A 114,818-nucleotide genomic window follows, 5' to 3' on the forward strand; every position below is an offset into this window, starting at 1 on the left:
GTGTCGCTCGCTCTCTGGCAACAGTGTCTACAAACCCTTCAGGATGAACTGAGCTCGCAGCAGTTCAACACCTGGATTCGCCCTCTGCAGGCGGAAGAAGGGGAGTCCAATCAGCTCAGGCTGCTGGCACCCAACCGCTTCGTGCGCGATTGGGTCAGTGACAAGTACGCCAAGCGTATCAGTGAACTGATGCGGGAGTTGGCGCCGGCCAAGCCGCCCAAGGTGATGCTGACGGTGGGCAGTCGTCGTGCTGCGCCGGCCCCACCCCAGACTCGCGAACTCGGCGATCCTGTCTCCGCCGCTCCGGCCCGCTCGGCGGCCGTGCACACCAGCTCCCGCGGCGATGTGGGGGATGAGCGCGAGGTCGACCGCCTGCGCGACGAAGGCGGTGAGGCGCCGGTCACGCGTCCACCCGGTGGTGAACGTCAGGTTCAGGTCGAGGGCAGTCTCAAGCACTCCAGTGGCCTGAATCCCAACTTCACCTTCGAGACGTTTGTCGAGGGCAAGTCCAACCAGCTTGCCAGGGCGGCATCCCGCCAGGTGTCGGAGAACCCTGGGGGAGCCTACAACCCGCTGTTTCTGTATGGTGGCGTCGGCCTCGGTAAGACCCACCTGATGCATGCGGTGGGCAATGCCCTGGCGGGGCGTCGCGAGAACGCTCGGGTGGTGTATCTTCACTCGGAGCGCTTCGTCGCCGATATGGTCAAGGCCCTTCAGCTCAACGCCATCAATGACTTCAAGCGCTTCTATCGCAGCGTCGACGCCCTGTTGATCGATGACATCCAGTTCTTCGCCGGCAAGGAGCGCTCCCAGGAGGAGTTCTTCCACACCTTCAATGCCTTGCTTGAGGGTGGCCAGCAGATGATCCTGACCTCGGATCGCTATCCGAAGGAAATCAGCGGCGTCGAGGAGCGCCTCAAGTCCCGTTTTGGCTGGGGGCTGACGGTGGCGATAGAGCCGCCTGAGCTCGAGACTCGGGTGGCGATCCTGATGAAGAAGGCCGACCAGGCCAAGGTGGATCTACCCCATGATGCGGCTTTCTTCATCGCCCAGAAGATTCGCTCCAACGTGCGTGAACTGGAAGGGGCGCTGAAGAAGGTCATCGCCGATTCCCACTTCATGGGCAAGTCGATCACCCAGGACTTCATCCGCGAATCGCTCAAGGATCTGCTCGCTCTGCAGGACAAGCAGGTAGGCGTGGACAACATCCAGCGTACCGTGGCGGAGTACTACAAGATCAAGCTGGCGGACCTGCTGTCCAAGCGGCGTTCACGCTCCGTGGCGCGCCCGCGACAGGTCGCCATGGCCCTGGCCAAGGAACTGACCAATCACAGTCTTCCGGAAATCGGCGACGCCTTCGGCGGCCGAGACCACACCACCGTGCTACATGCCTGTCGCAAGGTGCAGGCGCTGCAGGAAGAAAGCGCCGATATTCGTGAAGACTACAAGAATCTGTTGCGGCTTTTGACCAGTTAACGTCTCTACGTCATCAACCGCGTGACCGTCTCACTCTCCCGGACAAGAAGTGGAGCCGACATGAAATTTTCCATCTCCCGCGAAGCGCTGCTGCGCCCGCTGACGCTGGTGGCCGGTGTGGTCGAGCGCCGTCAGACGTTACCGGTGCTCTCCAACGTGCTGATCCAGGTCGAACAGGACGAGGTCGCCTTGACCGGCACCGACCTGGAAGTCGAACTGGTCGGCCGCACCGTGGCCAGCCAGGTGGATGAGCCTGGCGCCATCACGGTGCCCGCGCGCAAGCTGATGGACATCTGCAAGTCCTTGCCAGACCAGTCCGAGCTGGAGCTGTCCATCGAGGACGGGCGGGCCGTGCTGCGCAGTGGCCGTTCACGCTTTACCCTGTCCACGCTTCCGGTCGCCGAGTTTCCGAATATTGAAGATGGTCAGAGCAGTGTCGAACTGGCGTTGCCGCGGGGGACCCTCAAGCAGCTGATCGACGCCACCTCCTTCGCCATGGCGCAGCAGGACGTTCGCTACTATCTGAATGGCCTGCTGCTGGAGTTCGCCCCGAACCTGGTCCGCACCGTGGCTACCGACGGCCACCGCCTGGCGGTCAGCTCTCGACCCGTGGAGATCAACATTGAGTCGGCCCAGAAGCTGATCGTTCCGCGCAAGGGTGTACTCGAACTGGTACGGCTGCTCGACGATTCTGAAGAGCCTGTCAGCCTGACCCTGGGCTCTACCCATATCCGTGCTCACACCGGGGACTTCACCTTCACCTCCAAGCTGGTGGACGGCAAGTTCCCGGACTACGAGCGGGTCGTGCCCAAGGGCGGCGACAAGGTCTTCATCGCCGAACGTTCGGAGTTGCGTCAGGTGCTGTCGCGTACCGCCATCCTCTCCAACGAGAAGTACCGTGGGGTACGGCTGAATCTGGAAGAGGGCAACCTGAGGGTGATGGCCAACAACCCGGAGCAGGAAGAGGCCGAGGAAAACATCGCGATCGAATACAGCGGGCCGGCCATGGAGATCGGCTTCAACGTCGGCTATCTGATCGACGTGCTCAACGCCGTGGGTGAGGATCGCGTGCAGATGACGCTGGGCGATCCCAACAGCAGTGCGCTGATGGAAGAACCCGGTGGCGGCGATGCCCTCTATGTCGTGATGCCGATGCGCCTGTGACGGTATTCATTGCCAGCAAGGCCTTTCCATGGCGCTAGACCGCTTGATGTTTCAAGGCCTGCGAAACTTGCAGGCCTTTGATATTTCACCATCTTCCGGGATCAACCTGATCACTGGAAGCAACGGCAGCGGCAAGACCAGCCTGCTCGAAGGTATCCACCTGCTGGGCATGGGGCGGTCCTTTCGGGCGCGTCGGCTGTCCCAGGTACTCCACCACGATGCTGACGCCCTTGTCCTGCATGGCCGCCTTGCCGGTGATCCCCCTGTATCGATCGGCTTGCGCCGCCTGCGTCAGGAGCGCGAATTGACGCTGCGCATTGGCGGTGAGCGACTCGACAGGGTGTCTCGTCTGGTGGAGACCCTGCCCCTGCAGTTGATCAACCCCGACGCATTCCGCCTGCTGGAGGGATCTCCCGCCGGCAGGAGGGAGTTCCTGGATTGGGGAGTGTTTCACGTGAAACATGACTTCCTGCAGGCCTGGCAGCGTTTCCGTCGCGCCCTGAAACATCGGAATGCCCTGCTCAGGCATGGTAGAATGGAGCCTCAATCCCTGTCAGTGTGGGAGCATGAGCTGGCGCTTTCGGGCGAGCGCATGGACATCCTGCGCAGGGAATGGATCGATACCTTTATCCCGGTATTCGAGGAAACGCTGGAAGGGCTGATTTCACTGCCATCGCTGACGCTGCGCTATAGCCGTGGCTGGGATCGACAGCGAGATCTGGCCGAGGTGCTCGAGCAGGGACGCGACACCGATCGTCAGATGGGCTTTACCCAGCAGGGGCCCCAGCGAGCGGATCTGGCGATTCGACTCGGCAGACGACCAGCGGTCGAAGTGCTTTCACGAGGACAACAGAAACTCGTCGTGAGCGCACTGAAGCTTGCCCAGGGACGGTTACTCGAGAAGATGACAGGCAGGACCTGTCTCTACTTGATCGACGATCTGCCCGCCGAACTGGACCAGAACCACCGAAGGATCTTTTGCCAGTGGCTGGAGCGGATGCGCTGCCAGGCCTTCATCACCAGCGTGGATCACGAGGTACTGGCCGACCTGTGGCAACCCGATACGCCGATGGCAATGTTTCACGTGAAACAAGACGCTGACGGCTTCGGCCAGCTGCAGGCCATAGACAGACAGACTTCACGACGGAGTGGTCAATGAGCGAACATGCTTACGACTCATCGAGCATCAAGGTACTGAAAGGCCTGGATGCCGTACGCAAGCGGCCCGGGATGTACATCGGCGATACCGATGATGGTACCGGCCTGCATCACATGGTGTTCGAGCTGGTGGACAACTCCATCGACGAAGCGCTGGCCGGCCACTGTAGCGAGATCAGGGTGATCATCCATCCGGATGAGTCGATCACCGTCAGTGACAATGGCCGTGGCATTCCTACCGATATTCATGAAGAGGAAGGCGTATCGGCGGCCGAAGTGATCATGACGGTGTTGCACGCGGGCGGTAAGTTCGATGACAACTCCTACAAGGTATCTGGCGGCCTGCACGGCGTCGGTGTCTCGGTGGTCAATGCGCTGTCTGAAGAGCTCAAGCTGACCATCTGGCGTGCCGGCAAGGTCCACGAGCAGATCTATCGTCACGGTGTTCCCGAGTCGCCGCTGGCTGTGGTGGGGCAGACCGAGCAGACCGGTTCGCGGGTGCACTTCCGTCCGTCTCCCGAGACCTTCGCCAATATCGAGTTTCACTACGATATTCTGGCCAAGCGTCTGCGTGAGCTGTCGTTTCTGAATTCTGGTGTGGCTATCCGCCTGCTGGACGAGCGTAGCGGCAAGGAAGAGCTGTTTCACTATGAAGGTGGCCTGAAGGCCTTCGTCGACCACCTCAACACCAACAAGACCGTTCTCAACCCCGTCTTCCACTTCAATGTGGAGCGGGAAGATGGCGTGGCGGTCGAGGTGGCGATGCAGTGGAACGATACCTTCGCCGAGAACATCTTCTGCTACACCAACAACATCCCTCAGCGGGATGGCGGTACCCACCTGGCCGGTTTCCGCGCTTCACTGACTCGTACGCTCAATCATTATATTGAAGCGGAAGGGTTGCTGAAGAAGACCAAGGTGAACACCTCCGGTGACGACGCCCGTGAGGGCCTGACCGCGATCATCTCGGTCAAGGTGCCGGACCCGAAGTTTTCCTCCCAGACCAAGGACAAGCTGGTCTCTTCTGAGGTAAAAACTGCGGTAGAACAGGAACTTGGGCGGTCTTTCTCGGAGTATCTGGTAGAGAAGCCCAACGAAGCAAAGGCCATCGTCAACAAGATGCTGGACGCTGCCAGGGCCCGCGAGGCGGCGCGCAAGGCGCGCGATATGACCCGCCGCAAGGGCGCCCTGGACATCGCAGGGCTGCCCGGCAAACTGGCCGACTGTCAGGAAAAGGACCCCGGACTGTCAGAACTCTACCTGGTCGAGGGTGACTCGGCCGGGGGTAGTGCCAAGCAGGGGCGTGATCGGCGTACCCAGGCTATCCTGCCGCTCAAGGGCAAGATACTCAACGTCGAGAAGGCACGCTTCGACAAGATGCTGTCGTCGGCGGAAGTCGGGACGCTCATCACTGCCCTGGGCTGCGGTATCGGCCGTGAGGAGTTCAATCCGGACAAGCTGCGCTATCACTCGATCATCATCATGACCGATGCGGACGTGGACGGTTCGCATATTCGTACCCTGCTGTTGACGTTCTTCTTCCGTCAGATGGCGGAGTTGATCGAACGCGGGCATGTGTTTATCGCCCAGCCGCCGCTGTACAAGATCAAGCGTGGCAAGCAGGAGCTCTACCTCAAGGATGAGCAGGCGATGATCGACTACCTGACCACCACCGCCCTGGACGGTGCGCGGTTGTGCGTCAGTGAAGATGCGCCAGGAATCAGCGGGGCTCAGCTTGAGACTCTGGTGAACCAGTACCGTGATGTGATGAAGCGCATCGATCGTCTGTCGCGGGTCTATCCCAGCGAGGTGCTGCGCAAGATCGTCCATGCGGCACATCTTGACGGCGAAAACAGCCTTCGTGATCGCGGCACCATGCAGAACTGGATCGAGTTCCTGCAGAAGGAAATGGACGATCTGGTGGCCTACGAGGGGGGGCCGCGTTACACCTTCTCGTTGCAGGAAGACAATGAACGCGGGTTCTTCCTGCCGGCGGTCACCTTGATTGCCCATGGCGTGACCACCGACTACGTCTGGGGCCTGGACTTCTTCACCAGCGCTGACTATCGCGCGATCGCTGGCCTCGGCGAGACACTGGACGGGCTGCTGGAAGAGAGCGCCTATATCGCCCGTGGTGAGCGCAAGAAGCCGGTCAAGACCTTCTATGAGGCGCTGGACTGGCTTATGAACGAGGCACAGCGTGGTCTGTCGATCCAGCGCTACAAGGGGCTGGGCGAGATGAACCCGGAGCAGTTGTGGGAAACCACCATGGATCCCAATACGCGTCGTATGCTGCGGGTTTCCATCGAAGATGCCGTCGCCGCCGACATGATGTTCAACACCCTGATGGGTGATGAAGTCGAACCGCGTCGTGACTTTATCGAGCGCAACGCTCTGGTGGCCAATCTGGACATCTAGTGCAGCAGGAAGTCCCAGGCCCATGGCCTCGATGTTTCACGTGAAACATCACGCGACAAAACCCCGATCTTCAGGATCGGGGTTTTTTCTTTTCTAGTATCAGTAGTTTGCCAGCGGCCGGATGGTTGGGTGGCTGGTTTCTTGAAAGGCCCGATATGAGAGGGCGGGGTGCACCAGGCTTCTATTGCCATCCGGCGAGGGTGTATCGCGAATGAGCAGCTACACATCTGACCGCACGCCATGGGCTGTGGTCGCCCGATTCTGTTGGCGAACGCGGTGAGTGGGTGGTGAGTGGGCGCGGTGTGTCCGATGGAAGTCAGTGGACGTCAGTAGAGGAAAGACGAAGGCGCGGTGTCTCCATGGCGGTTGCACGGTGGGCAGGTGCTTGAGGACAGCGGCGCGGCTTGCACGTTTCACGTGAAACATCTGGCGATATAAGGTCCAACCGCTCAAGCCAGAACTCCTCGCCTCTTTGATATCAAATGTCTGGTCGATATCAGCATTCGTGCCGAGTACGGGGGAGTACCCGAGCTTCAGGCAGATACTCGGAGAAAGGTATCTGGCGTGCGCGCTGACATGTGAAGTGGTCGGAAAGGCGGCGTATCGATACTGCTGGCGTCATCTCAAAGAAGGGGATGGAAGGAGGGAATCAGAAAGGGAGGAATGGAGGTGTTGTTGGAAGGAGCTGTTGGAAGGGGGGGAAGGGATGGTGGGAAGGGGGGGGGACAGACGAGAGCGTACGACAATCCATCGTCGGGCTGCGTCTATGACCTCGCTCCTCCGCAACGTTTCCCGTGAAACATCACGGCATCAGACCTGAGATTCCAAGGCTGGGACCGTGTCTGGCTATCCGCATCTTGCCATCTGTGTCTTGCTGACTGGATCTTGTTACTCGCGTCTTGTTATCCACGTCATGTTATTTGGGGCCTGATGAGTCTCTCGCTTAAGACGGGTGCCTTGGTTGTCGCACTATATGGAACGTGCGGGAGCGTGTCCGGATGGGGCTCTGTGATACCGGAGGGGGCTCGATACATTGCACTCGCAGTCATCACGGAAAGACCGACATTTGAGCACCATGACCTCCCGGGCGGGTAAGTCGCAAGAGCTTTCCCGTGTTCTAACTTGTTGTTTGGACGTTGATATACGAAGAATGCGAGCCGCCATGTTTCACGTGAAACATGGGGCTCGGCAGTTGCAGATAGATGAAGGGAGAGTCACGTCGGCGGCCAGGCCCGGAGGCTCGCCGAGGGCTGACGAGGGGGCGAGCCTGATGCAGGGTCGTTTCAGGTATCCAGGTTTCCTTGCAGCAGTTGATCGACAAAACCAGCGAGATCGTCATGGACCTCTGCCTCGCTGTCTGTCCGGCCAAGTTCTGGATGCTTGGCTAGTGTGCGCTCGCCCTTGCCGGTACGTACCAATGCAAGGCGGCAGCCCACGGCAGCGCCTGCCTCGAGATCCCGGTAGCTGTCGCCCACCATCCAGGCGCCTTCCAGGCTGTCGAGTGCAAGCGCATCCTGAATCTGGCGGAGCAGACCGGGCAAGGGCTTGCGGCAATCACAGCGGTCCTCGCTAATGTGAGGGCAGTAGGCGATATGCTCGATTCGACCGCCTTCGGCCTCCACCAGGCTCAGCATCCTGGTGTGCATGGACTCCAGCGTCGCCTCATCGTAGTAGCCTCGCGCGATGCCTGACTGGTTGGTGGCAACAGCGACGGTCCAGCCCTGTTGGGACAAACGGGCGATGGCGGTGATGGCGCTGGGGTAGGGGACCCACTCGGCGAGCGACTTGATATAGTTGTCGGAGTCCTGATTGATCACTCCGTCACGGTCGAGAATGACGAGTCGTGGGGCCATGGGTCTACCTGGTCTATGCGATGGGTAAGGGTGGTTGCTGTCACGCAATCGGCCCAGTGTAGGGGCATGTTTCACGTGAAACAATCAGGTGCTGACGAGGCCGTGTCTGTGGCCCAGGTCGCAGTTTTTACCAACCCTGCGCTGTTGCTGTTGCTGTTGCTGTCTGTCTCACCCCTTGCTAGGCGCTGTCCGAAAAGTCGACGAGCGAAGGTTAGACAAGGCAAAAATCGGTGAGAAAGCGCAGTTTACGGGGTGTAAATGAGCATGTTGATCCGATTTTTAACGCCGTATTACCGAGCGCAGGCACTTTTCAGACAAGCCCTAGCGGAAGCTCGTGCTGTTCCCGCCATGTCGAGGGCGTTGCAAGGGTCTCATGCAAGGGGCTCATACAAGGGTGTCGCAAGCCCATTCCAGCGACAACTATCCCAGGCTCCTCCGTATTCAGTAAGCCACGGATCGCTGCGACCCCAGCCCCTTAGTTGTCGCTGGCAACAACCTAGTCCGAAAGGGGGGGCGACGTCTTGTCGGTGTGCAAACCTGTCGCGCCGGCTGTCGCCAGTGCTGTGGGTATCGAGTCCTTCAGGTGATCGAGCAATGCTCGTACCCGCATTGGCGGATCCCGTCCTGGAAGCAGCGCGTGGATGCTGATGTCCGGCAGCGACCAGTCCTCGAGCACGGGGAGCAACCTGCCGGCTTCCAGCGAGGCCCCGACGATGGAACGGGAGGTATGAAGGATGCCTATACCTGCCTCTGCCGCGATCACCAGTGCGTGCCCATAGTTCGCTCTGTAGCTTCCGCTGACCGGCACGTTGTGAACCTCGTCGCCACGGCGAAGTGGCCAGCGCTGAATACCCTGGAACCGTGTGTAGTGAAGGCAGTTGTGGTGCAGCAGGTCCAGTGGGTGACGCGGTACACCCTGGCGTTGAAGATAGGCCCTCGACGCCACCAGCATGCGCTGATCTGCGGCCAAGGGATGGGCGACCAAGCGAGAGTTCTCGAGCACCCCGACTCGCACTGCCAGATCGTGCCCGGACGAGGCGATATCGACAAAGCGATCGTCGAAGTCAGCGTCCACTTCAATGTCTGGATGACGATCGAGAAATTCGGGGAGGAAGGGCGCAATATGGATTCGGCCGAAATTGACCGGTAGTGATAGGCGGATCAGTCCTCGCGGTCGGTCACTGATGTCCTGCAAGGTATCCGCCGCCTTGTCGAGTAACCGTAGAGCAGGGACGGCGCGTTCCAGGTAGGTGCGGCCCGCCAGGGTCAGGGAAACCTCACGGGTGGTCCGGTGCAACAGCTTCGTCCCGAGCCGAGACTCCAGGGCATCGAGGCGACGGCTGACCGCGCCGCTGGTGAGGTTGAGTTGCTCGCCGGCCGCGCGCAGTGAGCCATATCTTGCCACTTCAACCAGGGCAAGCAGTCCAGCGACCAGTGTGTCGTGATGGGATGGCATGGTGCACTCTCGTCCAGAGGCAGGGGGTTGGTCATTGCACGAGTCGCCATGGGGCCAGGGTCGATGGGCGCCGGTGCGGCGCGAGACGGCTCTGACTCGGGGCCTAATTGTTGAGTCTAGCGCAAGACAGTACTCCGTGAGCTTCGCTACTGCGCTGGTCTCGGACGGGCCAGGATAGGGGAAGACCAACGAGGAGGTTGTTCCCATGTTACTGGAAGCTCGTCTACGCCCATTGGTATCGCTACGTCACTTTCGTCAATTCCGCTCTGACAGGGTGGGGCCTGAAGGAATCCATGAATACCAGGTAGCACGCCGTGACCTGGCCAGTGAAGAAGTGCGTGTCAGGGTCGCTGCGGTGGGGCTGAACTACCGCGACAGGGCGCTGCAGGACGGAAGCTATCTGCCGCAGATGCCACGCCCCTTCGTGCCGCTGTCTGAAGGCTCCGGGGTGGTGCTGGAAACGGGAGGGGATGTCGTTGATCTCGAGGTGGGACAACCGGTGCTCGGTCACTACACCGTCGATTGGATATCTGGAGCTTTCAGGGAGTCCTATCACGCCTCAAAGCTGGGCGGTCCTGGTGATGGCTGGTTGTCGGAGGAGGTCATCGTTCCGCGTCGTGCGCTGGTTGCCGTGCCATCTGGCTGGCGGCTCGATCAAGCCGCTGCATTGGCGATCTCCGGCGTCACGGCCTGGAAGGCGCTTGGCGACCTGGATGAACTGCAGGGCCGTTACCTGCTGTTGGCGGGAACCGGCAACGTGTCGCTGCAGGCCTTGCAGCTGGCGGCGGCGGCCGGTGCTCGGCCTATCGTGGTGACGTCGCGACCCGCTCTGGCATCACGGCTCAGGGATTTAGGCGCGGTCGCGGTGATCGGTCGGGAGGGCGGGGCGGCCGACGTGGCGTCCCAGGTGATGGCCATCACCGAGTCCGTGGGCGTAGGGCGTGCCATCGATGTGGTGGGCGGGCAGTTTCTGGTCGATGCCATTCTGCCGTCAATGGCTACCAATGGGCGTATCGCCCTGGTGGGCTTTCTCGAAAGTGGCCGTGTCGAGGGTGATCTGGTGGGACCGGCGATTCGCAAGTTGCTGCATCTGGAAGGGATCAGCGTCGGCAGCCGTGATGACCTGGAGGCCATGCTCCGCTATATGGATCGCCACGGACTCAGGCCCGCTATCGGACGTCGTCTGAGCGCCGACGACTTGCCTGAGTGGCTCGCCAACGGCGCCGTGGGCAGTGGCTTGCGTTCGGGCACCATAGCCGACCGTCACCCGAGCGTGGGCCTGCCGGCAACGGACTCGCAAGACAATGATCTCGAACTGGGCAAGACGCTGGTGATCATGGATCAGCGGCTGGCGGAAAGTATCGCTGAGTAGAGCGGCGGAATCGGGGCGCTGAGTAAGGCGGCGGAGGCGGGGCTCAGAGTAAAGCGGCGGAGGCGGGGCTCAGAGTAGCGCGGCGGAGGCGGGGCGCTGAGTAGAGCGGCGGAATCGGGGCGCTGAGTAAGGCGGCAGAGGCGGGGCACTGAGTAGAGCGGCGGAATCGGGGCGCTGAGTAAGGCGGCAGAGGCGGGGCGCTGAGTAGAGCGGCGGAATCGGGGCGCTGAGTAAGGCGGCAGAGTCGGGGCGCTGAGTAAGGCGGCGGAGGCGGGGCGCTGAGTAAGGCGGCGGGGGCGGGGCGCTGAGTAAAGCGACGGAGGCGGGCGCCAAGAAAAGCAGCGAGCGTGAGGCTCAGGGCTGGCGTCGGGGGTACAAGCTCCAGGCGGCGTACTGGGGGTACATCAAGCGGGGTGGGTTTCACGTGAAACACGAGAGCCTGCCCTTGCTTGTACTCCTGTATGTTCCACGTGAAACATTGTCGCCGCCGGCGCTTTCTATCTGGGCAATGTTCCACGTGAAACGTCGGTGGCGAGTGCCACACTCTGCATCGCCAGGTTTGACTCTCCAGGCGACATCCCATTGGCTCACTCCTGCGTTCGTAGCGGCTGTGGCATCCCCGCTGAAGGGTTCCGGAAGGTTTGGGGCCGTGGGGTGGCGTGCCGGGCGGGCTCAGCCTGTCGATACAAAAAAAGGCCGGCCCCTTGCGGGACCGGCCTCGTTGCCACCAGGGGCTGGATTACTGCTGCAGTTCGGCGATATCCGCTACTTCGAGGAACAGCGCCTGGAGGCTTGCCAGCAGGGCCAGACGATTGGCACGAACGGCTTCGTCCTCGGCCATGACCATCACCTGGTCAAAGAAGGCATCGACCGGTGCCCGAAGGCTTGCCAGCACGTCCAGAGCGTCGCTGTAGCGGGCTTGCTGGAACAGCGGAGCGACCTGCTCCTGGCAGGCTGCCACGGCGTTCTTGAGGGCCTTCTCGGCGTTCTCGGAGAGCAGGCTCTCGTCGACCTCGGTGCGTCCATCGTGATCTTGCTTGGACAGGATGTTGCCGACACGCTTGTTGGCGGCGGCCAGGGCGGCGGCTTCATCACGCGTGGCGAACTGCGCCACGGCGCGCAGGCGACGGGCGAAGTCCAGCGGGCGGGTCACCGGGCGTGCACGCACCGCCAGGTAAACCTCGGCACCGATCCCTTCGTCCTGGGCCCAGGCACGGAAGCGATCGAGCATGTAGCCAAGGACGTCATCGACCAGGCCGTCTGCCTTGGGCAGCGCCTCATGCTGGGCCACGGCGAGCTCGAGCAGCTCGCGCAGGTCCAGATCCAGCTCACCCTTGACCAGGATATTGAGCACGCCGATGGAAGCGCGGCGCAGGGCGAAGGGGTCCTTGGTACCGCTGGGGCGCTGGCCGATGCCGAAGATCCCGGTGATGGTATCCAGGCGATCGGCGATGGCCAGGGCCTGACCGGTCAGGGTCTGGGGGATGGCGTCGCTGGCAAACCGCGGCAGGTACTGTTCTTCCAGCGCGCGTGCGACCTCGGCGTCTTCGCCATCGTGCTCGGCGTAGTAGCGCCCCATGATGCCCTGAAGCTCCGGGAACTCGAGCACCATTTCGGTGACCAGATCACACTTGGCCAGGGCCGCAGCACGGCGAGCGCGGGACTCGTCACCGCCGGTCCGGCTGGCGATGTGCGCGGCCACGTTGGCACTGCGTCTGGCCTTGTCGGCGAGGGTCCCGAGCTGCTTCTGGAACACCACGCTGGAGAGGCCCTCGATGCGCTCGGCGAGCGGGCGTTTGCGGTCGGTCTCGTAGAAGAAGGCGGCATCGGCCAGACGAGGGCGAATCACCTTCTCGTTGCCGGCGATGACCTTGTCCGGCTCGCGGCTGTCGATATTGGACACGGTAATGAAGGCGGGCTTGAGCTTGCCGTCCGCATCCAGCAGGTGGAAGTACTTCTGGTTGGCCTTCATCGACGAGATCAGGCATTCCGCCGGCACCTCGAGGAAACGCTCGTCGAAGCTGCCGGTCAACGCCACCGGCCACTCGACCAGACCGCTGACTTCTTCCAGCAGGTCCTCGTCGATGACGGCGGTGGCTTCGAGCAGTTCTGCCTCGGCCAGTACCTGTTCGCGAATGCGCTCGCGACGCTTGCTGCGATCGGCCAGCACCCAGGCATCCTCCAGGGCGCCGAGGTAGTCGTCGGCATGTTTCAGGGCGATGGCCTCGGGGGCGTGGAAGCGGTGTCCGCGGGTCTCGCGGCCGGCCTCAAGGCCCAGCACCGTGGCGGGTACGATCTGGTCACCGTAGAGCGCTACCAGCCAGTGAACCGGGCGGGAGAACTCGATGCGGGAAGCGCCCCAGCGCATGTTCTTGGGCACCGGCAGGGCCGCCACAGCCTTGTCGATGATGGCGGGCAGCAGGGCGACGGTGGCCTCGCCCTGTTGCTGCTCGCGGTAGCCGAGCCAGGTGCCCTTGTCGGTCTCCAGATGGATCAGGTCGTCGACGCTGACGCCGCAGGAGCGAGCAAAACCCTGGGCTGCCTTGGTTGGCTCGCCATCCTTGAAGGCTGCCGCCAGGGCAGGGCCGCGTTTTTCGACGTCGCGGTCGGGCTGCTTGTCGGCCAGTGCCTCGACCCGCACCGCCAGCCGGCGGGGGGAGGCGTAGGCGGTGACGCCCTGGAAGTCGACGCCGGCATCGGCGAGGCCGCGACGCACGCCCTCGGCGAAGGCGTCGGAGAGAGTGTCGATGGCTCCCGGCGGAAGTTCTTCCACGCCGAGTTCAAGCAAGAGGGTGTGGGCGGCCATGCTTATGCGTCTCCCTGTGCGGCAAGGGGTTCGTCGTCGAGAAGTTCACGTCGCAGCGCTTCCGGGGCCAGCGGGAAACCGGCCGCCTTGCGTGAGGCGTAGTAGGCGTGGGCCACGTCGCGGGCCATGGTGCGCACGCGCAGGATATAGCGCTGGCGTTCGGTGACCGAGATGGCGTGACGGGCGTCGAGCATATTGAAGGTGTGGGAGGCCTTGAGTACCTGCTCGTAGGCCGGCAGCGGCAGGTTGGCGGCGAGCAGCTTCTGGCACTCGCTTTCCTGGTGGTCGAAGTTGCCGAACAGGGCGTCCACGTCGGCATGCTCGAAGTTGTAGGTGGACTGCTCGCGCTCGTTCTGCAGGTAGACGTCACCGTAGGTAACGCGGGAGCCGTCGGGCGCGATGGTCCATACCAGGTCGTAGACGCTGTCCACGTCCTGAAGGTACATGGCGATGCGCTCGAGGCCGTAGGTCAGCTCACCGGTGACCGGGAAGCACTCGATGCCGCCGGCCTGCTGGAAGTAGGTGAACTGGGTCACCTCCATGCCGTTGAGCCAGACCTCCCAGCCGAGTCCCCAGGCACCCAGGGTCGGTGACTCCCAGTTGTCCTCGACGAAGCGGATGTCGTGGACCAGCGGGTCGATGCCGAGACGCTCAAGCGACCCCAGATACAGTTCCTGGAGGTTGGCCGGGGAGGGCTTCATGACCACCTGGAACTGGTAGTAGTGCTGCAGGCGATTGGGGTTTTCGCCGTAGCGGCCATCGGTGGGACGGCGAGACGGCTGAACGTACGCCGAGTTCCAGGTTTCGGGTCCGATGGAGCGCAGGAAGGTGGCCGGGTGAAAGGTGCCCGCACCGACTTCCATGTCCAGCGGCTGCATGATCACGCAGCCCTGTTCGGCCCAGTACTGTTGCAGGGCGAGGATCAGGCCCTGGAAGGTTGCCACGTCTGGCGTCGACTGTGTCATTGGGAAGCACCGTTGGCCATGAATTCACGAGCCGTCAAGTATACAATCACAGGCAATTCGGTTATAGGCACAGCGCCAACAGAGGTTTTCCCATGATCGTAGTGACAGGCGGAGCCGGCTTCATCGGTTCAAATCTGGTCAAGGCCCTCAATGACCGGGGGCGCACCGACATCCTGGTGGTGGATGACCTGCGGGACGGCACCAAGTTCGTCAACCTGGCGGACCTGACCCTCGGGGACTACATGGACAAGGACGAGTTCCTGTCCCGGGTGAAGGCCCACATGCGCGGCGAGCTGAACCAGCTTCCGCCCATCGAGGCGATCTTCCACGAAGGCGCCTGCTCGGACACCACCGAGTGGGATGGACGCTTCATGCTGGAGAACAACTTCACCTACTCCAAGGAGCTTTTGCACTTCTGTGAGCAGGAGGGCATTCCCTTCCTCTACGCCTCGTCGGCGGCCACCTACGGCGGCAGCGAGGTGTTCGTGGAGTCCCCCGAGCACGAGAAACCGCTCAACGTCTACGGCTACTCCAAGCTGCTGTTCGACCAGTACGTGCGCTCGCGCCAGGCCGAACTCAAGACCCAGGTGGTGGGCTTTCGCTACTTCAACGTCTACGGCCCCCGCGAGCAGCACAAGGGCAAGATGTCCAGCGTGGCCTTCCATCACCACACCCAGATCAGCGCCGGCGAGAACCTGCGCCTGTTCGGCGCCTGGGACGGCTACGACGCGGGCATGCAGAGCCGTGACTTTGTCTATGTCGGCGACGTGGTCGACGTCAATCTGTGGTTTCTGGACAACCCCGAGGTGTCGGGAATCTACAACCTCGGTACCGGCCGCGCCGAGCCGTTCAAGACCATCGGCGAGACGGTCATCGACTTCTACGGCAAGGGGCGTATCGACTACATCGACTTCCCGGAAGAGCTCAAGGGGCGATACCAGAGCTACACCCGTGCCGATATCTCGCGGCTGCGCGAGGCTGGCTACGACAAGGAATTCCACACCGTGGCCGAGGGCGTGACCCGCTACCTGGAGTGGTTGAATGGCTGAAGCTGCGCCGGTCATGGCGCAGCCGCGGCTGGCGGGCCAGCGGCTGCTGGTGGTCGGTCCCAGCTGGGTCGGTGACATGGTCATGGCCCAGGGGTTGTTCAAGGCGCTGAAGCAGCAGGGCGCCGCCGCCCTGGCGGTGGTGGCACCTGCCTGGTCGAGGCCGATCCTCGAGCGCATGGATGAGGTCGACGAGGTCGTCGAGCTGGCCGTCGGACACGGCGTCTTCGGCTTTTCCGCCCGACGACGGCTGGCCAGGTCGCTCAAGGGACGCTTCGATCATGCCATCGTGCTGCCGCGTTCCTGGAAGTCGGCACTGGTGCCTTTTCTGGCGCGGATACCCAGGCGAACCGGCTTCACCGGGGAGCACCGGTTTGGCCTGTTGAGCGAGCGCCGTGAGCTGCAGCGCGACGTGCTCGACCAGACCGTCAAGCGCTTCGTCTCGCTGGGGCTGCCGGCGGACGCTGCCGCTGTCGGCGACTTCGAGATTCCCCAGCCACGGCTGCGTCAGGATGCGATCAACCTGGCGCGGTTGCATGATGAACATCGACTCGGCGTGCGTCCTGCCATTGGCCTGATGCCAGGGGCGGAATATGGCCCCGCCAAGCAGTGGCCGCTGGCCTACTTCCATCGCCTGGCCGGGGAGCTGATCGCTCAAGGGTTCGAGGTAAGGGTGCTGGGTGGGCCCAAGGATCACGCGGCGGGCGAGGAGATCGTGACCGGTCTCGAGCATGCCCACAACCTGTGTGGCGAGACCCGCCTGGAGGATGCCGTCGACCTGCTTGGCGACTGTCGTCAGGTGGTGACCAATGACTCCGGGTTGATGCATGTGGCCGCCGCGGTAGGGACGCGTATCCAGGCGATCTATGGCTCCTCGTCGCCGGCCTATACGCCGCCGCTGACCGACAACGCCCGGATTCACTATCTGGCTTTGTCCTGCTCGCCCTGCTTCGAGCGACATTGCCCGCTCGGGCATACCAACTGCCTCAAGCAGATCACTGTGGACAGCGTGCTGGAGGCGATCCTGACAGACGAGGCCCCGAACCGGATCGACGCCAGCAACGAGTGATCCGGGGCAAGGTGTCGTCGGTGAAGCCTTGTCCAGTCGTCCTGGCCGTCATACAGGCGCTCTGTCGCCGCTACTCTTCATATGGGCGCCCAGGCAGGTAGACACCAAGGTCAAGGCTGCTGGGGTGCCTCGGGTGGGGCATCGGGCTGTCCGTCGTTGCGATACGCCGGGGCCAGGCCTTGCCACAAGCGCTGCTGCAGCGCGGTTTCTTCACGCATGTACCCGTTGAGCGCTTCCAGGCCGTAGCGTTCGGCCAGGGTCGGATCGTTCGAGAACAGCGAGACGCCCAGTCCGGCGCGGTGCCAGTCGATGGTGAAGCCCATCGCCTCCAGCAGCGTCGGCAGGGTGTCCATGGTGGTGGCGGTGGTCGAGATGCGTTGGGGCGTCAGCGCATTGCCCATCATCATCAGGGTGTTGGTGCGAGGCGTCTGAATCAGCTGATCCCAGGCCGAGACACGCATGGTCAGATGGTCGCTGGCAATCACCACCAGGGTGTCCTCCAGCAGACCCTGGTCGCCAAGGCGCTGGATCAGCCGGCGGGTCAGCCAGGCCGAGCATTTCACCGCGTACAGGATATCCACACCGTCGTGCTCGCCCTGATTGGCCTGGCAGGCCCTGGCCGGATAGCCCGCCGGGGCGTGGGCGGTCAGATTGAGCACGGTCAGGTTCCAGGGACCGTCCTGACGATCCAGGCGCTTTGCTTCCTCTTCCGCCATGGCGTACAGACTGTCGTCGTAGAGGCCCCAGCTATTGAGGTAGTCCGGGTCGTCGAGGCGGCCTGCAAGCTGCTCGCGCCCCAGCACGCGGTCGTAGGCGTGGTCTTCGTAGAACAGCCCCTTGCCGGCGAATTCAGTGCTGGCGCCGCCCATGAAGGTCTGGCGGTAGCCAAGCCCCGCGAGCAGATCTCCCAGGCAGGCGACTCCGGGTACCACGTGGTGCAGCGGCTCGAACTGGCTGTCGTGGAGCAGGCCGGCGGGCATCAGCGGTGTGCCGCACTGGCTGGCGATCATGCCGGCCATGGTCCAGCCGGTGTTGTCGAGCTGACGAACGTTGTCGAACACCACCGCATCCGCTTCCAACGCGGCCAGGTCGGCGTAGGCGTCGCCGAAACGGGCCTCGTCGGCGTAGGTACGCTCGAGGCTCTCCAGGTAGATCAACAGCAGGTTGGGAGGCTGCGGTGGCGCCTTGAGGATCACCGGTTCGACGTAGCGACGCTCCAGCCAGGTGCCGGGATCGGTGACCACCGCCGCGCCGCGCTGGCCCATGGAGTAGAACATCGGATTGGCGACCAGCAGTACGAAGGCCAGCCAGTGGTCCCAGCGTTGCCAGCGGTAGTCGGCTCGCACCAGCCAGGTGTAGGCCGCCAGAATCAGCAACATGGCTGCGGTGTACAGTATCGCCGCCACGCTGCGCTCGCTGCCGCCGTGCTTGGCAATGCCCGCCTGCAGGTGGAAATAGACCGCGCCCATGTCCACCTGGCCGAAGCTGTTGGCCAGGTAGACGTAGATGCCCCAGAAGGCCAGTGGCGCCAGCGCCCAGGGGATCACCTGCACCCGCAGCCGTGGTGGAGGTGGTGCGCCCCAGCGTTTCCATCCGGCCAGGGCACACCACACCAGTGCCGGCAGCGGCAGGCACCAGCCGGGCAGTCGGGTGACCATGACCAGGGCATGGCCCACGGACAGGCCGAGAATCAGATGGACGGCCCAGCGAAGCCAGGTCGAGGTGGCGGGGCGGTGCAGGGGCATGATCGAGGCGCCAGGTGTCGTTCCGTGAAACCGATACGAATCAGCGATCGGCTCGCTCGTTCTCGTACAGTTCGTTCAGCTTTGCATACTTCATGTACGCATGGAATGCCGTCGTGATGGCGACGGTCATGCCATCCTGGCCCTGCAGCAGCCCGCCCTTGAGCACCAGCTTGCGCAGCATGGCGGTCATCGCGTGCAGCGTGGGACGAGTCGACGAGGGGGTGACACCACGTTCCTTCATCGCCCAGGCGTCGCGGGTCGACAGTTGATCGATGCGCTGCATCCAGTGGGACAGGTCACGGTAGGTGAAGTGACGCAGATGGGCGTCCACGTCGACCACCTCCGGTGCCTGGACCGAGGAGTGCGCCTTCTTGGGCAGGTAGCCCGAGGTGGTGCGGTTGTACAGCCGGGTCACCGGGTCCGGGTAGAAACCCGCCGCGCGAATCCAGTGGCGGCCGGCGAAGTTGCGACGCTTGAAGCGATAGGCCTTGCGCGGGTCGTCCAGCGACAGCTCGCGAATCGCCGCCACGGCGTCGTCGTCCAGGCGCTCGTCGGCATCCAGCGCCAGGATCCAGTCATGGGACGCCTGGGGGACGGCGAAGGCCTTCTGCGGGCCATCGCCCAGATAGGGCTGATGGATCACTCTAGCGCCGGCGGCCTCGGCCCGGGCAACGGTGTCATCGCTGCTGCCGGAATCGACCACGATCACCTCGTCGCACACCGGAGCCAGCGAGGTGATGGCCTCCTCGACGTTGTCCTGCTCGTTGAGGGTAATGATGATGCCGGTAATCGGGGTCATGGGGCCTGCCTATACGAAGGGCTTGATGGGGTGCTGGTGCCAACAACCGATACGCTGTGGCGAGTGGGATGCGCCGATACGCTGTTGCTATGCCGTCGACCGATGGTGGTTGACCTTCCTCAGGCGAGCTGCAGTGGCGGCGGCGGCGGCCTCCAGGTCGATGGCCGACATGTCCTGGTGAGCTGCATCCGTCGGTGGATGAAACGCCAGTCGCCGATCGGCGTCGTTGCAGGTCTGCCAGCGCAGCGGGGTGGCCGAGCGATGGGACGGGTAGAAGCCGACGGTGATCAGGTTGAGACAGCCTGCCACGTGCAGCGGGCCGGTGGAACCCGCGATAAAGGCGTCGGCCGCCGCCAGACTGCGAGCGAAGTCGGCGAGCCCTGCGCAGGCCGGCTGTCGGTAAGCACTGAGCCCAGCCTCGTCCAGCGTCTTGACCAGGGCCTCGGCCACGGCGTCTTCGCCGGGGCCGGCGGTAAGTATCCAGTGGGGCGGACGCTCACCCGACTCGGCCAGGCGCCGATCGATACCCTGTGCAAGCCCGGCGTAGGCCTCGGGAGTCAGGTTGACCGCCGAGCCGCCGCTGCCCGGGTGCAGGAACACCCAAGGGCGCGTGTCGTCGAGCCCCAGCGCCTGGCCCAGCGCGCTACGCTGAGCGTCACGTTGTTGCGGGGCCAGCGGCCAGTAGGGGGGCGCGGGGTGCTGTTGCGACGGCTGTCCTGACGAGAGTCCCAGCGCCTGAATCATGGCCTCGGCCAGTTCCAGATTGTAGATGTATTCAGGCTTGGCCGAACGGGATCTGCGCTGGGTGACGCGACGGTTGTAGAATAGCTGGGCCCACTTGGTGGCTGGCGCCATGCGCAGGGGGATCCCCGAGCGAAGGCCGAGCCAGCCGATGCGGGTGGTGGAGTAGAGCGTCAGCATCGCCGTGAAACCGCCCTGGCGCAGCGTCGCCAGCAGGGCGCGCTGGGCATCCTTCGGCGCCTGTTCACCCGGGTCGATGACGACGTCGTCGATCCACGGGCAGAGCCTTGCCATCGGCGCCGTATAGGCGGGTACCAGCACGCTGACATGAGGGGAGGGCCTGGCCTTCTTGAGGGCGGCGAGTGCTGGCCAGGCGAGCATGAAATCGCCAAGCTTGTCGTTGCGTACCACCAGCAGTCGAGGGGCACGAGCGTCGGCCGAGGCCGTCGTTGCTGTCATTTGGGCTCCCGAGCCCCGCTATCGGAAAGGAGACCACCTTGAGTCACAAGGTCATGCACATCTGCCTGTCGGACGGCTGGGGCGGACTGGAAATGTATCCTTCGAGGATTATACCGGAGCTTGCCGCTCAGGGGTGGCAGGTGCATGCCCTGGCACTGGGCGGGTCGCGGGTGGCCAGGAGCCTCGATGATGCCGGGGTGCCGACGCTGACTGCCCGCTCCAGAGGCTCGGCGCTTTTCGGTGTGCGCCGGTGGCTTGAGTACCTGGCCCGTCACGACATCCGCCTGTTGCACTGCCACAAGTCCAGCGACCTGCGCCTGGCAGCTCTGCTGGCGACCTTGCGGCCGCGGCTAAAGGTGGTGTTCACCGACCATATGGGGGTCACCCGGCCGAAGAAGGACCTGTATCACCGCTGGGCCTACGGACGGGTGTCGCGGCTGTTGTCCATCAGCGAGGCGACCCGGAGACGTAACGTCAAGGCCTTCGCCCTGCCGGCCGAGCGTATCCAGCGACTGTACCTGGGGATCGATCCGGCGCCGCTGGCGCCGCGTCTGGACGCCGGCGAGCGGCGCGCCCTGCGCGCAAGCCTCGGGCTGCCGGCGTCGGCCACCACCATCGGGGTGGCGGGGCGACTGACGCCTGGCAAGGGCCAGCGGGTGTTCGTCGAGGCCCTGGCGAGACTGATCGCCGAGCATCCGACGCTCGATGTCCATGGGGTCATCATCGGTGGACTCAGCGCCGAGGAGGGCAGTCGTGAGGAGTACGTGGCCGAGCTCGAGGCGCTGGTCGCCGAGCAGGGACTGTCGCAGCGCATCACCTTTACCGGCTTTCGGCGTGACCTGGCGCGGTTGTTCGAGGTGCTTGACGTGGTCTGTGTGCCGTCGCGCAACGAGGCCTTCGGCCTGACCGTGATCGAGGCCATGGCCGCCGGCAAGGCGGTGATCGGTTCGCGTAGTGGCGCCATCCCCGAGTTGATCGACGCTCACAGTGGCCGCCTGGCAGACCCCGAATCCGCCTCCGAGTGGGCCGCCGCCATGCTGGAATTGGCGCAAGATGGCGAGCTCAGGCGACGTCTGGGCGAAGAGGCGCGACGTCGGGTCAAGCAGCACTTCCTGCTGTCGCAGCATGTGCAGGGGCTGACTCAGGTCTATGACGACGTGCTCGCTGGCCGGCCGGCCGTCTGACGAGCGACACCGCTTGTTCAGAGAGATGGGTAAGCGGTCGCTATCGCTGTGGACGTTGCTGTAAGAGTATTTTGGAGCCGAGAAGCGATCACAGGCCGCTATCGATCAAGGCCCCTATCGATTACAGGCCGCTATCGATTACAGGCTAGGCGTCGCTATAGCCGCGGCGGATCTCTTCGAGCGCCTGCTGGGCCGACGTCTCGTCGACGCAGAAGCGGACCAGCGAACGTCCCAGTCGCGCCAGATTGCCCTCGCGCCATTTGCCAGGGGCGCGCAGACGACAGCGGTCTAGGTCGATCAGCCAGACCCGGTCGCTGTCGTCGACCAGCAGGTTGCGGGCGTTGAGGTCGACATGGTCGAGGCCATGGTCGTGGAAGCGTCGGATGACCTGGCCCACTTCATGGAGCAGGCCCGGGGCCAGATCACCGCTGCCGAGATGCTCTGCCAACGCTCGGGTGGCCGGCAGGCGCTCGGTAATCAGCGCGGCCTCGTAGCTTGGGCCATGACGAACGATGCCTCCCAGCACCGGCCGCGGCACCGGCAGGCCGGCCTGGTAAAGCCGCGCCGTCAGACGCACTTCGCGAAAGGCGCGACTGCGTTCGAGTCCGGTCCACAGGTAACGGGAGGTCGATAGCCGGGCGACGAGACCGCCGCGGCGGTAGGGTCTCAGCACCCACTGACGATCGCCCACCTCGAGAAACAGACTCTGGCCGCGACCCGGCGCCTGTCCGGTTACCAGGCCTGCCTCGCGCCAGTATTCTGGCGCCAGCAGAGCGGGTCCGATTTGTGGCCGCGGTACAGCGTCACATAAACTGGTGGCATCGTATAAAATGCCCACCTTTCCTGACTGATACGTTGCCAACCGCATGAAGCATCCTCTGCCCGCTCGTCCTGCCCACATCGGCGTGCTGCGTCTCTCTGCCCTGGGAGACGTGTGCAATCTGGTGCCCACGGTTCGAGCCCTGCAGCGCCAATGGCCCGAGGCGCGGATCACCTGGATCGTCGGCAAGGGCGAATACAGTCTACTGACCGGCCTGTCAGGGGTCGAGTTCGTCGTCTACGACAAGTCGACCGGCTTCAAGGGCATGCGGGCGCTGTGGCGCGAGCTGGCCGATACCCGCTTCGACGTGCTGCTGCACATGCAGCAGGCACTTAGAGCCAGCGTGCTGTCGCTGGGACTCAAGGCCAAGGTGCGGGTGGGCTTCGACCCGGCGCGGGCCAAGGACCGTCAGTACTGGTTCACGCACCGTCAGCTGGCCCCGCGTGAGCGGGCCCATGTGCTGGAGTCGTTCATGGACTTCGCGCGCCTGCTGGGAGTCGAGGATACCTCGCTGGAGTGGCGATTGCCGGTGCCGGACAGCGCCTACGCCGAGGCCAGGGAGCTCACCGGCGACAGCGCCTACCTGTTGATCAGTCCCTGTGCCAATCCGCGCCTGCGCAACTTTCGCAACTGGTCGGCGGAAGGCTACGCCGCCGTGGTGGAGCACGCCTGGACCCAGTTTGGCCTGAAGACGGTGATGACCGGGGGCGGCAGTACCCAGGAGCGCGAGATGGGCTCGCGCATTCAGTCGCTGTGTCACCCCGAGGCGGTGATCGACGCCATCGGCGCCACCTCGCTCAAGGGTCTGCTGGCGCTGATCGATCGCGCCCGGGGGGTGATCGCCCCGGATTCCGGCCCGGTGCACATGGCCAACGCCCTGGCTACCCCGGTGGTGGGCCTGTTTGCCACCACCAACCCCGATCGCGCCGCGCCCTACCTGTGGCGCGACTACGTGGTCAATCGCTACCCTGACGCCGTCCGGGAGTTCCTCCAGGCGGATCCCGACACCATCACCTGGGGCCAGCGGGTCCGCCATCCCGATGCGATGTCGCTGATTCGCGCCGACGACGTGATCGAACGACTCGATACCCTGCTCGCCGACACCGCCTCGCAACACCGCTCCGACCTCGATAGGGAGTCACCCGATGAAGCTTGATCTGACCGCGCTTGAGCGCTCCCGCGTGCTGGTGGTGGGCGACGTCATGCTGGACCGCTACTGGCACGGCGGCACCTCCCGGATATCGCCGGAGGCCCCGGTGCCGGTGGTGCGCGTGGAAGAGTGCGAGGATCGTCCGGGCGGTGCCGCCAACGTGGCGTTGAACATCGCCTCTCTGGGCGCCCACGCAGCCTTGGCCGGGCTGGTCGGTGACGACGACAATGCCGACCGTCTGACCGCGCGTCTGGAGGAAGTGGGGGTGAGTACTCACTTTCACCGTACTCCCGGCATGCCCACGATTACCAAGCTCAGGGTGATGAGCCGTAACCAGCAGTTGATCCGGCTGGACTTCGAGGATGGACTCGACAAGATCGACACCTCGGAGCTGGCGCCCAGGCTGATCGAGGCCACCGACAACTTCGACCTGATCATCCTGTCCGACTACGGCAAGGGCACCCTGGCCAACGTCGAGATGGTGATCCCGGAAATGCGCCGGGCCGGCAAGCGGGTGCTGGTGGACCCCAAGGGCAGCGATTTCCGGCGCTATCGTGGTGCCAGCGTGATCACCCCCAACCTGGCCGAGTTCGAGGCGGTGGTCGGGCCCTGCCCCAGCGACGACATCCTGGCCACCAAGGGCGAGGCGCTGCGCGAGGAGCTCGAGCTCGAGGCGCTGTTGATCACCCGCAGCGAGAAGGGCATGACGCTGATTCGCGAAGGCCATGACCCCTTGCACCTGCCGACCCGGGCCCGTGAGGTCTACGACGTCACCGGCGCCGGCGACACCGTGATCGCGGTACTCGGCCTGGCACTGGCCGCCGGCCACGGCTTCGCCGAGGCCATGACCTTGTCCAATCTGGCGGCGGGTCTGGTGGTGGCCAAGCCCGGCACCGCGACGCTGTCCATCGCCGAGCTCTACACCGCACTGCACGGCGACAAGCTGGCCGAATTCGGCGTCATCGAGGAATCATCGCTGGTGCTGGCGGTGCGCGCCGCCCAGGCCCGTGGCGAGCGGGTGGTGATGACCAACGGCTGCTTCGACATTCTTCATGCCGGCCACGTGGCCTACCTGGAGCACGCCCGCCAGCTCGGTGACCGGTTGATCGTGGCGGTCAACGACGACGCCTCGATCCGTCGGCTCAAGGGCCCCAAGCGGCCGATCAATCCGCTCAATCGCCGCATGCAGGTGCTGGCCGGGCTCGGCGCGGTGGACTGGGTAGTGCCCTTCGCCGAGGATACGCCGGCTCGCTTGATCGAATCGGTGCTGCCGGACGTGCTGGTCAAGGGCGGGGACTACCGGCCCGAGGATATCGCCGGCGGCGAAGCGGTGCGTGACGCCGGGGGCGAGGTCAAGGTGCTCGGCTTCGAGGATGGCGTCTCCACCACTGCCATGATCTCGACCATCCTCGATCGCGAGAGCTGAGGGTGAGCTGGCCGCGGCTCGCCTACTCAGGCGCCATCGGGCTGCTGTCGCCGCTGATCTGGCGACGGGTCTGGCGCGAACAGCTGCCGGATCGCGCTCGTGGCGAGCGGATGGGCTGTCTGCGGCCCTTCGCCGACGAGCGTCCGCGGCTATGGCTGCACTGCGCCTCGGTGGGCGAGGTGGTGGCGGCACGGCCGCTGATCCGTGCCCTGCGCCTGCGCCACCCCGATCACCGACTGGTGGTCAGCACCATGACCGCCACCGGCGCCGAACGAGTGCTCTCGCTGGTGGACGACGTTCCCGAGGCGGAGGCGGCCGCTCCCCTGAGCCATGTCTTCGTGGCGCTCGACTTTCCCGGCGCCGCGCGCCGCTTTGTCCAGCGTCTGGCCCCTCGTCAGGCGATCTTCTTCGAGACCGAACTGTGGCCGAACCTGCTGAGGGCCTGCGCCAGGCGAGGTATCCCGGTCGCGGTGGTCAATGGCCGCCTGTCGCCCCGTGCCTTTCGGGGCTATCGGCGCCTGCGACCGCTGATGGCCGAGGCGCTGGCTTGTGTCGACTGGTTGGCGGCCAAGTCCGGCGAGGATGCCGAGCGTTTCGTCGAACTGGGCATGGCGTCCGACCACATCCAGGTCGTCGGATCGATGAAGTTCGATATGGCCCTTGATGATGCATCTCTCAAGGTGAGTGAGCGCTTGCACGCTGCTATCGGGCATCGCCCGATCTGGGTCGCCGGGTCCACCCATCCCGGTGAGGATGAGCTGCTGCTCGGGGTCCAGCGACGCCTACAGGCGCGCTTTCCCGATATCCTGCTGGTGCTGGTGCCGCGACATCCGCAGCGCTTCGAGGAGGTCGCCAGGCTGTGCCAGGAGGCCGGATTCGAGACCGTCAGACGCTCCCGGGGACGCGTCCCCAGCGCCAGGGCAGAGATCTATCTTGGCGACAGCATGGGTGAGCTGCAGGCGCTCTACGGCACCGCGGACCTGGCTTTCGTCGGCGGCAGTCTGGTGCCCATCGGTGGCCACAATCTGCTCGAACCCGCACTGATGGGTGTGCCGGTGGTGACCGGCCCGCATATCGACAATTTCGAGGACGTGGCCCAGTTGCTGAGAGACGCCGGCGCGCTGGTCGAGATCGCCGACGCCGACGAGCTGGTCGAGCGTGTCGCCGCGCTGCTCGAGGATGCAGAACAGCGCAAGCGGCTGAGCGAGGCCGGGCAAGGTGTCATCGACACCCACCGGGGTGCGCTGGAGGCCACCCTCGCTGGCCTGGATCGGCTGCTGGCATCCTCTCGCGGTTGACGTAGCCCCCGCCTTCCTCCCTTTCTGACAGTTTCTGCGGGCTCTCGTGTTTGCGAGCGCTCACTTTTTCAGTGTTTGTCGACCGACCGGATACCCGGCTTCAGCGCCGACGCATAAAGGTATGGAAGGTCAGACGCTGGAATTCCCGGTCCAGGCGCAACAGGCCGATGACGGCGACCAGCAGCAGCGACAGGGCGTAGCCGTAGCCGTAGTAGTCGGGCCCCAGGTGCTGGGTGATCAGGGTAAAGCCCAGATTGCTGGCGCAGAAGGCGACGCATAGCCACAGGGCCGGTGTCAGCCGGTCGAGATAGAACAGCACGTTGAGAATCGCCAGGAACAGCACCTGAATGGCGACCGCGACCAGCAGCAGGTTGAAGATGGGCAAGTTCCAGTCGGAGAAACCGAGCGCCTCGAGCAGGTGCGGACCCGCCAGCAGCAGAGCCGCCACGGTGACACCCTGGACCTTGATGATGTCATAGATGCCGCGCCGCACGCTGATCACCATGGCCCTGCGCCAGGACTCTATTTCCTCCAGCGAGCGGCCGCTGCGGATGGCAAGGTCGTAGCGCTGACAGTTGAGAGCGAAGTCGGTCTCGATACGCATCAGGAAGATCGCCATGCCGGGCACGATGGACAGATAGGCCAGGAACAGCGGCAGGTCGTAAAGCGGTGCCGCACGCAGGGGGGGGATCATCGGCACCGAGGTGGCGGGGTGGAACCAGAAGGCCAGCTTGTCGATCCACACCCCCAGATTGTAGAACAGTCCGATCGCCACCAGCTTTGGCTGCCATCGGCCGTGCATCAGCAAGGTCAGCGACCAGGGCCGCTTGCTAGGGTAGTGGCGAGTCACCATGGCCAGCAGCACGAACAACAACAGTGTCTGACCGATGACGAAGGCACCGAGCAGGCCGGTGATGCCAAGGCCTTGCCAGCATAGGCCGAGGCCGAGCGTGGTCGCATAGCCGAGGGCGAAGGCCGCCAGTACCTGCCGGTAGCGCTTGACCCCGGCCACAAAGACGGCCACGCACCAGAGATTGCACAGCAGTACGAAGCCCATGACCATCAGTACGCGATAGGCCAGCGGGCTGGTATCGGCCAGGGTCGAGGCGATGGTAATCGCGGCCAGCAGCGCGGCGACGGTGGTCAGGGTCAGCACCGCCTTGAGGCTGGGCAGCACCTCGTCGTTTCGGCCTTCGTATAGCCGGTCTGCGGTAAAGCGAGTGAAGGTCAGTTGCAGTGGCCCGGTAAAGATCAGCGAGCCGGCCACCAGCCAGGTCACTGAGACCAGAAAATCGGTGATATACACCGGGGAGTCGCCCTGGCCCGCGGCCGCCAGGATGCCCAGCGTCATCACCGCCAGAATCGATATCACCCAGGGGCCTGAGCCGATCAGAGCGGCGTAGCCGTAGGCGCGCAACAGACCAAGATAGCTGTCCTGCCTGAGCAGCCGCCGCAATTCGAAACCGATACCCGCCATGATTACCCCTCAATTGAAAGTCGTGCCGCTGTCCTGGCCACCCGGTAGCGCTCAAGCGTCAATGTTTTGCCCATGTCGTGCTGTTGCGCAGGCCGGCTCCTCGCTGTCGGCCATGGCATCTTCCATGGCCACCTGGTAGCGCTCGGCGTAGCGTTCGAGCATCAGTTTTTCCGTGTAGTGCTGTTCGACCCTTTCGATCCCCACCTCTCGCGCCGCCTGCCAGGCAGCCGTATCCTTGAGCAGCGTAGCCGCCGCTGCCGCGGTGGCCTGTGGGTTGGCGATCGGTACCACCTGGCCCGCGGCCTGTTCGGGGGATCCATCTCCCAGCACCATTTCGCGACAGGCGCCTACGTCGGTAGTCACCACGGGGACTCCGGCGGCGAGTGCCTCCAGTACCACCAGCGGCTGCGCTTCGCTGATTGAGGTCAACACCACCAGGCGTGCCTGGGCGAGGATGTCTTCGGTCTTCTGGAAACCGAGAAACCGCAGGTTTTCGCCGAGCTTGAGCTGTTCGGCGAGGTCGCGGCATTCCTGGGCGTACAGGGGATCTTCGTCATCAGGGCCCACGACCCAGGCCTCCAGCTCCGGCAATTGCAGCTGGAGCTGGCGGGTGGCCCGCAGGAAGGTCTTGATGTCCTTGATCGGTGTCACCCGCCCGAGCAGCACCATCACCGGTCGGGTATTGGCCTGGGTGGCCTCGCGCAGGGGGCGAAAGCGCTCGATGCGAATGCCGTTGGGGATCACTCGGGAGCGGGTTGCCGGTGCACCGTCGTTGAGCTGTCGGCGACGATTGCCGTCGTACAGGGTGGTGATATCGCTGGCGGCCTGATAGGTCATGCGCCCCAGGCTGTGGAAGAAGCGGATCCACAGGCGTCTAAGGTAACCACTCTCGGCCTTGAGACCATGGCTCAAGGGATCCATCGGGGCATGAATCCAGTCCGCCTCCAGCAAGTCGATGTGGCGCTCCTTGGTGTAGATGCCGTGCTCGGTAACCATCAGTGGTGTGCCCGTCTGGTGGCGTGCCAGGGCGCCGAGAAAACCCGCATAGCCGGTAGAGATGGCGTGCAGGCAGCGTCCGCGAGGGAGGCGGCGGGCCAGGTCGGCCAACATGAACAAGGGCGAGTGCATGTTTCGTACCGACCAGAAGTAGTCGAGGAAGGACGTCTCGTCGTAGCAGGTGGTATAGCGTTCGACGATCTCGTCCCAGGCCAGCTGACTTCCCTCGAAGTCGTTGCGGCTCAGCCCCGACCCTTGTCCCACCAGGGCGGCGACTTCTGCCAGAGCGTCATCGATATCCCCTCCCGGCTGGCCGAGTCGGTCGTGCAGCGCACGGGAGCGTTCGAAGGCTCTCGGGCAGCTGCCTGGGCGACGGCCCGATCGTGTGAGCGTCGATCCCATCAGGTAGTGGCACTCGAGATGCACCACGTTGTCGGCCAGCTCATACTTCAGGCCTTCGTAGTCCTGGGGTCGGCTGCCGAGAAACACCACGGCAAAGCGATACTGTGGCAGGCCGCGGATCAACTGGTCGAGCCAGCCCGCCACCCCGCCTCGCACCATGGGATAGGTTCCCTCGAGCAGCAACACCACGTCGGCGGGATCGTCGGTAGCGGAAAGTCGGGGAAAGGTCATTGCCAGAACTCCCGAAGTGATTGCAGGCGCGGCGGAACATGATGGTGGTCGGCGAGGGTAGCCAGCGTTTCACGCAAGCCGACAGTGTCACGTTCCAGGTAGGCAAGCTCCGCCGATAGTGTGGCCACGGCCAGGTCTGGCGCGCCTTGGACGGTGGCCTTGTCGAGGTCGATGCGTGTCTGCTGCGGGCGCCTCTGGAGCAGTCCCAGCCTGGCGCGTTGGCGCCACCTTTCGGCGCTGGGGGCGCGGTCGATGGCGTGGTCGAGGCTGTCCAGAGCCTGCTTGAGCATCAGTTCGCAGGCACTCCCCTGGGCGAGCTCCAGATAGGCGTATTCGGCGTACAGGCAGGCCAGTGCCTCATGGGCTCGGCCCGAGACGTCCCCTTCCTTGTCGATGACCTGACGCAGGTGTTGAATCCGCTGCTCAAGCTGGCTCTCGAGGCGGTTGAGCATCGAGTAGCCGAGCAGTCGGATATCGTCGGCATCGTCGGCCAGTCCTCGCCGCATCAGCGAGATGGCGGTACGCGTAGGCAGGTGTTGGCTCTGTAGCAGGGCTTCCTGGCGCAGGTGGCTGTCCTGGCTCTGCGCCAGTACGCTGGCGAGCCCTTCTCGCAGCGCCTGGCCGCTTTCGTCCGGTGGTGTTACCGGGCTGTCGGGCAGCGATGGCAAAGGGTGGCGGCGCCACGCTGGCTGACGGTCATCCTGCCGAGGCAGCAGTACGATAGCCTCCGTCAGCAGCAGGCCGAGACCGCCCACCACCGGCAGTGCGGCTGCGGTGATTGTGTTGAAGCGCCAATCGCCTGGTTGTCCCTGGTAGCGAAGGCCAAGAAACAGCGCCAGGGTGCCGGCACCGTGCAACAGGAATCCCTGCGCGATGGGCGTGCCGCTCAATACCCCGGGCAGTCCGGCAAGGAAGGTTCCCGGGGCCAGCCAGAGGGTCAGGGCGAGTGCCTGAGCGGCCAGTCCTGTCATGGCCGCCGTGGCCGGCAAGGCTCTAGGCCAGGACATGGGGTGCTCCTTGTGGCCACAGGGCATCGATCAGGTCGCTGCTGGAGCGGGAGCCGTCGATAGCCCAGGTCTTCCAGTTCAGCAGTGTCGAGGCGTCGTCGAGATACGTCTCCAGCACGACTGACAGCCGCTGTTGCAGGGCGCGCCCCGCTTCGGGACCTGCCAGCGGCATCAGAATCAGCAGACGATGGTGGCCGTCGGGCAGGGCAAGCGGCCAGGCTTCGTCGACGCTGCGGCGTCGACCGTCGAAGTGCTGGACGATGTCGGGCAGACGTGGTGCCAGTGTGGGGGGCAGATCGAGTGCGACGAGCAAAGAGGGTAGACGTTGATGACGGGCGTGCCTGACCCACTGTTCCAGGCTGCGTGCCAGGCTGGGGGCTGGCAGGCAGCGGCGAGCGATCATCTCGCCGAGGCTTGCACCGATGATCGCCAGTCGCTGCATCTGGCCTTCATCCATATCGATGAAGGGCAGGTCCATGACCAGCAGCAAGGCATGAATACGATCATCCAGGTCGCTCAGCGGGATCACCGCCACCGGCGCATCCGAGGAAGCGGTGAGGACATCGCGCAGGGAAACGAGTTGACCATGCTCGAGGCATGCCTGGATCATCGGATGCTCCAGGTCCAGCTCCCCGGGACTGCCTAACCAGGCCAGAGGTGTCGACAACGGCTTGCCGTCGGTCACCTCCACCAGGGCCGCGCGCTGCACCCGGCTGTGCAAGGCAATAAAGGCTACAAGCTCGCTGGCGATCTGCTGCAGGCCGCGTTCATCGGCAGCAGCAGGTGGCGTGCCAGGGCGTTCGCCGAAGTCGCGTTCCAGTTGAATCAGGGTGTCACGTAGCGTGAAGGGAGCCGCAGCCAGTCGCTCGGTCAGCTGGTCATGGGAGACGCGCAGCACGTGGTAGTGGCGTAGAAAGGCCTTGTTACGATGGAGCTGCAGCTGACACAGGGTGTGCATCTGATCGAGGCGGCGGCGCAGGTGCGAGCACATCTCGCCACTGACCAGCCCGACCAGCGCCAGCCCAAAGGCGGTGATCAGCGGCGATGCCCCCGCGAATGCCAGGGCGCCGGGCGACTGGGTGGACAGCAGTGTCGGCCCCCAGTAGGCCACGGCGCTGCCGACGCCGGCGGCCAGGATGCCGTAGCCACTGCCGTAGCGCAGTCCGCACAACAGAGGCGCTACCAGCAACCACCAGGGAACCCCTGGTGACAGCATCGGTGCGGCGTTGGCCATCAGCAGCTGCCCCAGGGCGGCGAAGATTCCCGCCATCACCAGTGTCTCGGTCATGCGCCTGGGGTGGCCCGGCGGTCTGACATGGAGGTCATCGAGGCCGCTCACCGGAGTACCGTCGATGGGCGTCAGTGGCTCGTGGTCGATCAATGGCGTGCTCATGAGTCGCTCACCTGGCAAGTGGCAGGGCATCGACCAGCTCGGCCATCAGGTCGCTGGAAACGCCGCTCAAGGTGGTGAACCCCCAGCCACCGCGACTGCCGCTGGCGCTCCATAGAAGTTCCCCCGTGTTGGCGTCGCGCACCTGGAGGCTGATGCCGACGGCGGGTTCGCCGTCCAGTCCGGTCTTGTAGTGCCATTCGTCGATGGCGCCGGTGACCACATAGGTCAGCTCCTGTTGCTGGGCCCAGCCGAGTGCTGCCTGGCGGTCGGCGCCATTGTCCAGCGCCAGGGGATTGACCGGGCCGCTGCGAGGCACTTCTCGTAGAGGCATGACGCCGTGGCGGTGCAGCAGGGTCAGCAGGGTGCCCTGGGCGCGCTCGCCGGCCAGGGGCGTCTCCGAGTGGTTGGCCAGTGGCGCCAGCGCCCAGCCGGCGCTGGCGTCCAGAGGTGTCGTCGTCTGTACCTGGGTGGTGGAGGCGCAGGCCGACAAGGTCAGCGAGAGCACGAGAGGGAACAGCCAGGAACGCATCGTCATGGAAAACTCCTTGGTAAACTGGGCGCTCAGGGCCCGAAAAAGTACTGGTAGTTCAGCGCGGCATTCAGCCGGGTGCTTTCATCGGTACCGGTCCCGCGATCGATCCCTGCTTCCAGGGACAGTTCGTCACTTCCGAACACTCGTGTACCGACCATCAGCGAGGCACTGCCCGCCAGCTCGCGGCTGGGCCAGCGATGGCCGCCCGACACGTCCAGCTGCCAGCGTGGGGAGGCCACCTGGGGGTAGGGAGCGCCAGGGGCGCCACGAGACAGGCTTAGACCGAGTCCGAGCACACTGGCGTCGTCGTTGAACAGGGCGTCGGGATCGATGTCCGGGCCGAGGCGGTCGGCAAGTACATCTGGCAGGCGACCATCGGGGTCCTGGCTCTCGTGGGTGGCGAAGAGACGCAGGCCAAGGCGCCGAGTCTCTCCCTGGAGCAAAGCGTGCTCCCAGCTGGACTCGAAGTAGCGGCCACTACCCAGCCTGTTTTCGTCGAAACGCTCGTGATAGCGAGTATGGCGAGCATCAAGGCTGAGCCTGTCGCGCAGCGTCGGCATCCAGTCCAGGCCGATGCCCAGGCGGTCTTCGGTGGCCAGCAGGCGTAAGGTGTCGTTGGCCGTGGACGGCTGTTGCCAGTCTGCCTTGAAGCGAGCGCTGAGCCGGCTGGTGAGGTTGTAGCGATGGCCGAGCCGAGCCTCTAGATGGTTTTCGGCGTCACTGTCACGGCTACCCACGGAGAGCCGGGTGATACTGCGAATTCCACGATGGGTGGCGCTCAACGCCACCAGCCGCTCCTCGTCCAGGTCGTGGCTGGTCAGGTTGGGCGAGAGATCATCCTCGTCCAGGGAAATGCTGCCGATGGCGAGCTCTGCGCCCCAGCGTTCACTGGTGCGCTCGAAGATGGCCTGGGTGCGCTCCAGGCTTAGTTCGCCGATTTCCTGGTAGCGATGGCCGATACTGGCGCGTTGCGGCATCTTGTTTGCCAGGCTGACGATTTCCCCGCGCTGATCGGCGCCACGACGATGCAGGAGCAGGGCGTGCTGCATGGCATCGCCACGTCGCTCCAGAGCCATGGCGCCGGCCAGTCGATCACTGGGTGCAAGGGGCTGGCCAGGATCGTCCAGCATCTGGCCGACGGTGGCATGATCCAGCTGGGCGATGGCGACGTTCAGGCGGTGATAGCTGGGGGTGGGCAGGCCCAGGTGGTGCCGCTGCAGCCACAGATAGCGGTAGCGCGCCTGCCACCCGAGCAGTGCCAGCAGATCAAGGCTGCGCACACCACTGGAGAGGGCCTCTGTGTCCAGCAAGGGCAGGTGGGCGGCCAGCGATTGGTACCAGTTCGCGGCGGGCTCGGCGCCGATCTGTGGTGCCGACCAGGTGAGCCCTTCCAGCTGTCGCCCCAGGATCGATTCGTCCAGGTTGCTAGCCGGATCCAGCTGCCTGGCAAGCTGAGGTGCCAGCAGGACCACCGCTCGCCTGCGCAGCCCCAGGGCGACCCCGGGATGGCCGGATTGGGCAAGGACGTCGGCGATTTCCATCAACACCTCAGGCCCGGGGGCCGGGCCCTGGGCGCTGCGGCGATACCACAGTCGTGCTCGCTGGGTGTCACCGATGGACCGGTAGCCGCCGGCCACCGCAAGGTTCAACTGCTGGCTGGTCGACGCCAGGGATTCTGCCTCGGCCAGACGCTGTGGCAGTTCTCGGTGCTGAAGCATGGTCAGCGCATAGATCTCGCCTGCCCGCAGGCTCGGATCAGCGGGGGCCAGACGAAGCCCTTGGCGGAGTGCGTTCAGTGCGTCCCGGGGGTTGAGGTTTTGCAGTTCGCTGTCGGCGATCAAGCCCCAGTAGGCGGGAGAATCGGCAAACCGCTCGGGTTCCTGTCTGGCGAGCGTCAGCAAGCGACGCGCAATGTCGGGTCGGTGTTGCGCCTGGGCCGTGTAAAATCCCGCCAGGATGGCGTCGGTATCCTTGAATCGCTGCCAGCGCTGTGTGGCCAGGGTTTCCACCAGCGCGGCATCTCCATCGGTGACGGCGGCGTGAAGCAGGCGCAGGCTTTCCTGCTCGTTCAGCTCTCGCCGGGTGGACAGTCGGCGGTAGGAATCGATCACTTCTTGGGCGTGACCTGCTGACCAACCCAGCTCGGCGCGCTGTTGCCAGGTGCTGGGGCTATCGGCAGGCAGCACCGCGAGGGCGTCGGACAGTTGCCACTGGCGCCGCAGCAGTCGGCCCTGCTGGCGAGCCGCTTCATCGTGATCGAAGGAAGACGCCTGACGTAACGCTGCCCACTGGGCTTCGGCGTCCGCCAGTGCGCCGGTCTGCTCCAGCAAAGTGGCCAGACGCACCTTGAGCAGAAGAGAGAGCTGTCTCTGGCTGTTCCAGTGGCGCAGATAGGCGATGGCCGCGTCGGGCTCACCCAGATCGTTGAGCACGTCGACGAGTTGACCTTGCTCTACGGCGGTCAGTTCGTCCCGTGCGTTCAGGCGCTCGAGGGCGGCGCGGGCCCGAACACGGTCGTAGCCGGCCAGTGCCAGTTCGACCAGTTGGCGATCTGCTGCCGCATCCGGATATGACGTCGCCAGGGCTTCCAGTGTTGCCATGGCGCCGGGTGTATCGCCTGACCAGCGTTGGGCATTGGCCAACTGATGGGCGTAGGTGGCTGGATCGGTGGCGTTCAGTCGTTGTAGCGGCGCTACCGACAGCTCTGGCTTGCCTGCCGCCAGGGCGACCGCCGCCAGTCGCTCGAGGCGCTCGGGGTCGTCCGCGTCCAGCGCCTGCAGTCTGGTGGCCCAGGTGAGCGCCTGGTCCACGTCATTGACGGCCAGCGCCAGGCGAATGGCCAGGTCCAGCAGTTCCGCGTCGTTCGGATAGGCCTCCAGATACTGTCGAGCGTAGTTGATGCCCTGCTGACTGTCGCTCTGGAATGCCGCCTCCAGCGACTGCCTGGCGACTTGCCGGTCAGGACTTTCGATCTGGTCCGCGGCCTGAGCCGGCGGGATGACAAGATCGAGCCAGCCAAGTGGAGAGGCGCCCACATCCCGCGCCAGCCAAGCCCTGTGCCAGGCGGATGAGGCGCGTATCGGTGATCCGGCCTGCATCCAGCTGCGGCCAGCTTCTCTAAGCCAGTGGAAGCGTCGATCCTGATCGCGTCGGGCCAGTGCCTCGAAGCATTCTGCGGCCTCCCAAGGATGTTCGAGGGACAGCCAGCGATGCGCCATCAGTGTCAGTCGATCATTGGAGAGACGCGGATCGGTTTCGCCCGGGCCATCGATGCCGGCCCAGGCATGGATGTCGTAGAAGCGCTCGACCAGATGGCGGCGCAGGGTCGCGTCATGGGGATCGCCTGGTTCGAGGGCATTGATGGCCTGCCAACGCTGTTCCAGCAACCACCACTGTACCTCGGGGTCTGTATCATCCTCGAGGGGAGCCAGGGTCTCACCGGCAGCACCAGGCTGCTGTGCCTCGAGTTGAAGCCTGGCCAGTGCCAGGCGAAGATCGCGACGCTGAGGGTCGGCGTCCAGGCGTGCCTTGGCCAGCAACAAGGCGGCGTGGCGATCGTTCTCGGCATTCATGCTGGCCTGGGACAGCAGGTGACGCGCCGGTTGGAAACCGATCAGCACCAGTACCAGCCCAAGCACCAGTAGCCTGAACACCCAGGGAGGCAGCAACGACTCGCGTGGCCTATCCACAGGACACCTCGATCGTGGCGGGGCCGGGACCCGAGTAGTCGAGCACGAGGCTGTCGCCTTGGCGGTGCTGGCGGGCACCGGGTGCCTTCACGTGACACTGACCGAGCCTGGTCAGCTCGGCTTCAAGGGCGACCTGTTCGGCTTCCAGGGTCAGCGAGAAGCCGCCATCCGTGGCCCTGTGCCAGGCCGTCGTTCGCCCATTGGCGCGACGCAGGTGAGGCTGGCGGGGTAATGCCTGACCAAGCCACAGTATCTGGCGCTGTTGCCCGTCCAGCGACAGGTAGCGCCCCTGCTCGATGTCGGTGACGCTGACCACACCGGTGGAACGCCGCAAGTCTGGCCAGCCGAGGGACGCGGGCAAGCGCAGAGTGCGCAGGCTCGAGCCACCGGTGATCTGCCAGGCACCGTCCAGGCGGCGAGCGACGCCCAGGTCGTACCAGTGGGTGGCGATGTCACTGTAGGTGCTGGCGTAGAGCGGCAGGGTGTCCTGCTGCTGTACGGCGTCGTAGACCTCTTCGAGGGCGCGCAGTGAAGCGGGATACGCTGCGCTGTAGAAGTGGTAGTAGATGTTGATGGGTTTGAGCCGCCGAGGCAGGTCGGTCAGTTCGAAGGTTTCGAGTACCCGCCGATAACCCCACTTGGGCGTGGTCATGTGATCGGTGTAGACGTTTTCGTTGATTTCGGGCGCGAGTACCTGAAGGTAGTGGCCGATGGGTCTGAGCATCGGCGATACCTGGGTCAGAGAGGGGTTGTCCCGGGTGATGTGGGTATTGCCACCATTGAGGTTGGTCAGTCCCAGTCGTTCACTGATGGCCAGGGCTTTCTCGGGCGGCACGGCGTCGCCACTCCACAAAATCGTCGTGACCTTCTTTCCCGGGGGCGCGAGGTCGTGATTGATATAGGCGGTGGAGCCTGCCACTTCTCGCTCCAGCGAGAAGTGATAGCCAGCCAACGGCATGTTGAAGGGAAAGCCCGCCGGCGTTCGGCCCTGGCCGGCAAGATCTCCTTCCTTGAGATCGAGCCAGTCGAAGGGATGGCTGTAGGTATGGGTAGCGATCTCGACCCAGGGAAGGGCAAAGATCTCCCGCGCCAGGGGCTCCAGTTGCGTTCTCAATTCAGGATGGGTGCCGCCTTCGCCGAACTCGCCCTCGACGATGGAGACCGTGGTGGGCACTCGATAGCGCTTCAGGATCCTGTCGCGCATCACTTCACCGGTGAAGGGAGCGCCAGGCCATTCGCCGCGGCTGATGAAGGCATCACCGTCGATATGGGTAAGCCACAGGCGGGAACCGTTCTCTGTGGTGGCATCTGGGACCGGAAAATCCTCCATGCCGAGGCTCTTGGCAATGAAGGAGAAGGGATCGAGGATCCAGCGCTGCTGGCTGTCGCTTGCCTCCTGGAACAACCATGGGCTCAGCGCCACCCCGCCCCAGGGGCCGGTCACCACCGGCGATAGCTCGACACCGTTGCGGTCGGCCAGGGTCAGGTGGGCGGTATTGGTATCGGCCAGCAGGCGGTAACCGGCGGGATAGATACCAGGCCCCTCCGGCATGCCCTCGAAGCCGACCAGCGCATCGTGCTGTCGAATCTTCAGGCTGGAAGTGTCGACGCTTTCGGCGTTGATGATGCCGAGCTGCTGCCCCAGCCCCTGTGAGAGGTCGATACCCTGATCGCCCATCAGGATCAGCCGAACGCCCGACGAGACCTGGGCGGACAGCCAGGCGGACAGTGCCGTGGTGTCGCGCGCTGGCGGGGAGGGAAACCAGCTCAGGATGGCGGCATAGCGCCCCTGCATGGTGCCGGGTGGAGGAGGGGTTCCGATGTCTCGATATTCCGCCGAGTAGCCGAGGTAGTCGAGGATGGGGGCGAGATAGCGAAAGGCGTCCAGGTTGCTGATGTCGCCTTTTTCCGCGGTATCGGCGTCATAGAAGATCAGGATCCTTCTCGGGATTGGCTCGATCAGTCCGATGCCGATCTGGTCGAGGCCGGGTGTCGTGACCCAGGGAATCACGCCGGTATCGAGGATACGCCGAGCGGTCTGACGCGCGAGCTCCCGATTCGCGGCGGGGACATAGTCGATGGCAATCGCCGGAAGACCATAGCCACGAACACGCTCGAACTGCTGCTGCAGCCATTGCTGGCGGGAGGGAGTGACGCCGCCGTAGACGCCGGTGGCCGGCGTCCACTCACGGAACAGGGACTCGGCGGCGACACCGGCGATCTTGTCATGGACCTGGTCGAGCACCTCGAAGCCCCGGTTGAGCAGCAGCTTGAGGTTCGGATGACGTCTATGGATCTCGTCGATCAGTGATACCAGCGCCAGTTGCTGAGCGTGGGCGGCCGGGCCATCCGGCGCAAAGCGCCGGTAGCTATCCAGGGTATCCAGAAAAAGGCCATCGTAGCCGGCATCGATCAGCACCTCGACACGCTGGTCGAGGAGATGGTTGCGCCAGCCATCGTCGCTCAGGTCGGCGATACGGGTGTCCCAGTCGGGATTGCTCCCGACCAGCGCTGCCTGGGGTGCTTGCGCGTCGGTGGGCCTGTCGGCGTCCCACTCGCCCACACTAAGGTAGGCAAAGACCTCGGCGCCATGTGCCGCCAGACCTCGGTGTTCGCGTTCGGTGACAGCGTCGGCGTCCACCACCACCCAATCGAACTGGTCGAGCAGCTCCACAGGGGGGCTTGCTTCGTAGTAGAAGGCGACGCTGGGCTGGGTAGCTGCCTGGGCGGTCAGCCCCAGCAGTGACGTCGCCAGAGCCGCCAGCCAGGTGCAGGCATGGCGGAATCCAGCCGAAGTTCGGGTACCGCTCATGCCATCTGGCCCTCCTGAGGCCCCTGTGCTGTCCAGCGTGCGTCGTGCTCGATCAAGGCCTTCAGACCGTCTTCCAGCGAGCGCGGCTCCTTGAGGCCGAACCATTTATGCAGGCGAGCGGTGGCACCCAGGGAATGGCGAATATCCTCGCTGCGAGGGGCGTCAAAGCGGGGAACCTGCTGGCTTTCCAGTAGTGTGTTCAGAGCTGCAATCAGATCCAGAAGTGACGAGGCCTTGCCTGTGGCAAGGTTGCAGACTCCCTGGTGTTCGCTGAACAGCGCGCGGGCATTCATTCGCGCGACGTCTGCCACGAAGACGAAATCGCGGGTCTGACCGCCATCACCAAAGACCGTGGGGCTGCGGTTGTGACGCAGGGCATCGACGAACAGCGCGATGACACCGGCGTAGGGAGACTGAGGGTCCTGACGCGGGCCATAGACGTTGAAGTAGCGAAAACCCAACGTTGATAGACCGTGGAGCTGGTGTTGGAGGCTGGCGTAGCGCTCGTTGATCCACTTTTCGAGGCCGTAGGGCGACAGCGGACGGAGTCTTGCTCCCTCGCTCAGCGGCAGGTTTTCGGGGGTGCCATAGACCGCCGCAGACGAGGCGTAGACCACTCGTGACAGTCCATGCCGGCAGGCAGCGTGGAGCACCTGTAGCGTCCCCATAACATTGTGCTGAGCCGATTCGTCGGGGTGGCTGACGGAGCGCGCCACCGACACCTGAGCGGCGAGGTGCAGACAGCGCTCGACGCCATCCATGGCACGGTCCACATCGGCCCGATTACGTACATCACCGGTCACTATCTCGAGTCGGGGATGCTCAGGCAGATTGCGCTTCTTGCCACTGGAAAAGTTGTCCAGGACACGCACATGGTGTCCTTCCGATAGCAACTGGTCGACGCTATGGGAGCCAATAAAACCTGCTCCACCGGTGACAAGGATGGTCGCTGACATTGCCTGGTTCCCCCAGATGGTGTTCGAAGGTGGTGTCCGGGGGTGGTCTTGACGAAGCAGAAGGTGCTTGTCGATCGCCGTTAATAAGGCGGCCACTGGAAGGCTTGATACACTTCGTCGAAAATTCCCGGACCCATGTGAAGCACCATATTTGTCGCTGTGAAAGCGACACAATGCCCGAAGGTACATGATGACTAAATAAGCAAAAAAGAATTTAAAATGCTTAGTTATAACAAGAGTTTAAAATAATTGTTGTATAATTTTTATGTTGTTTTTATTGTCTTTTTTATTGATTTAATATGAGGTTTTCTATTTGGGGTTTATGGCTTTGTTCTGTGCTTGTTTGCAGATTACTATTTGAGATACTTTCCCCTGAACGGTGTTTCAAGCGTCTTTCACGTAGCCGAAATGACATTTTTGCCTTCTTTAATCAAAAGAACGTCAAGGTATATCGTCAGGACAGGCCAGCAAGCGGTGAAGGCGAGACACGAAGGGCGTTGTTTGGCGGGCGTGCAAAGAATGTTGGCTATCAGGTGGTCATTTCAAAGAACGCGCCCCCGTGTCTCTGGCAACGGGGACGCTCAGACCGGCTTCAGCGGTGGGATACAACAAGGGGCGCGGGCAATAAGAAGCAAGAAGCAAGAAGTACGCAGCAAGAAGCGAGGCGCGACCCAGGACTGCGATACCGCCCACGTGCACAAGTAAGATGACGTGGACGGGAAGGCTCAGCCAGCAAGGCTCAGGCAGGAAGATGCCGGCTGATGCCGTCGGCGCCGCCGATCAGCAGGATGTCCGCTGGACGAGCGGCAAACAGGCCGTTGGTCACCACTCCGACGATCGCGTTGATGCGGGTCTCCAGGGCGACGGGGTCATCGATGTCGAGGCCGTAGCAGTCGATGATCTGATTGCCGTTGTCGGTGACCACGCCCTCGCGGTAGACCGGATCGGCGCCAAGCTTGACCAGTTCTCGGGCGACGTAGGAACGGGCCATGGGAATCACCTCGATGGGCAGCGGGAAGTCGCCCAGGCGCTCGACCCGCTTGGAGGCGTCGGCGATGCAGATGAAGGTCTTGCAGCAGGCCGCCACGATCTTCTCGCGGGTCAGCGCGGCACCCCCACCCTTGATCATCTGTAGGTGAGCGTTCACTTCGTCTGCGCCGTCGACATAGACCGGCATAGTGCCGACTTCATTGAGCTCGTAGACGTCGATGCCGTGCCCCTTCAATCGTTGGGCGCTGGCCTCGCTGCTGGCCACCGCTCCGCGGAAGTCCCCGCGCAGCTCTGCCAGGCGGTCGATGAAGCAGTTGGCGGTGGAGCCGGTACCGACACCGATCACGATGTCACGGCCGAGCATCGGGCGGACCTCGTCGATGGCGGCGGCAGCGACGGCGTCCTTGAGTTCGTCCTGGGTCATGGAATACCTGCGATGGGGAGCGTGAGAAGAGGAAAGCTGCGGCCATTATAGGGCATCGCGAAAGACGGAAGAAACGCTGTGTGGCGTGTCACTGTGGTGCCTGGGCTCCGCCCGTTTCCGCCTTCATCGCGGTCGCGGCAGCTCGGCACCGAGGCAAGCAATGTCTGCCTGGGGTGGCTGGCGCTGGACGTTGGGCGTGAGGCGATGCTAACAATAGGGGTTTTGCCCGCCTCCCTCACGCTGGATACCAGAATGCTCGAAGCTACCGTCAAGAAGATTCTCCAGGCCCGGGTCTACGAAGCCGCCCGAGAAACGCCGATCTCACCTGCGCCCATGCTGTCGCGACGGTTCAACAATCAGATTCTGATCAAGCGTGAAGACCTTCAGCCGGTGCACTCCTTCAAGGTGCGCGGTGCCTACAATCGCATGGCTCACCTGACCGATGAGCAGAAAGCCAAGGGCGTGATCGCCGCCTCCGCCGGGAACCATGCCCAGGGCCTGGCGCTGGCGGCCAAGCAGATGGGCGTCAAGGCGGTGATCGTGATGCCTCGCATCACCCCGGAGATCAAGGTGGCTGCGGTACGCGGCTGGGGCGCCAAGGTCATCCTCAAGGGCGACGCCTTCGCCGCCGCCGCAGAGCACGCTCAGGAGCTGGTCGAGGCCCACGGCTACACCTATATCCCGCCGTTTGACGATATCGATGTGGTCGCCGGACAGGGCACCGTGGCCATGGAGATCCTGCGTCAGCACAGCGGCCCCATCGATGCGGTGTTTATTCCGGTGGGCGGTGGTGGCCTGATCGCCGGCATGGCGGCCTACATCAAGTACCTGCGCCCGGAGATCAAGGTGATCGGGGTGGAAGCCGAGGACAGCGCCTGCCTGAAGGCCGCGCTGGAGGCCGGTGAAAGGGTCATCCTTGAACAGGTCGGGGTGTTCGCCGAGGGCGTGGCGGTGGCGCAGATCGGCGAGATTCCCTTTTCCCTGATGCGTGACCTGGTGGACCAGGTGATTACCGTCAACACCGACGAGATGTGTGCGGCGGTGAAGGATATCTTCGAGGATACCCGGGCGGTGTCCGAGACCTCCGGCGCGCTGTCGCTGGCCGGTCTCAAGAAGTACATCCAGGAGACCGGGGCCGAGGGCCAGACCCTGATATGCATCAACTCTGGCGCCAACACCAACTTCGATCGGCTCCAGCATATCGCCGAGCGCACCGAACTCGGCGAACAGCGCGAGGCGATCCTGGCGGTGACCATTCCCGAGCGACCTGGCAGTTTCAAGAAGTTCTGCCGCACCATCGGCAAGCGCATGGTCACCGAATTCAACTATCGCTACGCCGATGCCGACCAGGCCCACATCTTCGTCGGCATACAGGTCAAGCCGGGCGGCGAGGATCGCCAGGCGCTGATCGGCAAGCTGATCGAGGCAGGCTACCCGGTCGAGGATCTGACCGACAACGAACTGGCCAAGCTGCATATCCGTCATCTGGGCGGCGGCCGGCCCCGTACCGAGTTCACCGAGGAAGTCTATCGCTTCGAATTTCCCGAGCGCCCAGGCGCGCTGATGAACTTCCTGACCCACCTGCCCCAGGACTGGAATATCTCGCTGTTTCACTACCGCAACCACGGCGCTGCCTATGGTCGGGTGCTGGTCGGCATGCAGATTCCCAACGGGGATCGTTCCCACGTCGAGGAACATTTTGACGCCATTGGCTATCGCTATTGGAAGGAAAGTGACAATCCCGCCTACCAACTCTTCATGGCATAGCCATGGCGGGATGACGTCTTGGAAGTCGAGGCAAAGCGGCGTATCCTGCGCGCGCAAGCGCTGACTTACTTGCTGGGCATGATGACGCCTGGCTGACAGGCTTCATCGTGGAAGCGTGATGATTGCCATACATGGGTGATCACCCTATAGTCTGAGTCAGTCGCTTTGACCACAACATCAAGACAATACGGCAAGCGGCCGTATGAAGGGAGTCAGGAATGAAACGCAAGCCCGATCTGATCATGTCACTGGTGCTGGTGTTCGGCCTGGGAGTCGTGGCGACCGGCTACGCCCAGGCGCTGGTGGGAGGTTGAGGCACCAGGCACCATGGTCACGACATCGGCATAGATCCAACTCCGGCCGCCCTCAGGGGCGGCCGGAGGCGTTTCAGGCAGGGCGGATCACTCTGCGATCACTGACGATGGCGTTCAGCGGCACGTCCCATGAGGCTACCGGCAGGCGTTCGACGCGCTGGACGTCATGGGCCAGGCCGATCAGGCGTGGCCTGGGGCCGCCCTGCCCGCTGTCGGGATGGGCGAAGGCCAGGGTGCGATCGTAGAAGCCTCCACCCATGCCCAGGCGCTGGCCGGCGTCGTCGAAGCCCACCAGCGGTAGAAGGATGGCGTCCAGCGCCCAGGGTGGCAGACGACGCGACGGATGGGCGCCGTGACGGCTGCAGGGTTCGCTGATGCCGAAGCGATTGGCGACCATGGGGGTGTGCTCGTCGTAGCGGACGAACCACAGGCGATTGTCGCTCAGGGGGCGCAGTACCGGAAGATAGGCCTGGGCGCGCCGCTGGCGTAGCCAGTCGAGCAGGGGGCGAGGATCGATCTCCCCGTCATTGGGCAGGTAGAGCGCCACGCGACGGGCACTCAGCAGTTCAGGAAGGCGACGCAGGCGAGCCAATAGTGACTGGCTGGCGGCCTGCTGCTGGCGCGGGCTCAGGGCCCGGCGTCGTCGTCGTAGTTCGCGTCGCAGCTCGGTACGTGACAAGTGTCCGAGCGTCATCTGTGCGTCAATGGAAGAGCGCAGATCGTTCATTCGAGGTTCCCCAGAGTGCCGCTGTCGTTCTGGCCCTTGAACCCATAGGTTCAAGGTGGGTGGCCGCAGCCGAGCCGTCAGGCTTTCCGTCGCACGGACTTGCACACGGGCCCGGCTAGCATTTGGCCCCCTGGGTACTGCGCATAGGCTCGAGGGACTGTAACGACTGGCGCACACCCCAGGGAACTCCTCCATGCTACCAGACCGGGGCCTGGCGCCAAAGTGAAGATGCCTTCGAGTGCTTGGGGAGGCAGTGTCGACCAGGCGCGCTGGTCGCGAGACACCAGCAAGGGGATGAGGTGCTGGCACGGCTCTCGCAGATGAGGCGGGGCGCGGACCACCGGGGCGGTGCGGGCTCGGGCACCGAAAGCCCTGATCAGCCTTGATCAGACGTCGGAATCGCGACTCGGCGCCTTGGCGAGCGCCTGTTCCAGGCGGGTGTTCAGCTCGCTCAAGCTGGCTTCGCCTGCACGCTTCTCGTCACGCAGGCCCAGCAGTTCGTGGGCCAGGTTGAGTGCAGCCATGATGGCGATCTTCTCCCGATCCACCACCTTGCCCTGGGCGTGGATCCCCTGCATGGCCTGGTCCAGATAGCGGGCAGCACGCTCCAGTCCCTCCTGCTCCTCGGGGGCACAGGCGATGGTGTAGGGGCGTTCTAGCAGCGTAATGTCGGTGGTATGCCGCTTGGTGTCATTCATGGGCCTGGCTCCGGGGCGGGCCTTGGCTAACGCAGCGCCGAACGGGCAGGATGCGTTACCATCGGGGATCGATTGCGAGTCACTATAAGAGAGCCTTCAGCGGGGGGTCAACGCGACACCTCAAGACGGGAGCACCGACGGCGCTTACCGATGCCATGGGCAAGCGGCTTCTGGTCACCCCGGGGGCGCCGCGGTATTGCCACCCTGAACCTCTTCTTCAGCGGATATCATCATGTCTTTGATCAACGAACGCCAGGACTTCTCCACCATCGCCGACACCTTTTTGTTGCATGGCAGCATGCAGTCGCCGGCCTTTCTCGACGGGCGCCTGTGCGCGGCACTCGGCCTGCACGACCTCACCGCCGAGGCCTGGCTCGAGGAGGTCTGCCTGACCCTCGGGGTCGACCAGCCCAGAGACGAGCCCAGCGCCGAACGCCTGCTCGGCTGGCGCCGCCAGACCCTGGACGCCCTGGCCAGCACTGAGCTGAACTTCGAACCGCTGCTGCCTGATGAGATGTTCTCGCTGGCCGAGCGGGCCCAGGGCCTCAAGGAGTGGACTCTCGGCTTTCTCGAAGTGGTGGAGGATGCAGGCGACGCGCCCAGAAAGAAATGGTCCGAGCCGCTCAGGGAGGCCATCGAGGATCTCGCGGGTTTGGCCGCCATTGAGACCGATATCGACGACAGTGCGGAGAACGAAAACGACCTCTTTGCCCTGACCGAACACGCCCGCATGGCGGCGATGCTGCTCTATACCGAACAGCACCCTGGCACCCCGCAGGTCGAGCAGGTCGACGAGACGCCTCCCTCCACCCACTGACGCTTGCCAAAGTCCCGAACGATGCCTGCAAAGTTCGGGATTTTTCCCTCCTTTTCCCGTCGCCAGAGCCTGCTATGCTGGATGGTGTGATTGATCTGGCGTCGCGCTTCTGGGCTCGGGTCGCCGGCGAATCGACCGCCTTCCTGTCCTTGGCGATCATGCCTCTCTCGGCGATCACATCTGTCTCATCGGTGCGTGACCCTGGTGCCGCGGGCTCGTCTCGCCCCTTTCTGGGGCGCCGACGCTCGTCGGTGACCGGGTCGTCGTGGGCAGGACGATCGTCGGATTGCCTTGAATATTGGCATGCCAGCGTTTCCCTGCAATTGCGTCTTGTCGAAGCCTTCGTTCAGGGAGGGATGCAAGCGGCTGAGGGCTAAATCAGGGTGCTGTTTCGCCAGGGCGATTGGTGGTCTTATGACCAGCTAGCACGCTAATAAATATTTGATTACGTAAAGTTATTACAGGAATACAGTAATGCCGCAAGACACCCCCGAGAGCACTGTGGAACCAACGGCAAGCCGCCTTTCAGCGAACGCCCCTCAGGCGTCTTGCCAGGAAGGTGGCCATACGGTCGAGCGGGTCGACGTGGCGATCATCGGCGGGGGGCTGGTGGGGGCGAGCCTGGGGACGGCCCTGGCAGAATTGATCGAACATTCCGGCCTCAAGGTCGCGGTGGTCGAGGCCGCTCCGGTGGCACCGCTTGCACCGTCGGCGCAGGAAGCGGCGCCTTCGGCGGGAGAAGACGACGCCTGGCAGCCAAGCTTCGACGCCCGTGCCAGCGCGATTGCGGCGGGATCTGCCGCGCACTTTTCGCGCCTCGGGGTGTGGTCGGCCATGGCCGCGAAGGCCAGCGCGATCTCGCTGATCCATGTCAGTGAGAAGGGGCGCCTTGGTGCGACGCGCCTGCGTGCTGACGAAATGGGCGTCGAGGCGCTCGGCTACGTGGTACCCAACGCCTGGATGGGGCGGGTGCTGCATCGCCGCCTGGCCGAACTGCCGCTCGACTGGCACTGTCCGGCTCGGGTGGAGCGTATCGAACCCGTGGCCGCAGGCCATCGTCTGTGGTTGTCCAGCGGCAGCGTGCTGGAGGCCGGCCTGACCGTGCTGGCCGACGGCGGTCGCTCTGGCCTCAAGGAGGCGCTGGGGATCGAGAGCGACGCGGCCCCCTACGATCAGGTGGCAATGATCGCCAATGTCGCCGTCGGGCGCCCCCACCAGGGCGTTGCCTACGAGCGCTTCACACGGCAAGGCCCGATGGCGCTGCTGCCGCTGCCGGGACAGGCCATGGAGCTGGTGTGGACCCATGAAAAGGGCAGCGAACAGAGCCGTCTGGCATTGTCGGACCGCGCCTTTCTCGAAGAGCTGCAGGTCGCCTTTGGCGATCGAGCCGGCGCCTTCGTCAAGGTCGGCCAGCGCCAAGTTTACCCGCTGTCGCTGGTCACCGCGCGGGAGACGACACGGCCGGGGCTGGCGGTGCTGGGCAACGCCGCACATGCCCTGCACCCGGTGGCGGGCCAGGGCTTCAACCTCGCGCTGCGAGGGGTGATCGACCTGGTCGAGGCCATCGAGCAAGGGCTCGAGGCCGGCCAGGCGCCTGGCAGCGCGGCGACCCTGGCCGCCTTCGAGCGACGCCGCGAAGCGGACCAGCGCAATGTGGTGCGCTTCAGCGACGGCCTGATTCGGCTGTTCGGCATCGACCAGCCACTGCTGTCCCACGCCCGTGCCGCGGGACTGATTGGCCTGAACCTCGCAGGGCCGCTGAGGCGGGGCCTCGCCAGGCGGGCCATGGGCAGCGAACGATAATTGGGTAGGGGCAACCCTGGCCCGCTGGTGTCATCTGGCCCACAGGGCCTTCCCGTGGCGTCAGGCAGCCTTCAGGCACTGCCCCTGAAAGCCTGGCGGTCGAGCATAGGATTGCCCTTGGCGGTACACTGGGTGCGCTGCGTTGCCGGGACCCTGAGGGCGAATCCGCAAAGGCACGTGGTGCAAGCGAGTCAGTGATCGTCAGGAAGACTGGGAGAGCGAGACGCCGATGAAGGAGCAGGCAGAGGGTTCAGCCGCCAAGGCAGCGCCGACGGGAGTCGATGTGGTGATCGCCGGTATCGGCATGGTAGGTGCCGTACTGGCCGTGCTGCTGGCACGGGAAGGCTGGACGGTCGCCATGGTGGACCCGCGTCCGGGCCCGCTGGACTCGGATGACCTGCCGGGCAGTGTGCCGGCCCCCCGCGTCAGCGCCCTGACCCCGGTGTCTCGACGGTTGCTGGAAGGCCTCGGTGCCTGGCCGCGCATCGACGCCTGGCGCGCCACGCCCTACACCGCCATGGAGGTGTGGGACGCCGACGGCTCCGGCGAGGTCGGCTTCCGCGCCGATCAGGCCGGGGTGCCGGTGCTTGGCCATATCGTCGAGAACGATGTGATTCTGGCGGCGCTGGAAGCCGAACTGTCGAGGCTGCCTCAGGTGCAACGCCTGCATGGTCGCAAGGTGGTGGCGCTGGACGACGGCGCCGTTCGTCGGCGGGTGACCCTGGATGATGGCAGCGTGCTGGCCGCCCCGCTGGTGGTCGGCGCCGACGGTGCACGTTCACCGCTGCGCGAGCTGGCCGGGATAGCGGTACGTGAACAGGACACCGGGCAGTGCGCGCTGGTGACCACGGTGAAGACCGAGCGGCGTCATGGCGGTGTGGCCCGTCAGGCCTTTCTGGCCACCGGCCCCCTGGCCTTCCTGCCGCTGACGGTGGCGGGAGACAGCCACTACTGCTCGATCGTCTGGTCCACCACCCCGCAGGAAGCCGAGCGCCTGGCGGCACTCTCGCCGGCGGCGCTGGGCCAGGCCATGGCCGAGGCGCTGGATCATCGCCTGGGGGCGGTGGAGGTGCTGGATGAGGCCAGGAGTTTTCCGCTCAGCCAGCGCCACGCCGAGCGCTACCACCTGCCGGGGCTTGCGCTGATCGGCGACGCCGCTCACAGCATTCACCCCCTGGCCGGCCAGGGGGTGAATCTGGGCTTTCTCGATGCGGCGGTACTGGGCGAAGAGTTGCTGAACGGACGCCGTCGTGGTTTAGCACCTGGCGGCCCGAGCCTGCTGGCACGCTATGAGCGACGTCGGCGTGGCGATAACGCCATGATGCTGGTGCTGATGGAAGGCTTTCGGCGTCTGTTCGGCAGCCGCCACCCGGGCCTGACGCTGGCGCGCAACCTGGGGCTTTCCGGCGTCGACCGGTTATCTCCGATCAAGCGCCTGATCATGCAGCAGGCCACCGGCTCACGTGGGCGCCTGCCGCTTAGCTGTCGCTAGGGGGCAGGCAGAGTGCGGGCCAGGGCCTTGTCGCCCGGCCTAGCGCGTGTCGCGCTGACTGATCACGTTCAGCGCCTTCAGCAGATTCAGTGCCTCGCCCAGCTGGTAGTCGCCGTCCAGCCGATCGCTGCGGCTGCTGCCGGCGCGATCTCCACCATCGCCAAGATGTCCTTCCAGGTCAGACTCGCGAATGCGCAGGTTGCTGGTATCGGCGACCTCGAGCCGGCCGCGCACGACCTCGACGTCGGGCTCGATGCCCTGGGCCTGGATCGAGCGACCGTTAGGGGTGTAGTAGAGCGCGGTGGTCAGCTTGAGCCCTTCACCATTGCCCAGCGGCATGATCTGCTGCACCGAGCCCTTGCCGAAGCTTTCGGTGCCCATCACCACGCCTCGGCGCTGGTCCTGCAGGGCGCCGGCGACGATCTCTGCAGCGGAGGCGCTGCCGCCGTTGATCAACACCACCAGCGGCACGTCCGGCGCCGCGGTGCGTTGGGTTGCCGAAAAGCGCATGTCGCTATCGGACAGGCGCCCCTCGGTGTAGACGATCAGGCCACGGTCGAGGAAGGCGTCGGCCACGTCCACCGCCGACTGCAGTACGCCGCCGGGGTTGTTGCGCAGGTCCAGCACGATGCCTGACAGGGCCCCCTGGTCGCGCAATTCGGTCAGGGCATCCTCTACCTGCTCGCCGGTGCGGGCCTGAAACTGACTGACGCGCAGATAGCCGTAGCCGGGCTCGAGGATGTCGCTCTTCACGCTGTCGGTACGGATGATTTCCCGGGCCAGGGTGACCTCACGTGGAGCACCATCGCCGGCGCCGACCACGGTCAGGCGAATCTCGGTGCCTGGCTCGCCACGCATCATGTCCACCGCTTCCTGCAGGGATAGCCGATCGGTGGGGGTCTCGTCGATGCGCAGGATGGCGTCCTGAGCCTGTAGTCCCGCGCGCTCGGCCGGGGTGTCGTCGATCGGCGAGATCACCGTCAGCTGGCCGTCGTCGAGCCCGACCTCGATGCCGATCCCGCCAAACTCGCCTTCGGTGGTCTCCCGCAGGTTGCGATAGGCTTCGGCGTCGAGGTAACTGGAGTGGGGGTCCAGCTCCGAGAGCATGCCGCGCATGGCGTTCTTGAGCAGGGTCGCATCATCGACCTCTTCCACGTAGCCGCGCTTGATCCGCTCGAACACCTCGGAGAAGGCCTGGATCTCGCTGATCGGCAGATCATCGTCGGTCGCCTGGGCGCTGGCCAGCGAAGGCCAGGCCAGGGTCGCGGCGAGGCACCACGCAAGGCAAGTCCCGGTCAGTGTCTTGAGGCGCGAGGGACGGTGGGCGGCTCGGGGTTCGGTCATGCGGTCTCCGCTCGACGTAGGGGCAAGGTTCAAGCATAGCCTTAGGCCGGATGGTTGAAAATGGCGTGTGCTCAGCGCCGCGCGATCCAGCCACCAGGATCGATGGGGTCTCCGCCTCGGCGTACCTCGAAATACAGCCCCGGAGCGTCGCGGCCTCCGCTGACGCCGACGCGGCCCAGTGTCTGGCCACGCTCCACACGGCTGCCGACCTCCGTCTCGAAGCGTTGCAGGTGGGCGTAGAGGGTCATCACCTGGTCGCCGTGGTCGACGATCAGCAGATTGCCGAAGCCGCGCATCCAGTCGGCGAACACCACCCGGCCGGGGTGAACCGCTTCGACCGAAGTCCCGGATGGCGCCTGAATCAGGATGCCGTTGCGGTGGACGCCGCGGGATTCGCGAAAGCGCGACAGCATCATGCCCTGCACCGGCCACGGCAGGTCGCCTCGGGTGCGCTCGATGGCGGTGGACGGCGGCGGGCGCTCGAGCCGTGCCATGGTTTCCTGCACCTCGCGCAGGACCCGCTCGGCGTGGGCCCGGTCCTGGTCCAGCGAGGCCAGCTTCGAGGCCTCGGTGTCGTAGCGTTGGTCGAGCTGTGCCACCAGCGCCTGACGCTCGCGGCTCTGCCTGGCCAGGGCCTGGCTACGGGCCGCCACATCGGCCTCCAGGGAAGCCAGCTCCTCGCTGCGGTGTTCGAGCTCGCGGCGGTTGTCATCCAGACGCTGGTCCAGTTCAGCGAGCAGATCGAGGCGCTCGTTGCGGGCATCGGCAAGATGGTTGAGATAGGCCTGCAGGCGGTCCAGTCGTGCTGGGTCGTCCTGATTCAGCAGCAGCTTCAACTGTGGTGTCAGGCCCATGCGATAGAGCGCATCGAGTTGACGACCCAGGGCTGCCCGCTGCTCCCGGCGTTCGGCTTCCATCAGTTCTCGGCGATGCGCAAGCTCGGCCATCTCCTGATCGAGCCGGCGGCGTTCGGCCTGCAGCGTATCCAGGCGCTGGTGGGTCTCGGCCAGTGCGGTTTCCACCTCGCGCAGGGCCTCGCTGGCCTGGTCGCGGGCGCTATCGGTGCTGGCCAGGCGCTGACTGGCCTCTTGAATACGCTCGCCGATGGCGTCGAGCCTTTGCCTGGCCTGCTGCTCGCTGGGACTGGCCTGAGCGAGCGGCAGGCCGGCCTGTGTCACAGGAGTGAGCGGCAGGCCACCCAGCCACAGGACCGCTGCCCCCACGGCGACAGCCGCGCGGACAAACCCACAACGCCGCCCCGGGCGGGGCGGCGTCGTACGTGGGGGTGGGCAGCTGCCGGGCTGGCGCCTCGATGGCGCGACTGGGGCTGCGGTGCGCAGAGGTCTCACGACAGCTCGATCAGTACCTCGCCGGTCATCTCCTCCGGCACCGACTCGCCCATCATGGTCAGCAGGGTCGGCGCCAGGTCGCACAGGCGACCGCCGTCCTTTAGCCGGGCCTCGCGGCTGCCCACGTACACCAGCGGCACCGGGAAGGTGGTATGCGCAGTCTGGGGGTTGCCGGTCTCGGGGTGCACCATCTGCTCGGCGTTGCCATGATCTGCGGTGATCAGGCAGGCACCACCGGCGCGCTCGATCGCTTCAACCACCCGACCCACGCACTTGTCTACCGCCTCGATGGCGGCCTTGGCGGCGTTGAAGTCACCGGTATGGCCGACCATGTCGCCGTTGGCGTAGTTGCAGATGATCAGGTCAAAGCTGCCGCCGTCGATGGCGTCGACCAGGGTGTCGGTGAGCTCGAAGGCGCTCATCTCGGGCTTCTCGTCGTAGGTCTTGACGTCCTGGGGTGAAGGAATCAGCTCGCGCTTCTCGCCCTCGAATTCCTTCTCGCGGCCGCCGGAGAAGAAGAAGGTGACGTGGGCGTACTTCTCGGTCTCGGCGATGCGCAGCTGGGTCTTGCCGCGCTTCTCCATGACCTCGCCCAGGGTGTTGTTCAGGTCGGCTGGCGGGAAGGCCGAGGGCGCGGGAATATCCGCGGCATACTGGGTCAGCATGACCAGGCCGTCGGCGGCCAGCGTCGGCTGTACTTGACGGTTGAAGCCGTCGAAGTCCTCGAGCACGAAGGCGCGGGTCAGCTCGCGGGCGCGGTCGGCGCGGAAATTCAGGAACAGCACGGCATCGCCGTCTTCGGCAGCGACCGGCTTGCCGTTCGGGCGCACGCTGGTGGCGGCGACGAATTCGTCGGTCTCGCCACGCTCATAAGCGGCGTCGAGGCCGGCTTCGGCGCTCTCGGCCTGGTGCTCGCCATGGCCCTCGGTGATCAGGCGATAGGCCTTCTCGACGCGGTCCCAGCGGTTGTCGCGGTCCATGGCGAAGTAGCGGCCGATGATCGAGGCGACGAAGCCGTTGTCCTGACCCACCAGCTCGGCGAGCTTGGCGTTGGCGCGCTCGATGGAGGCCCTGGCGCTCTTGGGGGCGGTGTCGCGGCCGTCGAGGAAACCGTGCAGGTAGATGCGCTTGGCGCCACGCCGCGCGGCCATCTCGGCCACCGCCAGCAGGTGATCCTCGTGGCTGTGAACGCCACCGGGGGACAGCAGGCCGAGCAGGTGGACCGCCTTGTCCGCCTTCACCGCCGCGTCGATGGGCGCGGTCAGCACGGCATTGTCGTCGATCTCGCCGTCTTCGATGGCCTTGGTGATGCGGGTGAAGTCCTGGTAGACGATGCGCCCGGCGCCGAGGTTCATGTGACCGACCTCGGAGTTGCCCATCTGACCGTCCGGCAGGCCCACGTGGCGGCCATCGGTGTGGATCAGGGTGTGCGGGCGTTGCTGCCACAGGCGGTCCATGTTGGGGGTGTCGGCGGCGGCGACGGCGTTGGACGCGGCGTCTTCATTGTGTCCATAGCCGTCGAGGATGATCAGCGCCACCGGGCGCGGTGCGGTCGCAGTATCCGTCATGAGGAATTGCCTCTAGCTCAAGATGACCTCGCCCGGCATCCTTTTGTTGGCGCTCGACGCCTGGCGTCGTCGCCGGATGTCCTGGGGTGTCGTGGGTAAACGCTGGTGCCTGGCGATTCGGAAAGCGCGCCCGACAATAAGATCGGCGCGTCTTCGTGAGTCTCGTGGCTTGCGGTTTCAGGCTCGCGACACGATCCTCCTTGCGGCATCATATCGCACGCTGGCAGCGGTCGTCATTGACCCGACGAGGCAGTGTCCGGAGGCAGGCGGCATCGCCCCCGAGTCGTGTATACTGGCCGCCCTGCGGCGGGTAGCGGTGATCGAGCGCGGGCATCGTACCTGCGTCTCGCGTCGTCCGGTCTGTAGACTGGACTCGCAACACCGGCCTTGAGGCACCGGTCTTGTGACATAGATCTTGTAACAAAGGCCATGGACGCCGATTTCGCCACCCAGGCCACCACCATTTTTGCATCCGACGAGAGTTAGCCGACCCCATGATCGATCAGCTGTTCGAATTTGTGCAGAATCACCCGTTGCTGGTGGCTGCCTTCCTGGCCGTGCTGACGGCCTGGCTGCTGTATGAGCTGCGCAACGCCAACGCCGGTGGCGTCACCACCAGCGAAGCGACCCAGATGGTCAACCGCGAAGACGCGGTAATTCTGGACGTTCGCGACAAGAACGACTTCAAGGCGGGACACATCGCCGGCGCTCGCAACATTCCCCAGAGCAGCCTCGATTCCCGTATCAACGAGCTCGACAAGGTCAAGGCCTCGCCCATCGTGGTGGTGTGCAAGCACGGCCAGAGCTCAGGTGCCGTGGCGGCCAAGCTCAAGAAGGCTGGCTTCGAGCGCGTGTTCAAGCTCAAGGGTGGCATGACCCAGTGGCAGACCGATAACCTGCCCATCGTCAAGAAGTGACCGTCCGCACGATTTCTGATTACCCGATTCAAGGATCTTTCTCATGGCAGACGACAACAACCAGAACGCTGGCGCCCAGGCCGCCGGTCAGCAGGATCAGGAAAAGCCGCAGGTGCAGTTCTCGCTGCAACGCATCTACGTCAAGGACATCTCCTTCGAGGCGCCGAACTCACCTGGCGTCTTCGGTCAGCCGTTCAAGCCCAAGGTCGGCCTCGACCTGGACACCCGCAGCACCAAGGTTGCCGACGGCCTTTTCGAGGTGGTGATCAAGGTCACCGCCCAGGTCACCCACAGTGAGAGCGGCACCACCTGCTTCCTGGCCGAGATCGAACAGGCCGGCCTGTTCCGCATCACCGGCATCGAAGGTGACCAGCTCGACCACACCCTGGGTGCCTTCTGCCCCAACGTGCTGTTCCCGTACGCCCGCGAGTGTGTCGACAGCCTGGTCAATCGTGGTGGCTTCCCGCCGCTGATGCTGGCACCGGTCAACTTCGAGGCGCTCTACGCCCAGAAGAAGCGCCGCGAGGCCGAGCAGGGCGATGCTCAGGGCACTGCCCAGGGCGAGCAGGCGCCGACCGCCCACTGATGAGCGACGCCGCCTTCCAGGGCCCCCGCATCCACGTCGCCGCCGCGCTTGTCGCCGGCGGCGACGTCGTTCTGCCTGAAGGAGCCGCGCGACATGTGGGGCGCGTGCTGCGGCTCAAGCCCGGTGATCCCCTGGTGCTGTTCGACGGTCAGGGTCGCGAAGCCCGTGCCGACATCGCCGAGTCCGATCGCAAGAAAGTAAGCGTTCACATACTCGAAGTGCGCGATGGAAAGGGCGAATCGCCCTTGTCCGTCCATCTCGGGCAGGCGATCTCCAAGGGCGATCGCATGGACTACGCCATCCAGAAGGCGGTGGAGCTCGGCGTCGCCGCGATCACTCCGCTGTACACCGAGCACGGCGATGTGCGCCTCAAGGGCGAGCGTGAGGCAAAGAAGCTGGCCCACTGGCAGGCGGTGGCGGTGAGCGCCTGCGAGCAGTGCGGCCGCGCCACTGTGCCCGAGGTCAGGGCCCCGCAGGCGCTGAGCGAGTGGCTGGGCCAGCGTGACGAGGCGCTCAGGCTGGTGCTCCACCCGGGTACGCCAGGCGTGCTCGAGCGCGCCGAGCGCGTCGCCAGCGCCTGCGTGCTGATTGGCCCCGAGGGTGGTCTGTCCCCGCGCGAGGTCGAGGCGGCGACGGCACAAGGGTTTGCGGCGCTGACCCTGGGACCACGGGTCCTGCGTACCGAAACCGCCCCGGTGGTGGCGCTGACGCTTCTGCAATCACGCTTCGGGGATATGTAAGTGCTTACTTTAGGCGGCCAGCGTCGTCCCGGCTGACCCGATCCGGCGTCCTGATCCGCGTGTTGAAAAAGACCCGGCTCCTGTTTCGAGGAGCCGGGCCTTTTTTGCGCTAGTGGCAGAGATCCGTTCAGCCATCTCGTTTCAGTCTTGTTTGTCCATGCTGGGTTCTCGCCTCTTTTGCTCCATTCGCCCCTTTCGCCCCTCTCGCTGCTTTCGCTCCATTCGCCACTTGTCGTCCAGGCCCTCGCGCTGACTGCCTGGCAAGCGCGATGCGCATCAGGCGCTGAAAGGTGGGGCATTCCAGGTGGCGGGGTGCGGTGCAGGTCGTGGCATGGCGTAGGCCATCGCGGATCGCGCTCAATTGCTTGATGCGCCGGTCCAAGGCGTCCGCCTTGGCACCCAGTCTTTCGCGGTCGATGTCGGGTTTGCCTTCCTGGCCAAGCATGTCGCCTATCTCGGCCAGCGAGAACCCGGCTGCCTGTCCCAGGGCGATCAGCGACAGGCGTGACAGCACGTCCGGCGCAAAGACCCGCCGCAGCCCACTACGTCCGATCGAGCGGATCAGCCCGATCTCTTCGTAATAGCGCAGTTTCGACGCGGCGACGCCGCTTTGCCGGGAGACCTCGGAGATGTCGAGCATGGCGCTTGACCTCAAGTTTACTTGAGGTCGTAAGCTACTTCGGCTTTGCCTGAATCTGCAAGAGAGCGCGCGACCTTGCCGTCTCTTGACCCTCTGGATGCGTTTCTCTTCGATCGGCTCGGCAGCGGGCTCTCTCTGTTGGAGGAGTAGTGCAGTGGCAGAACTTCTGGTTGATGCCCTTTGGCTTGGCGTGGGGGCGACCGCCTTCATGGATGTCGTCGCGCTGGCGCAGCGCCGGGTACTCGGCATTCCCTCCCTGGATTACGCCCTGGTGGGGCGCTGGCTGGGTCACCTGGCGGGAGGCACTGTCGTCCATCGCCCCATCTCGGGAAGCGCGCCGATACGCGCAGAGGCGGCGCTGGGGTGGACGTTTCACTATCTTACGGGCGTGGTGTTCGCCCTGGTGTTTCTGGTGCTTGTCGGATCGGATTGGCAGCAACGACCGGTGTTCGTGCCCGCGCTGGTGTTCGGTGTGGTGACGGTGCTCGCCCCGTTTCTGGTGCTGCAACCGGGGTTGGGCGCAGGCATCGCCGCCCGCAGGACCCCTCGGCCTAACATCGCCAGGCTTCGCAGCCTGACGGCGCACGCAAGCTTTGGTATTGGCCTTTGGGTAGCCGGGCTTGGGGGCATGCTCGCCTTCTAGGGCTTGTCTGAAAAGTGCCTGCGCTCGGTAATACGGCGTTAAAAATCGGCTGGTGCGCCAGCCCGGTCAAAATGCTCATTTACACCCCGTAAACTGCGCTTTCTCACCGATTTTTGCCTTGTCTAACCTTCGCTCGTCGACTTTTCGGACAGCGCCTAGGGCGCGTACGACGAGCGCCTGAGCTCTGCAATACCGGCGTGTAAATTCGTGCCAGTGAGCGCTTACATACTGGCTGGGCGTGGTTGTCCAGCCTTTCCCCCGCAGGACGCCAATAGCCTCTCGTGCATAGCCCGGCTCATGTGAGCCGGGCTTATGTGAGCCGGGCTTATGTGAGCCGGGCTATCCAGGAAGCCGGGACGAGGGACAACGCCCTGGTTCATTCGTCCCTGGCGCAGCATTGCGGTCAGCCTTGATGGCTCAAACGTCCAGGGTTCCTTTCAATGACGAATCCTCGATGGCGCTGCGAAGCTCTGCGACCACTTCGCCGGGAAGCGGGATGCCCTGATCGAGAAACTCGGTGCGGCGCCTGAGCCCCGATTGGCCTGGCAGCCGCACAGGACGTTCGGGGTCAACGGGCTTGGCTTGCAGACAGGCTTCGACCAGGTGGTCGGTTTCGTCGAGGAAGTCGCTGCTCCCTGCAAATAGTGCCGGATCGATCACCATGACGGTCACCGAGGCCCCCCACCCACTTGGATCGTCCTTCCGTCCGAAGCCACCAAGGGCCGAGGTCAGTGCCTCGACCATCAATCCCATGGCAAAGCCCTTGTGGCCAAACTCGCGCCCACCAAGCGGGAGAATGCTGCCCTGAGGGTCCGTAAAGTAGTCAGCGGGGTTATCGCTGACGACCCCCTGGTTGCTGAGAATGACCGGATGATCGAGCCTTGAGCCCTCGGCCCTGGCCTTGGCCACGCTGCCGTTGGTGACGGTGGACATGCTGACGTCCAGCATGATCGGCTGGATTCGGCTCGGGATTCCCATGGCGATCGGGTTCGGTGTGTAGACTGGGTCGAGCCCACCGTATGGGGCCACCGACTTTACCGCCGGGTCAGACGTCATGATGATCGGCATCAGCCCCTGATCGACGAAGGGCTTCAGATAGGAGGCCAGGCAGGCAATGTGGTGGGATCGCTTGATGCTGACGATACCGATCCCCGACGTCCTGGCCGCATCAGCACTTTGCTCAAGCGCCTTCTGGACCAGGTAAGGGCCGAGGATATAGTGTCCGTCGTAGGCCGCCGCCACAGGGCTGATCTGGCGGGATTCGAGCAGCGACGCATCACCACGTGCATGGCCGGACTTCAAGTCCTTGAGGTAGCCGTTGGCCAGTTTTACCCCATGGGTATGGTGTCCCAGCAGGTCCCCCTCGATGAGGATGCTGCTGGTCGTCCGACTGACTTCTTCGGATGCGCCGGCCTCTCTGAAAAGTGTCACCAGGACATCTTCCAACCACGGTGTCGTATAGCGTCTCATGATAATTCCTGTGCCTTGTTGGAGTTGGCGTGCTTGAACTTCTTGTAGGCCATGGTCAGCAACGGCGAGAGCCACAGCAGAATGACGAGGGCGCCTAGCCCTGCGCTGATCGGGCGTGAAAAGAAGGCCAGCAGGTCGCCATTGCTCTTGAGCATGGAGCTCATGAAGTTATTTTCCAGGGTAGTGCCCAACACCAGCCCCAGGATGGCGGGCGCCATCGGGAAATCGCACCTCGCCAGGATCGATGCCACCGCGCCGATAATAAGCATGATCCAGACATCGGTAATCGAATTGTTGATCGAAAATGCGCCAACGATGCAGAAGCAAAGGATAATCGGCATAAGTACCTTCCTTGGCGTCAGGATAAATACTTTTGCCGACCGTATTGCGGCATATCCAATGGGCAGCATCACCAGGTTAGCCAGGAAAAAGACGACAAAAAGCGCATAGATCAACCCACTGCCATCCATGAAGATGGTGGGGCCGGGGTTCATGCCCTTCATGTACAGCACCCCGATGACGATGGCCGTGATGGAGTCTCCCGGGATGCCGAACACCAAAGCCGGCACCCAGGCGCCGCTGATGCCAGAGTTATTGGCGGAGCTGGCATCGACAATGCCTTCAATATGGCCCGTCCCGTATGCCTCCTTTTGCTTTGAGCGACCTTTGCCCACGGCGTAGGAAATCCAGGCGGCTATGTCGGCACCGGCACCAGGGAGCGCCCCGATCAGGGTACCGATCGATCCTCCGCGAAACATGTTGGGCCAGTAGGCCTTCAGGTGTCCTGGAACTTGGCTGAAGACGCTATCCTTGGAAAGCGACGGCATTGCTCTACCATCGCCACGTGAACCATAGAAGAGCATCAACTCGTTGAGCGCGAACATGCCGATCATGACCGGTATGAAGTTGATCCCGGCCATGAGGTCCGGGATGCCGAAGGTAAAACGAGGAGCACCACTCATCATGTCCAGCCCGACAGTGGACAAGAGAAGGCCGATCATCAATGACAGGAAGGCCTTTACCCTGGAGCCGATAGCGATAAAGATCGAGCAGCTCAAACCCAGCAAGGCCAGCCAGAAATACTCGAATGAACTGAACTGAAGAGCGACCTCCGCCAGTGACGGAGAAACGAAGACAAGAATAATGGTGCCGAAGATTCCACCAAATACCGAGCAAACCAGGTTGACGCCAAGGGTTTCCCGGGCCCGTCCGGACCGCGCCAGAAGGTGGGAGTCACCTACATAGGCAGCGGAGGATGGTGTTCCAGGAATATTCAGATAGGTCGCAGGAATGTCGCCGGAGAATATCGCCATGGCAGATGTGGTCACGATCGCCGCGATAGCCGGAACCGGATCCATGTAAAAGGTGATCGGTACCAGCAAGGCCACCGCCATGGTAGCCGTAAGACCTGGTACGGCACCAACGAAAACACCAAAGACGGAGGCGGCTAGAATGACGAGCAAGGTCTCGACATTGAAGACTAGCTGTAACCCTAGAAGAATGGTATCCATGACTTATCCCCAGAATCTCATCAACCCTTCGGGAAGGGGAATCATTAGGTAGGTGGAGAAAATAAAATATATGATCAGTGATGCGAGTATGGATACGGCCAGGGATAGAAGAAGTGAAGCCTTACGGGAAAGCATAAGAACGAAAATACCAATGGCGAGGCTAACCGCTGCGCCCAGGAATTCACTGGTGAGGATATAGAAGATAATCATCACGCAGGGAAGAAGTGACGCCAGGAGCGACCGGATAGGAAGCGGCCGGTTATTGCCCGGAGTGTTACTGGCATACTGGGTCTTTAAAATGGGGACCTGCTTTACCGATAGGAACAAACCACCTATAAGAAACCCTCCCCCTATGAGGGAGGGAAACAGAGATGGCCCAAATTGCAGGCTAGCCATCGTCGGGTACTGTTGGGCTACATAGATGACGATGCAGCCCGACAGCATGAAGGCTAGCCCCAAGATGAAATCTCTCATCTAGCAATCCTTACTTGCCCAGACCGACGTTCTCGATGATCTCACCGTAGACCGCGTCCATCTCGACCATCAGCTGGCCGAACTCTTCCGCGTTACGCCACTCGGTGCCGAACCCCTGCTGGGACATGAAGTCCTGATAGGTATCGCTGTTGTAAGCTGCTTCCAGTGCGGTCTCCAGCGTAGCGACGACCTCGGGATCCATTCCCTTTGGCCCAGCAATGCCGCGCCATTCGCCGACAAGATAGTCGCTGCCGATCGCCTCCTGGATAGTCGGAACGTCAGGGAAGCTCTCGATGCGCTCCGGTCCCATCACGCCCAGGCTCTTGGCACGTCCCGCTTCGATCATCGAACGTGCTTCAGGAACAGAGCTCGGAACGATCTCCAGGCCGCCAGCGGCAAGTTCGGTCATGGCCGGTGCGGCGCCCTGACTGGGAATCCAGGTGACGCGGTCAGCTTCCATACCCTGATCCATCAGGAAACCGGCGAAGGCCAGGTGCCAGACGCCCCCCAGACCGGTACCGGATGCCTGGAAGGTTCCCTTGGGTTCTTCCCGGATGGCTGCTACCAGGTCTTCCAGAGACTCATAGGGAGCATCTGCGCGGACCTGAATCCCCGGGTAGTCGAAGTTGATCTGCCCGATCGGGGTGTAGTCTTCGTAGGTCAGGTTGGTCAGCCCCTGCCAGTGCATCATGTTGAGCTCGCCAGTCACCAGGCCCAGCGTGTAGCCATCGGGGCGAGCCGTGGCCATGGCGCTATGACCGACGACGCCGCTGCCGCCTGTGCGGTTGACGACGTTGACCGTCTGGCCAAGCTCCTCTTCGAGTGCGGTGGCAATGGTCCGCGCGGTGGCGTCTGTGCCTCCACCGGCCGCCCAGGGGACGATGATGGTGATGGGCTTTTCCGGATAGGCAGCAAAGGCAGAACTGGAGGCTGCGAGCAACAGCGTTGCGGTGACGGTCTTGACGGTTTTTGTGTTGATTATGGCTTTCATTGGCATGCCTGGATCGTCTAATTATGGATTGTAGGGAGTAACGAATCTAGCACGCTGTGTTCATTGCGTACAATGAACGTTTTTTAGACTTTAGTTTAGTTCCCGGCCGAAAAAGGGCTCTTTTGTGAGCCACGGATTCACGCGGAAGAAAAGGCGATAAGTGCTCGGGTCGGCCAAGCAAAAGATACCCGTGGCGAGGCCGCAGAGAGGCAGAAAAGACTATAAAATCATTCAATAACAGATGGTTGTGAGAGGTGCCGGTTGGCGGTGGAGACTATTGCTCTACCCTGGCCGACAGACACAATGGTGGACTCTTGTTGGCCACCAGCGGCTCAGATCGCCAGAAAGATGACGGCTATAAGGGAGGGTAGACAAGAGTCATCGCCGTCTAGAAATTGGCTTTGTTAATGCAAATCCGGAATAGAAAGACGACCCGATGCATGGAGAACCTGGTTGGAGGAGCATGGCGGTAGCAAGCCTACAAGGAGGTCCCCTACAGGTGCGCGAGAGTCAGGTGCCGAGTGGGGGCAGGGCACCTGGCATTGGTAGACCCTGCTTGTCGAAGACAATTCGTCGTCGGCCAAGCCCCGACAACAATGACTTCTCTATCCGCCGGGGCTGCGAAGATATTCCGGGATATCGACTTCCGGGCTATCGCGAAACTGCTCCAAACGATGCTGTACCTTGGACTCTGACGCCGTGAGATGCTTGAACAGGGAATGGCGAGCCTGAGTCGGCTTCCGCGAAAGCATCAAACTGAAAACTTCGCGATGCTCGTCAAAGAAGGGATCGCTCTGAGGAAAGTCGATCTTGCTCCCGAGAAGGTGCTTGCTTATCAAGAGGATGGGGCGGGTACGTTGAAGCATGGTAACGATTTCATCGTTGCCCCCCGCTATCATGGCATGTTGATGCAGGTCGTTTTCCAGTTCGTCGAGAAGCTCTCCCCGGATGTTCGGGTATTGGTTTTCTGCGCTATCGAGCCGGTCAATGTAGCGTTTGATATCGGCACTGGGCAGTTTTTCGGTGGCTTGGGCGATCATGAAGGGCTCAAGCTGTTGTCGAGCCTCGTATAGCTGATGCAGTCTGTCATCATCCAGTGGTACCACTGTCCAGCTACTGTACTTGTTGTTTTCAACAACACCCAGGGACTGAAGGTGAAGTAGAATCTTTTGAGTCGTGGTTCGGCTAACATCGAGAAACTTTGCCAGTTTTAGTTCGTTTAGCTCCATACGACCTAGCATGGAGCAGAGAACGATATCGCGTTCGATTTCTTCGGCAAACTTTCGCCAGGAGTCGGTCCGGCGGACCGCCATCTTTCCGCTGGATTGTGCGAAGTCCTTCTCGGTGAGTTGGCGTCTGATAACGTCAGAAGGCTGACTCCCCACCAGGTAGCCCCTGCCATCAAAGCGGCTGATCTTTCCTTCATTGTGAAGCCGTTCCAGTGTCTGACGCACAGGGGAACGACTAATCTTGAAAAGCTCGGAAATATTGCTTTCCAGCAGAACAAGCCCCGTTTCGAGGCTACCGCTTTCCATGCTCTCGGTTAATATGTGGTAGAGCTGATCCTTTAGCGTACCCATCTCGACTCTCCAATACCGTGTCGCAACAATTCTTTTTAGCTTTTGTTGTGGTGGTTTTCCGGCCTTGCGCTTGAAGCTTGCCATGATGAGATGGCGATAGTGTCAATGGAGGGGTCTACCCTTCAAGAAACCGTATTCGCTTGGCTCAGATCATTGTTCGTCGGCTTGCCTACCGCTAGCGCCAAAGGGCCTGAAGCCGAGCGCTGTAAGACTGATGGCCTGGCATCGGGCCTCGCAGGGGCGGTCTTTTCCTGGTCGGACAGACTGTCCTCGACCCATTTGGCCTTGGTCCCCCGGGGCCCGCAATACCCTGGCCGGCTAGCGTAAAGGACTGCATCGGCTGGACGTACATCCCCTGCCTGCGTATCGCTGTCAGGCGCAGGGGGCACTCGCGGCAAGCTTTCGTTGCGCTGGTGTCCGTGACCCATGGCCGCTGCAGTCAAGGCGTCGGCCTAGGTCACGGCGCCGACCATCCACGGGACGAACTCATTGTTGCCATACCCCAGGGTTTCGCTAGCGCTGGATTCGCCCGATGCGACCGCGATGATCCGCTCGAAGATCATCTCGCCGACCTCTTCGACACTTGCCATGCCGTCAGCGATAACGCCACAGTTGATATCCATGTCTTCGGACATGCGTTCATACATGGCGGTATTTGTCGCGAGTTTGATGGACGGTGCCGGCTTGTAGCCTGATACCGAACCCCGTCCCGTCGTGAAGCACACCATATTGGAACCGGATGCGATCTGCCCAGTCACCGATACCGGGTCATAGCCCGGGCTGTCCATGAAATTGAACCCCGGCTGCGTGCGTGGCTGGGCATACTCAAGTACGTCGTTGAGACTGGTCGATCCGCCCTTGGCGACGGCACCCAGCGATTTTTCCAGGATCGTCGACAGACCTCCGGCCTTGTTTCCCGGAGACGGGTTGTTATTCAGCTCGGCGCCATTGATCTCTGTGTAGTGCTTCCACCAGGCGATGCGATCCAGGAGCTTGCTTGCCACGTCCTTGCTGATGGCTCGATCCAGGAGAAGATGCTCGGCGCCATAGATTTCGGGAGTTTCGCTGAGGATCACGCTCCCACCATGCTTGACGATGAGGTCCGCAGCGTGCCCGAGTGCTGGGTTCGCGGTGATGCCCGAGTAGCCGTCTGAACCGCCGCACTGAAGCGCCACGGTAAGGTTGCTGAGAGGGCTGGGTTGGCGCTCGGCTCTTGGATGGCTACGGGCCATATCGAGGATCTTCTCGCGCGCCAGTTCGATACTTGCCCTGGTGCCGCCAACATCCTGGATGTTGAAGTAGTAGAGACGAGATGTATCGGTCAATCCCGATTTTTCCACCAATTGCTTGACCTGATTGGTCTCGCAGCCGAGACCAATGATCAACACGAAGGCGAAGTTCGGGTGTCTTGCATAGCCTGCGATGACGCGCTCCAGAAAGGCGAAGCCTTCTGTTTCGGTATTCATGGCACAGCCGGAGCCATGGGTTACCGGAACGACTCCGTCATAGCCCAGGGCTTCGACCTCTCCGGATGCATTGAGCTGTTCTGCGGCCATTTTTGCGACCGTTGCCGAGCAGTTCACCGTGGAGAGGATGCCAATATAGTTTCTTGTTCCCGTCTGGCCGTCCGAGCGTAGATAACCATTGAAATGCCGCTCGCTCTCGTCGGCGTTGGTCATCGCTGCCGGCGAAAATCCTTCCAGAGAAGTGGTCCGCTCGAGCATCGAAACGTTGTGCGTATGCACATGCTCGCCCTGAGCAATATCACTGCTGGCGTTGCCGATGACCTGGCCATATTTGGTGATGCTGTCGCCAGCAGCGATTGCCTTCAAGGCAACCTTGTGGCCCGCGTCAATATTCTGCAAGGACAGGTTCGAATCGTCGTCAATCGGCATACCTTTCGGCAGGGCACGAGTGGCGACCCCGACATTGTCCTGGGGATGCAAACGAATGACAGCAGGCGTGTTGTTAATTAGCTGCATGGACGGCCTCTGGAAGAGAAATCACAAACTGGCGGAAAGCCTATCAGCTTTGGCAATCGTGGCGATTAGACTATAGTCTCACAAAATGGTCATTGCGCGCAATGACCATTTGCTTTAGCTTTGGCCCCGCATGCTGCCCGGTCGCCCTCACCAGGGCCGATAAAAAACAGCGACAACAGGTGACTCGATGAAACAAGCAAAAGCATTATTGACCGCTGCAACCTTCACGCTTTCAACAGGCGCCATGGTGTTTGCCGCTGGTACCGCTCACGCAGCGACCACGCTGCGACTTGGCCATACTTTCAATCCTGGTGAAGCTAGCTATGAACTGCTGGGTGAGCTGGGCGAACGGGTAGAAGAAAGGACCGATGGTGAGCTCAAGGTTCAGGTCTTCCCGAGTGAGCAGCTAGGTTCCGAGGTACAGCTGCTCCAGCAGTCCAAGAACGGCTCCATCGACATTGTCGTGCCAGGGTACTCCGGTGCCAGTACGCTTCTCCCCGCGATGGAGATTTCAAACGCGCCTTTCATCTTCCAGAGCTGGGATGAAGCAAGACATATCCTCGAGGGGGAGGCCTATCAGCCGATCTTTGACGAGCTGAAGGAGCAGCATAACCTGGTACCTCTGGCAAAGACCTGGTACTGGGGCTGGCGCAACCTCACCTTCAACGGTGATGAGGTGCATAGCGTCGAAGATATGAAGGGCCTCAAGGTGCGCGTGCCCGAGTCGCCGGCGTGGGTAGAAATGGTAAAAGCCTTCGACGCCTCACCCACCCCGATTCCGTTCAGCGAGGTCTACCTGGCGCTCCAGCAGGGGACTGTCGATGGACAGGAGAATCCGATTCCCACCATCTATTCCCGCAAGTTCTATGAAGTTCAGGATCAACTGGTCATGAGCAGGCATATGCTGCAGAGCCAGGTTGTCCTGATGAACTCGCAGAAGTTCGAGTCACTGTCGGAAAGCCATCAGGAAATTCTCCAAGAGGTCGTTCAAGAGCTTGCCCAGGAGAACTACGAGCTGCAGACCGAGCGTGAAGGTTCCATGCTCGAAGAGCTTCGTGCGGGTGGCAACATCAACGTCATCGAAGATATCGACCGTGCCTCCTTCGAGGAAGCCGCAGTGCAAGCCAGGGAAAACCTGGTCGATCGCTGGGGTGAAGAAGACTATCGTCGCGTCATGACCGCGATTGAAAACTATCGCAACTAACTACTGCTACCTCCCGCCTTGCCTCGCCGAGTTGACGCGCTGGGCAAGGCGGAGATTGGTCAATGGTGATACATGACTAGTTTTCTCGTAAAAGTGAACAGCGGTCTGCTTGCGACCGAGAAGGTGTCCATCGGCGTGATCCTCGGTGTGATGGCACTGCTTCTCACACTGGGGGTGGCATTTCGATACATTCTTGGTGCTCCCTTTGTCTGGAGCGAAAGTGTGTCGAAACTATTGATTGTTTGGCTGACATTTGTCGGAACCAGTGTGGCTTTTGCTGAAAAGCAGCATATCACTGTAGATTCAGTGATAGCTGCGATGCCGAGAAGCATAAGAAGTGTGGTACATACCCTGGTACTCGTCCTTTCTATCGTGATTCTTGGCGCCATGGCGTTCCTCGGATACGAGTACTGTCAGACGGTTGCCAGCAGTACCTCTCCTATCCTGGGGATCTCGCTTGCCTGGTTCGCCTATGCGATGCCGATATTCTTTGTGTTCAGTGTTTTTCATTTAATGGTGAACGCTGTGGTCGAATGCTCTTTCAATGCATTCGAAACCGACATGGAAAATGTATAGGTGTGAAATGCTGATTATTATACTCGCTATACTTTTCTCCCTGATCCTCCTTGGTATGCCGATCGCCCTGGCGATGCTCGGCGCCTCTGTCGTATCCATTATTTCTCTGGATATTCCGCTGAATGTTCTGGCTCAGCGGGTTTCTTCCGGGGTCGAATCCTTTCCACTGTTGGCAATACCGCTGTTCATGCTCGCCGGCGGCATCATGAACAAGAGTGGCATCAGCGAACGGCTTTTTGACTTTACACGGTCGCTGGTAGGCCACTTGAGAGGCGGGCTCGCCCACGTCAACGTTCTCTCCAGCGTCTTGATGGCGGGCATTTCCGGGTCTTCTCTTGCCGACTGTGCAGCCACCACGCGGGTCATGGTCCCGCAGATGGAGCGAAACGGCTACGATCGGGGGTTCTCGGTTGCGCTGACCGCCTCTTCTGCCACGCTGTCGCCGATCATTCCGCCTTCGATCCTGATGGTGGTGTACGGCTGGCAGGCCAATATCTCCATCGGCGATCTTTTCATTGCAGGCATCTTGCCAGGCCTTCTGATCGCCCTGCTGCTGACCCTTCTTATCACCGGTATCAGCGTCGTCAAGCAATACCCGAAGGATGAAGGCTTCCAACGTTCTCGCGTGGCCAGCTACTTCAAGAAGTCGGTATGGGCGCTACTGATGCCCGTGCTGATCATCGTTGGCTTTCGGATGGGGATCTTTACGGTTACCGAAGTTGCCGCTGTCGCTGTCGCGTATTCCTTCTTCGTCGGAAAGTTTGTCTACAAGACATTAAGCTGGAAGGATATGGGCGGGCTGCTTGTTTCAACATCTCGTGAAGCTGCTTCCATCCTGATTATTATCGCTGCCTCGGCCCCCTTGGCCTGGTCGCTGAGCATTCTGCAAGCGCCGCAGGAGGTGGTTACATGGATTACAGGGCTGACGGACGATCCGTTGATGGTGCTGTTGCTGCTTAACCTTGCGTTGCTGGTTATCGGCATGTTCATGGAAACCATCGCCGTGATCATCGTCCTCGTTCCGATCTTGATTCCGCTGCTGAATGCTCTGGATATCAGTCTCGTCCATTTCGGCGTCATCATGCTCTTCAATCTCTTGATCGGGCAGATCACTCCGCCTCTCGGGGTGCTGATGTTCGTGAGCTGTAATATCGCCAGGCTGAATACCTTGCAATTCCTGAGGTCCTCGCTTCCCTTCTTCCTGGTGCTGCTGCTTGCGCTGCTGGTTATTACTTATATTCCTGGCTTGTCCCTTGCGTTTATTAATTAACAAGGTAGATATTCATGCATATTGTACAAGTGGTAAACGATAGTAACGAGGTCGTTGCGGCTATCGTCAACGGCGATGAGCTTGAACTGCTGGCACAACCTCTCTACACCATTGCGCTTCATGCGGCGAACCTGGAGCGTAAGCTGGACGCTGTGCTGTCCGAATTTCGCACGGATGCCACCCTGTCCTACGACAAGGCCATCAGCGAGGGCCGCCTTCGCGCACCGATCACCCACCCCGAGCCTGCCAACCTGCTGTTGACCGGGACCGGTCTGACCCATCTTGGCAGCGCGGCTCCGCGTAGCCAGATGCATGAAGGCGAAAACGTCGAGGCGAAGACGGCACAGCCCACCGATACTCAGCGCATGTTTGACCTGGGTGTCGCCGGAGGGAAGCCCGCAGCAGGCGAGGTCGGTGCGCAGCCTGAATGGTTCTACAAGGGCACGGGTCATACGCTACGCGCCCCTTTTGCCGAGATCACGATGCCGGACTTCGCCCTGGATGGTGGGGAAGAAGCCGAGCTTGCCGGGATTTACATCGTCAATGACCAAGGCCGAATCTTCAGAGTCGGTTTCTCCCTGGCAAACGAGTTTTCCGATCATGTGACGGAAAAACAGAACTACCTGTATCTGGCGCATTCAAAACTGCGCGATTGCAGCATCGGTCCCGAGATCTTCGTTGGCGAACTCCCCGAGGAGATCAAGGGAAATGTGTCATTGCATCGGGGTGGCGAACAGCTTTGGCATCGCCCCTTCATGAGCGGTGAAAAGCACATGTGTCACTCGGTGAGCAACCTTGAATACCACCATTTCAAGTATGCAACCTTTTGTCAGCCGAACCAGTTGCATGTTCACTTCTTTGGCGCCGCGGTACTGAGCTTCGGTGATGATATTGCCCTTGAAGATGGTGATGAAATGCGTATCGAGTGTGATATCACCACGCGCCCGTTGAGCAATGTGCTGAAGCGCGTGTCAGCTTCAAAGCCGGTAATCGAGTCGCTTTAAGGCAAGTTTTCAAGGAGTTTTTTATGTATTCACTGGAAGGAAAGCAGCTGATCGGCAGCCAGGCCATCGAGGCCAAGGGCGAGCCCATCCATGCCGTCAATCCGGCTACAGGCGAGACCCTCGAGCCTGGCTACAAGGCGGGTTCCAAGGCCGAGGTCGAGCGCGCCTGCGAACTGGCCTGGGCGGCCTTCGATAGCTACCGCGAGACCGGCCTCGAGGCCCGAGCGACCTTTCTCGAGACCATCGCCGACGAGATCGAGGCGCTCGGTGATGCCCTGATCGAGCGGGCCATGCAGGAGTCCGGCCTGCCCCAGGCACGTCTTGAGGGCGAGCGCGGCCGTACCTGCGGCCAGCTACGTCTGTTCGCCTCGGTGGTGCGCGCCGGCGAATGGCTCGACGTGCGGCACGATCCAGCCCTGCCGGACCGTGAACCGATGCCGCGGGTCGACCTGCGCCAGCGCCACATCGCGCTGGGTCCGGTGGCGGTATTCGGCGCCTCCAACTTCCCACTGGCGTTCTCGGTGGCCGGCGGCGACACCGCCTCGGCCCTGGCTGCCGGCTGCCCGGTGGTGGTCAAGGCCCACTCGGCCCACCCCGGCACCTCGGAGCTGGTCGGCCGCGCGCTGCAGAAGGCGGTGGCCCGCTGTGAACTGCCGGAAGGCGTGTTCTCGCTGCTGTTCGGTTCCGGTCGCGAGGTCGGCCAGGGGCTGGTCAGCGACGCGCGGATCAAGGCGGTGGGCTTCACCGGCTCGCGCAGCGGTGGCACCGCCCTGATGAAGACCGCCCAGGCGCGTCCCGAGCCGATCCCGGTGTACGCCGAGATGAGCTCGATCAATCCGGTGTTCCTGCTGCCCGAGGCGCTCAAGGCCCGTGGCAAGGCGCTGGGCGAGGCCTTTGTCGGCTCGCTGACCATGGGTGCCGGTCAGTTCTGCACCAACCCGGGGCTGGTGATCGCGGTCAAGGGCGAGGCGCTCGACGGCTTCGTCGAAGCCGCCGCCGAAGCGGTCAAAGGCGCCGGCGCCCAGACCATGCTGACGCCGGGCATCCACGACGCCTACACCCAGGGCGTCAGCACCCTGGGCGGCAGCGACAAGGCCCGTGAAGTGGCGCGCGGCCCCCAGGGCGACGGCCCCAACCAGTGCCAGGCCGGCCTGTTCGTGGCCAAGGCCAGCGACTTCCTCAATGATGAGGCGCTGCAGGCCGAGGTATTCGGTTCGACCTCGCTGGTGGTCGAGTGTGCCGACCTGGACGAGGTCAAGGCACTGGCCGAGGGCCTCGAGGGCCAGCTGACCGCGACCCTGCAGATGGACGACGGCGACATCGACGCGGCCCGTGGCCTTTTGCCGATCCTCGAGCGGCGTGCCGGTCGGGTAATGGCCAACGGCTGGCCCACCGGGGTCGAGGTGTGCCACGCCATGGTCCACGGTGGCCCCTATCCGGCCACCTCTGACTCGCGCACCACCTCGGTCGGCAGCGCCGCCATCTACCGCTTCCTGCGCCCGGTGTGCTATCAGAACCTGCCGGACGCCCTGCTGCCGCAAGCGCTCAAGGACGGCAACCCGCTGAACGTCAGCCGCCTGGTGGATGGCAAGCGCGAGAGCTGAGCCTTTCCCATCAGTCGCTGTCGATGAAGAAAATCACCGTCATTGAGGTGAGCGCTGGGCGCCCGGATCGAGTAGCTTGTAAGGGATAGCGTCTACCCAACTACTCTGAAATGGGTATTCCTGCCCGCTGATGAAGGAGAAGGATGATGGCGAGACGTCGTGCAGCCTCCCCGATGGCTCAATGGGGTACGCCCCTTGGCTACTGGATGATGGGGATGAAGATGACCCAGATGCTGGTCGAGGCCCAGATGGTGATCGGCATGCGACTGATGGGGATGAAAGGGTTCTGGTCGGTGGCTCCTGGCGAGGACCTGCGCATGGTCACCGAGAAGATGACGGCCTTTACCCAGGCCGCGATGGCCGCCCAGCGGGCGGCGATCAGTGGCCGCAGCCCCGACCAGGTGCTGACGGCGGCGATCAAACCCTTGGGGCGCAAGACATCCTCCAACACCCGGCGGTTGAGCAAGCGAGGGCCGAGCTGGCCGACCTGAGCGTCGTTGCACAGGCGTTCGTCTCAAAGGCAGGGTACAGGCCGTCTGTGGACCTGACCTTGTAGGTGCGAGCTTGCGGGTATGAGCTTGCAGGCGTCAGCAAGGCAAGTGCCGCGGGCGGTATCATATGCCCGCGGCAGTCGCCATAATGGGGCTGCACATTCTTGTGGAACCCCTCCCCATGTCAGATTCCCGCCGTCGTGGTACACCGCCGCGCTCCAGTAATGACAAGCCGTCTTCGCATCGCTCTTCGAACAGCGCCTCGAACGACCCTGCGAACAGCCGTTCTCGAAGTGCTGCCGGCAAGTCCTCGCGGTCGACCTCGTCGGGACGATCTCGTCAGGGCCACGGCTCACCCAAGGTCGCCATGGGCGAGGTGGCGGATCTGCGGGTGGTGCAGGTCACCGACTTCGGTGCCTTTCTCGACTGGGGCCACGAGCGTGACCTGCTGCTGCCACTCAGCGAACAGCGCCTGACGCCGGCCGTGGGCCGGCGTGTGCTGGTCAAGGTCAGCGAGGACCGCAGCGGGCGGCCGGTGGCCTCCCAGCGTCTCGAGCGCTACATCACCGATCACAGCGATGACCATCGCGCCGGCGATGAGGTCGCCCTGGTCATCGCCGACACCACCGACCTGGGGGTCAAGGCGGTGGTCGATCACCGCTGCTGGGGGCTGATCTATCACGATGAGATCAGCCGCCCGCTGCGCCGCGGCCAGCGCCTGACAGGCTACGTCAAGCGGGTGCGCGAGGATGGCCGGCTGGACCTGTCGCTGCTGCCGCCGGGTTCGGCCCGCCTGGACGTGGTCGGCGAGCAGGTGCTCAAGGCTCTGCGCGACGCTGGCGGCTACCTGCCGCTGTCGGACAAGAGTCAGGCCGCCGAGATCAAGGCGCGCCTGGGGGTCAGCAAGAATGCCTACAAGCAGGCCATCGGTCGGCTCTACAAGCGACGCCTGATCGTCATCGAGGACAGCGGGGTGCGCCTGGCGCCCAGGGACGCTGGCACCACCACGACCGATGACAGCGCTTGAGGTAGTGCGCTGGACGGCGGAAAGGCGCCTTGCAGGTTTAAGAGGAGTGTCGACAGCGACTGACCTTGGTGGTGCCTGGGGTGTCGGGCATACTTGACGGCATCTACCGCTAGCGGACGACCCCCGAATGACCAATCGCCCCCTTCGTGTCGGCGTGGTGATGGACCCCATCGACCAGCTGACCTACAAGAAAGACACCAGTCTCGCCATGCTGTGGTCCGCTCAGGATCGCGGCTGGTCGCTTTCCTACATGGAACAGGAAGACCTGTTCCTCAAGGAAGGCCGCGCCTATGCCCACCAGCGCCCGCTGAAGGTCCACCGAGACCCGCAGCACTGGTTCGACCTGGGCGAGGTCGAGTCGCGGCCGCTGGCGGAGCTCGACGTCATCCTGATGCGCAAGGACCCGCCGGTGGATGGCCACTTCCTCAACGCCGTGCATCTGCTGGCCTTCGCCGAGCGTGAGGGCGTGCTGGTGGTCAACCCGACCCGGCCGCTGTTCGAGTGCAACGAAAAGCTGTTCGCCCAGCAGTTCCCGCAGTGCTGCACACCGACCCTGGTGTCCTGTCGCGACAGCGAGATTCGCGCCTTCCAGGCCGAGCACGGCGACGTCATCTTGAAGCCGCTGGACGGCATGGGCGGCAGCGGCATCTTCCACATCGGCCCCGAGGGGCGGAACCTGGGGGCGGTGATCGAGACCCTGACCGAACGCGGCCGGCGCCAGATCATGGCACAGCGCTTTCTGCCGGAGATCAAGGACGGCGACACCCGTATCCTGCTGGTGGATGGCGAGCCGGTGCCCTTTGGTCTGGCGCGGATCCCGTCCGCCGGCGAGACCCGCGGCAACCTGGCCGCCGGCGGTCGCGGCGTCAGCCGCGAGCTGACCGATCGCGACTACTGGCTGGTCGAGCAGGTCAAGCCGGTGATCAAGGAGAAGGGCCTGATGTTCGTCGGGCTTGACGTGATCGGTGACTACATCACCGAGATCAATGTCACCAGCCCGACCTGCGTGCGCGAGATCGATGACCAGCGCGGCACAGACATCGCCGGCCTGCTGATGGACGCCATCGAGCGTCGCCTGGCGGCGCGCGGCTAGACCGTCGATCACGTCGAGTTTTCCCCACAGTCACTGAGCGCCATGCCCCCGGATGGTACACTGGGGGCATCCTGCCGGGCCGTCGGGGCGACGACTCGCCCTGAGGCCTGGCCACGCATCTGGACGGCGCGCAAGACCGCCTGGGAGTCACATGCAAAGCTTGAAGAACCATTTCCTGATGGCCATGCCCCATCTGGAAGACCCGAACTTCGCCGGGACGCTCAGCTACCTGTGCGACCACGACGAGAACGGCACCATGGGCGTGATCGTCAACAAGCCCACCGACCTGACCCTCGACGCCCTGTTCGAGCAGCTCGAGATCAGCGTGGAAGAAGCGGCCAACGCCCAGGCCCCGGTGTACTACGGTGGCCCGGTGCACAAGGATCGTGGCTTTATCCTGCACTCGGGCTCCGCCGAACCCTGGGATTCGAGCATCCAGGTGACCGACGATATCGCCCTGACCACCTCCATGGACATGCTCCAGGCGCTGGCCAAGGGCGAGGGCCCCGAGCGCTTTCTGGTGTGTCTGGGCTGCGCCGGCTGGGAGTCCGGTCAGCTCGAGAACGAGCTGATGGACAACGCCTGGCTGACCGTGGAAGGCCGCGCCAACGTGCTGTTCGAGACGCCGCCGGAGCAGCGCCTGTCGGCCAGCGCCGGGATCCTCGGCATCGACTTGAACCTGATGACCCGCGAGGCCGGGCACGGCTGATGGCCAGTCGCAAGCGTGAGCCGGGCGAGCGCCTGATCCTGGCCTTCGACTTCGGCACCCGGCGCATCGGCGTATCGGTGGGCAACGAGCTGTTGCGCAGCGCCAGGGAGCTCGAGCCGCTGCCGGCCCGGGATGGCATTCCCGATTGGCAACGGGTGAGCGCGCTGGTCGAGGAGTGGCAGCCCGACCGTTTTGTGGTCGGCCTGCCGCTCAACATGGACGGCAGCGAGAGCGAGATGAGCACCCGCGCGCGCAAGTTCGGCAAGCGGCTGTTTGGCCGCTACGGGGTCGAGTGCGAGATGTTCGACGAGCGCGGCACCACCCGGGAGGCCAAGGCCATTGCCCGGGAGCAGGGACACGGGGGAAATTACCGCAAGGAAAGTGTCGACGGCATCGCCGCGGTGCTGATCCTGGAGGGCTTCTTTGCCCGGGAGGAAGGGTTGCCGAGCCGCTGAGGTCGCCACTGTTGCACCGAACTTGTGAAGCATCCAAAAAGCCCGAGGCCTTGGCCTCGGGCTTTTTTCGGGGCAATCGACCCAGGCAGGTTCAACCCTCCAGGCTTAGCTCCGGTGTCGCCTGGCGGAAGCCGCGGGTCAGCCAGGCCAGCCACGCCAGGCCGCAGGCCAGCCAGATCCCGCCCAGCATCAGCGCGGAGCGGTCCAGGCTGGCCATCAGCCACAGGATCGCCAGCAGACCGATGGTCGGCGCGACGAGGAAGTACAGGCTGTCGGCCAGGCCGCGTCGGCCCTGCTTGATGTAGTAGTGGGCGATCACCGACAGGTTGACCAGGGCGAAGGCCAGGAAGGCCCCGAAGTTGATGAAGGAGGCCGCCGAGAGCACGTCCATGGTCAACGCCAGCAGCGCCACCACGCCGCTGAGTATCAGGCCACCGGTAGGCGTGCCGAAGCGTCCCAGGCGCCCAAGCAGGCGGGTCGACAGGACGCCGTCGCGGCCCATGGCGTAAAGCAGTCGCGAGCCGCTGGCCTGGGCCGCGATGCCGGAGGCAAACTGGCCGACGACCAGGCCGATCAGAAAGATCGAGACGAAGACGTCTCCGCCGATATTGCGGGCGATCTCGTAGGCGGCGGCGTCGGCATTGGCGAACTCGTAGCCCGGCGCGGCGAGTTGCACGAAGTAGGACACCAGGATGAAGATCAGGCCGCCCAGCAGGGTGATCAGCAGGATGGCGCGGGGCAGGGTCCGCTTGGCGTCGCGGGTCTCCTCGGTCAGGGTGGTCACCGCGTCAAAGCCGAGAAAGGAGTAACAGGCGACGGCGGCGCCCGCCATCAGCAGTGGCATCTGGGGGCTGTCGGCGCTGCCGAGGAAGGGCGTCAGGCTCCACAGCGGCTGGCTGGGGTCGCCTAGCACGTAGTGCACCGCCAGGGCGACGAAGGCGGCGATCACCAGCACCTGAACCAGCATCAGCACGCTGTTGACCAGGCTTGCTAGTTTGAGGCCGATGATGTTGATGAAGGTGGTGACCGCGATAAAGGCGATCAGCCACACCGGCACTGGCACGGACGGAAAGGCCGAGTGCAGATAGGCGGCACCGATCAGCCAGATCACCATGGGCAAAAACAGGTAGTCCAGCAGGATGGCCCAGCCGGCCATGAAACCCAGTCGATCGTTGATGGCGTGGCGCACATAGGCGTAGGCGGAGCCGGCCACCGGGTAGGCGCTGGCCATGCGGCCATAGCTGTGGGCGGTGAACAGCATGGCGATCAGTGCCGCCGCGTAGGCGCCGGATACCGCGCCTTCGGAGACCACCGCCAGCACGCCGAAGGTGCCGAGGACGATGATCGGTGTCATGTAGGCAAGGCCGAATAGAACGACCTGCCACAGGCCGAGTTGGGGCTTGGAGTGAGACATCTTGGGGCTCGCGTTATGGTTGTTGGTGATGGACAGTCGGGTCAGGCAACCATGGCCAGGCAAACTTGGTCAGGCAATCATGGTCAGGAAAGCCGGGTCAGATGAGGCGGAAACCGGGGCCTCGTGAGTCGTCGTCGCGCTGAAGGTCCAGCGAGACGCGTCGATCGGCCAGGTAGTCATAGTCCCGCCGGGCACGATTCAATAGCTCGAGGTCGAGCGATACCAGGTGTACCCCCGCGTCGCGATCGGCCTCGAACAGGGTCTCGCCAAGCGGCGAATACGCCGCGCTGTGGCCGGCGAAGGTCAGGCCGGCGCCCTCACCGCAGCGGTTGGCCATGGCGACAAAGCACTGGTTGTCCTGGGCGCGGGCCTGGGCGGCGCGGGCGTGTACCGGCCCATAGGGGTCCATGTTGCCGTTGGTCACCAGCATCAGGTCGGTGCCCAGCGCGCCCAGGGCCCGTGCGGTCTCGGGGAATTCGATGTCGTAGCAGATCATCAGCCCCAGGGTCAGCCCGCGCCAGCGGGTGACACCGATGCGCTGGCCCAGGCCGACCAGCTCCCGCTCATCGGGCCACAGGTGGGTCTTGCGATAGGTGAGGGCGATGCCATCTTCCGGGGTGATCAGTAGCGTGGTGTTGTAGACACCATCGGCGGCCCGCTCGAGCAGGCCGATGGCCAGGGCGCAGTCGTGGTCACGGCTGGCCTGGATCAGACGAGCCACCTCCGGGCCATCGAGCGCCAGGGCACGATCGTCGACGTGGTCTTGTTCGGCAAAGCCGCTGAGATGCGTTTCGGGAAAGACCACCAGCGACACCTGGTCGCCGTGTCGTTCCAGGGTGCTCAGGGCGGCGTCCAGGTTGGCCTCGATGTTTCCCTCGATGCCGGGAAGTTGTGCCAGGGCTATCTGCATGGAAGACTCCACAGCCGTTGTTGTCGGTTGGCGTTTTATAGAATGTCAGTATCCTCTATTCACCGAGGCTGCCTATTCCATGGCAGGGTTACCCCCATAGGGTGAGGCGCCGTCAGATGTCGCAGAACAGTGAGGAAGGAACCACGGGAATGCTCGAGGCGATGGGCTGGCATCGCGACTTCGCGCGCCTGCTGGCACGCCTGGAAAGTGAAGACTTCTGGGAGGCCGTCAGCCGCACCCTGGCGCGCCACATCGTCTACAACACCTGGGTGGCGCTGGTCTTCCACGCCGACCAGCCGCCGACGATCCTGGCCGAAAGCGACGAGGACGACGGCGCCGATGAAAGCCTGTTCGAGGACTACCAGCGCGGCCTGTATCTGCTGGATCCCTTCTACGTCGCCGCCCGCGACAATGGTCTCGATGGCCTGGTAACGCTGGATGACGTGGCCCCGGCACGGTTCACCGCGACCGAGTACTACCAGCGCTACTTCCGGCGCAATATCGTCAGTGACGAGGTGCAGATCAATCGGTCACTGGGCGCTGGTCGTACCCTGTGCCTGTCGCTGGGTTCCACCCGAACCTTCCTGCACAGCGAAATCGGCCTGCTGCATCTGGTCGAGCCCTGGCTCGGTGAGCTGATGCGACTGCGCATGCACTTCGAGCGCTGCGGCGAGACGCCCGGCCCCCATCCCTGGCATCCGCACCGAGGTGGCGTCGAAGAGACGGCGACCCGCTTCGGGCTGACCGATCGCGAGCGCGAGGTGAGCCAGTTGATGCTGGGCGGCGGGTCGACCAAGGAGATCGCCCGACGCCTGTCCATCTCGGTGGAGACCGTCAGGGTCCACAAGAAGCACCTGTACGCCAAGCTCGGGATCAACACCCAGGCCGAGCTGTTCTCGCGCTTCTGGCAGGAGCGCCCCTGAACCTGTGGCGCCGGTGCCAGGCTCCCGCCCGGCACCGCTGCAGCTAGAACTTGGCGTCGTCGACACCGACGCTGCCCGGCACAAACCAGGGCACGTCGCGCAGGTCGCGTTCGATCAGGTGCTCGACCTTGAGCAGGGTGGCGAAGATCGCCATGCGCACCGGAATGCCGTTGTCGGTCTGGCGGAAGATCGCCAGGCGCGGGTCGCCGTTGAGGTCGACGTCCAGATCATTGGCCTCCGGACGGCTGTCCCGGGGCAGCGGGTGCATGATGATGGTGGACGGGTTGCAGCGGCTGTCCATGAAGGCGCGGTGGACGGTGAAGTCCCGCGACAGGTTGAAGCCTTCGCTCATCTCGGCGGTGAAGCGCTCCTTCTGGATGCGGGTGGTGTAGACCACGTCGACATCGGAGAAGTCACCGGCCAGGCTCTCGCGTACCTCCACGTCCAGGCCCTGGCGGCTGACCCGCTCGATCAGGTGGTTGGGCATCTCGAGTCCCGGCGGGGCCACCAGGGTCACGCGCATGGGCGCGTAGAGCGCCAGCAGCTTGATCAACGAGTGCACCGTACGGCCGTACTTCAGATCGCCGGTCATCAGCACGTGGGCACCCTTGAGGGTCTTGCCCTGGCGGCTGAATTCCTTGTCGATGGTGTAGAAGTCCAGCAGCGCCTGGCTCGGGTGCTCGCCGGGGCCGTCACCGGCGTTGATCACCGGCACATGGGTGGCGCTGGCGAACTCGGCCACCGAGCCCTGGTCCGGGTGGCGCATGACGATGGCGTCGCAGTAGCCGGCCATCACGCGGCTGGTGTCGTAGAGCGATTCGCCCTTGGCCATCGACGAGAAGGTGAAGCCGGTGGTGTCGCAGACGCTGCCGCCGAGCCGCGAGAAGGCGGTGTGGAAGCTGACGCGGGTACGGGTGCTGGCCTCGAAGAACAGGTTGCCGAGCACCGCGCCTTCCAGCACCCGGGTGACCTTGCGTCGTTGGGCGACGGGTTCCATGGCGGCCGCCACTCGCATCAGGTGATCGATATCGTCGCGGGACAGGGAGTCGATGGAGAGCAGGTGGGACATCACGGCGGCCTCGGCAGTGGGAACGGGCGCTAGTGTACCGCTGGTGCACACTGAGTTCAGCCTCGAAGAGCGCTTGCCGTGCCCCTCATCAGATTAGGGAGGCCGTAAAGGCGGTGACGGATGCTTGCCAACGCTCTAGCGTTGACTTTGCCGTAGAGGGGTTTGCTCGTTCGCGCGCTGGCAAGGTGGACGCCGGGGCCTCTATGCTGGAAGGCGCCACCGGTGTCGGGCGCATGTAGCCTGGCCCTGGTCTACCAAGTTCAAGTGGAGCCGCCTATGCTGCCGTCCCTGACCCGCTACTACCTGCTCGATGTGTTCACCGACCAACCGTTCGCCGGGAATCCACTGGCGGTGTTTCTCGACGCCGACGGTATCGCGGGGGAGCGCATGCAGGCTATCGCCAACGAGCTGAACCTGGCCGAGACGGCCTTCGTCGGGCGGGCCCAGGCGAGCCGGCATTTTCCGGTACGTATCTTCACTCCTCACCGCGAGCTACCGTTTGCCGGCCATCCGAGCATTGGCGTGGCCCATCTGATCGCCGCCCAGGGGCTGGTGCATGCTGGCGAGGTCAGCGCCGATAGCCCGGTCATCCTGGATCTGGCTGGCGGGCCGCTCAAGGTGACCTACGAGGGCGACCTGGCACGCTTCAAGATGGCGCGCGCGCCGGAGGTCGGCACCAGCACGCTGGGCCAGTCCAGCGCAGCGGAGCTGGCCGGGCTCGAGCTCGATGACGTCGCCGCGGACCCGGTCCAGGCCTCCTGCGGATTGCCGTTTCACCTGGTCGAACTGGTCAACGTCCAGGCGCTGGCGCGGCTGGCGCTCGATGGTGAAGCCTGGCAGCGGCATGTGTCACCCAGCGCCGTGGAGCAGGTCTACTTCTATGTGCGCGAGGCCAAGGAATCCGGCGAGATTCACGCACGCATGTTCTCGCGCCACGCCGGCAGCTTTGTCGAGGACCCCGCCACCGGCAGCGCGGCGGCGGCGCTGGCGGGCTTTCTGGGACAGCAGTCGAAGAGCCAGGGCAACAACTGGCGCATCCACCAGGGCGAGGCAATGCACCGCCCAAGCCAGATCCATGCCCGCGCCACCCGCGACGACAAGGACAAGGTCACCGTCGAGATCGCGGGGCAGGCGGTACTGATGGGCGAGGGCGGTCTCTATCCTCGTGACTGAGGCATCGCCCTTGGTGATCGAGGCGTCACCGAAGCTCGCGCCTTTACCACCCAGTCACTGTACTTTCTGGAGTCTTGCATGACCCGTCATCTGGTCCTGGCCTTCGTTGCCGGCTTTCTCGCCGTGCTGTGCTTCCACCAGCCGGTAGTGGGGCTGTTGCACGCCTACGGGGTGATCCCCTTTGCCCCCTATTCCACCTCACCCGCTGCCCCCCTGGGCGTGCCGGCCTGGTGCTCGGCAAGCTTCTGGGGCGGCGTCTGGGGGCTTGTGATGATGCTGGTGTTCGCGCTCAGGCGGATCGATCAGGGGGGCTGGTGGAAGGCAGGGTTGTTCGGCGGCATCGCCCTGACCCTGGTGGCCATGCTGGTGGTGTTCCCGCTCAAGGGGCGCGGCATCGACCCGGCGATCTTCCCCATCGGCTTTCTGGTCAACGGCGCCTGGGGCCTCGGCACTTGGATGTTCGTGCGCGCCTGGCGTCAGTAGATACGCCCTGCTGAAGCGACAGCGGCCCCGTCTGAAAACAGGCGGGGCCGCTGTCGTTAAGGTTCGAGGGTCCCGCAGCGCTTGGTCGTCAGGCCGACGCCGTCTGCGCTTCCAGGTCGCCCTTGTCGGTGACGATAAAGTGGTAGCAGACCAGCGCCAGCACACCGGACAGGCCGATGGCGATGGCCATGCTGTGGGAGGTGCCATCATGAAACTGGCCGACCAGGGCGCCGACGCCGGCGGCGATGCTCATCTGGATAAAGCCGAACAGCGCCGAGGCCGAGCCTGCGCAGTGGGGGGTGGGTGCCAGGGCGCCGCCCATGGTCTGCGGCATGATGATGCCGAAGCCGATCATGTAGGCCATGTGGGGGCCGATGACCGCCCAGGGGGTATGCACCCCGGCCAGCGCGAGCAGCGCCATGGCAGAGCCGCCGAGGGCGGCGATCAGGCTGGCGGCGACCAGCAGCTGGTGACGGCTGCGGCGACGACTGAGCTTGGCGCTGGTCAGCGAGCCGATGAAGAAACCGAGCACGATGGCGGCGAACAGGTAGCCGTAGACGTCGGGGCTGACCCCCATGTAGTCGATCAGCACGAACGACGAACCCGACAGAAAGGCGAACAGACCGGAGAAGGCGGCCGCGTTGGCCAGGGTATAACCGACGAAGTCGCGCTGGCCGAGCAGCGAGCGGAAGGTGATGGCCAGCGCCGAGGGCTTGATCGACTGGCGTCGGTCCCGCGGCAGCGGCTCGGGCATCATTGCGATCAGCCCCAGCATGGCGGCGGCGTAGAGCGCCAGCAGCAGGAAGATGGCGTCCCAGCCGAACCACACCAGTAGTCCCGCACCGACCACCGGGGCCAGCGCCGGGGCCAGCGCCATGACACTGGCCATGTAGGAGAGGATGCGACTGGCCTCGAAGGGACCGTGGATGTCGCGCACCGCGGCGCGGCCGAGCACCGGCCCCGCCGAGCCTCCCAGGGCCTGGAAGAAGCGTGCCACCAGCAGCGTCTCGATATTCGGCGCGAAGGCGCAGACCAGGCTCGCCAGCAGAAAGACCCCCATCCCGAGTGCCAGCACCGGCTTGCGTCCGAAGCGATCGGACAGCGGACCGCACAGCAGCTGCGCCATGGCGAAGCCGATCAGATACAGCGACAGGGTCAGCTGGATCTGATCGGCTCCGGTGCCCAGCGCCTCGCGCATGGCGGGCATGGCCGGCAGGTACATGTCGGTGGCCAGGGGGCCCAGGGCGGTCAGCGCCGCCAGCAGGGCCACGGTGGCGCGGGAGGTCGGGTTCAGCACACGCAACTCCTTGTGTCAGTGACGGTTGGGTCAGGGAAAGCGAAGGGAGCGCGAAAAGCGCTCCCTTCGCGGTGTCGATGCTGCTGCTTGGAGGCAGACATCGTTCCGTCAGTATTTCCTTAGTCGGCTTATTGTAGCCGATCTCACACAGCGTCAGGCTGAACACCCGGTGCCGCCTTGTCGAAGGCCGGCAGCGCTCGCGCTCGCTCCGAGACCGCGCGCACTCGCGCAAAAGGCGCGAGGTCGCACTCGAAGCGCTCGGCGTTGAACACCTGGGGCACCAGGCAGACGTCGGCCAGGGTCGGCTCGTTGCCGACGCAGAAGTCGCCCATGGTGTGCTCAAGCATCGCCTCGACGGCGGTCAGTCCCGTTGCTACCCAGTGGCGGTACCAGTCGAGCCTGGCGTCATCCGATAGCCCGAGTTCGCCGGTCAGGTGCTTGAGCACCCGCAGATTGTTCAGCGGGTGGATCTCGCAGGCGACGGCCTGGGCCAGTGCCCGGATCTGCGCCCGATGCTCGGCGGAGCCGGGCAGCAGCGGCGGTTCGGGGTAGCGCTCGTCGAGGTATTCGCAAAGCGCCAGGGATTGGGTCAGCGCCTGTCCCTGGTCGGTGACCAGGGTCGGCACCAGGCCCTGGGGATTGCGCGCCAGATTGTCGGCATCACGCTGCTCGCCCTTGACCAGATTGACCGGGTGATGGTCGAGGGTGATGCCCTTGAGGTTGGCGACGATGCGCACGCGATAGGCCGCCGAAGAGCGAAAGTAACCGTAGAGTTGCATGGCAGGTTCCAGAAATTGGCGGGGGCGGGCCAGATGCTCGTGTGGCGGCCCGAGCGGTGGCGGGACGCCCGCCGGGGACGGCGGGCGTCGAGGCGTCGACGGTGGTGGACGTCCGCCCCAGGACTCAAGGGGGCTGGCTCAGTCCTTGGGTTGGTACTTCACCACTCGCTGGTCGATGGCGCCGAAGATGCTCTGGCCGGCCTTGTCGAACATCTCGATGCGCACCCGGTCACCAAAGCGCAGGAAGGGCGTCTTGCTGTCGCCGTGCAGGATCTTCTCGACCATTCGTACCTCGGCCAGGCAGCTGTAGCCGACGCCGCCGTCGGCCACCGGCTTTCCGGGACCGCCATTCGGATCCGGATTGGACACGGTGCCGGAGCCGACCACCGCGCCGGCGCCCAGGTAGCGGGTGCGGGCGGCGTGGGCCACCAGTTGCGGGAAGTTGAAGATCATGTCCGGGCCGGACTCGGGCTCGCCGAACTTGTCGCCGTTCAGATGGACCGTCAGCGGCAGGTGCACGCGGCCATCCTTCCACGCCTCGCCCAGCTCGTCCGGGGTGACGCAGATGGGCGAGAAGCTCGAGGCCGGCTTGGCCTGGAAGAAGCCGAAGCTCTTGGCCAGCTCCCCGGGGATCAGGCCGCGCAGACTGACGTCGTTGACCAGCATCAGCAGCTTGATGTGGCCGGTTGCCTGTTCGGGGCTCACCGCCATCGGCACGTCGTCGGTGATCACCGCGATCTCGCCCTCGAAGTCGATGCCGTGGTCTTCGCTGACCGCCTCGATATCGTCATAGGGACCGATGAAGCTGTCGCCGCCGCCCTGGTACATCAGCGGGTCGGTCCAGAAGGTCTCCGGCATCTCGGCGTTGCGCGCCTGGCGCACCAGTTGCACATGGTTGAGATAGGCCGAGCCGTCGGCCCAGTGATAGGTACGCGGCAGCGGCGAGTGCAGCGCTTGAAGATCGAGCTCGAAGGCCTCCTCGGCGGCGCCGTCGTTGAGGCGCTGGTAGATCTCTTCAAGGCGCGGGGCCAGCTCGTCCCAGTCTTCGACGAGCTGTTGCAGGGTGGTGGCAATCTGCGGCACGCGTACGGCGTGGGTCAGGTCGCGGGAGACGACGATCAGCTCGCCGTCGCGTCCGCTCTTGAGGGTGGCCAGTTTCATCAGAGGGTTCCTTGTGGTCAAAGCAGAGGTCGGTCAGGGCCGCGTCGGATCGAAGTGGGACTTGAGTCCCTTCCACACATCCACGTAGTCGCGCTGGCGGAAATCGGCGGCCAGCGCCTTTTCGGTAGGCTGGAAGACGTAGCGGCTCTCGAACATGAAGGCCAGGGTCGCCCCCTGATACTGAGGCTCGAGGCTGGCGTCGGAGGCCTTCTCGAAGGTCTCGGCGTCGGGGCCGTGGGGCGACATGCAGTTGTGCAGGCTGGCGCCGCCGGGCAGGAAACCTTCGGCCTTGGCGTCGTACTCGCCGTGGATCAGGCCCATGAACTCGCTCATCAGGTTGCGATGGAAGTAGGGCGGGCGGAAGGTGTTGTCGGCCACCATCCAGCGCGGCGGAAAGATCACGAAGTCGATGTTGGCCATGCCCTCGGTGTCCGACGCTGACGTCAGCACGGTGAAGATCGAAGGATCCGGATGGTCGAAGCTGACCGTATTGATGGTGTTGAAGTTGGCCAGGTCGTACTTGTAGGGCGCCACGTTGCCGTGCCAGGCGACCACGTCCAGCGGCGAGTGGTCCAGCCGGGTCGCCCACAGAGCCCCGGAGAACTTGGCCACCAGTTCGAAGTCGCCCTCGAGGTCCTCGTAGGCGGCCACCGGCGACTGGAAGTCGCGCGGGTTGGCCAGGCCGTTGGCGCCGATGGGGCCGAGCCCCGGCAGCTCCAGGGGACTGCCGTAGTTTTCGCAGACATAGCCCCGGGCCTGGTCGCCCTCACTGATGCGGACCTGGAACTTGACCCCGCGCGGGATCACCGCGATCTCGCCGTTGCCCACCTCGAGCGCGCCGAACTCTGTGCCCAGGCGCAGGGTGCCCAGCTGAGGCACGATCAACAGTTCGCCGTCGGCGTTGTAGAAGAAGCGTTCGGTCATGTCCTGGTTGCAGGCATAGACATGGACACCGCAGCCGGCCTGGGTGCCGGCGTCGCCATTGACCGCGATGGTGGCAAGACCATCGATGAAGTCGGTGGCCGCCTCGGGCAGGGGAGCCGGGTCCCAGCGCATCTGGTTGGGGTCCGCGGCGGGACGTGACAGCGGCGCGGTGGCGAGACCGCCGTGCTCCAGCGGGCGGTAGGCGCTCTGGGCCACCGAGGGGCGGATGCGGTAGAGCCAGCTTCTCAGGTTATGGCTGCGCGGCGCGGTGAAGGCCGAGCCGGTGAGCTGCTCGGCGTAGAGCCCGTAGGCGCAGCGCTGGGGCGAGTTCTGCCCCTGGGGCAGGGCGCCGGGCAGCGCTTCGCTGGCGAAGTGATTACGAAAACCGCTTTGATACGCAAGCGGCGTCTGGTCGAGACGTCGGGACATCGGGAAATCCTCCGCTCAGGATGATGAGGTGGCGTGTCGGGATGCTCGCCGCCCCACTGCATACTGAGTCCTGTGATAAAGCTCGGGTCGAGGCGGTCACATCATCGCTATGGCATGCCTGGAATATAGTTTCATTTGAAACTATATTCCAGGCCTTATCGCTGGGGAGACGGTGCCAACCCCACCGGCATCTGATTTATCCTTTAAAAACATGAGATTGATGGGCTAAGACATACGTCTATAGCAATGCCGTGGTGCGAAGCTTCACTGGGCGGTTGGGTGCGGTGTAGACACTATCCCCAAGGGGCCAGGCGACGGTATGAGCGCAGGGGAAAGGTCGCCTAGACCGCGCCCACCCACTTTGGGCAAGTGTGGATCGGCGTCGTGATAGCCAGCGGGGTGTGAAGCTCGCAATACGAGATGGGGGCTACTTCCCGGCAAGTGAAGTGGACTTCGAGAGAGCACGACAGACGCTGTGCCATTGCCGCGAAAAGCATAGAATTGGGCAGTGCTGCCACGAAAAGTAACGTTATCATCGTGTTATTGAGTTATTTTAAAGTCATATAAGCGTTTGTTTAAAAAATAATAAGACGCCGTCAACGTGAAGTGGACAAAAGTCCCTTCGATCTCGACATGACGAAGGTAGTGGGCATCGGTCCTCAGACGTCGAGCCTATGCACAGGGAGAACAGCAAGTGTCGATGGCAAAGATGCCCCATCTGGTGCATTGGTTAACCGGACAGTTTCGTGAAACTGAGCGAGAAGCCTGGTATCGCCGCGCGATCAAGCCGAGGGTGCGCTGCGAGTCACGACTGGCCTGGATGCTTGCCGCATTGATATTCGGCATGTTCTCGATTTCCGATTACTTTTATGTCGGCCAGAGCCGCGAGCTCTACCTGTTGCTGGCCATGCGCGTGGTCGTCGTCGGTAGCTGTCTTTTTCTGGCTTGGGCGATTGGTCGATGGGGAAGCTATTCGCAGCGCCTCTGGCTGCATGCTTTGCCGTTGTGGGTTATGGCGACGGGCATCATCCTGATTGTTCCGCTACGTCCGGACTCCCTTTCGACGCAGATGATGGCTGTCATCGTTGCTACCATGGCCTTTTATCTGCTGATTCCCAACCTGCTCACCGTGGTGGCGATGGCGAGCCTGTATCTGGGTATCGGTTTTCTGTGCGCCTCTGCCATCTTTGCCGACAGTTCGCCCGTCGATGTGTTGCGCATGGCGCTGTTGTTGATCATGGCCAATGCGGTCGGGTTCTGCACCTTGCTGCGGGTAGAGCGCCTGCAGCGCAAGCAGTTCGCGATATTGAGCGAAGAGCGCGACCAAAACCGACAATTGCTTCGTGAGATGGCGCATCGTCAGTCCCTTGAAGGTCAGTTGAGACAGCTGGCCGAGCGCGATGCCTTGACCGGTCTCGCCAATCGTCGGCACTTCATGAAGCGGGCCCAGAGCATGTTTGAGTCTGCCCGGGAAGCACAGGCGCCCTTCAGCCTGTTTATGCTGGATGTCGATCACTTCAAGACTATCAATGACACCTGGGGCCACAGTCATGGAGACCGAGTGCTGATGGAGATCGCCCGAGTGTGTGCCGAGTCACTGCGTTCCCATGATCTGATCGCGCGTTTCGGCGGCGAAGAGTTCGTGGTCGCATTGCCTGATACCTCCTTGAGTGACGCTTTGCCCGTCGCTCAACGTCTGCATCGAGCGGTCGCCGACCTGGCGCTGCCGTTTGAGGGGGGTGAGAGGGGGGCGGCGGTCACCGTTACCATCGGCATTGTCGAAGCCCGGCCCGATGAGGACAATCTGGAAGTGCTGATTCATCGCGCCGACAAGGCGCTTTACGTCGGCAAGCGTGACGGCAGAGACCAGGTAGTAGCCTGTCGCGAGAGCCAGGCGTGAGTGCGAAAGCGATGCTGATGGTAAGGTCGCGAGCTACGTTGCCGGTTCTGGCGTTCCCGGTTATCGTCAGTGACGGATGGTGGCGTGCCACGCTGGCGTGGCGCTGTCGCGATGGACGCTGACCACGGGGACGAGGCCATGGGCTCGCGTAAGCGAGAAACACCGACCAGCAGCGGGTTACCGCATCTGGATCTTTTGCAGTTCCTGCCGTACCGGCTGAACAGTCTGGCGGACCGTTTGAGTCAGGCGCTTTCGCAGATGTACGCCGAACGTTACCAGTTGACCATTGCCCAGTGGCGAGTGCTGGCGTGGTTGTCGCACCTGGATGAGCTATCGGCCAAGCAGATCGCCCAAGCTACTCGCATGGATAAGGTGCGTATTTCTCGGGCCGTACAGGCCCTGGAGGAGCGCGGTCTGATCCGAAGAACGCCTTCGCCCAGTGACCAGCGTGTACAGCACTTGCGACTGACCGAGGCGGGGCAGGCCTTACTGGCCGACTTGATCCCCGATGCCTTGCAATGGGAGGCCGATGTGGTCGCGACCCTCTCCGTCGGCGAGTATCGCGACCTGATGAGCGTGATGGGCAAGCTCGAGCGCCAGCTCGATCGGCTGGAGCAGGGCAGTGGCCCCTGGTCCTAGGACCGCTCCGGCGATCCCATGGAGACGCCGGGTTCTCCCGAGCTCGATCAGGATCGCTAGGGCCTGTTCGCGCACTGCTCCAGGCGCTAGGCCAGCCACACCTCGATGATCGATTGGCGAGTCACTCCCAGGCGGCTGGCTTCCTTGTCGAGCGATTCGATCATCCACACAGGAAAGTCGACGTTGACCCGTCCTTGTGACTGATTGGGGTGCCGAGCCCTGGACAGGCCGAGGGCTTCCGAGACGTCTTTGCCATCATCGAACTCTGTAAGATGCGTAATATCTTTTTAGCTTGGTAAGTCGGTGTAAGGTCTGCTTAAACACTGACGTGACGAGCGGCGCAGCTCCCCGCTCCACTGTCTTCTCGCGAGCCCCTCGGCGCTCCGTTTTCCCTGGCAGCCGTCATTCGACGATATACAACGGCGCTCGTCGACAAGATGCTCTCCGACGTCCGACCCAGTCGACGCCCTTCAGATTTGCCCGGTACCCACCTCAATGACATCCGGGTGGATGGATACCCTCTGGATCTGTCGGTGGGCATCACGTCAGCAATCGGTTCGATACCTGTTTGCGCCTCGACATGTCGCCACCGCCAACTGGCTGGCGGCGATGCTGCCTGCTCTCAAGTACTTTTCGGCGGTCAGCGCGATGCTGAGAGGCCTCACACCTGACCTCATGATGTGGACCCCTCGAAGGAGGGGCTGCCAGAGCTTGCGGGTGTGAGATGACATGATACTGTTAACAGTTGACGATACTGAGTGCACGGAGACCGATATGGACTCGACCAAGGATCGGATTGGCCAGCGACGCTCCAGTACGCTGACGTCCATTGCCCGCGATGCCATCGAGCAGTTGATCATTTCTGGCGAGCTGTCCGCCGGCGACCGTATCAACGAGAGTGCGTTGGCCGCCAGGTTTGATATCAGTCGCGGACCGATTCGCGAGGCGTGCCGCAGTCTCGAGTACGCTGGTCTGATCCGCAATGTCGCCAATCACGGCGCCTACGTACGCGAAATGAGTCTGGACGAAGCCCGCGAACTGTACGAGGTGCGGCGTGCCTTGACCGCTCTGGTAGGGGAGCTGCTGGTCGAGCGGGCCACCCAGGAGGTGATCGAAGAACTGGAGGCTCTGGTTGACAGAATGGGCGAGGCCGCCGAGCGCGAGGATCTCGATGACTACTACCAGCTCAACTTGCGTTTCCACGACGCCATGATGACCCACACTGGCAATAGTGCTCTGGCTCGTTACTATGACGACACGATCAAGCAGCTGCACTTGTTCCGTCGTCGCGGATTGGTGCAACGCGGCAACCTGAAGGCTTCGAACGCCGAGCACGTGACGATCGTCAGGGCGATCTCGGCACGTGACGCTGATGGGGCGTCCAGGGCACTGCGTGATCACGTGATGGCCGGATGGCGTCGGATGGAGCAGGCACTCGCTGCGGCCCCGGACGACGATCGACAGGCTTGACGCCTGAGACGTCGACCGGCCCCTTTTCGTTCTTGTTCCTTCTGATTGGCGTATCGCCAGCGAGTCAGTGGCGTCGCGATTGGAACGTCTGACCAACGCCATCTGCCAGTACGACACGCAGACAGCGCTTCGTGGTGTCTAGCTTCACGCCTCGGTCCGAGTGATGCGTGCGTCAAAGGCGCAGGTGGCATCGCTTCGACCAGCGGGGCTCGCTGAGTCGATGCTCCTTTACCCACCAATCCGCATAAGCAGTAGACCAACGTCTACTTAATGGGACGTGATCCGCTCTGCTAGTTTACAGGCTGTAAACTGTTAACAGTTTACAATGCACCTCCAGACGCAGCAGGTCATGCAGTGACTTCTCAACAACGACTCCAAAGGAGAACCACCATGCGCCATTGGTTCACGATCCGCATGCTGGCGGTAGGCATCGCCACGAGCCCCCTCGCCATGCTCTCCGCCTCCGCCTTGGCGGCGGACGACTTCCCTGTCGATCCGATAGAGATTGCCGTACACACCTCGCCCGGTGGCGGCACCGATACCACTGCCAGAATGGTGGCCCTGTCGACCCAGGAGCAACTCGACAGCAATGTCTTCGTCCAGAACAAGAAGGGCGGCGGAGGCTCCGTGGCGATGAGCTATGTCAGTGGCAAGCCAGCAGACGGCTATACCCTCATGGCCATCACTCCGACCCATCTGTTCACCATGCTGCGCGGCAATGCCCCGATCGGTATCGATGACATTCGTGGCGTAGTTCGGGCGACCGACGACCCGATCATCGTCATGGTTCGCGGCGACAGCGATTACGCCTCCATCGATGATCTGATCGAGGCTGGGCGGTCCGGCACGATCAAGTGGGGCGGAACCCAGATTGGCGGTGTCGACCATATCGCCGCCATGAGCTTCGCCAACGAGGCCGACATCAGGGTTTCCTACGTACCGTTCGATAGTGGTGCGGAGTTTGCCGCCGCCCTGTCTCGCGGTGATATCGACGCCGCCGGTCTCAATATCTCGGAAACCCAGGACCAGATTGCCGATGGAGAATTCCGTCCTCTGGCGGTGATGGCCGACGAGCGCATGGGGGCCCTGCCGGAGGTGCCGACCTTGGCCGAAAACGGCATGGACGTGTCCTTCTCCACCGTTCGCGGCTACGTGGTGCTCAAGGACACCCCCCAGGAGCGCGTCGACGCGCTGGAACAGGCCATGCTCGATGGCATGCAGAGCGAGCGCTATCAGGAGTATCTCGACGGCATTGGCCTGGATAGCGCCAGCGTCGCCGGTAGCGAGGCCTGGGACCAGCAGATCCGCCGCATGTACGAGGCGGGCAAGGTCACCATGACTGACCTGGGGCTGCTCCAGTGAATCGTCAGGCTGGACGCGGGGCAGGGCTGAAACCAGGGCTGAAAACAGGGCATGAGACAGGGAGCGTCTCGGCTGCCATCGATGGGGTCGTTTCCCCAGGCCCGGCTTCGGTCCAGGCCCACGGGGCATCAACATCAAGAAGGAGTCGCACATGATTCGTCACTGGCGAGATCTGCTTCCCGGGTGCGCCCTGCTGGTACTGGCCGGCGGGCTGTACCTGATCACTACCGACTTCGACAGCGTACCTCCGTCCTTCGCCCAAGGCATGCAGGCGGCAGACATGCCACAGCTGATCCTGGGAGTGATCGCCGTGCTTGCGTTGGTGATGATCATCCAGGGGCGGGGCCACGAGGAAGAAACCAAGCCGGTCATCTCCTGGCGCATGTGGACCACTGCGCTGGTGCTGCTGGTATCGGTATTCCTGTTCGGTGTGCTCGGCCTGACCCTGACCACCGTGCTGACCTGCCTGGCCATCCCGTTGCTGTGGGGTGAGCGGCGTCGGTTGGCCGTGGCGATCTACGCCATCGGCGTGCCGGCGTGCATCTACCTGCTGTTTACCCACGCCTTGCAGCTCAGATTGCCCCAGGGCGTGCTGAGCCCCTGGCTGTCCTGAACAAGGAGACGACCATGGATCCTATTCTAACGGGGCTTGGCATCCTCACCGACCCGGTCTCACTCGGTGTCATCCTGCTTGGCACCATCATCGGTGTGCTGGTAGGAGCGCTGCCGGGATTGAGCTCATCGATGGCGGTGGCCCTGCTGCTGCCCTTCACCATCTATCTGGAGCCAGTACCGGCGATATCGATGCTGGCGGCGCTCTACTGCGCCGGTACCTTCGGTGGTTCCATCACCGCTATTCTGATCAACGCCCCCGGCGCTCCGCCTGCCGCCGCCACCGCCTTTGACGGTTTTCCCATGGCGCAGCGGGGCGAGGCCGGTCGCGCACTTGGCATGGCGGCGGTATCCAGCGTCATCGGCGGCATCATCTCCTTGATCGTGATGGTGCTGGCGGCCCCGGCGCTGGCCCGAATCGCCCACTCCTTCGGCCCACCTGAGTACTTCGCGCTGGCAATCTTCGGGCTGTCGATGCTGGCCTCGATCAGCGGCAAGTCGCCGGTCAAGAACCTGATCGGCGGGGCTCTGGGGCTGTTGATCGCCACCGTCGGGGTAGACCTGACCACCGGCGTCGAGCGCTTTACCTTCGGCGTGCCGGAGCTCTACGAAGGCATCAGCTTCATTCCTATCCTGATTGGCCTGTTCGCGGTGTCGGAGCTGTTGTCCCAGTCCGACATCATCGACCGGGCCAAGGAGCGCATCTCGCTCACCGCCATCAAACTGCCGTCCCGGGAAGACTTCAAGCGGGTGTGGAAGACCATTCTGCGCTCGTCCGGTATCGGCACCTTCATCGGTATCCTGCCGGCGGAGGGCAGCACCATGGCGGCCATGATCGGCTACAACGAGGCGCGCCGCTGGTCGAAGAACGGCGACAAGTTCGGTACCGGCGAGATCGAAGGCATCGCAGGCCCGGAGGCGGCCAACAACGCCGCCACCGGTGGCTCCATGGTGCCTACCCTGGCGCTTGGCATCCCTGGCTCAGCCACGGCGGCGGTGATTCTCGGTGGCCTGCAGATTCACGGCATTCGCCCGGGCAGCTATCTGTTCGAGAACCAGCCCCACCTGCTGTACTCGATCTTTGCCGCCATGCTGGTGGCCAACCTGGTCTTTCTGGTCTTCGGGCTGGCCGGCGCCAAGCTGTTCTCCCGCATTTCGCTGATCCCGCGCACCTTCCTGTGGCCGGCGGTGTTTGCGCTGTGCGTGGTGGGCGCCTACGGCGTCAACCAGAGCCTGGTCGACGTCACCATCATGCTGATTGCCGGCTTCATCGGCTTCTGGCTCAAGCGCTACGGCTTCGGCGCGGCGCCGATCATCATGGGTGTGGTGCTGGGCTCGCTGGTGGAGAACTCTCTGGCCCAGTCGCTGATCATCTTCGATCAGGACGCAAGCCGCTTCCTCGAGCGTCCGGTGGCCCTGCTGTTCTTCGTGCTGGCCGCACTGAGCATCTTCTACAAGCCATTGTCCGGTGCAGTGCGTCGTGTACGCAGTGGCCCGAGTACGACCCCGGGAGGTGAATGACATGACCGGGCCCAGGACAGAACCCTTGTCGGGACGTGTAGCGCTGGTTACCGGCGGCAGCCGGAATATCGGTCGTGCGGTGGCACTGGGACTCGCCGAGCAGGGTGCCGATGTGGTGATCATTGCCAGTCATCACGGCCAGGCGATGGATGACACCCTTGCCGAGATCGAGGCACTGGGACGTCAGGGACTGGGTTTGGCCGCCGATATTGCCGACCCCGAAGCCGTCGATGCCGCCGTGGCAAGCGTCGGTGAGCGCTTCGGCCGGCTCGATAGCCTGGTGTGCTGCGCCGCCATTCGTCCCCATCAACCCTTCGCCGAGCTGACCTTCGATGACTGGCGTCGGGTCATGGCGGTCAACCTTGACGGGCCTTTTCTTGCCGCCAGGGCCTGCCTGCCGCTGCTGCTGGCCTCCGACCAGGCCGCCATTGTCACCTTCGGTGGCGTCAGCGCTCATCTGGGTGCCGCCGAACGGGCCAACGTGATCGCCTCGAAGATGGGTGTGGTGGGGCTGACCCGGGCGCTGGCGGTGGAATACGGCGAGCGCGGCGTCACCGCCAACTGCATCGTACCGGGACAGATCGATACCGAACGGGCGGCAGGCTCGTCGCCGCCCAGGTTGAGTGGCGGCAAGGGGCCGCTGGTTGGCCGACTGGGCAAGCCCGAGGAGGTGGCCGCGCTGGTGTGTCATCTGGTCGGGCCGGCGGGGCGCTACAGCACCGGCCAGACCTTCCATCTCAACGGCGGCAGCTACCTCGGTTAAGCCATGACCATCTACCTGAAACCCGAACCCGACCAGGGCCGAATGGCGCACTGGTGGCGCAGTTTCCTGCTGCCGGCGATGGTTGCCGTCATCGGTGGCGGTAGCTGGAGCGCTCTCGGTCTGCCGCTGGGCTGGTTGCTGGGGGCGGCCATCGCCATCGGCATCTGGGCGGGGCTGGGCCTGCCGGCCCGGGCTCCCAGACCGATCCAGCGCGCCGGCCTGATGGTGGTGGGGGCAAGCGTCGGCTTGTGGGTGACACCGGAGGTGGCCCGTCAGTTGGTTGGCTGGTTGCCAATGATGCTGGCCTCCGCGGCCCTGGGGGTGACCCTGGCGATCCTGTGCACGCCGCTTTTCGCACGCCTTGCAGGGCTCGACAAGGCCACCGCCTATTTCTGTCTGCTGCCCGGCGGGGTGATCGAGATGGCCGAGATCGGCGAGGGCTACCGCGCCAACCGGGCGGCGATCGCCGCCTTGCACGCCATTCGCGTCGGGCTGATCGTCACCCTGCTGCCGTCGGTACTGCTGCTGACAAGCGGTAACGGTCAGCCGATGACACAGGCGTTCGGCTCGGGCGTCCAGCTTGGGCCGTGGTGGCTGATCGGAATGCTGGCGCTGTGTGCCCTGGCCAGTTGGGGGACCGCGCGTCTGGGCATGCCCTCGGCCTGGTTCCTGACGCCGCTGGTGGTCGCCGGCGTGTTGTCCGGCGCCGAGCTGCTGCCTGTGTCTCCGCCGCAGGTGCTGCATCTGCCCCAGTGGGTGCTGATCGCCGCCCAGGTGGTGGTGGGATTTGGCCTGGGAGCCAAGTTCCAGCGGGCCAGCTTGCTGGCCCTGCCGAGGGCTATCGCCAGCGGCATTCCGATCCTCCTGCTGATCGGTCTGATGGCGGCGGTGGCGGCGCTGCTGGTGGCCGGGATGTCGGGCTCGGAGGAGAGTCGGCAGACCCTGGTGCTCGGCTTTTCCGTGGGGGGTATGGCCGAGATGACCCTGACCGCCCAGGCCCTGGGCCAGAACGCCGCCCTGGTGGCGGGCTTTCATGCCATCCGCGCCCTGTCGGTAAACCTTTTCGCAGGGCCCTTGTGGGCTCGCTTGTCACGCCTGCCCTTGTTTCACGAATCCTCGAGCTCATGCTCACGACGATCCTGATAAGGAGACTGCGTCATGTCTGTCGCAACCAACGTCTTTGCCAAGATGCCCACCAACACCCGCATTACCGCCGAGGCTGCCGAATTCATCGAATCGGTTCGCTTCGAGGAGATTCCCGAGGAAGCGCTGCGCATCGGGACCCGCTGCGTACTGGATGGAGTGGGCCTGTTTGTCGCCGGCTCGGAGGAGCATTCGGTCCAGATCCTGGCCGAGGAGGCTGTGGAGTCCGGCGGTCGCGCCGATGCACTGGTTCTGGGACAAGGAGATGCCCGAGCGCCGGTCGCCCAGGCCGCCCGCGTCCTTGGCACCGCCGGTCACGCCCATGACTGGGACGATAGCCAGGTCAGCAAGGACCCGGCCCACATCTATGGACTGTTGACCCACCCTACCATTCCGCCGCTGAGCGCCAGCCTGGTGGTCAGCCAGCGGCTCGGCGGGGTCGATGGCAAGCGCTTCATGGAAGCCTTCCTCACCGGCTTCGAGGTGGAAAGCAAGATATCTGAATGGATGTTGCCCCAGCACTACATGCAGGGCATGCACTCAAGTGGCACCGTGGGCACCTTTGGCGCCTTCGCCAGTGCGGCCAAGCTGATGGGGCTTCGTGGCGAAACCTTGCGCCATGGCCTGGGTATCGCGGCGAGCCTGGCCGCTGGTATCCGCTGTAACTTCGGCACCATGACCAAGCCGCTGCACGTAGGCCGCGCGGCGGAAAATGGCGTGACTGCGGCACTGCTGGCAAGTCGTGGCTTTACCGCCGACCCCGAGGCGCTGGACGGCCCCTGGGGCTTCATGGCGGTGCAGGGCGGCGGCGCCAGCGAGGACAAGCTGACCCAGGGCTTCGGCAAGACCTGGTCCATCGTCGAGCCTGGGGTGTCGATCAAGCCTTACCCCTGCGGCGTGCTGACCCACCCGACCATCGACTTGATGCTACGCCTGGTGCTCGAGGCCGACGCCAGTGCTGACGATATCGAGGAGGTGATCGTCCACGCCGGCTCCAACATTCTCAATCCTATCCGCTACCCGATCGCCGCCAATCACCTCCAGGCCAAGTTCTCGTTGCCCGCCGCACTGGCGATGATTGCGCTCAACCGTCAGGCGGGCAAGGTCGAGTTCTCGGACGAGTTCGTGGCTTCCAGTGCCATGCAGGACATGCAGCGGCGCATCCGCACCGAGTTCGATGAACAGATCGAAGCCCAGGGCTTCGACAAGATGCGCTCGCGCATCACCCTGCGCCTGAAGGGGCGCGAAGACGTCAGCGGCTGGGCTGACGAGCGTTATCGTGGCGGCCCGGAAAACCCGCTGAGTGATGAAGAAGTCGAACAGAAGGTGCGTTCCTGTTGTGACGGCGTTCTCGATGAGCAGGCTCAGAGCGACCTGATCGCCGACGTGTGGAAGGTGCTGGAACTCGACGATGTCAGCGTGCTGGCGCAGCGCTTGAATGGCTGAACGTCCGGTTTGGACCCTTTGTCGTGGTAGCAAAAGACAGAAGGGGGGCTGGTTCCCCCTTCTGTCTATCGCCTGTCAGGTGTTGCACTAGTTGTTTAAATTGAGACGCCCTCCTCACTCCCCGATCACCCACCAGCCATCGACTTCCTGCACCGGCACCGGGTCCAGCGCTTCGCCCTGGGCGGGGCCGGAGATGCCTTCGCCGCTGTCGAGGCGGAAGCAGGCCTGGTGGTGGGTACAGATCAACAGCTCGCCGTCGCGGCTGAGGATGTTGCTGCCGCGGCCGTCCAGCGGCAGGTACTGATGGGGGCAGGCGTTGACGTAGGCGTGCACCCGGCCATCGGCGTGGCGGGCGAGGATCAGCGGGAAGCGGCCGTTGTCGCTTTCGAGATTGAGGCAGCGGCTCTCGCCCGGGGCCAGGTTGGTCGATTCCAGCACGGCGGTCCCGGGCGGTGGTGCGCTCTTGTACTTGCGCCAGGCGTCGGTCATCGGGGGATCTCTTGAGGGAGCCGGTGAACCCGGGCGTCAGGGCTTGAAGTCCTCGGCGGCGGGAATGCGTCCGCCCAGCTGGGCGGTGATCTCGGCGGCGGTGTCGCGTACCAGCTCACCGAGCTGGGACAGGCGTTCGTCGGGGATGCGCGCCACCGGCCCGGAGACCGAGATGGCCGCCAGCGGCGTGCCCAGTTCATCGTGGATGCAGGCAGCCACGCAGTGCAGGCCGATGGCATGCTCTTCGCGGTCGCAGGCGTAGCCGCGTTCACGGATCTCGGCCATGGCGCGACGCAGCTCGGATGGACTCGACAGGGTGTTGACGGTGACGCGGTCCAGTCCGCGTTCGGCCAGTACCCGCTCCAGATCATCGTCGGGCAGCCAGGCCATCAGCGCCTTGCCCACGCCCGAGGCGTGCAGCGGGGCACGTGAGCCCAGACGGGTGATCATGCGCATCATCTGAGGCGATTCGCTCTGCGCCAGGAACACCGCCGTGGTGCCTTCACGCACGCCCAGATTGGCGGTCTCGCCGGTCTCACGGGTCAGTCGGCGCAGGTAAGGACGGCTGGTGGCAACGAAGTCGCGTGCCTCGAGAAAGCTGTTGCCGATGCGAAAGGTCTTGACGTCGATGCGCCAGACGCCGAGTTCCTCATCCTGGGTGATGAAGCCCTGGCTCAGCAGGGCCTGCAGCAGGCGATGGGTCGTGGACGGTGCCAGATCGGCCTGCTCGGCGATGTCGGACAGCGCCAGGCCGCCCGGGTGCATCGCCAGCAATTCCAGCAGGTTGAGTCCCCGCACCAGCGACTGGCTGTGGCCTCCGCTGGCCTTGCCGCTGGCCGGTCGGCCGGCCGTTCTGCGCTTGCTTTCCGTCACCTTGCATCTCCTGGGTCAACCGTTTGGCACAGTCCTTAGCATACCTGTTGGCGCGGCCGCTTGTCGCGTTTGCGGAAAAGGCTTCCACAAGCGGCCCTGCCTGGGCTGAGCCTAGTCCGGTGCTCAGCGATGGCGCCAGTGGGGGGCGCGCTTGGCGACGAAGGCGTCGATGCCTTCGGCCACGTCTTCGGCCATCATGTTGGCGGCCATCACCTCGCCTGCGTAGGCGTAGGCCTGGCCCAGCGGCAGGGCACGCTGGCGGGCCAGCATGGCCTTGCCGGTGAACAGCGCCACCTGACTCTTGGCGCGCAGGCTGTCGAGCAGCACCTCGAGACTGTCGTCGAGGGCGTCGTCCTCGGCGACCCGGTTGACCAGGCCCCATTCCAGCGCCTGATCGGCGTCGATGAACTCGCCGGTAAACAGCATCTCGGCGGCCTGCTTGGGACCGATATTGCGGGTCAGCGCCACCGCCGGGGTGGAACAGAAAAGCCCGACCTTGATACCGGAGACGGCGAAGCGCGCCGAGCGGGCGGCCACCGCCATGTCACAGCTGGCTGCCAGCTGGCAGCCGGCGGCGGTGGCAAGCCCCTGAATTCGAGCGATCACCGGCACCGGACAGTCCTGCAGGCGCTGCATGACCCGGGAGCACTGGGCGAAGAGCTGTCGATAGGCGTCCTCGTCGCCGAGCTCGCGCATCTCCTTGAGGTCATGGCCGGCGCAGAAGGCGCGGCCCTCGGCAGCGATCACTACCGCCCGCAACGAAGGATCGGGGTCGATTGCGGCAAAGGCATCATCCAGTGCGGTGAGCATGTCCCGGGACAGGGCGTTGAAGCTTGCCGGGCGGTTGAGGGTCAGATGGACGACCCCACGATCATCGTGACGCACCACGGCGAGGTCACCGGTGTCAGGCTGGGCGGAAGGTGAGGCGGGCATCGTCATGGCTCCAACGAGGGAAAACTTCGCAAGCCTAGCGCGTGATGACGCCTTTTCGGGGCCTGCTTCGACCAAAGGGGAAGAGTGGCCTGGCCTCCCTGGTTGACGCCAGGGCGGCGCCAGAGCGGCGTCAGAGTAGCGCCAGGACGACGACAGGGGCGGCTTGCTGGCGGCCAGCGTCCGTGGTCATGGCCGTGGAGGATGGCGTACATTCGCACAAGCGATCCACGACGCGAGAGGCGCATGATGCAGGACGACAGGCTGAGGCCCAGGCCGATGCAGGGCGACGTGCTGGCCACGCCGCGTAGCCGGCTGCGCCCGCTAGAGCGCTATGATCTGCCTGGCTTGAGCCGACTGCTGGCCGATCCCCGGGTGATGCGTCACTCGCTCCACGGTGTGCAGGACATGGCGGGGAGCCGTCGCTTTCTCGATGCCTGTCGCGCGAGCTACGCCGACAAGGGCTTTGGCTACTGGGCGGTGGTGCACCCGGTATCGCGAGCGTTGATGGGCTTCTGCGGCTTCGATCACGAGATCCTCGACGGCGAGCGGGAGTTGGCCATCGGCTATCGTTACGCCGTGCATCATTGGGGTAGAGGGCTTGCCACCGAGGTGGCCCTGGCGGTGGTGGCCCACGCCTTTGCCATCACCGACTGCGAGTCGCTGGTGGCGGTGGTCGATCCCACCAATGTGCCGTCGAGCCGAGTGGCACAGAACGCGGGCTTTGTGTGGGAAGGGATGACGACGCTCGAGGGCCAGCGAGTGAAGGTCTACAGGCGTCATCGCTACCGTGAAGTCAGAAGCTGCTGAGCCTGGGCTGCGTCCCTGTCCTGGGGAAACGAAGCGGGCCCGCGTGGCGGGCCCGAAAGTGGCGTCATGGTGTCCTCGAGGGGACGGTGTGGCGTGTCAGACGCTGTCGCGGAAGACCCGATCGGCCTTGGGCAGTACCAGATTGAGCACGATGGCAAACAGCGCGCCGGGGATCAGCCCTGACTCGATGATGGCCTGGAGGTTGTCGCTCAGATTGGCGTAGAGCCCTTCCTGGGCCGGCAGGCCCACCGCGGCGGACAGCGAGACCCCGATGATCACCATGTTGCGCTTGTTGAAGTCGATATGGGAAAGCATCTTGATGCCGGCGCTGGCGATCATGCCGAACATGATCAGTACCGCCCCGCCCAGCACCGAATTGGGGATGCTGGAAACGATGGCACCCAGCTTGGGGATCAGGCCCGCCAGCAGCAGGAAGGCGCCGCCGATGGCCACCACATAGCGGCTGACCACACCGGTCAGCGCCACCATGCCCACGTTCTGGCTGAAGCTGATCTGGGGGAAGGCGTTGAAGATCGCGGCGAACACGCTGGACAGGCCGTCGGCCATGACCCCACCGGAGAGCTCCTTGTGGGTCGGCTCGCGGTCCATGCCGCCGGCGGTGGTGCCGACGATGTCGCCGATGGACTCGGCGCAGGTGACCACGGCCAGCAGCACCACCGGCAGGATCGCCGCCAGATGGAATTCAAGCCCGATGGTCAGCGGCACCGGCAGTGACAGCCAGTCGGCGTCACCGATGGTGGAGAAGTCGATATAGCCGAACATGGTGGCCACCACGTAACCGGTGATCAGGCCGATCAGCGGCGCCGCTTCGGACCAGATACCGCGGCCGTACTGGTGCAGACCCAGGGTCACCACCAGTACCAGCGCCCCCAGCAGCAGGTGGTGGGTGGCGCCGAAGTCGGCGGCGCCGAAGCCTCCGCCCCAGTAGGCGAAGCCTACCGGCATCAGCAGGGTGCCGAGCATGACCACGAAGGTGCCGGTGACCACCGGCGGGAACAGAAACCGGAACACCGGCAGAAACATGCCCACCAGGGCCATGGCGACCCCGCCACACAGGGCTGCGCCAAGGGCCGCCGGAAGTCCCATGCCCACGGCAATGGGAATCAGCACCGGGACGAAGCCGAAGCTGGTGCCCATGACGATGGGCAGGCGGGCGCCGATGGGGCCTATCCCCAGCGACTGCACCAGGGTGGCGACACCGGCCACGAACATCGCCGCCTGGATCATGAAGGCGGTCTGGTCCGCCGGCAGGTCGGCGGCGCCGGCGATGATGATCGGCACCGTGACGTTGCCGACAAACATCGCCAGCACGTGTTGCAGGCCCAGCGGAATGGCGCGCCCCAGGGGCGGCATGGCGTTGACGTCATGGGTCGAGCGCACAGATGCGCTTTCCAGGGTGTCCCCGGAGGAGTCGTGGGTGGGCATGGCAGGGTTTTCTCCTGTTGTCGTTGTAGCACCGGCGTCCTTGTCGGAGCGTCGGCGGCGAAACCCCGGAGACCGTGACAGGTGTCAGACCGTCTGTGCTGACTGCCGTGGCACGGCGACCGTTGTCAGGCGGCGGCAGCGTCGGCCCTGGCCCGTGGTGCCGCGCTGCGCTCGAGATCCGTTCGTCGTTCGCTGTTGTTGCCTTTTGTCTTCCCGTTGTCCTGTTCGAATGTGTGCGTCCAGGCTAGCCCCGAGCCTCCTAGACCGCGCGCCTTAGCCGCACCGCCGCCGCGTTGTGGCGGGCCATCAGCTCGCCCAGATCGACGTCGAGCGGCTGGCCGTCGGCCACCCGCCACTGGCCGGCCACCATCACTCGGTCGGCACGGTGGGCACCGCACAGCAGCAGCGCGGCCAGCGGGTTCTCGGCGCCCGAGAAGCGCGGCTCGTCCAGCCGGAACAGCGCCAGATCGGCCTGCTGGCCAACCTTCAGTCCGCCGATGTCGCTGCGCCCCAGACAACGCGCGGAGCCTTCGGTGGCCCAGCGGATGACGTCCTGGTGACGTACCTGGCTGGGTGAGTAGCGCAGGCGGCCGATCAGCATCGCCTGGCGCATCTCCTCGGCCAGGTTGGAGTGATCCGCCGAGGCCGAGCCGTCCACCGCCAGGCCTACCGGGCAACCTGCGGCCTCGAGTTCCAGGGTGCGGCACATGCCAGAGCCCAGCACCATGTTGGATGAGGGGCAGTGGGCGATGCCGGTGCCGGCTTGGCCGAGGCGGGCGACCTCGTCGTCGTTGAAGTGGATGCCGTGGGCCAGCCAGGTGCGATCGCTGAGCCAACCGGTGGCCTCGAGGTAGTCCAGCGGTCGCATCCCGAACAGCTTCTGACAGTACTGCGTCTCGTCCTCGGTTTCTGCCAGGTGGGTGTGCAGGCGCACGTCCTTCTGCTCGGCCAGGCGAGCGCTGTCGACCATCAGCTCACGGCTGACCGAGAAGGGCGAGCAGGGCGCCAGCGCCAGGGTCACCATGGCGCCCTCGCCGCGCTGATGGTAGGCGTCGATCAGACGGGTGCTCTCGTCGAGGATGGTCGCCTCATCCTGCACCACCGACTGGGGCGGTAGCCCGCCCTGCTCGCGCCCCACGCTCATCGAGCCGCGGGTCAGGGCGGCGCGCACACCGAGCCGACGCGCGGTCTCCACCTGGACGTCGATGGCGTGCTCGAGCGCGCCGGAGAACACGTAGTGATGGTCGGCCACGGTGGTACAGCCGCTCATCAGCAGCTCCACCATGGCCAGCTCACTGGCCAGCGCCAGCTGGGCCTCGTCGAGGTTGGCCCAGACGTCGTAAAGGGTGGTGAGCCAGGGAAACAGCTCCTTGTTGAGCGCCGGCGAGTAGGCCCGGGTCAGGGTCTGGTAGAAGTGGTGGTGGGTGTTGACCAGGCCAGGCAGCAGCACGTGGCGGGAGGCATCGAAGGTCTGCTCGACGCGGGTTCGGGGCGTCTGGCCGGCGGCCACGGCTTCGATGATTCGGCCGTCCTGAACGACGACACCACCGGCCGCGTCAGGGTCGCTGGCGGCCAGTGGATGCTTGATCCAAGTGACGGGGGGATGTGAGCTCATGCAGTTCTCCTGGGTTGGCTTCGCCGAGCGAAGGGTTACCCAAGCATCGTGCCCTGCTCCCGACGCCGTCCCTTGGTCAAGGAGGGCGAGGGCTCGTCGCGTAGCGGATACCTGGTTCAGGTGCCTTCAGAAACAGCCGCCGAGGGCGGTGAGCGTCATCAATTTCACGGTTCACGCTGCACCGATATCGAGCGGCCTGTGTACCATTGTGGTGCGCAATATATGACCGTTATTGTGTACAAAATGGCCGTGACGTCAGGGCTTGTCAAGTGCCCCTCTGCTTCAGGGCCTGGCGGCCTCGCGGGCGGCTCGACGCCGGCTCAGTCGGTCCCCGAACAGGTAGGCACCCAGCGCCACCAGAATCAGTAGTGCGCCTAGCAGCATCGAAGGTGAAGGGGTTTCCTGATTGAGCAGCATGCCGAGGGTCAGCGCCAGCACCGGGGTGATCAGGGTCACCAGGGCGACGCTGGCGGCGTGCAGCCGAGACAGGATCAGGTAGTAGCAGAGGAAGCCGATCAGCGAGCCGAACAGCGCCAGGTATGGCACCGCCCATAGCCCGCGGGGGCTGAGTGGAATCATCAGCGGTTCGCCGCTGGCGAGCCATAACACCAGAAAGCAGGGCATGGAGCCGGCCAGCGCCCCCACGGTCTGTTGCAACGGATCCAGCCCGGCGGCCACCCGCTGCACGGCGATGCCGCTGGCGCTGAACAGGGTCACCGCCGACAGCATCATGGCCAGTGCCAGCACCTGGGCGCCGCCGCCCAGGGTCAGGCTGTCGGCGAATACTACCGCCAGCCCCGCCACCCCCAGACCGCAGCCGATCCAGTGCCAACGCCTGAGCCGGGTGCTGCCGGGCAGGGCCTGGAGGATGAAGCCGGAGATCAACGGCGCCATGCCGAACATCACCGACAGCAGGCCCGAGGGCAGAAACTGGGAGGCGTGGTAGCTTAGCGCCATGGCGCCGAACACCCCCGGCACCGCGGCGGCGTAGCTGGCAAGGGCGCGGCGATCGAGGCGGACGCCGCGTCTCAGTACCAGCAGGATCAGACTGCCGGCGATCAGCGCCAGGCCCATGCGCAGCATCACGCTGCCGATGGGGGCGCCGGCCTCGGCGCTCCACTTGATGGCCAGCGGGGTGGAGGCCCACACCAGCACCACGATCAGATAGGCCAGTCCGGTTGGCATCGTGCATCCTTTGAAGAGGTCATCGGGAAGACGCTCAGGATAGGCGTTTTCTCGCTGCGCCACAGGCTTTTGGGCGTCGGCTTGTGATGGTCGGGAACGGGGACCGTGAGCGTGCAGCGAGTAAAAAGGCCTGCGAGTAAAAAGGCGCCGCCCTCCCGAAGGAGAGCGGCGCCTCATCGTCATCCCGAGTGCGATAGCTGCCGCGCGGGATAGCTCGCCGCGTGCAGGCGCTACGTCCGCCGCTCAGTCGGCGTAGTTGGTCTCGGAGTACAGCACCCGGGTGCGCAGGGTGTGGTTCACCTCGCGCAGGGCTTCGAGCGCCTGGGGACCGTAGGCCTTGTCGACGTCGATGACCACGTAGCCGACCTTTTCATTGGTCTGCAGGTACTGGCCGGAGATGTTGATGTCGTTTTCCGACAGCACCCGGTTGATCTCGGACATCACGCCGGGCACGTTCTCGTGGATGTGCAGCAGGCGGTGCTTGTCCGGGTGGGCCGGCAGTGCAACCTCGGGGAAGTTGACCGAGGTGATGCTGGTGCCGTTGTCGGAGAAGGTCACCAGCTTCTCGGACACCTCGACGCCGATGTTCTCCTGGGCCTCCAGGGTGGAACCACCGATGTGCGGGGTGAGGATGACATTCTCGAGGCCACGCAGCGGGCTTTCGAACTCGTCGGCGTTGCCCTTGGGCTCCACCGGGAAGACGTCGATGGCGGCGCCGTTGAGTCGGCCTTCCTTGATCGCCTCGGCCAGGGCCTCGATCACTACCACGCTGCCGCGGGCGGCGTTGATCAGGATGGCGCCGGGCTTCATCAGGCTGATCTGCTCCTCGCCGATCATCCAGCGGGTGGACGGCAGGTCGGGCACGTGCAGGCTGACCACGTCGGAGCGGGCGAGCAGCTCCTCGAGGCTGGCGACCTGGCGCGAGTTGCCCATGGCCAGCTTGGTGATGACGTCGTAGTAGATGACGTCGAAGCCGAGCGCCTCGGCCAGCACCGACAATTGCGAGCCGATGCTGCCGTAGCCGACGATGCCGAGGGTCTTGCCGCGGGCCTCGTGGCTGTTCTTGGCGCTCTTCAGCCAGCCGCCCTGGTGAGCACGGGCGTTCTTCTCGGGAATCCCGCGCAGCAGCATGATGGCCTCGGCCAGCACCAGCTCCGCCACCGAACGGGTGTTGGAGTAGGGGGCGTTGAACACCGGAATGCCGCGCACCAGCGCCGCCGTGAGATCGACCTGATTGGTACCGATGCAGAAGCAACCGACCGCCACCAGCTTCTCGGCCGCCGCGAACACCCGCTCGGTGAGCTGGGTGCGGGAGCGAATGCCGATGAAGTGAACATCACGGATCTTCTCGATCAGCGACTCTTCGTCGAGCGAGGTCGGCATATGCTCGATATTGGTGTATCCGGCGTTGAGAAAATTGTCCACTGCACTCTGGTGGACGCCCTCGAGCAGCAGGATCTTGATCTTGCTCTTGTCCAGGGACGTTTTGGCCATGGTCGAATCAACCTCTTGGAGTTGGCGGCAGCCAGCGGCTGTGTGGTGGGGCAGGCGAAAAATCAGGGTCCATAGAGTACCACAGGGCGGCATTTTCACGTTGAAAATCCTTGCACCGCAGCATGAGCCATCTGCATGTACCGCCGTCCTTTCGAGGGGCGCTTCGCGGGCCGCGGATAAGGGCCAGGGCAGACGACCCCGGGGGGAGAGCGTGTATACTGTCGCCCTTTGGGGAAAGGCCGGACGTCGTCAGCGAGCCTGCGTTTCCCGGGTGGCCCATCGTCGGCCGTGAACTCGCAATCTCGGGTCAGCCTTTGACCCGCCGCCTGGAGGGGCGCATGGCAACGCAGGACCGCCAGCCAACACAGAAAGATGACGAGTCGCTCGACTTCGCCTCGGCCATGACCCAGCTGGAGACACTGGTCGAGCGCCTGGAGTCCGGCGAGCTGACGCTGGAGGAGTCGCTCAAGGCCTTCGAGCAGGGCGTGGCCTTGACGCGAGATGCCCAGAAGCGGCTCGACGAGGCCGAACTCAAGGTGCGCAGCCTGACGGAGAACGCCGACGGTGGCATGCAGCTGTCGCCTTTTGATATCGGGGAGGAACCGGGTGAACGCTGACACCATGCTGGCCCGCTTGGCCGCAGACCGGGCGCGGGTAGACCGCTGCCTCGAGGGGCTGTTCGAACAGCGCCACGTCGTCGAACCCCGGCTCGAGGCGGCGATGCGCCACGGCCTGCTGGTCGGAGGAAAGCGCCTGCGTCCCATCCTGGTCTACGCCGCAGGGCGTGCGCTGGGAGCCGACGACGACGAGCTCGATATCCCCGCCGCCGCGATCGAGCTGATCCACGCCTACTCGCTGGTCCACGATGACCTGCCGGCGATGGACGACGACGACCTGCGACGTGGCCAGCCCACGGTGCACAAGGCCTTCGACGAGGCCTCGGCGATTCTCGCCGGTGACGCCCTGCAGACGCTGGCATTCGAACTGCTGGCGAGCTCTCGCTCGCCCCGCCTGGGCGCCCTGGTGGCGACCCTGGCCAAGGCGTCTGGTCGCGACGGCATGGCCGCCGGCCAGGCGCTGGATCTGGCGGTGGTGGGCGAACGTCCCGACCTGGCGATGCTGGAAACCATGCACCGCCACAAGACCGGTGCGCTGATTCGCGCTGCGGTTCGCCTCGGTGGACTGGTGGCGGTGGCCGAGGACGATTCGCGTCTGGGGGCGTTGGACACCTATGCTGCGGCCATGGGCCTGGCGTTTCAGGTGCATGACGACGTGCTGGACGTCACCGGCGACACCGATACCCTCGGCAAGACCTCGGGGGCCGACGCGGCCCGCGACAAGCCGACCTATCCCGCCCTGCTCGGGCTTGACGGCGCCCGAGCCAAGGCCGGTGCGCTGATCGACGAGGCACTCGACGCCATCGCCCCGCTGGGCGAGGCGGCGGCGCCTCTGGCCGGGCTTGCCCGCTACATGATCGAGCGCGATCACTGACGACCACAGGGCTAACATGAAGCTGTTCGACACGATTCCCACCGAGCGGCCGGCGACACCGCTGCTCGATACTCTGGATACCCCGGCTGCGCTGCGTGCCATGAGCGCAGAGCAGCTCAAGCGCGTGGCCGACGAGCTGCGCGCCTACCTGCTGTATAGCGTCGGCGTTTCCGGCGGCCACTTCGGCGCCGGCCTTGGTGTGGTCGAGCTGACCGTGGCGCTGCACCACGCCTTCCGCACGCCCCACGATCGCCTGGTGTGGGACGTGGGCCACCAGGCCTATCCCCACAAGATCCTGACCGGCCGCCGCGAGGCCATGACCAGCATTCGTCGCTACGGTGGTCTGGCCGCCTTTCCCCGGCGTGCCGAGTCGGAGTACGACACCTTTGGCGTCGGCCATTCCAGCACCTCCATCTCGGCGGCCCTGGGCATGGCTCTGGCGGCGCGCACGCAGAAGCAGGAGCGGCGCGTCTGTGCCGTCATCGGCGACGGCGCCCTGACCGCGGGCATGGCCTTCGAGGCCCTGGCCCACGCCGGCCACGTCAACGCCAACCTGCTGGTCGTGCTCAACGACAACGAGATGTCGATCTCCGAGAACGTCGGTGGCGTGGCCAGCTACCTGGCACGGATTCTGGTCAGCAAGCCCTATCTGAGCATGCGCGAGAACGGCAAGCGGGTGCTGTCCCACCTGCCGGGAGCGCTGGAGCTGGCGCGGCGCACCGAGGAGCACGTCAAGGGCATGGTCAGCCCGGCCACCCTGTTCGAGGAGATGGGCTTCAATTATGTCGGGCCCATCGACGGCCACGATATCGACGCCCTGACCGATGCCCTCACCAGCATGCGTGAGCTGGACGGACCACAGTTTCTGCACGTGAAGACGTGCAAGGGCCGGGGCTTCCTGCCGGCGGAGTCCGATCCCATCGGCTACCACGCCATCACCAAGCTGGAGACGCCGGAGGCCGCCAAAGCCAAGCCCCCGGTGACCGCGTCGAATGCGCCGCCAAAGAAGAAGTACTGCAGCGTGTTCGGCGACTGGATCTGTGACATGGCCGCCGCCGACGAACGTCTGATCGGTATCACCCCGGCCATGCGTGAGGGGTCGGATTTAATCCGTTTCTCCAGGGAGTACCCCGAACGCTACTACGACGTGGCCATCGCCGAGCAGCACTCGGTGACCCTGGCCGCCGGCATGGCCTGCGAGGCAATGAAGCCGGTGGTGGCGATCTACTCGACCTTCCTGCAGCGTGGCTATGACCAGTTGATCCACGACGTGGCGGTGCAGGAGCTGGACGTGACCTTCGCCATCGATCGTGCCGGCCTGGTCGGTGAGGATGGGCCCACCCACCACGGCGCCCTGGATTTGACCTACCTGCGCTGCGTACCGGGCATGGTGGTGCTGGCGCCGGCGGACGAGGCCGAGTGTCGCGCCATGCTCAGCGCCGCCTACCATCATCCGGGGCCAGCGGCGGTACGCTATCCCCGCGGTACCGGTCCCGGCGTGCCCATTCCCGCCGACCTCGAGCCGCTGCCCATCGGTGTGGCCGAGCCGCGGCGTCAGGGCAAGGGCGTGGCGCTGCTGGCCTTCGGTAGCCTCAATGACCCCGCCGGGGTGGTGGCCGAGCGGCTAGACGCCTCCCACATCAATATGCGCAGCGTCAAACCGCTGGATCGTGAAGCCGTGCTAGAGGCCGCCCGCGGCCACGACCTGCTGGTCACCCTGGAAGAAAACGTGGTGGCCGGAGGCGCCGGCAGTGGCGTCAACGAACTGCTGCTGGCCGAGGGTGTCGCGGTGCCGGTGCTCAACCTGGGCCTGCCCGATGTCTTTGCCGAACACGGCAAGCCGGCTGAGCTGCTGCGTGACTGTGGCCTCGATGCCGACGGTATCGAGGCGGCGATTCGACGCCGTCTGGACAAGCACCGAAAGCGCTGAGCGAGGGCGCCTGCGTCGCGCGCGGCACGAGTATGTCTGTCATGCCATCGGCCCCCGCTCCAGGGGGCCGATGGCGTCTGGGACCAGGCTCAGCGATGGCTGGCGCTTTCGACCAGGCGTTCGATGACGGACCTGGCAGTGTCAGATGGCGGCGTGTCCACCCCCAGCAAACCCTGCCAGGGGAATACCGAAGCATTGGAGGCCAGGCTGACGCTGATGCTGGCGGAAGCGATGGCGCCGACGATGGCAAGGCGCGTGATCGATAGTCGCATGGGAGTGTGAACCGAGCGGCTTGAAATGGCGTGCAGTGTCGCGCTTGCAGATGACCATTCGATGAAACAGCGAAGGCTGGACCTTCGCCGCCGGCTCGACGGCGATGGTATGCTGCCTGCTCATACCCCTTTGGCGGGACCTGGCATCGCCGCGACGGTTGGCCAGGGCCGAAACAGAAAAAGACGTGGCGTCGCCGCTTGGTGACGTAGCGCACAAGAGAGGATTTTATGCTGACCATCATCGTGATTGGCGCGGTAGTGGGCTTCCTGGCCGGTGGGCCGCTGGGCATGCTGATCGGCGGCGGTATCGGCTGGTGGCTGGGCGGGCGCCTGCGCGGCGGTCTGATGCTCAGCAAGGGCCTGGCCGAGATGCAACGTCAGTTCATGGACTCCACCTTTGCGGTGATGGGGGCGGTGTGCCAGGCCGATGGTCAGGTCAGCGGCGAGGAACGCCAGGTCCTGGAGCAATTGCTGGTGCGCCTGCGTCTGCCGGAAAGCACCCGTGCCAGCGCCCGCGCCGCCTTCGAGCGCGGGCGCGCCAGTGACTTCGACCTCGACGGCGAGATCGCACGGGTGGCCCGGCTGACGCGCGGGCGCAGCGCGCTGCGCCAGATCTTCCTGCAGGTGCAGCTTTCTGCCATCGCCGCCGATGGGGTGCTGCACCCGGCCGAGCACAGCATGCTGATGCGGGTGGCCCGCGGGCTCGGCTGCAGCGAGGCCGAGATCGCCCAGATCGAGGCCATGCTGCGGGGCGGCGCCTCCCATGGTGCCGGCGCGACCCAGGAGAGCCAGAGCCCGCTGGAAGATGCCTACAAGGTACTCGGTGTCAGCGACGAGGCCAGTGACGCCGAGGTCAAGCGCGCCTACCGCAAGCTGATGAGCGAGAACCACCCGGACAAGCTGGCCAGTCGTGGCCTGCCCGACAGCATGCGCGAGGTCGCCGAGGCCCGCACCGTCGAGATCGGCAACGCCTACCAGCGCATTCGCCAGGCCCGCGGTCAGGCCTGACGACCCCAGGGCCAAGTGGCACTGGCCTGGCGCCTGACGTCGTTGCCGGCGAGCGCTACACGGCAGAGGGCATGAAGGGGGTGGAGGTGGAGACGCGGCGTTCTGACTGAGGCGAGGGCCGTCGGGACGTTGCCTGGTGTATCTCCAGAGAGGGTGTCGGCTGTCGGTGTTGGGGAGGCGGGTCGCGGGGTGATGGAGGTATCTGTCGGCGCCGTCACCCGATGTCCGAGGGGAATTTTCAGGGTGGTCAGCTAGCTGCAGGCCGGCGCTGGCTTGTACTTCTGGAACGGCGGTTGCGGGGATGTGACAGCGCGGTTGCCGTTTGTGCCGCAAGCGCCTAGGATGCCCCGCTGCCCGCACGACGCCGTCCGGCGTCATCCCCTCGGGCCAAGACCGACAAGAACCCAGGAGACTCCCGATGTCCTTCGGACTCTTATCCCTGTTGCCGCCGCTGCTGGCCATCCTGCTGGCATTGGCGACGCGCAACGTCATTCCCGCGCTGTTCTGCGGCGTCTGGCTCGGGGCGACCATGCTCGCCGGCTACAATCCTGCCGCCGGCCTCTACAACAGTTTTTCTGACTTTATCGTGCCGAGCATCGGCGACGAGTGGAACGCCACCGTGCTGATCTACTGTGGCCTGTTCGGGGTCTTGATCAGCGTGCTGCAGCGTACCGGTGGCGCCCACGCCATCGCCCGCGCCATCTCGCGCAAGGTCGCCAGCGCCCGTGGCGCCCAGGGCAGCACGCTTGGCCTTGGCATGCTGATCTTCTTCGAGGACTATTTCAACGCCCTCACCGTGGGCAGCGTGATGCGTCCGATCACCGATCGCATGAAGGTCTCCCGCGAGAAGCTCGCCTACATCGTCGATTCCACCTCGGCCCCCATGTGTCTGCTGGGCCCGGTGTCCACCTGGGTGGTCTTCGTCATGGGGCTGATCGGCACTCAGCTGGGCGAGATGGAGGTGAGCGGATCGGAGTACCTGATCTACCTGTCCTCGATTCCGCTGAACTTCTACGCCTGGCTGGCGCTGGGGATGATCTTCTACATCGTCGTCACCCAGTGGGACTTTGGTCCCATGGCGCGGGCGGAACGTCGCGCCCGGGAGACAGGCAAGCTGATGGAAGACACCGCCAAGCCGCCTTCCGAGACCGACGCCATGGAGCTCAAGGCGCCGGAAGACACCGCTCGCAAGCGCAACATGCTGGTGCCGATCGGGGTGTTGCTGGCGATGATTCCGCCGCTGTTTCTGTGGACCGGCAACTTCCCGGAAAATGACCTGGTGACTGCGGTGGGCAATGCCGACGGCGGTCAGTCGATCCTGATCGCCACCCTGGTGGCGGTGATGACGGGGCTGGCCATGGGCATGAGTCAGCGGCTGTTCGACTTCCGCGAGGCCATGGATATCGTGGTCGAGGGCATCAAGAGCATGACCCTGGTCTACATCATCCTGGCGCTGGCCTGGTCCATCGGCAGCGTCACCTCCGAGCTTGGCACCGCCGACTACCTGGTCAGCCTGACCGAGGCCAGCATTCCGCCCAGCCTGGTACCGGTGCTGCTGTTCCTGATCGGCGCCGTGGTGGCCTTCACCACCGGCACCTCCTACGGCACTTTCGCCATCATGATTCCGATCGCCATGCCGGTGGCGGCGGCCATGGACCTGCCCATGGCGCTGGCCATCGCCTCGGTGCTGAGCGGCGGCATCTTCGGCGATCATTGCTCGCCGATTTCCGATACCACCATTCTGTCGTCGGCGGGGTCGAGCTGTGACCATATCGACCATGTGCGCACCCAGCTGCCCTACGCGGTGACAGCCGGTGTCGCAGGACTGGTGGCCTTCTTCGTGGCCGGCGTCACCGGTACCACCTGGATCGGAGCGATCAGCGGTGTCGCCGTGATGTTGACCATCGCGCTGGTGATGAAGGCGCTGTGGCAGCCACGGCAGGTCGATTCCGCGCCTCAGACACGCTGACGCAGCCTCGACGGCCGGGTCGCCGGATCACCGGGTCGCTGAGTGCCTGGTCCCGCACCTGGCCCCGTGTCCGGTAGACCCTCCCCCAGGCCGAGGATAAAAAGACCCGGCACAAAAAGACCCGGCACATAAAAAGGCCCCGCCGACATCACGTCGGCGGGGCCTCTGCGTTGGTACTCGGGGTCTTTACCCGCGGGCACCCATCGGATCGGTGCGCTTAGCCGGTGGTGGCCTGACGGGCCAGGTCAAGGTCGTGCTCGCTCATGGCGAAGTCGGTGCGCTTGGCCTGAACCCGTAGCAGCTCCAGCCGGGCATTGGCCATGGCGTTGCTGCCGTTGTCGGCGATATGGGCGTTGCCGACCTGATGGGCGGCCTCCAGCGCGCTGGCGCTGACCTGAGCCAACGGCTCGGCGTTGAGCTCCTGGGCGCGGTCAGTGGCGCGGTCGGCCTGGGCGGTCAGCGGCAGGGCAGCGGCGAGCAGGGCAGTAGCGGCGATCTTGGTAGTGGCTTTCATGGTGTCTCTCCTGTAGGCCTGATGGGCTTCTGGGTGAGCCCTTGGCCATCGCGTATGTCGGTTTCAGCGGTCGTCTTGCAGTCTTTGTCGAAGGGCCTGTGTTGCTGGCCTTCGCGATCGTCTGTTGGAGATGACGCCGGGCGTCATTTGGACGTTGCCGGTCATCATCAAGTCAAACGGTCGTTTTAATCTGGTCGGCAAAAATTAGCCGGTGGTGGCCTGACGGGCCAGGTCCAGGTCATGCTCGCTCATGGCGAAGTCGGTACGCTTGGCCTGTTCGCGCAGCAGCTCCAAGCGGGCGTTGGCCATCGCATTGCTGCCGTTGTCGGCGATATGGGCGTTGCCGACCTGATGGGCGGCGTCGAGGGCGGCGACGCTGAGGCTGGACAGCGGCTCGGCGTTGAGCGCCTGGGCACGGTCACTGGCGCGGTCGGCCTGGGCGGTCAGCGGCAGGGCAGCGGCGAGCAGGGCAGTAGCGGCGATCTTGGTAGTGGCTTTCATGGTGTCTCTCCTATTGGGCCTCGTGGCCCTTGTCTCTCTTGCTTTCGACCGATTCAAAATAAAACGGTCGTTTTAATTTTGGTGGCATTTTTTGGCCCCTCAGGGCCTGCCTTTTCTGCAGCTTGTCATCCTTGTCATCCTGGACCTTGGTGACTCTGTCCGGCGTTCGAAGGATGTATCCAACGGGTACTGCATGAAAACTTGCGGCAATAATATTAACAGGCTAACGGAATGTCAAATACCGATTCGACCTTGGTCTAAGTCGCCTTTACACAGCGCAGCCTAGATGGTCACCGCGACACGTCGTCCGTCCTGCTGCAAAACGCGAGTGGCCTGGGCCTGGTCGCGATGCAGTTGCAGCCTGGCGTTTGCCAGCGTCTTGCCATCATGGGTCGAGACGGCGGTGTTGCCGATACGTTGGCCACCGATAGCCAGAGGCTCGACATCGGCGACTTGCTGCCCCAGCACGTCATCGGCCAACGGGGCCTGGTCGGTCAAGGGCGATTCGTTCAGGGCCAGGGCGTACTTGGGTGGTGCAGCCTGGGCCAGAGCGGGCAGAGAGGCGACGATCAGGGCAGCGAGGATCAAGGTGGGTTTCATGTCGAAGCTCCTTCCGGTATCAGCGGGTGGCGTCACCCGCTGTCGATGTGTGTATTTTGTTAGCGTTCTATCGAAAGCGCCAGGTAATCGCTTTTATGGCTTCGATAAGGCGGCTCTATTAAAACGGTCGTATGTCTGTAGCGGTGCAAAAACAAAGGCATTTTTTTCTTGCTGTTACTTGGTGGCGGCGCGACCGAGGTCGAGATTGAGCATGAAGTCGGTCATTTCCACATGGCGAGACTGCAGCCGCAGGCGAGCCTTGCGCAGGGCTTCGGTGCTGTCGCTGGCGATGTGGGCATTGATCACTTCATGGCCCTGCTGTGGCATGGCGTCGCGCATGGACAGGGGTTGGCTGTTCAGCGCGCGGGCCAGGTCGGTGGCACGGGCGTCGGCCTGGGCCGTCAGCGGAAGTGTGGTCACGGCGGCAATGGCGGCAATCGAAAGCAGCTTGAGTTTCATGTCGGCACCTCGAAGGTCAAGATCAATGGAGCGTAATGTTGCGTTTGATCTTGAGTCGGGGGTGGGCCGGATTCCTTACGCGGCCTATGACTTTTTTTCGATATCCACGTCGTCAGCCTGGGTAAAGTCACCCAGCGCCATCATGTGACCGAGCTTGCCTGCCTTGGTGGACAGGTAGTGCTCGTTGTGGGGATTGAGCCCGGTGGTCAGGGCGACGCGTTCCACCACCTGAACGCCGGCCTGGGTCAGGGCGTCGACCTTGCGCGGGTTGTTGGTCATCAGCTTGAGCCCCTCGACACCCAGGTGTTCGAGCATCGGCACGCACAGGTCATAGCGGCGCAGGTCGGCGGCGAAACCCAGGCGCTCGTTGGCCTCGACGGTGTCGGCCCCCTGGTCCTGCAGGTGGTAGGCGCGAATCTTGTTGAGCAGGCCGATGCCGCGGCCTTCCTGACGCAGGTAGAGGATGACACCGCGGCCTTCGCTGGCGATACGCTTGAGCGCTTCCTGAAGCTGATAGCCGCAGTCGCAGCGCATCGAGAACAGGGCGTCGCCGGTCAGGCATTCAGAGTGCACCCGTCCCAGCACAGGAGCGCCATCGTCGATCTCCCCCAGGGTCAGGGCGATATGATCCTTGCCCGTGGCCTCGTCTTCGAAGCCGTGCATGGTGAAGGTCGCCCAGGGGGTGGGCAGGCGAGAGGCGGCGATAAAGCGAATCGTCACGGGGTACCTCGGAGTCGAAACAACGGCAGCGCCGTCAAGGGGGCGCCCAGTTTATCAGGAAGTCGTGCAAGGCTCACGACACCTTGCCGACGACACAGGGTCGCAGGAGGCCACGCGTTCGGGAGTCATTGCGGTACAATGAGTCGCACATTTTCCCTGGATGACGCCTGCATGGAACTGAAGAACGATCGATTTCTGCGCGCTCTCGCGCGTCAACCGGTGGATCGCACTCCGGTCTGGATGATGCGCCAGGCCGGTCGCTACCTGCCGGAGTACAAGGAAGTGCGCGCCCAGGCGGGAAGCTTCATGGACCTGTGTCGTGATACCGCCCGCGCCTGCGAGGTCACCCTGCAGCCGCTGGAACGCTATCCGCTGGACGCCGCCATCCTGTTCTCCGATATTCTGACCATCCCCGATGCCATGGGGCTGGGCTTGTACTTCGAGACCGGCGAGGGTCCCAAGTTCCGCAAGCCGGTGCGCAGCGCAGAAGACGTGGCAGCTCTGACGGCGCCCGACGCCGAACGCGACCTCGACTACGTGATGCGCGCGGTCTCGACCATCCGTCGCGAGCTCAACGGTCGGGTGCCGCTGATCGGTTTCTCCGGCAGTCCCTGGACCCTGGCGACCTATATGGTCGAAGGCGCCTCCAGCAAGGATTTTCGCCACGTCAAGGGCATGCTCTACTCAAGCCCCGACGTGATGCATCAGCTGCTCGATACCCTGGCCACGGCGGTGACCGACTACCTCAATGCGCAGATCCGAGCTGGCGCACAGGCGGTACAGATCTTCGATACCTGGGGAGGGACGCTGTCCACGCCGGCCTATCGCGAGTTCTCGCTGCGCTACATGGAGCAGATCGTGGCGGGGCTGATTCGCGAACATGACGGGCGCCGGGTACCGGTGATCCTGTTCACCAAGAACGGCGGCCAGTGGC

97 protein-coding genes and 1 other RNA gene (1 of these 98 running past the window's edge) are annotated in these 114,818 nt (G+C 63.9%); 48 read left to right on the forward strand and 50 right to left on the reverse strand.

Annotation, left to right across the window (positions count from 1 at the left end; genetic code table 11):
* The 4 genes from dnaA to gyrB are packed head-to-tail and all read left to right on the forward strand — an operon-like array spanning position 1 to position 6,216.
* On the forward strand, positions 1-1,476 hold the full coding sequence (gene dnaA, locus NFG58_RS00005; protein WP_045995088.1) for a chromosomal replication initiator protein DnaA: 1,476 nt from the start codon (positions 1-3) through the stop codon (positions 1,474-1,476).
* 60 nt (positions 1,477-1,536) lie between these two features.
* Positions 1,537-2,640, forward strand: a complete 1,104-nt coding sequence (gene dnaN / locus NFG58_RS00010; protein WP_045995089.1) for a DNA polymerase III subunit beta — start codon at positions 1,537-1,539, stop codon at positions 2,638-2,640.
* A 28-nt stretch (positions 2,641-2,668) separates the two neighbouring features.
* Positions 2,669-3,799, forward strand: a complete 1,131-nt coding sequence (gene recF, locus NFG58_RS00015) for a DNA replication/repair protein RecF (RefSeq protein ID WP_253554791.1) — start codon at positions 2,669-2,671, stop codon at positions 3,797-3,799.
* Complete coding sequence (gyrB, locus tag NFG58_RS00020; protein WP_045995091.1) at positions 3,796-6,216, forward strand: DNA topoisomerase (ATP-hydrolyzing) subunit B; 2,421 nt, start codon at positions 3,796-3,798, stop codon at positions 6,214-6,216. Before recF ends, gyrB begins: the two co-directional genes overlap by 4 nt.
* Before the next feature lie 1,283 nt (positions 6,217-7,499).
* Here gyrB and gmhB read toward each other — a convergent pair.
* On the reverse strand, positions 7,500-8,069 hold the full coding sequence (gmhB, locus tag NFG58_RS00025; RefSeq protein WP_348827343.1) for a D-glycero-beta-D-manno-heptose 1,7-bisphosphate 7-phosphatase: 570 nt from the start codon (positions 8,067-8,069) through the stop codon (positions 7,500-7,502).
* A gap of 496 nt (positions 8,070-8,565) precedes the next feature.
* Entirely contained in the window at positions 8,566-9,525 is a 960-nt protein-coding gene (locus tag NFG58_RS00030) for a LysR family transcriptional regulator (protein ID WP_348827344.1), read from the reverse strand.
* Between the two features lie 205 nt (positions 9,526-9,730).
* Here NFG58_RS00030 and NFG58_RS00035 point away from each other — a divergent pair, with 205 nt between their 5' ends.
* Entirely contained in the window at positions 9,731-10,897 is a 1,167-nt protein-coding gene (locus NFG58_RS00035) for a zinc-binding dehydrogenase (protein ID WP_348827345.1), read from the forward strand.
* A 739-nt stretch (positions 10,898-11,636) separates the two neighbouring features.
* On the opposite strand, the gene glyS is transcribed toward NFG58_RS00035, so the two are convergent.
* Both glyS and glyQ read right to left on the reverse strand, forming a co-directional pair.
* Complete coding sequence (gene glyS, locus NFG58_RS00040) at positions 11,637-13,703, reverse strand: glycine--tRNA ligase subunit beta (protein ID WP_348827346.1); 2,067 nt, start codon at positions 13,701-13,703, stop codon at positions 11,637-11,639.
* Positions 13,704-13,705: 2 nt separating this feature from the next.
* Entirely contained in the window at positions 13,706-14,668 is a 963-nt protein-coding gene (gene glyQ / locus NFG58_RS00045) for a glycine--tRNA ligase subunit alpha (protein WP_108131941.1), read from the reverse strand.
* 92 nt (positions 14,669-14,760) lie between these two features.
* Between glyQ and rfaD the strand changes: the two genes are divergently transcribed.
* Together rfaD and waaF are read left to right on the forward strand one after the other, a co-directional pair.
* Positions 14,761-15,717: an ADP-glyceromanno-heptose 6-epimerase gene (rfaD, locus tag NFG58_RS00050; protein WP_108131940.1), complete on the forward strand. Its 957-nt coding sequence runs from the start codon at positions 14,761-14,763 to the stop codon at positions 15,715-15,717.
* A gap of 13 nt (positions 15,718-15,730) precedes the next feature.
* The gene (waaF, locus tag NFG58_RS00055; protein ID WP_348828150.1) at positions 15,731-16,783 is read left to right on the forward strand and encodes a lipopolysaccharide heptosyltransferase II; all 1,053 of its coding nucleotides are present in this window, start codon (positions 15,731-15,733) and stop codon (positions 16,781-16,783) included.
* Positions 16,784-16,893: 110 nt separating this feature from the next.
* Here the strand turns inward: waaF and NFG58_RS00060 are convergent, their stop codons facing one another.
* The 3 genes from NFG58_RS00060 to NFG58_RS00070 all read right to left on the reverse strand — a co-directional run bounded on the left by NFG58_RS00060 (position 16,894) and on the right by NFG58_RS00070 (position 20,527).
* Positions 16,894-18,528, reverse strand: a complete 1,635-nt coding sequence (locus tag NFG58_RS00060; protein ID WP_045990972.1) for a sulfatase-like hydrolase/transferase — start codon at positions 18,526-18,528, stop codon at positions 16,894-16,896.
* A gap of 40 nt (positions 18,529-18,568) precedes the next feature.
* On the reverse strand, positions 18,569-19,327 hold the full coding sequence (locus tag NFG58_RS00065; protein WP_348827347.1) for a glycosyltransferase family 2 protein: 759 nt from the start codon (positions 19,325-19,327) through the stop codon (positions 18,569-18,571).
* Between the two features lie 87 nt (positions 19,328-19,414).
* Positions 19,415-20,527, reverse strand: a complete 1,113-nt coding sequence (locus NFG58_RS00070; protein WP_348827348.1) for a glycosyltransferase family 9 protein — start codon at positions 20,525-20,527, stop codon at positions 19,415-19,417.
* A gap of 38 nt (positions 20,528-20,565) precedes the next feature.
* Between NFG58_RS00070 and NFG58_RS00075 the strand changes: the two genes are divergently transcribed.
* A complete protein-coding gene (locus NFG58_RS00075) occupies positions 20,566-21,711 on the forward strand; it encodes a glycosyltransferase family 4 protein (protein ID WP_348827349.1) in 1,146 nt (381 codons plus the stop codon).
* A 145-nt stretch (positions 21,712-21,856) separates the two neighbouring features.
* Here NFG58_RS00075 and NFG58_RS00080 read toward each other — a convergent pair whose 3' ends face one another.
* Positions 21,857-22,579, reverse strand: a complete 723-nt coding sequence (locus NFG58_RS00080; RefSeq protein ID WP_348827350.1) for a 3-deoxy-D-manno-octulosonic acid kinase — start codon at positions 22,577-22,579, stop codon at positions 21,857-21,859.
* On the opposite strand from NFG58_RS00080, the gene NFG58_RS00085 reads away from it, so the two are divergent.
* Genes NFG58_RS00085 through waaA form a run of 3 tightly spaced genes read left to right on the forward strand, consistent with a single transcriptional unit; the run spans position 22,578 to position 26,405 of the window.
* Positions 22,578-23,687: a glycosyltransferase family 9 protein gene (locus NFG58_RS00085; RefSeq protein WP_348827351.1), complete on the forward strand. Its 1,110-nt coding sequence runs from the start codon at positions 22,578-22,580 to the stop codon at positions 23,685-23,687. The two genes, NFG58_RS00080 and NFG58_RS00085, sit on opposite strands and share 2 nt — an antisense overlap.
* Entirely contained in the window at positions 23,677-25,107 is a 1,431-nt protein-coding gene (gene hldE, locus NFG58_RS00090; RefSeq protein WP_348827352.1) for a bifunctional D-glycero-beta-D-manno-heptose-7-phosphate kinase/D-glycero-beta-D-manno-heptose 1-phosphate adenylyltransferase HldE, read from the forward strand. The genes NFG58_RS00085 and hldE overlap by 11 nt, the downstream gene beginning before the upstream one ends.
* Before the next feature lie 2 nt (positions 25,108-25,109).
* A complete protein-coding gene (gene waaA / locus NFG58_RS00095) occupies positions 25,110-26,405 on the forward strand; it encodes a lipid IV(A) 3-deoxy-D-manno-octulosonic acid transferase (protein WP_348827353.1) in 1,296 nt (431 codons plus the stop codon).
* A gap of 100 nt (positions 26,406-26,505) precedes the next feature.
* Here waaA and pelG read toward each other — a convergent pair whose 3' ends face one another.
* From pelG to rpiA, 9 genes are all read right to left on the reverse strand, one after another.
* Positions 26,506-27,882, reverse strand: coding sequence for an exopolysaccharide Pel transporter PelG (pelG, locus tag NFG58_RS00100; protein ID WP_348827354.1), 1,377 nt, complete (start codon positions 27,880-27,882; stop codon positions 26,506-26,508).
* A 51-nt stretch (positions 27,883-27,933) separates the two neighbouring features.
* Positions 27,934-29,511, reverse strand: coding sequence for a GT4 family glycosyltransferase PelF (pelF, locus tag NFG58_RS00105; protein WP_348827355.1), 1,578 nt, complete (start codon positions 29,509-29,511; stop codon positions 27,934-27,936).
* Positions 29,508-30,518, reverse strand: a complete 1,011-nt coding sequence (locus NFG58_RS00110; protein ID WP_348827356.1) for a hypothetical protein — start codon at positions 30,516-30,518, stop codon at positions 29,508-29,510. Before NFG58_RS00110 ends, pelF begins: the two co-directional genes overlap by 4 nt.
* Positions 30,505-31,911: a PelD GGDEF domain-containing protein gene (locus NFG58_RS00115; protein WP_348827357.1), complete on the reverse strand. Its 1,407-nt coding sequence runs from the start codon at positions 31,909-31,911 to the stop codon at positions 30,505-30,507. Before NFG58_RS00115 ends, NFG58_RS00110 begins: the two co-directional genes overlap by 14 nt.
* A 7-nt stretch (positions 31,912-31,918) precedes the next feature.
* Positions 31,919-32,446 carry a hypothetical protein gene (locus NFG58_RS00120; RefSeq protein WP_348827358.1) on the reverse strand — a complete coding sequence of 176 codons (528 nt, stop codon included), beginning with the start codon at positions 32,444-32,446 and terminating at the stop codon, positions 31,919-31,921.
* 26 nt (positions 32,447-32,472) lie between these two features.
* The gene (locus NFG58_RS00125; RefSeq protein WP_348827359.1) at positions 32,473-36,132 is read right to left on the reverse strand and encodes a tetratricopeptide repeat protein; all 3,660 of its coding nucleotides are present in this window, start codon (positions 36,130-36,132) and stop codon (positions 32,473-32,475) included.
* Complete coding sequence (locus NFG58_RS00130) at positions 36,125-38,944, reverse strand: endo alpha-1,4 polygalactosaminidase (RefSeq protein WP_348827360.1); 2,820 nt, start codon at positions 38,942-38,944, stop codon at positions 36,125-36,127. Before NFG58_RS00130 ends, NFG58_RS00125 begins: the two co-directional genes overlap by 8 nt.
* Positions 38,941-39,900 carry an NAD-dependent epimerase/dehydratase family protein gene (locus NFG58_RS00135; protein WP_348827361.1) on the reverse strand — a complete coding sequence of 320 codons (960 nt, stop codon included), beginning with the start codon at positions 39,898-39,900 and terminating at the stop codon, positions 38,941-38,943. The genes NFG58_RS00130 and NFG58_RS00135 overlap by 4 nt, the downstream gene beginning before the upstream one ends.
* A gap of 739 nt (positions 39,901-40,639) precedes the next feature.
* Entirely contained in the window at positions 40,640-41,314 is a 675-nt protein-coding gene (gene rpiA / locus NFG58_RS00140; RefSeq protein ID WP_045990979.1) for a ribose-5-phosphate isomerase RpiA, read from the reverse strand.
* A 204-nt stretch (positions 41,315-41,518) separates the two neighbouring features.
* Here rpiA and ilvA point away from each other — a divergent pair, with 204 nt between their 5' ends.
* Positions 41,519-43,081 (forward strand): threonine ammonia-lyase, biosynthetic, encoded by a 1,563-nt coding sequence (gene ilvA / locus NFG58_RS00145; RefSeq protein ID WP_260425355.1) that lies wholly within the window; start codon positions 41,519-41,521, stop codon positions 43,079-43,081.
* Positions 43,082-43,468: 387 nt separating this feature from the next.
* Here ilvA and NFG58_RS00150 read toward each other — a convergent pair whose 3' ends face one another.
* The 3 genes from NFG58_RS00150 to NFG58_RS00160 all read right to left on the reverse strand — a co-directional run bounded on the left by NFG58_RS00150 (position 43,469) and on the right by NFG58_RS00160 (position 44,820).
* Positions 43,469-44,122 carry a 5-formyltetrahydrofolate cyclo-ligase gene (locus tag NFG58_RS00150; protein ID WP_124804520.1) on the reverse strand — a complete coding sequence of 218 codons (654 nt, stop codon included), beginning with the start codon at positions 44,120-44,122 and terminating at the stop codon, positions 43,469-43,471.
* Between the two features lie 3 nt (positions 44,123-44,125).
* Positions 44,126-44,310: non-coding RNA, 6S RNA (gene ssrS, locus NFG58_RS00155), on the reverse strand.
* 198 nt (positions 44,311-44,508) lie between these two features.
* Positions 44,509-44,820 carry a cell division protein ZapA gene (locus tag NFG58_RS00160; protein WP_045990982.1) on the reverse strand — a complete coding sequence of 104 codons (312 nt, stop codon included), beginning with the start codon at positions 44,818-44,820 and terminating at the stop codon, positions 44,509-44,511.
* 232 nt (positions 44,821-45,052) lie between these two features.
* Here NFG58_RS00160 and NFG58_RS00165 point away from each other — a divergent pair, with 232 nt between their 5' ends.
* From NFG58_RS00165 to NFG58_RS00175, 3 genes are all read left to right on the forward strand, one after another.
* Entirely contained in the window at positions 45,053-45,637 is a 585-nt protein-coding gene (locus NFG58_RS00165; RefSeq protein WP_348827362.1) for a YecA family protein, read from the forward strand.
* Positions 45,638-46,111: 474 nt separating this feature from the next.
* Positions 46,112-47,440 (forward strand): 2-octaprenyl-6-methoxyphenyl hydroxylase, encoded by a 1,329-nt coding sequence (gene ubiH / locus NFG58_RS00170; protein WP_348827363.1) that lies wholly within the window; start codon positions 46,112-46,114, stop codon positions 47,438-47,440.
* A 229-nt stretch (positions 47,441-47,669) separates the two neighbouring features.
* Positions 47,670-48,932, forward strand: coding sequence for a UbiH/UbiF/VisC/COQ6 family ubiquinone biosynthesis hydroxylase (locus tag NFG58_RS00175; RefSeq protein WP_348827364.1), 1,263 nt, complete (start codon positions 47,670-47,672; stop codon positions 48,930-48,932).
* A 39-nt stretch (positions 48,933-48,971) separates the two neighbouring features.
* Here the strand turns inward: NFG58_RS00175 and NFG58_RS00180 are convergent, their stop codons facing one another.
* The 3 genes from NFG58_RS00180 to gpmI form a co-directional block, all read right to left on the reverse strand.
* A complete protein-coding gene (locus NFG58_RS00180) occupies positions 48,972-50,276 on the reverse strand; it encodes a S41 family peptidase (RefSeq protein ID WP_348827365.1) in 1,305 nt (434 codons plus the stop codon).
* Positions 50,277-50,347: 71 nt separating this feature from the next.
* Positions 50,348-51,499: a peptidoglycan DD-metalloendopeptidase family protein gene (locus NFG58_RS00185; RefSeq protein WP_348827366.1), complete on the reverse strand. Its 1,152-nt coding sequence runs from the start codon at positions 51,497-51,499 to the stop codon at positions 50,348-50,350.
* A 122-nt stretch (positions 51,500-51,621) separates the two neighbouring features.
* Complete coding sequence (gene gpmI / locus NFG58_RS00190) at positions 51,622-53,193, reverse strand: 2,3-bisphosphoglycerate-independent phosphoglycerate mutase (protein ID WP_108449612.1); 1,572 nt, start codon at positions 53,191-53,193, stop codon at positions 51,622-51,624.
* A 494-nt stretch (positions 53,194-53,687) separates the two neighbouring features.
* Here gpmI and NFG58_RS00195 point away from each other — a divergent pair, with 494 nt between their 5' ends.
* From NFG58_RS00195 to NFG58_RS00205, 3 genes are read left to right on the forward strand one after another with little or no spacing between them, the layout of a single operon-like run.
* The gene (locus NFG58_RS00195) at positions 53,688-54,110 is read left to right on the forward strand and encodes a rhodanese-like domain-containing protein (RefSeq protein ID WP_045990988.1); all 423 of its coding nucleotides are present in this window, start codon (positions 53,688-53,690) and stop codon (positions 54,108-54,110) included.
* Between the two features lie 43 nt (positions 54,111-54,153).
* Positions 54,154-54,696 (forward strand): protein-export chaperone SecB, encoded by a 543-nt coding sequence (gene secB, locus NFG58_RS00200; RefSeq protein WP_045990989.1) that lies wholly within the window; start codon positions 54,154-54,156, stop codon positions 54,694-54,696.
* Positions 54,696-55,436: a 16S rRNA (uracil(1498)-N(3))-methyltransferase gene (locus NFG58_RS00205; protein WP_348827367.1), complete on the forward strand. Its 741-nt coding sequence runs from the start codon at positions 54,696-54,698 to the stop codon at positions 55,434-55,436. The genes secB and NFG58_RS00205 overlap by 1 nt, the downstream gene beginning before the upstream one ends.
* Before the next feature lie 127 nt (positions 55,437-55,563).
* Here the strand turns inward: NFG58_RS00205 and NFG58_RS00210 are convergent, their stop codons facing one another.
* Positions 55,564-56,076 carry a helix-turn-helix domain-containing protein gene (locus tag NFG58_RS00210; RefSeq protein WP_348827368.1) on the reverse strand — a complete coding sequence of 171 codons (513 nt, stop codon included), beginning with the start codon at positions 56,074-56,076 and terminating at the stop codon, positions 55,564-55,566.
* Positions 56,077-56,230: 154 nt separating this feature from the next.
* Here NFG58_RS00210 and NFG58_RS00215 point away from each other — a divergent pair, with 154 nt between their 5' ends.
* On the forward strand, positions 56,231-56,719 hold the full coding sequence (locus NFG58_RS00215; RefSeq protein WP_348827369.1) for a DUF2938 domain-containing protein: 489 nt from the start codon (positions 56,231-56,233) through the stop codon (positions 56,717-56,719).
* 417 nt (positions 56,720-57,136) lie between these two features.
* On the opposite strand, the gene NFG58_RS00220 is transcribed toward NFG58_RS00215, so the two are convergent.
* From NFG58_RS00220 to NFG58_RS00245, 6 genes are all read right to left on the reverse strand, one after another.
* Positions 57,137-58,189, reverse strand: a complete 1,053-nt coding sequence (locus NFG58_RS00220) for an Ldh family oxidoreductase (RefSeq protein ID WP_222516245.1) — start codon at positions 58,187-58,189, stop codon at positions 57,137-57,139.
* Positions 58,186-59,700 carry a tripartite tricarboxylate transporter permease gene (locus NFG58_RS00225; protein WP_045995208.1) on the reverse strand — a complete coding sequence of 505 codons (1,515 nt, stop codon included), beginning with the start codon at positions 59,698-59,700 and terminating at the stop codon, positions 58,186-58,188. The genes NFG58_RS00220 and NFG58_RS00225 overlap by 4 nt, the downstream gene beginning before the upstream one ends.
* A 3-nt stretch (positions 59,701-59,703) precedes the next feature.
* Entirely contained in the window at positions 59,704-60,174 is a 471-nt protein-coding gene (locus NFG58_RS00230; RefSeq protein WP_348827370.1) for a tripartite tricarboxylate transporter TctB family protein, read from the reverse strand.
* A gap of 10 nt (positions 60,175-60,184) precedes the next feature.
* Positions 60,185-61,165, reverse strand: coding sequence for a tripartite tricarboxylate transporter substrate binding protein (locus NFG58_RS00235; RefSeq protein ID WP_045995210.1), 981 nt, complete (start codon positions 61,163-61,165; stop codon positions 60,185-60,187).
* 605 nt (positions 61,166-61,770) lie between these two features.
* Positions 61,771-62,829 carry a GntR family transcriptional regulator gene (locus NFG58_RS00240; RefSeq protein WP_348827371.1) on the reverse strand — a complete coding sequence of 353 codons (1,059 nt, stop codon included), beginning with the start codon at positions 62,827-62,829 and terminating at the stop codon, positions 61,771-61,773.
* Positions 62,830-63,197: 368 nt separating this feature from the next.
* The gene (locus NFG58_RS00245; protein ID WP_045995212.1) at positions 63,198-64,727 is read right to left on the reverse strand and encodes an altronate dehydratase family protein; all 1,530 of its coding nucleotides are present in this window, start codon (positions 64,725-64,727) and stop codon (positions 63,198-63,200) included.
* A gap of 187 nt (positions 64,728-64,914) precedes the next feature.
* Between NFG58_RS00245 and NFG58_RS00250 the strand changes: the two genes are divergently transcribed.
* The 10 genes from NFG58_RS00250 (at position 64,915) to ruvX (ending at position 74,160) form a co-directional block, all read left to right on the forward strand.
* Positions 64,915-65,931: a TRAP transporter substrate-binding protein gene (locus NFG58_RS00250; protein ID WP_348827372.1), complete on the forward strand. Its 1,017-nt coding sequence runs from the start codon at positions 64,915-64,917 to the stop codon at positions 65,929-65,931.
* Between the two features lie 72 nt (positions 65,932-66,003).
* Complete coding sequence (locus tag NFG58_RS00255) at positions 66,004-66,507, forward strand: TRAP transporter small permease (protein WP_348827373.1); 504 nt, start codon at positions 66,004-66,006, stop codon at positions 66,505-66,507.
* Positions 66,508-66,514: 7 nt separating this feature from the next.
* Positions 66,515-67,777: a TRAP transporter large permease gene (locus tag NFG58_RS00260; RefSeq protein WP_052704569.1), complete on the forward strand. Its 1,263-nt coding sequence runs from the start codon at positions 66,515-66,517 to the stop codon at positions 67,775-67,777.
* Positions 67,778-67,791: 14 nt separating this feature from the next.
* Positions 67,792-68,781: an AraD1 family protein gene (gene araD1, locus NFG58_RS00265; protein WP_348827374.1), complete on the forward strand. Its 990-nt coding sequence runs from the start codon at positions 67,792-67,794 to the stop codon at positions 68,779-68,781.
* A 23-nt stretch (positions 68,782-68,804) separates the two neighbouring features.
* Positions 68,805-70,385 (forward strand): aldehyde dehydrogenase (NADP(+)), encoded by a 1,581-nt coding sequence (locus tag NFG58_RS00270; RefSeq protein ID WP_222568022.1) that lies wholly within the window; start codon positions 68,805-68,807, stop codon positions 70,383-70,385.
* 146 nt (positions 70,386-70,531) lie between these two features.
* Entirely contained in the window at positions 70,532-70,876 is a 345-nt protein-coding gene (locus NFG58_RS00275; protein WP_083970522.1) for a hypothetical protein, read from the forward strand.
* A gap of 367 nt (positions 70,877-71,243) precedes the next feature.
* Complete coding sequence (locus NFG58_RS00280) at positions 71,244-71,903, forward strand: S1-like domain-containing RNA-binding protein (protein ID WP_348828107.1); 660 nt, start codon at positions 71,244-71,246, stop codon at positions 71,901-71,903.
* A gap of 127 nt (positions 71,904-72,030) precedes the next feature.
* Positions 72,031-72,996, forward strand: a complete 966-nt coding sequence (gshB, locus tag NFG58_RS00285; protein WP_213227472.1) for a glutathione synthase — start codon at positions 72,031-72,033, stop codon at positions 72,994-72,996.
* Positions 72,997-73,147: 151 nt separating this feature from the next.
* Positions 73,148-73,705 (forward strand): YqgE/AlgH family protein, encoded by a 558-nt coding sequence (locus NFG58_RS00290; protein ID WP_045993847.1) that lies wholly within the window; start codon positions 73,148-73,150, stop codon positions 73,703-73,705.
* The gene (ruvX, locus tag NFG58_RS00295; protein WP_045993848.1) at positions 73,705-74,160 is read left to right on the forward strand and encodes a Holliday junction resolvase RuvX; all 456 of its coding nucleotides are present in this window, start codon (positions 73,705-73,707) and stop codon (positions 74,158-74,160) included. The genes NFG58_RS00290 and ruvX overlap by 1 nt, the downstream gene beginning before the upstream one ends.
* A 91-nt stretch (positions 74,161-74,251) precedes the next feature.
* Here the strand turns inward: ruvX and NFG58_RS00300 are convergent, their stop codons facing one another.
* Positions 74,252-75,574 carry an APC family permease gene (locus NFG58_RS00300; RefSeq protein WP_348827375.1) on the reverse strand — a complete coding sequence of 441 codons (1,323 nt, stop codon included), beginning with the start codon at positions 75,572-75,574 and terminating at the stop codon, positions 74,252-74,254.
* A 97-nt stretch (positions 75,575-75,671) separates the two neighbouring features.
* A complete protein-coding gene (locus tag NFG58_RS00305; RefSeq protein ID WP_045993850.1) occupies positions 75,672-76,484 on the reverse strand; it encodes a carbon-nitrogen hydrolase family protein in 813 nt (270 codons plus the stop codon).
* Between the two features lie 116 nt (positions 76,485-76,600).
* Here NFG58_RS00305 and NFG58_RS00310 point away from each other — a divergent pair, with 116 nt between their 5' ends.
* Complete coding sequence (locus tag NFG58_RS00310) at positions 76,601-77,407, forward strand: helix-turn-helix transcriptional regulator (protein WP_052704441.1); 807 nt, start codon at positions 76,601-76,603, stop codon at positions 77,405-77,407.
* Positions 77,408-77,450: 43 nt separating this feature from the next.
* Here the strand turns inward: NFG58_RS00310 and pyrB are convergent, their stop codons facing one another.
* Positions 77,451-78,479: an aspartate carbamoyltransferase gene (gene pyrB, locus NFG58_RS00315; RefSeq protein WP_124804516.1), complete on the reverse strand. Its 1,029-nt coding sequence runs from the start codon at positions 78,477-78,479 to the stop codon at positions 77,451-77,453.
* Positions 78,480-78,752: 273 nt separating this feature from the next.
* On the opposite strand from pyrB, the gene NFG58_RS00320 reads away from it, so the two are divergent.
* A complete protein-coding gene (locus NFG58_RS00320) occupies positions 78,753-79,649 on the forward strand; it encodes a PhzF family phenazine biosynthesis protein (protein WP_205254706.1) in 897 nt (298 codons plus the stop codon).
* 78 nt (positions 79,650-79,727) lie between these two features.
* Positions 79,728-80,132 (forward strand): hypothetical protein, encoded by a 405-nt coding sequence (locus tag NFG58_RS00325; RefSeq protein WP_348827376.1) that lies wholly within the window; start codon positions 79,728-79,730, stop codon positions 80,130-80,132.
* A gap of 88 nt (positions 80,133-80,220) precedes the next feature.
* On the opposite strand, the gene NFG58_RS00330 is transcribed toward NFG58_RS00325, so the two are convergent.
* The 4 genes from NFG58_RS00330 to hmgA form a co-directional block, all read right to left on the reverse strand.
* Positions 80,221-81,429: a multidrug effflux MFS transporter gene (locus NFG58_RS00330; RefSeq protein ID WP_348827377.1), complete on the reverse strand. Its 1,209-nt coding sequence runs from the start codon at positions 81,427-81,429 to the stop codon at positions 80,221-80,223.
* A gap of 143 nt (positions 81,430-81,572) precedes the next feature.
* Entirely contained in the window at positions 81,573-82,208 is a 636-nt protein-coding gene (gene maiA, locus NFG58_RS00335) for a maleylacetoacetate isomerase (protein ID WP_348827378.1), read from the reverse strand.
* A gap of 138 nt (positions 82,209-82,346) precedes the next feature.
* Positions 82,347-83,369 carry a fumarylacetoacetate hydrolase family protein gene (locus NFG58_RS00340; protein WP_348827379.1) on the reverse strand — a complete coding sequence of 341 codons (1,023 nt, stop codon included), beginning with the start codon at positions 83,367-83,369 and terminating at the stop codon, positions 82,347-82,349.
* Positions 83,370-83,402: 33 nt separating this feature from the next.
* Complete coding sequence (hmgA, locus tag NFG58_RS00345; RefSeq protein WP_045993882.1) at positions 83,403-84,722, reverse strand: homogentisate 1,2-dioxygenase; 1,320 nt, start codon at positions 84,720-84,722, stop codon at positions 83,403-83,405.
* Positions 84,723-85,422: 700 nt separating this feature from the next.
* Between hmgA and NFG58_RS00350 the strand changes: the two genes are divergently transcribed.
* The 9 genes from NFG58_RS00350 (at position 85,423) to NFG58_RS00390 (ending at position 95,578) form a co-directional block, all read left to right on the forward strand.
* Positions 85,423-86,622, forward strand: a complete 1,200-nt coding sequence (locus NFG58_RS00350; RefSeq protein ID WP_222516231.1) for a GGDEF domain-containing protein — start codon at positions 85,423-85,425, stop codon at positions 86,620-86,622.
* A 138-nt stretch (positions 86,623-86,760) separates the two neighbouring features.
* The gene (locus NFG58_RS00355) at positions 86,761-87,261 is read left to right on the forward strand and encodes a MarR family winged helix-turn-helix transcriptional regulator (RefSeq protein WP_348827380.1); all 501 of its coding nucleotides are present in this window, start codon (positions 86,761-86,763) and stop codon (positions 87,259-87,261) included.
* Between the two features lie 774 nt (positions 87,262-88,035).
* Positions 88,036-88,731 carry a GntR family transcriptional regulator gene (locus tag NFG58_RS00360; protein ID WP_348827381.1) on the forward strand — a complete coding sequence of 232 codons (696 nt, stop codon included), beginning with the start codon at positions 88,036-88,038 and terminating at the stop codon, positions 88,729-88,731.
* Positions 88,732-89,121: 390 nt separating this feature from the next.
* Complete coding sequence (locus NFG58_RS00365; RefSeq protein WP_108449459.1) at positions 89,122-90,093, forward strand: tripartite tricarboxylate transporter substrate binding protein; 972 nt, start codon at positions 89,122-89,124, stop codon at positions 90,091-90,093.
* A gap of 151 nt (positions 90,094-90,244) precedes the next feature.
* Positions 90,245-90,706, forward strand: coding sequence for a tripartite tricarboxylate transporter TctB family protein (locus NFG58_RS00370; protein ID WP_108449460.1), 462 nt, complete (start codon positions 90,245-90,247; stop codon positions 90,704-90,706).
* Positions 90,707-90,720: 14 nt separating this feature from the next.
* Complete coding sequence (locus NFG58_RS00375; RefSeq protein ID WP_108449461.1) at positions 90,721-92,226, forward strand: tripartite tricarboxylate transporter permease; 1,506 nt, start codon at positions 90,721-90,723, stop codon at positions 92,224-92,226.
* A gap of 25 nt (positions 92,227-92,251) precedes the next feature.
* Positions 92,252-92,989, forward strand: a complete 738-nt coding sequence (locus NFG58_RS00380; protein WP_348827382.1) for an SDR family NAD(P)-dependent oxidoreductase — start codon at positions 92,252-92,254, stop codon at positions 92,987-92,989.
* Positions 92,990-92,992: 3 nt separating this feature from the next.
* Complete coding sequence (locus NFG58_RS00385) at positions 92,993-94,132, forward strand: AbrB family transcriptional regulator (protein WP_348827383.1); 1,140 nt, start codon at positions 92,993-92,995, stop codon at positions 94,130-94,132.
* A gap of 15 nt (positions 94,133-94,147) precedes the next feature.
* Entirely contained in the window at positions 94,148-95,578 is a 1,431-nt protein-coding gene (locus NFG58_RS00390) for an MmgE/PrpD family protein (protein WP_348827384.1), read from the forward strand.
* A 114-nt stretch (positions 95,579-95,692) separates the two neighbouring features.
* Here the strand turns inward: NFG58_RS00390 and NFG58_RS00395 are convergent, their stop codons facing one another.
* The 3 genes from NFG58_RS00395 to NFG58_RS00405 all read right to left on the reverse strand — a co-directional run bounded on the left by NFG58_RS00395 (position 95,693) and on the right by NFG58_RS00405 (position 97,873).
* Entirely contained in the window at positions 95,693-96,067 is a 375-nt protein-coding gene (locus NFG58_RS00395) for a Rieske 2Fe-2S domain-containing protein (RefSeq protein ID WP_348827385.1), read from the reverse strand.
* Positions 96,068-96,103: 36 nt separating this feature from the next.
* Positions 96,104-96,940 (reverse strand): IclR family transcriptional regulator, encoded by an 837-nt coding sequence (locus NFG58_RS00400; protein ID WP_045993885.1) that lies wholly within the window; start codon positions 96,938-96,940, stop codon positions 96,104-96,106.
* Positions 96,941-97,063: 123 nt separating this feature from the next.
* Positions 97,064-97,873 (reverse strand): enoyl-CoA hydratase, encoded by an 810-nt coding sequence (locus NFG58_RS00405; RefSeq protein ID WP_045993886.1) that lies wholly within the window; start codon positions 97,871-97,873, stop codon positions 97,064-97,066.
* 243 nt (positions 97,874-98,116) lie between these two features.
* Between NFG58_RS00405 and NFG58_RS00410 the strand changes: the two genes are divergently transcribed.
* Positions 98,117-98,680 carry a GNAT family N-acetyltransferase gene (locus tag NFG58_RS00410; RefSeq protein WP_162816504.1) on the forward strand — a complete coding sequence of 188 codons (564 nt, stop codon included), beginning with the start codon at positions 98,117-98,119 and terminating at the stop codon, positions 98,678-98,680.
* Between the two features lie 96 nt (positions 98,681-98,776).
* Here NFG58_RS00410 and NFG58_RS00415 read toward each other — a convergent pair whose 3' ends face one another.
* From NFG58_RS00415 to serA, 4 genes are all read right to left on the reverse strand, one after another.
* Positions 98,777-100,126: a nucleobase:cation symporter-2 family protein gene (locus NFG58_RS00415; protein ID WP_052704445.1), complete on the reverse strand. Its 1,350-nt coding sequence runs from the start codon at positions 100,124-100,126 to the stop codon at positions 98,777-98,779.
* Between the two features lie 259 nt (positions 100,127-100,385).
* A complete protein-coding gene (locus tag NFG58_RS00420; protein ID WP_222568036.1) occupies positions 100,386-101,741 on the reverse strand; it encodes an 8-oxoguanine deaminase in 1,356 nt (451 codons plus the stop codon).
* 282 nt (positions 101,742-102,023) lie between these two features.
* Positions 102,024-102,926: a DMT family transporter gene (locus NFG58_RS00425; RefSeq protein ID WP_348827386.1), complete on the reverse strand. Its 903-nt coding sequence runs from the start codon at positions 102,924-102,926 to the stop codon at positions 102,024-102,026.
* Between the two features lie 243 nt (positions 102,927-103,169).
* A complete protein-coding gene (gene serA / locus NFG58_RS00430) occupies positions 103,170-104,420 on the reverse strand; it encodes a phosphoglycerate dehydrogenase (RefSeq protein WP_045993890.1) in 1,251 nt (416 codons plus the stop codon).
* A gap of 338 nt (positions 104,421-104,758) precedes the next feature.
* Here serA and NFG58_RS00435 point away from each other — a divergent pair, with 338 nt between their 5' ends.
* Genes NFG58_RS00435 through dxs form a run of 3 tightly spaced genes read left to right on the forward strand, consistent with a single transcriptional unit; the run spans position 104,759 to position 107,841 of the window.
* A complete protein-coding gene (locus NFG58_RS00435; RefSeq protein WP_045993891.1) occupies positions 104,759-105,037 on the forward strand; it encodes an exodeoxyribonuclease VII small subunit in 279 nt (92 codons plus the stop codon).
* A 4-nt stretch (positions 105,038-105,041) separates the two neighbouring features.
* Positions 105,042-105,911: a (2E,6E)-farnesyl diphosphate synthase gene (ispA, locus tag NFG58_RS00440; protein ID WP_045993952.1), complete on the forward strand. Its 870-nt coding sequence runs from the start codon at positions 105,042-105,044 to the stop codon at positions 105,909-105,911.
* 16 nt (positions 105,912-105,927) lie between these two features.
* Positions 105,928-107,841, forward strand: coding sequence for a 1-deoxy-D-xylulose-5-phosphate synthase (gene dxs / locus NFG58_RS00445; protein ID WP_348827387.1), 1,914 nt, complete (start codon positions 105,928-105,930; stop codon positions 107,839-107,841).
* A gap of 89 nt (positions 107,842-107,930) precedes the next feature.
* Here dxs and NFG58_RS00450 read toward each other — a convergent pair whose 3' ends face one another.
* The gene (locus NFG58_RS00450; RefSeq protein WP_108131886.1) at positions 107,931-108,113 is read right to left on the reverse strand and encodes a hypothetical protein; all 183 of its coding nucleotides are present in this window, start codon (positions 108,111-108,113) and stop codon (positions 107,931-107,933) included.
* A gap of 228 nt (positions 108,114-108,341) precedes the next feature.
* On the opposite strand from NFG58_RS00450, the gene djlA reads away from it, so the two are divergent.
* The gene (gene djlA, locus NFG58_RS00455) at positions 108,342-109,121 is read left to right on the forward strand and encodes a co-chaperone DjlA (RefSeq protein ID WP_045993894.1); all 780 of its coding nucleotides are present in this window, start codon (positions 108,342-108,344) and stop codon (positions 109,119-109,121) included.
* Between the two features lie 418 nt (positions 109,122-109,539).
* A complete protein-coding gene (locus NFG58_RS00460; RefSeq protein ID WP_108131884.1) occupies positions 109,540-111,090 on the forward strand; it encodes a Na+/H+ antiporter NhaC family protein in 1,551 nt (516 codons plus the stop codon).
* Between the two features lie 217 nt (positions 111,091-111,307).
* Here NFG58_RS00460 and NFG58_RS00465 read toward each other — a convergent pair whose 3' ends face one another.
* The 5 genes from NFG58_RS00465 to ribA all read right to left on the reverse strand — a co-directional run bounded on the left by NFG58_RS00465 (position 111,308) and on the right by ribA (position 113,884).
* A complete protein-coding gene (locus tag NFG58_RS00465) occupies positions 111,308-111,604 on the reverse strand; it encodes a hypothetical protein (protein WP_222516226.1) in 297 nt (98 codons plus the stop codon).
* Positions 111,605-111,808: 204 nt separating this feature from the next.
* On the reverse strand, positions 111,809-112,105 hold the full coding sequence (locus NFG58_RS00470) for a hypothetical protein (protein ID WP_108131883.1): 297 nt from the start codon (positions 112,103-112,105) through the stop codon (positions 111,809-111,811).
* Between the two features lie 282 nt (positions 112,106-112,387).
* Positions 112,388-112,705 carry a hypothetical protein gene (locus tag NFG58_RS00475; protein ID WP_348827388.1) on the reverse strand — a complete coding sequence of 106 codons (318 nt, stop codon included), beginning with the start codon at positions 112,703-112,705 and terminating at the stop codon, positions 112,388-112,390.
* Positions 112,706-112,879: 174 nt separating this feature from the next.
* Entirely contained in the window at positions 112,880-113,164 is a 285-nt protein-coding gene (locus tag NFG58_RS00480; RefSeq protein ID WP_045993899.1) for a hypothetical protein, read from the reverse strand.
* A gap of 84 nt (positions 113,165-113,248) precedes the next feature.
* The gene (gene ribA, locus NFG58_RS00485; protein WP_045993900.1) at positions 113,249-113,884 is read right to left on the reverse strand and encodes a GTP cyclohydrolase II; all 636 of its coding nucleotides are present in this window, start codon (positions 113,882-113,884) and stop codon (positions 113,249-113,251) included.
* 171 nt (positions 113,885-114,055) lie between these two features.
* Here ribA and hemE point away from each other — a divergent pair, with 171 nt between their 5' ends.
* On the forward strand, positions 114,056-114,818 hold the 5' portion of the coding sequence (hemE, locus tag NFG58_RS00490; RefSeq protein ID WP_348828108.1) for a uroporphyrinogen decarboxylase. The gene runs 314 nt beyond the window's last position; the window shows 763 of its 1,077 coding nt (coding positions 1-763); it begins with the start codon at positions 114,056-114,058; its stop codon lies off the right edge, out of view.

This window comes from Halomonas sp. RT37 (assembly GCF_040070525.1).
Lineage (GTDB): Bacteria > Pseudomonadota > Gammaproteobacteria > Pseudomonadales > Halomonadaceae > Halomonas > Halomonas litopenaei.

Coding starts and splice junctions, on each gene's coding strand:
- araD1 (WP_348827374.1), top strand. CDS start 67,792: ATGCATATTGTACAAGTGGTAAACGATAGTAACGAGGTCGTTGCGGCT.
- hmgA (WP_045993882.1), bottom strand. CDS start 84,722: ATGTCCCGACGTCTCGACCAGACGCCGCTTGCGTATCAAAGCGGTTTT.
- NFG58_RS00390 (WP_348827384.1), top strand. CDS start 94,148: ATGTCTGTCGCAACCAACGTCTTTGCCAAGATGCCCACCAACACCCGC.
- NFG58_RS00255 (WP_348827373.1), top strand. CDS start 66,004: ATGACTAGTTTTCTCGTAAAAGTGAACAGCGGTCTGCTTGCGACCGAG.
- glyS (WP_348827346.1), bottom strand. CDS start 13,703: ATGGCCGCCCACACCCTCTTGCTTGAACTCGGCGTGGAAGAACTTCCG.
- NFG58_RS00310 (WP_052704441.1), top strand. CDS start 76,601: ATGTCGCAGAACAGTGAGGAAGGAACCACGGGAATGCTCGAGGCGATG.
- waaF (WP_348828150.1), top strand. CDS start 15,731: ATGGCGCAGCCGCGGCTGGCGGGCCAGCGGCTGCTGGTGGTCGGTCCC.
- NFG58_RS00300 (WP_348827375.1), bottom strand. CDS start 75,574: ATGTCTCACTCCAAGCCCCAACTCGGCCTGTGGCAGGTCGTTCTATTC.
- dxs (WP_348827387.1), top strand. CDS start 105,928: ATGAAGCTGTTCGACACGATTCCCACCGAGCGGCCGGCGACACCGCTG.
- NFG58_RS00165 (WP_348827362.1), top strand. CDS start 45,053: ATGTCTTTGATCAACGAACGCCAGGACTTCTCCACCATCGCCGACACC.
- NFG58_RS00225 (WP_045995208.1), bottom strand. CDS start 59,700: ATGGATACCATTCTTCTAGGGTTACAGCTAGTCTTCAATGTCGAGACC.
- NFG58_RS00450 (WP_108131886.1), bottom strand. CDS start 108,113: ATGCGACTATCGATCACGCGCCTTGCCATCGTCGGCGCCATCGCTTCC.
- NFG58_RS00475 (WP_348827388.1), bottom strand. CDS start 112,705: ATGAAACCCACCTTGATCCTCGCTGCCCTGATCGTCGCCTCTCTGCCC.
- NFG58_RS00405 (WP_045993886.1), bottom strand. CDS start 97,873: ATGCCCGCCTCACCTTCCGCCCAGCCTGACACCGGTGACCTCGCCGTG.
- gshB (WP_213227472.1), top strand. CDS start 72,031: ATGACCAATCGCCCCCTTCGTGTCGGCGTGGTGATGGACCCCATCGAC.
- NFG58_RS00250 (WP_348827372.1), top strand. CDS start 64,915: ATGAAACAAGCAAAAGCATTATTGACCGCTGCAACCTTCACGCTTTCA.
- NFG58_RS00110 (WP_348827356.1), bottom strand. CDS start 30,518: ATGTCCTGGCCTAGAGCCTTGCCGGCCACGGCGGCCATGACAGGACTG.
- NFG58_RS00230 (WP_348827370.1), bottom strand. CDS start 60,174: ATGAGAGATTTCATCTTGGGGCTAGCCTTCATGCTGTCGGGCTGCATC.
- NFG58_RS00290 (WP_045993847.1), top strand. CDS start 73,148: ATGCAAAGCTTGAAGAACCATTTCCTGATGGCCATGCCCCATCTGGAA.
- NFG58_RS00120 (WP_348827358.1), bottom strand. CDS start 32,446: ATGACGATGCGTTCCTGGCTGTTCCCTCTCGTGCTCTCGCTGACCTTG.
- NFG58_RS00195 (WP_045990988.1), top strand. CDS start 53,688: ATGATCGATCAGCTGTTCGAATTTGTGCAGAATCACCCGTTGCTGGTG.
- gmhB (WP_348827343.1), bottom strand. CDS start 8,069: ATGGCCCCACGACTCGTCATTCTCGACCGTGACGGAGTGATCAATCAG.
- NFG58_RS00260 (WP_052704569.1), top strand. CDS start 66,515: ATGCTGATTATTATACTCGCTATACTTTTCTCCCTGATCCTCCTTGGT.
- NFG58_RS00375 (WP_108449461.1), top strand. CDS start 90,721: ATGGATCCTATTCTAACGGGGCTTGGCATCCTCACCGACCCGGTCTCA.
- NFG58_RS00065 (WP_348827347.1), bottom strand. CDS start 19,327: ATGACCCCGATTACCGGCATCATCATTACCCTCAACGAGCAGGACAAC.
- recF (WP_253554791.1), top strand. CDS start 2,669: ATGGCGCTAGACCGCTTGATGTTTCAAGGCCTGCGAAACTTGCAGGCC.
- NFG58_RS00365 (WP_108449459.1), top strand. CDS start 89,122: ATGCGCCATTGGTTCACGATCCGCATGCTGGCGGTAGGCATCGCCACG.
- rpiA (WP_045990979.1), bottom strand. CDS start 41,314: ATGACCCAGGACGAACTCAAGGACGCCGTCGCTGCCGCCGCCATCGAC.
- NFG58_RS00275 (WP_083970522.1), top strand. CDS start 70,532: ATGGCGAGACGTCGTGCAGCCTCCCCGATGGCTCAATGGGGTACGCCC.
- maiA (WP_348827378.1), bottom strand. CDS start 82,208: ATGCAACTCTACGGTTACTTTCGCTCTTCGGCGGCCTATCGCGTGCGC.
- NFG58_RS00340 (WP_348827379.1), bottom strand. CDS start 83,369: ATGAAACTGGCCACCCTCAAGAGCGGACGCGACGGCGAGCTGATCGTC.
- NFG58_RS00420 (WP_222568036.1), bottom strand. CDS start 101,741: ATGAGCTCACATCCCCCCGTCACTTGGATCAAGCATCCACTGGCCGCC.
- NFG58_RS00470 (WP_108131883.1), bottom strand. CDS start 112,105: ATGAAAGCCACTACCAAGATCGCCGCTACTGCCCTGCTCGCCGCTGCC.
- NFG58_RS00135 (WP_348827361.1), bottom strand. CDS start 39,900: ATGTCAGCGACCATCCTTGTCACCGGTGGAGCAGGTTTTATTGGCTCC.
- NFG58_RS00115 (WP_348827357.1), bottom strand. CDS start 31,911: ATGAGCACGCCATTGATCGACCACGAGCCACTGACGCCCATCGACGGT.
- NFG58_RS00370 (WP_108449460.1), top strand. CDS start 90,245: ATGATTCGTCACTGGCGAGATCTGCTTCCCGGGTGCGCCCTGCTGGTA.
- serA (WP_045993890.1), bottom strand. CDS start 104,420: ATGGCCAAAACGTCCCTGGACAAGAGCAAGATCAAGATCCTGCTGCTC.
- NFG58_RS00210 (WP_348827368.1), bottom strand. CDS start 56,076: ATGCTCGACATCTCCGAGGTCTCCCGGCAAAGCGGCGTCGCCGCGTCG.
- NFG58_RS00355 (WP_348827380.1), top strand. CDS start 86,761: ATGGGCTCGCGTAAGCGAGAAACACCGACCAGCAGCGGGTTACCGCAT.
- NFG58_RS00245 (WP_045995212.1), bottom strand. CDS start 64,727: ATGCAGCTAATTAACAACACGCCTGCTGTCATTCGTTTGCATCCCCAG.
- NFG58_RS00060 (WP_045990972.1), bottom strand. CDS start 18,528: ATGCCCCTGCACCGCCCCGCCACCTCGACCTGGCTTCGCTGGGCCGTC.
- pelG (WP_348827354.1), bottom strand. CDS start 27,882: ATGGCGGGTATCGGTTTCGAATTGCGGCGGCTGCTCAGGCAGGACAGC.
- NFG58_RS00080 (WP_348827350.1), bottom strand. CDS start 22,579: ATGCGGTTGGCAACGTATCAGTCAGGAAAGGTGGGCATTTTATACGAT.
- NFG58_RS00220 (WP_222516245.1), bottom strand. CDS start 58,189: ATGAGACGCTATACGACACCGTGGTTGGAAGATGTCCTGGTGACACTT.
- glyQ (WP_108131941.1), bottom strand. CDS start 14,668: ATGACACAGTCGACGCCAGACGTGGCAACCTTCCAGGGCCTGATCCTC.
- NFG58_RS00175 (WP_348827364.1), top strand. CDS start 47,670: ATGAAGGAGCAGGCAGAGGGTTCAGCCGCCAAGGCAGCGCCGACGGGA.
- NFG58_RS00180 (WP_348827365.1), bottom strand. CDS start 50,276: ATGACCGAACCCCGAGCCGCCCACCGTCCCTCGCGCCTCAAGACACTG.
- NFG58_RS00240 (WP_348827371.1), bottom strand. CDS start 62,829: ATGGCAAGCTTCAAGCGCAAGGCCGGAAAACCACCACAACAAAAGCTA.
- ruvX (WP_045993848.1), top strand. CDS start 73,705: ATGGCCAGTCGCAAGCGTGAGCCGGGCGAGCGCCTGATCCTGGCCTTC.
- NFG58_RS00425 (WP_348827386.1), bottom strand. CDS start 102,926: ATGCCAACCGGACTGGCCTATCTGATCGTGGTGCTGGTGTGGGCCTCC.
- NFG58_RS00270 (WP_222568022.1), top strand. CDS start 68,805: ATGTATTCACTGGAAGGAAAGCAGCTGATCGGCAGCCAGGCCATCGAG.
- NFG58_RS00235 (WP_045995210.1), bottom strand. CDS start 61,165: ATGAAAGCCATAATCAACACAAAAACCGTCAAGACCGTCACCGCAACG.
- NFG58_RS00480 (WP_045993899.1), bottom strand. CDS start 113,164: ATGAAACTCAAGCTGCTTTCGATTGCCGCCATTGCCGCCGTGACCACA.
- secB (WP_045990989.1), top strand. CDS start 54,154: ATGGCAGACGACAACAACCAGAACGCTGGCGCCCAGGCCGCCGGTCAG.
- NFG58_RS00320 (WP_205254706.1), top strand. CDS start 78,753: ATGCTGCCGTCCCTGACCCGCTACTACCTGCTCGATGTGTTCACCGAC.
- pelF (WP_348827355.1), bottom strand. CDS start 29,511: ATGACCTTTCCCCGACTTTCCGCTACCGACGATCCCGCCGACGTGGTG.
- NFG58_RS00325 (WP_348827376.1), top strand. CDS start 79,728: ATGACCCGTCATCTGGTCCTGGCCTTCGTTGCCGGCTTTCTCGCCGTG.
- NFG58_RS00435 (WP_045993891.1), top strand. CDS start 104,759: ATGGCAACGCAGGACCGCCAGCCAACACAGAAAGATGACGAGTCGCTC.
- hldE (WP_348827352.1), top strand. CDS start 23,677: ATGAAGCTTGATCTGACCGCGCTTGAGCGCTCCCGCGTGCTGGTGGTG.
- gyrB (WP_045995091.1), top strand. CDS start 3,796: ATGAGCGAACATGCTTACGACTCATCGAGCATCAAGGTACTGAAAGGC.
- NFG58_RS00070 (WP_348827348.1), bottom strand. CDS start 20,527: ATGACAGCAACGACGGCCTCGGCCGACGCTCGTGCCCCTCGACTGCTG.
- ilvA (WP_260425355.1), top strand. CDS start 41,519: ATGCTAACAATAGGGGTTTTGCCCGCCTCCCTCACGCTGGATACCAGA.
- NFG58_RS00350 (WP_222516231.1), top strand. CDS start 85,423: ATGGCAAAGATGCCCCATCTGGTGCATTGGTTAACCGGACAGTTTCGT.
- NFG58_RS00415 (WP_052704445.1), bottom strand. CDS start 100,126: ATGCCCACCCACGACTCCTCCGGGGACACCCTGGAAAGCGCATCTGTG.
- NFG58_RS00305 (WP_045993850.1), bottom strand. CDS start 76,484: ATGCAGATAGCCCTGGCACAACTTCCCGGCATCGAGGGAAACATCGAG.
- NFG58_RS00410 (WP_162816504.1), top strand. CDS start 98,117: ATGATGCAGGACGACAGGCTGAGGCCCAGGCCGATGCAGGGCGACGTG.
- NFG58_RS00385 (WP_348827383.1), top strand. CDS start 92,993: ATGACCATCTACCTGAAACCCGAACCCGACCAGGGCCGAATGGCGCAC.
- NFG58_RS00395 (WP_348827385.1), bottom strand. CDS start 96,067: ATGACCGACGCCTGGCGCAAGTACAAGAGCGCACCACCGCCCGGGACC.
- NFG58_RS00085 (WP_348827351.1), top strand. CDS start 22,578: ATGAAGCATCCTCTGCCCGCTCGTCCTGCCCACATCGGCGTGCTGCGT.
- NFG58_RS00130 (WP_348827360.1), bottom strand. CDS start 38,944: ATGAGCGGTACCCGAACTTCGGCTGGATTCCGCCATGCCTGCACCTGG.
- NFG58_RS00030 (WP_348827344.1), bottom strand. CDS start 9,525: ATGCCATCCCATCACGACACACTGGTCGCTGGACTGCTTGCCCTGGTT.
- rfaD (WP_108131940.1), top strand. CDS start 14,761: ATGATCGTAGTGACAGGCGGAGCCGGCTTCATCGGTTCAAATCTGGTC.
- NFG58_RS00205 (WP_348827367.1), top strand. CDS start 54,696: ATGAGCGACGCCGCCTTCCAGGGCCCCCGCATCCACGTCGCCGCCGCG.
- NFG58_RS00160 (WP_045990982.1), bottom strand. CDS start 44,820: ATGAATGACACCAAGCGGCATACCACCGACATTACGCTGCTAGAACGC.
- NFG58_RS00150 (WP_124804520.1), bottom strand. CDS start 44,122: ATGAACGATCTGCGCTCTTCCATTGACGCACAGATGACGCTCGGACAC.
- NFG58_RS00035 (WP_348827345.1), top strand. CDS start 9,731: ATGTTACTGGAAGCTCGTCTACGCCCATTGGTATCGCTACGTCACTTT.
- gpmI (WP_108449612.1), bottom strand. CDS start 53,193: ATGACGGATACTGCGACCGCACCGCGCCCGGTGGCGCTGATCATCCTC.
- djlA (WP_045993894.1), top strand. CDS start 108,342: ATGCTGACCATCATCGTGATTGGCGCGGTAGTGGGCTTCCTGGCCGGT.
- ubiH (WP_348827363.1), top strand. CDS start 46,112: ATGCCGCAAGACACCCCCGAGAGCACTGTGGAACCAACGGCAAGCCGC.
- NFG58_RS00360 (WP_348827381.1), top strand. CDS start 88,036: ATGGACTCGACCAAGGATCGGATTGGCCAGCGACGCTCCAGTACGCTG.
- dnaN (WP_045995089.1), top strand. CDS start 1,537: ATGAAATTTTCCATCTCCCGCGAAGCGCTGCTGCGCCCGCTGACGCTG.
- NFG58_RS00465 (WP_222516226.1), bottom strand. CDS start 111,604: ATGAAAGCCACTACCAAGATCGCCGCTACTGCCCTGCTCGCCGCTGCC.
- NFG58_RS00460 (WP_108131884.1), top strand. CDS start 109,540: ATGTCCTTCGGACTCTTATCCCTGTTGCCGCCGCTGCTGGCCATCCTG.
- ispA (WP_045993952.1), top strand. CDS start 105,042: ATGCTGGCCCGCTTGGCCGCAGACCGGGCGCGGGTAGACCGCTGCCTC.
- NFG58_RS00280 (WP_348828107.1), top strand. CDS start 71,244: ATGGGCGAGGTGGCGGATCTGCGGGTGGTGCAGGTCACCGACTTCGGT.